This window comes from Burkholderia sp. Bp8984 (assembly GCF_003853755.1).
Lineage (GTDB): Bacteria > Pseudomonadota > Gammaproteobacteria > Burkholderiales > Burkholderiaceae > Burkholderia.
The window spans coordinates 172,624-286,078 of record NZ_QTQN01000001.1 but is presented as its reverse complement, the minus strand read 5'-3'; the positions used below and the strand labels follow the sequence as shown (position 1 = coordinate 286,078).

Below are 113,455 nucleotides of genomic sequence, written 5' to 3'. Positions count from 1 at the left end.
ACCTGCTCGGCGACCTGCTGAAGAACGTTTCCCGCTCCTTCTACCTGACGCTGCGCGTGCTGCCCGACGGCATGCGCGACCCGGTCGGCCTGGCCTACCTGCTCGCGCGCGCGGCCGACACGATCGCCGACACGGCGCTGGTCGCGCCGGATCGCCGCGCGGCGCTGCTGACCGACCTGCGGAACGAAGTCGAGCGGCTCGGCGACGGCGCGGCGCTGTCGCGCTCGCTCGAGGACGTGACGCGGATGCAGACGGATTCGCACGAACACGTGCTGCTCGGCTCGATGCAGCCGATGCTCGCGCTGCTGCGCGCGCAGCCGGATGCGGACTGCGCATCGATCCGCAAGGTCGTCGCGACGCTGACGTCGGGGATGGAATTCGACCTGCGCACGTTCCCCGACGAACAGTCGGGCCGCGTCGCGTCGCTGCCGAACCGTGCCGAGCTCGATCGCTACACGTACCTGGTCGCCGGCTGCGTCGGCGAATTCTGGACCGACATGACCGGCGCGCACACGCGCGCCGCGCGCGGCTGGGACGTGCCGGACATGCGCGAGAAGGGCATCCGTTTCGGCAAGGCGCTGCAGATGACCAACATCCTGCGCGACTGCGCGAAGGATCTGCGGATCGGCCGCTGCTATCTGCCGGAGGACGTGCTGGCCGCATACGGCGTCGGCGTCGCCGACCTGATGACACCCGATGCGTCGGCGCGCGCGCGCGGCGTGCTGGTCGACCTGCTGCGCGTGACGCTCGACCAGTATCGCGACGCGTGCCGCTACACGCTCGCGATTCCGCGCCGCTTCGTGCGGCTGCGGCTCGCGTGCCTGTGGCCGATCATGATCGGCCTCGAAACGCTCGAACTGCTGGCCGGCCACGATGCGTGGCTCGATCCGGCGACGCCGGCGAAGGTGCCGCGCAAGCGGATCTACCGGATCATGGCGTCGTCGCTCGCGCTCGTCGGTTCGAACGCCGCGATCCGTGCGCGGATCACCGCGCTCGTCGACGCGGTGAACGCGCGGATCGCGCAGCCGTCCGCGCGCTGAATCGCGCTGAACGATGCCGGCGCGTGGCGCGACCTGCATCGGCATCGCCCCTCGGCCCGCGTTCGCCGGGCCGCTCACGTCTCCCGTCCGATGGTCCGCACGCGGACTGAAACGTTTTCACGATTTCGCTTCCCGAAACGTGGGTGTCATGAATGTCAGCGATCCTGCGCGGCGGCGTGAATCGCGGCGTCAGCCGCGCTCGCGCATTCGTAAGAAGGTTGTTGCCGAGGGCGTCTGACGACATTGGACGGTCGCGATGCACCAGTAAAAATGTAAAGCTAGGGTTTTCACCGGGAAATGTCGGAAAGGCCCGCTGCGTAAGCGTTTTCAGGTGTTATGTAACCGTTTGGTGAACCCCCGCGTTGCGTCGATCATACGATGACCGACCGCACATGTTGGGAAACGATTGGTAATCCGTCAGAATCGCACCGGCATGTACTCGCACATGTGTCAGTCATAAAACCACACCAGAAAAGAAATCATTCTTTGAGGACGGAGAATCAATGAAAAAGCGCGTCGCTTTCGCCATGACGGCAGCGGGTCTCGCAGCCGCTACCGCAGCCCACGCCCAGAGCAGCGTGACCCTGTACGGTATCGTCGATAACGCTATCGCCTGGCAGAACAACTCGTCGGCCACCAGCGCGGTTTCGGGCGGTCACTCGAAGGTGCAGATGGCCACCGGCATTTGGGCAGGCAGCCGCTTCGGCCTGAAGGGCAGCGAAGACCTCGGCGGCGGCACGAAGGCGATTTTCCAGTTGGAAGCCGGCTTCAACGCGAACAACGGCTCGTCGCAATGGACGAACGGCATCTTCACGCGTCAGGCGTGGGTTGGTCTGACCAACGCGACGTACGGTACGCTGACGGCCGGCCGCCAGTACACCGCGTACTACACGCTGCTGTCGCCGTATAGCCCGACGACCTGGCTGACCGGTTACTACGGCGCGCACCCGGGCGATATCGACTCGCTCGACACCAGCTACCGCGCGAACAACTCGCTCGTCTACATGTCGCCGAAGTTCTACGGCTTCACGGTCGGCGGTTCGTACTCGCTCGGCGGCGTGGCAGGCAGCTTCAACCGCGGCTCGACCTGGAGCGCGGCGGTCCAGTACCTGAACGGCCCGGCAGGCATCGCGGTTGGCTATCAGCGCATCAACAACGCGACGCTCGGCGGCGGCGTGTGGGGCGCGAACTCGACCGCGCAAAACGGTCTGGATTCGAGCGGCAACGGTGCGGAGCAGGCCGTGTCGTCGATCAACGGCGGCTACAAGACGGCACAGTCGCAGCAACGTGTCGCCGTGACGGCCGGTTACCAGTTCACGCCGGCGTGGGACATCTCGGTGTCGTACTCGAACGTCCAGTACATCCCGGGCAACCTGTCGGCATTCCACAATACGGCGATCTTCAACACGGCGGGCGCAGTGCTGCACTGGAAGGCAGCGCCGCAGTGGGACTTCGCGGCAGGCTACTCGTACACGCGTGCGACCCAGTCGAACGGCATCTCGAGCTCGGCCAAGTACCATCAGGTCACGCTGTCGCAGTACTACAGCCTGTCGAAGCGCACGGGCCTGTACGCGGTTGAAGCGTATCAGCACGCTACCGGCAACACGATCAGCGGCCTGACCGGCGGCATCGTCAATGCAACGACGTCGATCGGCGACGGCGTGGGCGCAGGTTCGAAGCAGAACCAGATCGCGGCCGGCGTCGGCCTGATCCACCGCTTCTGATGCCGCGCGGCGCGCGAGCGCCGCTTACGGCTTGCGGTACGAAAACCGGCCTTCGGGCCGGTTTTTCCATTTGCGGCACGCGTTGCGCGTATGCGGGTTCGGTCATGGATGGTCGTCGAATGGAAGCGCGCGGCGACGGCTGTCGAGCCCGACAAGTGTGCCGCTCATGCGGTGCATGACGTGCAGGCCGGCAATGCCCGGTCGGCGCCGACGCCGTCGTGTCGATCACCGCGCCGCATCATCCATCCAGTTCCCCGCCAGCGCCTGGAACAGCGCCGCCGTGTCGGCCAGCCGGTCGGCCTGCGCGCGCGTGCGGTCGAGCGCGGTCTGCAATGCCTGCCGCTGGGCGTCGAGCAGCGCGAACGCGCTGATCCCGCCCGCCGCGTAACGGTCGCCGGCGATCGCGTTGCCTGCCGCCGCTTCCCGTGCGGCCGTGTCCCGCGCTTGCAGCGCCGTCGCATCGTGTTCGACCGCGCGCATCGCGTCGGCGACCTGCTGGAGCGCCAGCAGCACGGTTTCCCGATAGCTCGCGAACGCGGCGTCGTACGCGGCTTCGGCCGCGCGCTTCCTCGCGTGCAGCTCGCCGCCATGAAAGAGCGGCTGCGTCAGGCCGAGGCCGACATTCCACACATTCAGCCCGCTCACGATATCCGCGATGCGCGTGCGTTCCGAACCGATCCCCGCCGAAATCGAAAAACGCGGATACAGGTTCGCGGTCGCCACGCCGACGTTCGCGCTCGCCTGGTGCAACACGGCCTCCGCCGCGCGGATATCGGGGCGTTCGCGCGCGAGCGTCGACGGCAGTGCGACCGGCAGCGTGCGCGGCAGCGTGAGCGCGTCGAGCGCGAGGTCGGGCAGCCCGGCACCGGACGGCGGCGCGCCCAGCAGGATCGCGAGCCGGTGGCCGGCCTGCGCGTAGCGGGCCGCGAGCGGCGGCAGCGAAGCCTGCGTCTGCGCGAGCAGCGTGCGCTGCGCATGCACGTCGGCCTGCGATACGCCGCCCGCCGCGAAGCGTGCGTCGACGATCCGCAACTGCCGGGCTTGCGCGTCGACGAGCTGCCGCGTGAGCGCGATCTGCTGCGCGAGCGACGCGCGCAGGATCGCAGTCGCGACGACGTTGCCCGCGAGCGTCAGGCGTGCGGCGTCGAGCAGGTACGCCTGATAGTCGACCTGGGCGCGCAACGCCTCGAGCGCGCGCCGGTTGCCGCCGAACACGTCGAGCGCGTACGACACGCTCACCGACGCGTCGTACAGCGTGAACGGCCCGGGATTCGGCACGTTGGCGGGCAGCCCGAATGCAGTGATGTCGACCTTCTCGCGCGTGGCGGACAGGTTCGCATCGACGCGCGGCAGCATCGTCGCGCCGGCTTCGGCCGCGTGGTTCTGTCGCGCTTCGTCGAGCCGCGCGCGGGCCTCGGCGAGCGTCGGGCTGTTGTGCCACGCGGTATCGACGAGCCGGTTCAGCGGTGCCGAGCCGAACGCGGTCCACCACTGTTGCGGCGTGTGCGCGGCCGATGCGAACGTCTGCGCGTCGCCGGCCGGGCCGCCGGCGGCGGCCGTCGTGACCGGCGGGTCATCGCGCGTGTATTGCCGTGTGGCCGGCGCGTCGGGCGTGCGGAAATCCGGCCCGACCGTGCAACCGGCGACGAGCAGCGCAACGGCTGCCCATGCGCTGCGGCGGGCGGCGGGACGGGCGCGACGCGAAGCCGGTTTCATCGTGCGGCTCCTAGTCGAGCGTGCGCCGGTAGAAGCGCAGCGCGACGCCCATCACGACCAGCGTAAACAGCGCGACGGGCCACACGGACGGCCACAGGTCGGCCCAGCCGTTGCCTTTCAGCAGGATGCCGCGCACCAGGCGGTTGAAGTAGGTGAGCGGCAGCAGGTTGCCGATGAACTGCGCCCACTTCGGCATCCCGGCGAACGGAAACATGAAGCCCGACAGCAGGATGTTCGGCAGGAAGTAGAACACCGCGAGCTGCATCGCCTGCAACTGGTTCTGCGCGAGCGACGACAGCGTGATGCCGACCGTCAGGTTCGCGGCGATGAAGAGCAGCGCGGACAGGTAGATCGCGACCATGCCGCCGACGAACGGCACGTGGAACACGAAGCGCGCGGCCACGAGGATGATCGACACCTGGATCAGCCCGATGAACACGTACGGGACGATCTTGCCCGTCATCACCTCCAGCGGCCGCACGGGCGTCGCCAGCAGGTTCTCCATCGTGCCGCGCTCGCGTTCGCGCGTGATCGCGAGGCCCGTCATCATCACCATCGTCATCGTCAGGATCACGCCCATCAGGCCCGGCACGACGTTGTACTGCGTGATGCCTTCCGGGTTGTACAGGCGGTGCAGCACGATGTCGAACGCGGCCGGGCGGCCGTTCAGGTGCGCGAGCGGGCCCGTCAGGTCCTTGTCGGCGACGGGTTGCACGAGGCCCGGCAGCGCGCCGAGCGCCGATGCGGTCGCGACGGGGTCGGTCGCGTCCGCCTCGACGAGCAGCGACGGGCGCTCGCCGCGCAGCAGCCGCTTCGAGAAGTCGGCCGGCACGCTCAGCACGAACTGCACGTCGCCGCGTGCGAGCGCATGCCGGCCGGCCGCTTCGTCGGGCAGCGTCGCGACGATGTCGAAATACGCGGAATTGCGCATCGCGGCGATGAAGCTGCGCGCGAACGGGCTCGAGTCGGCGACGATCACCGCGGTCGGCAGGTGCTTCGGATCGGTGTTGATCGCGAAGCCGAACAGCGCGAGCTGGATGATCGGCACGCCGACGATCATCGCGAACGTCACGCGGTCGCGGCGCAGCTGCAGGAATTCCTTCAGCACGATGCTCCACCAGCGCGCGACCGAGAACGCGTCGCGCAGGCCCGTCCACGTGCTCATGTCGCCGCTCCGCCGGGCGGCCCGGATGCGCGGCCCATCATGTAGATGAAGACGTCTTCGAGCCCGGTGTCGATCGGCGAGACCTGCAGCTGCGCGTGACCGTTCTCCTGCGCGCCGGGCTGCGCCGCGACCTGCGCGAGCGTCGCGTCGAGCAGCGCTCGATCGCGGCCGCTCACGTGCAGCGTCGAGCCGAACACGACCGTCTGGTCGACGCCCGGCATCGTGCGCAGGCGCGCGGACAGTTCCGCCAGGTGCCCGCCGGTGACCGTGCGCGTCGACAGGTGCTGCGACGCGACGATTTCCGCGGCCGTGCCCTGCGCGAGCAGTTCGCCGGACGCGATGTACGCGAGCTTGTGACAGCGCTCGGCCTCGTCCATGTAGTGCGTGCTGACGAGTACCGAGATGCCTTGCGCGGCCAGCCGGTGCAGCTCTTCCCAGAAGTCGCGGCGCGCGGCCGGATCGACGCCGGCGGTCGGTTCGTCGAGCAGCAGCAGCTCCGGCTCGTGCAGCATGCAAGCGGCGAGCGCGAGGCGCTGTTTCCAGCCGCCCGACAACGCGCCCGTGAGCTGGTCCGCGCGGCTCGCGAGACCGAGCCCGTCGAGCGCGCGCGCGACAGCCGCCTGACGATCGGGCATCCCGTACACGCGTGCGACGAAATCGAGGTTCTCGCGGATCGACAGGTCTTCCCAGTACGAGAAGCGCTGCGTCATGTAGCCGACGCGGCGCTTGATCTGCGCGCTGTCGCGCACGATGTCGTAGCCGAGACAGGTGCCGCTGCCCGAGTCGGGCGTGAGCAGGCCGCACATCATGCGGATCGACGTCGTCTTGCCGCTGCCGTTCGGCCCGAGAAAGCCGAAGATCTCCCCGCGCGCGACGCGCAGCGAGACGTCCTTCACGACGTGCTTGTCGCCGAAGCGCTTGTTCAGGCGGTCGACGTCGATCGCATACGGGGCGGGCGGTGCGTTCATCGCATCCTCACGGCGACGGGCTGGCCCGGGTGCAGCTTCGGCGCGTCGGCGACGGCGGGGCGCGCCTCGACCATGAACACGAGTTTGGTCCGGCTCTCGTTGCTGTAGATCACGGGCGGCGTGTACTCGGCCGCGCGCGACACGTAGGTGACGCGCGCGGGGACGTCGGCCGGGCAGCCGTCGCAGCGGATCGCGACCGTGCGCCCCGGCGCGATCGATGCGACGGCGGCCTCCGGCACGAAGAACCGCACTTTCAGGTTCTGCGGCGGCAGCATCTGCACGACCGGATTGCCGGCCTGCACCCATTCGCCGACGCGGTACAGCGTGTCGTACACGCGCCCGGCGGCGGGCGCGGCGACGCGCTTCTGGTCGAGTTTCCATTGCGCTTCGGTGACGGCCGCCTGCGCGGCATCGACCTGCGCGGCCTGGGCCGCCACCTGCTGCGCGCGGCCCGGCAGGCGCGCGACGTCGACCTGGTTCTGCAACTCGCGCACCTGTGCGGCGGTGGTTTGCGCGGACGTGCGCGAATCGTCGAGCTGCTGCTTCGACAGGCCGCCGGCCGCGTACTGGCGTTCGTCGCGCGCGAATTGCGCGGCGGCCCGCGCGGCCTGTGCCGCGGCCTGCGCGAGCTGGGCCCGCGTGACCGCGACTTCCTGCGGGCGCTTGCCGGTCTGCAGGTCGGCAAGCTGCGCGCGCGCGGCCTCGAGCTGGTGTTGCGCCTGCCGCAGCGCGGCCGTTTCGTTGACGGCTTCGAGCGAGAACACCGGCGCGCCGGCCGCGACGGCCTGGCCGCGTTCGACCGACAGCTGCGTCAGCGTGCCCGCCTGCGACGACGACAGGTATACGAACTCGCCTTCGACATAGCCCTGAAAGGTCGCGACGTCGTTCGCCGGCCGTCCGCAACCGGCGAGCAACGCGACGGCGGCGGCCAGCGCGAACTGCAGCGGGCGGGCCGCGTTCACGACGGCCTCCGTCGCGAATGCGCGTCGGGATCCGGCGCCGCGGCGGGCGGTTGCATGCCGGAACCGAGCAGCGCGCGGACGTGGCGCTGCAGCACGTCGCGATCGATCGGCGGCAGGCCGCGCGCGCTCTGCCACAGCTTCGCGGTGGCGAGCGGCAGCATCACCAGCGCGATGATCGAATGGAACAGGAACGCGGGTTCGAGCGCGGGGTTCAGCGTGCCGGCCTGCTGCGCGACGCGGATGCGCTCGGCAAACCGCCCGACATGCTCGAGCGGAATGCGCCGGATCATCCGCTCGCGCAGCAGCCCGCCCTCGTGGACGATCTCGCGCAGCCAGATCGACGGCAGCCAGGGCATGCGATGCGTGACGTCGAAGAAGCGGTCGACGAGCTCGGCGACGAGCGCGAACGGATCGTTTTCGATGTGCGGCGCGGTCGGCCGCCACACGAACGCGATGACCTGCGCGAGCCGCTCCTCGACGATCGCGTCGAGCAACTGCTCGCGATTCGTGAAGTAGTAGTGAACCATCGCCGACGTGACGCCGGCGGCCGCAGCGATCTGCGCGACCGTCGTCGCGGCGATGCCGCGCTCGGCGAACAGCTGCATCGCGACGTCGAGCATGTGGTCGCGCAGGTCGAAGTCGTCCACCGACGGGCGGCGCCCGCGCGGCCTGGCAACGGTGGATTTCGCGTTCATGAAATCGACGCTAATTGATGAGTTAGTTAATTTCAAGGCAGGGTTTTCGCCCGCGTTGATCGCGATCAGGCGAGTGGCGAATGGCGGGGCGGACGGGCGGGGCTGAGGGTAGGGAACGGGCGTGCGCCGGCGGTGAAGTGTAGGGAGCGGCTAATGGGGAAGACGCGGGAACTGGCGGGTGATCGACGGGTGAAATGTTGGTCGAACCGTGGGTGAAACGGCTGGCGAAACGGCAAGCGAAACGGCAAGCGAAACGGCAAGCGAAACGGCCGAGCCCGATACCTGCGAGGAAGTCGCGCGGCACGGGGCGGGACGCCGGCCGTGCAGCACGGCGGCGCGCCCGACGCGGCACGGCCTCCTAAATCACTGATCGATCGGCGACTTCAGCGGCACATGCTCGCCCGTCAGCCCGAACACGACAATTTGCGCGGGCTCGGTCGCGCTCGCGTTGCGCGACATCTGGTGGCGCGAACCGGGCGGCTCGTACCAGCCTTCGCCGGTGCGATAGCGGCGCACCGGGCCGTCGTTCACCTGCGACAGCACTTCGCCTTTCGACACGACCGCGAACACCGAGCCGAGGTGCTTGTGCGCTTCGGATGCCTGACCGGGCGCATAGTCGACGGTCGCGACGACGGCGAGCTTGCCGGGCGCTTCGGGCACGGCCTGTTGCATGATCGCGTGCACGCTGTCGCCGGTATCGTGCGCGCGGGCGGCGGCCGGCAACGCGGCGCCGAGCGCGAGCGACGTGCACAGCATCGCGCGGCGGAGCGTGGGGCTGGAGCGCATCATCGTCGTCTCCCCTTACTCGGGCATCTTGCGGAACGCGATCGCGAAGCGGTTCCACGTGTTGATCGTCGCGATCAGCATCGACAGCTCGAACAACTCCGTGTCGCTGAAATGGGGCTTCACGGCTTCCCACACGGCATCGGGCACGTGGTTGTCGGCGACCAGCGTCAGCGCTTCGGTCCATTCGAGCGCCGCACGTTCGCGCTCGGTGAAGAACGGCGTTTCGCGCCAGACGACGACCGTCGCCAGGCGGCGATCGGTTTCGCCGCCGTTGCGTGCGTCGGTGGTGTGCATGTCGACGCAGAACGCACAGCCGTTGATCTGCGACGCGCGCAGCCGGACGAGTTCGGCGAGCGGCTTCTCGATCGAGCTTTTCGCGAGGAATTCCTCGGCGTTGCGCATCACCTTGATGGCGTTCGGGCTGGCGGTATAGAAGTTCAGACGCGGTTGCATGGCAGGTCCTGTTCGGTTGGATGCGCCCGGTGGCGCGACAGGACCCACTTTAAGCGTGCCACTGGCCTGCTTGAATGGCCAATTCCTGGAAAATTCAGGTAACCAGTGGCGGTCCGCCGACCCGGCCTGAATCCAGCAGCGCGGCCAGCTTCGCGAGCGCGGTGTCGATGCGCAGCGCGTCGATCCCGCCATAGCCGAACAGCAGCCCCGCGCGGGCCGCCGAGCCGACGTGGAACGCGGTGATCCCGTACAGGCCGATGTCGTGCTCACGCGCCGCGCGGACCAGCGCGGCTTCGTCGAGCCCCGGTTTCAGGTGCGCGGCGAGGTGGATGCCGGCGGTCGGCACGATCGTGTCGAACCACGGCGCGAGGCCGCCGCGCAGATGCGCGAGCAGCATCTTGCGGCGCGCGTCGTAGTGTTTCTGCACGCGCCGCAGGTGCCGCGCGAAATCGCCTTCGAGCATGAAGCGCGCGAGCGCCGCCTGCGTCAGCGTGCAGGTGTGCCAGTCGACGATCTGCTTCGCCTTGGCGAGCGCGCCGCGCAGCGCGCGCGGCGGAATCGCGTAGCCGATCCGCAGTTCAGGAAAGATCGTCTTCGAGAAGGTGCCGACGTACGCGACCAGACCCGTGCGGTCGAGGCTCTTCAGCGATTCCACCGGCCGGCCTTCGAAGCGGAACTCGCCGTCGTAGTCGTCCTCGATGATCACCGCGCGGCGGCGCTGCGCCCATTCGAGCAGCGCGACGCGCCGCTCCAGCGTCATCGGCATCCCGAGCGGGAACTGGTGCGACGGTGTCACGTAGACGAGGCGCGCGTCGTCGGGCAGCCGCCCGGTGACGAGGCCGTGCGCATCGACCGGCACGCCGATCACCGTCGCGCCGAGCGACGCGAACGCCGCGCGCGCCGGCGGATAACCGGGATTCTCGACCGCGACGACGTCGCCGGGCCGCACGACCACGCGTGCGATCAGGTCGAGCGCCTGTTGCGCGCCTTGCGTGACGAGCACGTCGTCCCAGCCGCACGCGACCGCGCGGCTGAACGCGACGTAGCGCGCGATCGCGCCGCGCAGCTGTGGATCGCCGGCCGGCGCATGGTACTGGCCGGGGCCGCGCGCCTGCTGGCGCAGCGCGTGATGCAGGCAGCGGCGCCATGCGTCGAACGGAAACAGTGCCTTGTCGGTCACGCCGCCGCGGAAGTCGAACGCGGGCGTGTCCGGCGGGGTGGGCATCGCGAGCGCGTCGGGCAACTCGTCCCACAGCGCGCGTGCGTCGACGGCATGGACGGGCGGCGCGTCCTCGACGAGCGACGGCGTCGCGGCCGCCGCCGCGTGCGGAACCCGCGCCAGGCCGCCGGCGACGAACGTGCCGTCGCCCGCGCGCGTGTTCAGGTAACCCTCGGCGACGAGACGTTCGAACGCGTCGAGCGTCGTCTTGCGCGACACGCCGAGCTGCTTCGCGAGATCGCGCGTCGACGGCAGCCGGGCGCCGCCTTCGAGCCGCCCGTCGACGATCGCGGTGCGCAACTGCCGGAAGATCTGCCCGGTCAGGTCGTGACGGCCTTCGATGCGGATCGCGATGTCCATCGTAGTGGTTACCTCGAATGCGGAAATATGACGTCGATCAGCATACCGGAAGTTCATGGCCGGATCGGCGTTCGCGCATGCGCGGGCGGCATCGCTCGGCCAGGGCACGCGCGTGGCGTCGAGGGGGCAGGGAAAGGCGGCACCTGGCACGCAACGCGCGCCGGATGCGGCAAATGGCACGGCGCGCTGCGGTGCCCCGGCCGGCACGGCATCCGCCCGCTGCCGGCAGTGCCATTCGATTGCGTTGGCGCCCGCCGCTGCCTTACGATCCACCAGACCCCCCGACCGGAGTGCGCTCATGCTGTCCGAAGACGAACTCGCGCTGCTCGATGCGATCCGCGCCACCGGCAGCCTGTCGCGGGCGGCCGCACGGCTCGGCAAGGCGCCGTCGACCGTGTCGCACGCCGCGCGGCAGCTCGAAACACGCTTCGACGCGCTGCTGTTCGACCGCCGCGGCTACCGGCTGCAGCTCACGCCGGCCGGCCAGCTGCTGACCGACGAGGCATCGCGCCTCGCGCTGGACGTCGCGCGGCTCACGCAGCGCGTGCGGCAGGTCGCGAGCGGCTGGGAGGACCGGCTGTGGATCGTCAGCGACGAGGTGCTGGAATTCGATACGCTGCTGCCGGTCGTCCGCGCATTCGATGCGCTCGATTCGGGCGTGTCGCTGCGTTTCACGCACGAAGTGCTCGGCGGCACCTGGGAAGCGCTGCGCGATGGTCGCGCGGATCTGGTCGTCGGCGCGACCAACGAGCCGCCGGCGATTCCGGGCTTCAAATGGTTCGAACTCGGCGCGATGGAGTGGGTGTTCGCCGTCGCGCCGCGCCATCCGCTGGCGTCGGCGGGCGTGCGGCTGACCCGGGACGCGATCGGCGCGCATCGCGCGGTCGTCGTCGCCGACTCGTCGCGGCAGGCCGTCGGCCGCGTGTACGGGCTGCTCGGCGGACAGGCGGTGCTCGCGGTGCCGTCGATGCGCGCGAAGATCCTCGCGCAGCGCGACGGGCTCGGCGTCGGCTGGGTGCCGCGCCGGCGGGTCACGTCGCTGCTGGCGCGCGGCGAGCTGGTCGAGAAGGAAACGGCTGATCCGCGCGAGCCGAACGTGCTGTACGTCGCGTGGCGCGGCGACCGCGACGGCCGCGCGCTGCAATGGTGGCTGGAGCAACTGCGCGAACCGCGGCTCGCGCAGCGCCTGCTCGACGGGATCGACGTGTCGGGCTGAGCGCGCCGGGCCGGCACGCGCCTGACGGCCGGGGCAAACACGTTCGAAGATTTCGCACGTGTCTGCCGCGCCGGTCGTACGGCAAGGCCGGGCGCCGCGCGCATCCTGTGTTCACGGTCAACTCACCGGTTCAAGGAGAACATCATGCAACGCTTCGAAGGAAAAACGGTCCTCGTCACGGGCGGCAACAGCGGCATCGGCCTGGCGGCCGCACGGGCATTCGCGGCCGAAGGCGCGCGGGTCGTCATCACCGGCCGCGACGAGCAGACGCTTGCCGCCGCGCGCGAGTCGCTCGACGACGGCGCGCTCGCGATCCGCAACGAGGCCGGCAGCGTCGCGTCGGCGCGGGCGCTGGCGGACGCGATCGCGGCCGCCGGTGCGCGCCTCGACGCCGTGTTCATCAACGCGGGCGTCGCCAAACTCGCACCGTTCGCGGATATCGACGAGGCGTTGTGGGACCTCGTGTTCGACACGAACGTGAAGGGCGCGTATTTCCAGATCCAGGCGCTCGTCCCGCTGCTGAACCGCGGCGCGTCGATCGTGATCAACGGCTCGATCAACGCGCACATCGGGATGCCGGGGTCGTCCGTGTATGCGGCGAGCAAGGCGGCCGTCAATTCGTTCGCGAAGACGCTGTCGACGGAACTGCTGCCGCACGGCGTGCGGGTGAACGTGGTGAGCCCCGGGCCGGTCCAGACGCCGCTGTACGGCAAGCTCGGCCTCGATGCGGCGACGCTCGACGAGACGGCCGACAAGATCAGGGGGCTCGTCCCGATCGGCCGGTTCGGCACGCCGGATGAAATCGCGTCGACAGTGCTGCACCTGAGCGCGCCCGAGTCGGCGTTCATCGTCGGCGCGGAAATCATCGCGTCGGGCGGGATGGGCTTGCTTTGAGCGTGGAACCGGCGGGGCTGCACGGCCTGACGCGAGGTCGGGCTGTGCAGCCCCGCCGTGCAACCGCATCGCTAGCGTGATGCACAGGCGTCACGGACGTCGCCGGCCTGATCGCGTCCGTGGAGCTGTGTGACCGTCAACCCCGAGAACGTCGCGCTCCCGTGCTCGGCGAACACGGCGACGCGGTCCGCATCGGGCGGCGGGAAGATCAGGTCCGTCAGCGCGACGCGGCCGCCGTTCGCGAACACCTCGACCGAACCGCGATCGACGACGATTTCGAGCCGCAGTTGCCCGTGCTCGAGCGGCAGATCGACGATGTGCTCGCGGCTGAACGTGCCCGCGAAATCCGTGTCGCCCGAGCGCGAGCGATCGAGCGTCAGCGTGCGCTTCGCCGTGTCGTACACGATCCGGGTGCCGATCGAGCCATCCGCGGAGCCCCGCACGATCAAACCCGCGCGGGCCGCGCGCCGCGGCGCGATCGTCACCGTGATGCGCTGGACGGTGCCGCGCGTGGTGTCCGACAGCGCGCGCGTGGCGGACTCGACGCTCAGGTTGCCTTCATGCACGGCGGGCCGCCCGTCGGCCCACGCGTCGAACGCGGCTGCCGGCGTCACGATGAGCGTCGGTTCACCGCCGATCGTCTTCAACGCGAGTTCGCGCGGCACCGTCGTCGCGCCGCGCCAGGGCGCCGTCGGCGCTTTCGCCGCGTAGTCCCAGTTGCTCATCCATGCAATCGCGACAGGGCGCGCGCCCGGCGCGCCGGAGAACGTGCCGGCCGCATAGAAGTCGGCGCCGTGATCGACCCAGCGGAATCGTGCTGGATCGGAGCCGGCCGGTGCGACCCGGTCGGGGACGAACGTGCGGCCGTCGAAGTCGCCGACGAAATACATCGCGCCGGAACCGCCGGCGATCGACCACGGGTTGACGTTGACGATCATGACCCACTTGATGTGCCGCGGATCGTCGTCGACGGGCAGCGGCACGAGGTCGGGCATTTCCCACAACGCGCCCGCATGCGGCACGTCCGGCAGCGTGAAATCGCTCAGGAACGACCAGTGAATCAGGTCGTCGGAACGGTAGAGCTTCACGACCTGCGCATCGGCGACGACGGTCGTCATCAGCCAGTAGCGTCCCGGCGCGTACCACGACACCTTCGGGTCGCGGAACTGCTTCGATTCCGGATCGAGCGTGAGCACCGGATTGCGCGCGTAGGGCCGCCAGGTCGCGCCGTGGTCGAGGCTGTACGCGAGCGACTGCGCCTGCGTGCCGGCTGCGTGACCCGAGCCGTCCTTGTAGACGCTCGTGTAAAGCGCAACCAGCGGCGTCTCGCCCGCCGCGCCGAGGCCGGACGTATTGTGCGTGTCGGCGACGATCGAGCCGGAGAAGATTTCCTCCGTCGCGTTCGCGCGCATCGCGACCGGGTGCTCGCGCCAGTGGACAAGGTCGGTGCTGGTCGCATGGCCCCACGACATGTTGCCCCAGTCGTGGCCGAGCGGGTTGTATTGGTAGAACAGGTGATAGCGGCCGTTCTCGTACACGAGGCCGTTCGGATCGTTCATCCAGTTGCGTTGCGGCGTGTAATGCACGGCCGGTCGCCATTGCGGCGTGCCGTCCCCGGGCGGCGTGCCGCAGGGCGCGGCGGTGGCGTGCGTGCAGGCCGCGCTTGCCGCACACGCGAACAGCAGCCGGGCGATCCGGCGGGAAAAGCGAAAAAACGTCGATTTCATGCGGGGTTCCGTGCTTCGGCGCGCGAAGCGGGAAAGGAACGCGCATGCCGCTTGCGACGGCGCCATGCGCGATTCTGCGAAGGAGGGAGGCGGCGCGCACGCGACACGCATGACGTGCGCCGCCTCGACGCGGGCGGTGCCCGCCGCGTTCGTAGCGAGCCCTTTACGGACTCGTTACGGACGGGTGCCCGCGTCGCCGTCAGTGACCGGCGCCCGTCGCCGGCAGGTTCGCCGGGATGTCGCCGTAACCGCCGAGGCCGCCACGTCCGTACGTGCGGTCGACCGCCGTCGACGTGCCGTTGATGTTGACCTTCACCGTCGGCGCGAGCGTGCCGCCGCGACGCGGGCCGATCGCATCGATGAACGACTCGACGAGCCCGCCCGGCATCACGAAGTGCGAATACGACTGGAATTCGCGCGGGTTCTGGTTCGGGTCCTGCGAATACGGCGCGCCGGCCGGTGCGGAGAAGTCGGTCGGGTTGCCGAGCACGAGGCCGCTGCCGCCGTTCAGCGGCAGGAAGTCGCTGCGGATGCCGTTGCCGACGAAGCCGTAGACGCCGTCCGGCCCGTCGACGCCCGCGGCCATCGTCGTGCGGTGGCTGATCGTGAACAGGTAGTACTTGCCGTCCTTCAGATAGATCTGCGGGCGCTCGGTCTGGTCGTCGACGCAGTTCGCCGACAGGATCGGCGGCAGGAACTTCCATTCGGTCAGTTGCGGGTTCGTCGCGACCGCCAGGCCGACGTTGGCCTTTTGATACACTGCGCCCGAGTTCATCACGGCGTTGAGGTCTTCGCGGTACGGATCGTTCGGCGCGTAGCCGAGGTCGGCCTCGGTGCAGGTCCGGGCGCCGCGCTGGCCGCCCGTGTTGCCTTCGAACACCATGTAGGTCTTGCCCGGATGCGCGGGGTCGGTGAACACGAACGGATCGCGGAACGAGAAGTAGGTGTTCTGCTGGCCGGTCTGGTAGTAGTTGCCGTCCGGCTGCAGCAGCGCCTTGTGATCGTCGAAGCCGCTGAACCACACGTGCTTGTCGTCGGCATGGATATGACCGTCGGCGCGCGTGATGATCGCCTGCGGCGGCGTGATGTCGGCGCCGCCGGGCGCCGAGCGGTTGAACGACGTCGCGGTGTAGTAGAGGCTGACGTTGTCGCCCTGCGTGAGGCGCGCGGAGCCCGACCATTCGGCGTTGTTGGTCATCGGCGACGTGCCGAACACCTTGACGCTCGCCCCGTCCGGGAACAGGTGGCCGCCCCAGGTCCAGCCGCCGTTCGCGGGCCGCTGCGACGCGGGAATGCCGGCGCGGCGGTAGAAGAAGCCGATGCGCGCGTGGACGTGACGATCGTCGAACGTGTAGCCGGCATGCGGGTCGGCCGTGAGCGAGAAGATCACCTCCCAGCCCTTGTAGCTGAGCTGGTTCGCGCGCAGGTCGGCGAGCGGCCAGGTATCCCAGACCCACACGTTCGAGTTGATCAGCGGGAAATCCTGCGGGATGTCCGGCATCGTCAGCGCCTGCGGCAGCGAGTTCTTGTCGGCGCCGGCCGTGTGCGACTGCGCGACGATCTGGCGGATGTCCGCGCGGGTCCAGCGCATCGTGAAGTTGCCTTCGGGGTCATAGGCCTGCTGCGTATGCGGCGTGGGCGCGGGGGCGCCGGTGCTCTGCGCATGGGCGACGCACGACGCGGACGCGAAGGCGGCCAGTGCCGCGCCAGCGAACAGCAAACGTTTGGCCGCGGTCGCGCGGCAAAAAGGAAAGTAAGTCATGTAGGCGTAGTTTCCGTTGACGGTGAGAAGGAACTGCTGACGGGATATCGATATCCAAACCGGTTTGGATGCTAATTCAAACCGGTTTGGACGTCAAAAGATAAATATTTGACGGTAATAACTACCATTCGGCAATAATTGCTGCGCGAGCGGCGCGGCCGAATGGCATGCACAACGCGAGGAGCGACGTGAAGGTGAATCTGAAGGCACTGTCGGATGCGCTCGGGCTGTCGCGCACGACGGTCAGTCGGGCGCTGAACGGCTATGACGACGTGAGCGAGGCGACCCGCGAGCGCGTGATGAAGGCCGCGCGCGACCTTGGCTATGTCGCGGATCCGACCGCGCGCCGGCTGGCGACGGGGCGCTCGGATGCGATCGGCATCGTGTACCCGTTCGGCGCGGGAGATCTCGGCGATCCGCGCTTCGGCGAGGTCGTCGCGGGCATCACCGAACGGCTCGCAGAGCGCAATCTCGACTTCATCATCGCGGCCGCGCGGCCGAACGCCGAACTGGACACGTATCGCCGGCTCGTCGACGGCAAGCTCGTCGACGGGCTGATCGTCGCGCGCACGCTGGTCGACGATCCGCGCCTCGCGTACCTGCGTTCGCAAGCGTTTCCGTACGTCGCGTACGGCCGCACGCAAGCCGCCGAGCCCTACGCGTGGTTCGATTTCGACAACGAGGCCGGCGCGCGCGATGCGGTGCGGCGCCTGATCGGCTTCGGTCATCGCCGTATCGCGATGATCAGTGCGCCGCTGTCGCTCAATTTCGCGATGCAGCGTCGCGCCGGGTATCTTGCGGCGCTGCGCGAGGCCGGTATCGCGCCCGATCCGGCACTGCTCGTCGAGTGTCCGTTTACGCGCGAGGGCGGGCAGCAGGGCGTGCAGGCGCTGCTCACCCGGGCCGAACGGCCGACCGCGCTGCTGGTCGACAACAACATCGTGGGCGGCGGCGCGTTCCGGGCGCTGATCGACGGCGGCTTGCAGCTTGGGCGGGACATGTCGCTGATCGTCTACGACGGCGTGCCGCCGGACGTCGCGCATCCGCATCGCGTGACGGCGGTGGTGCAGCCGACCGGACATGCGACCGGGCGTGCGCTCGCGGACCTGATGCTGGCGTTGCTCACGGACGGCGTTCGCGGCCATCGGCTCGAGACGCCGGTGATCGACGCCGGCGATACGGACGGGCCGCTGCACGGGTAGCCGACGCGGCGCGAACCGGGGAGCGGGGCGCGCTCCGCAACGGACGTTGCGGCACGCGCTCCGTCGCAAAAGCCATGACGGCGGCAGGGCCGAATGGCGGGTTTCTAGACGACCGGTCTAATTCGACGCTATCATCCAGGCTCATGAATGCGACGTCGCGAAAATGCCATATCGCGCTGCGATGCTGGCTGGGCGCGCAGGTGATGCCGTCGCTTTTTTTCGAGCCATTTCTAGACGACTGGTCTATTAGGCCTGGCAATATTTTTGGTACGGAGCCGGCACGTTGACGCGCGCCAGCGGCCTAACCCGCAGGCGCGCCGTCGCCGCCGCCGCGACGCGGCCCCGTTCCCCCATTTCTAAGGAGTGTCCGATCATGAAGATTCTGGTTGTCCTGACCTCGCACGACACGCTCGGCGACACCGGCAAGAAAACCGGCTTCTGGCTCGAGGAACTGGCCGCGCCGTATTACACGTTCAAGGATGCGGGCGTCGAGTTGACGCTCGCGTCGCCGCAGGGCGGCCAGCCGCCGCTCGATCCGAAAAGCAGCGATCCGTCCGCGCAGACCGACGCGACGCGCCGCTTCGACGCGGATCCGGCGGCCAAGGCCGAACTCGCTGCCACGCGCAAGCTGGCCGAGGTGTCGGTCGACGATTACGACGCGGTGTTCTATCCGGGCGGGCATGGCCCGCTGTGGGATCTCGCCGAGGACCTGCATTCGATCGGCCTGATCGAGCGCGCGCTGGCGGCCGGCAAGCCGGTCGCGGCCGTGTGCCACGCGCCGGGCGTGCTGCGCCACGTGAAGGACCCGAAGACCGGCGAGTCGGTCGTGCGCGGCAAGCGTGTGACGGGCTTCACCAACAGCGAGGAAGCGGCCGTCGAGCTGACGGAAGTGGTGCCGTTCCTCGTCGAGGACATGCTGAAGACCAACGGTGCGCAGTTCGAGCGCAGCGCCGACTGGGCGCCGCATGTCGTCACCGACGGGCTGCTGATCACGGGGCAGAACCCCGCGTCGTCGGAGCCGGCAGCCGAGGCGCTGCTCGCGAAGCTCGGCCGTCAGTAAGCCGAGCCTGGCGCCGGCATGACCGGCGCCGGATGGTTTCCGTCGTCGGGCGCGACCGTCCCGGCGACGGCTCGCATCTTTCCGCCGTGCGCACCGCGCGGCGGCTCATCCAGTCGTTTCGCAGAACCAAGCAAAGGAGTGGTGGATGTCTGCCCTGTTCGAACCGTTCAAACTCAAGGATGTCACGCTGCGCAACCGCATCGCGGTGCCGCCGATGTGCCAGTACGTCGCCGAAGACGGCGTCGTCAACGACTGGCATCACGTGCATCTGGCCGGTATCGCGCGCGGCGGCGCGGGCCTCGTGATCGCGGAGGCGACGGCCGTGTCGCCGGAAGGCCGCATCACGCCGGGCTGTGCCGGGCTGTGGACCGATGCGCAGGCCGCGGCGTTTGCGCCGTCGGTCGCGGCGATCAAGGCGGCCGGCGCGGTGCCCGGCATCCAGATCGCGCATGCGGGCCGCAAGGCGAGCGCGAACCGTCCGTGGGAAGGCGACGACCACATCGCCGACGGCGATCCGCGCGGCTGGCAGACCATCGCACCGTCGGCGGTGCCGTTCGGCGCGCACCTGCCGAAGACGCCGCGCGCGATGACGCACGACGACATCGCCCGCGTGCAGGCCGACTTCGTCGCGTCGGCGAAGCGCGCCCGCGACCTCGGCTTCGAATGGCTCGAACTGCACTTCGCGCACGGCTACCTCGGCCAGAGCTTCTTCTCCGTGCATTCGAACCAGCGCGACGACGAGTACGGCGGTTCGGCGGAAAACCGCGGCCGTTTCCTCGTCGACACGCTCAAGGCCGTCCGCCAGGTCTGGCCGGAGCACCTGCCGCTGACCGCGCGTCTCGGCGTGATCGAATACGACGGGCGCGATGAAGCAACGCTCGCCGAATCGATCGCGCTCACGCAGCGGATGAAGCAGGAAGGCCTCGACATGCTGAGCGTGTCGGTCGGCTTCTCGACGCCCGACGCGCGCATTCCGTGGGGCCCGGCGTTCCTCGCGCCGATCGCGGAACGCGTGCGCCGCGAGGCCGGCTTGCCGGTGTCGTCCGCCTGGGGGATCGATACGCCGCAACTGGCCGAGCGCGTCGTCGCCGAGCAGCAGCTCGATCTCGTGATGGTCGGCCGCGCGCATCTTGCCGATCCGCACTGGCCGTACTACGCGGCCAGGCAGCTCGGGGTCGAGCGGCCGTCGTGGACGCTGCCCGCGCCGTACGCGCACTGGCTCGAACGCTACCGCGTCGCCGACAAGGCGGCCTGAGCACGCGTTGCACCGCGCGGCGGTGCGGCGTTCGCGGCACGCATTTGACGATGCTTGGCAGTGCGTGCGCATGCCGTTGCGGCGTCGATGGATAGAATGGCGGTTCGTACAGGCTCGCGGCCTGCACGACCGCCATTTTTTCATTTCGACCGAGGTGCCATGCGCGCACATGTCTCGCCTTCCCAGGATTCCGCCACGCGGCCGCGTGCCCAGCAGATCGCCCGCGCCGTGCTGTATGCGGCGCTGCTGGTGCTCGCGCTGTGGGTGATCCGCGATTTCCTGCCCGCCATCGCGTGGGCCTGCGTGATCGCGATCGCGTTGTGGCCGCTGCTGAAACGCTTCGAATCCCACCGCTGGTTTCGCGACAGGCCGACCCTGATCGCGACCGTGATTACCGCCGGCGTGTCGCTGCTGGTCGTGCTGCCGGTCGCGATCGCGCTCGCGCAGGCGATCTCGCAGGCGCACGACCTGCGCCTCTGGCTGCATTCGATCCAGGACAACGGCATTCCGCTTCCGGACGTCGTCGGCCGGTTGCCGTACGGTGCCGCGCAGGTCACCGAGTGGTGGCAGGCCAATCTCGGTCATCCGCTGCACGCGGGCAGCGCGATGCATGGCGCGAGCGGCGAGAAGTTCATCGCGTTCGGCCGGCAGTTCGGCACGAAGCTCGCGCATGCGCTGTTCGAGTTCGGCTTCATGCTGGTCACGCTGTTCGTGATCATGCGGGCCGGCCACAAGCTGTCCGGCGCGTTGCTGCAGGGCGCGCGGCGCGCGTTCGGCCGCGGCGGCGCGGACCTGATCGAACGGATGGTCTCGGCCGTGTACGGCACGGTGACCGGGCTGGTCGTCGTCGGGCTGGGCGAGGGCGCCATTCTCGGCGTCGCGTATGCGCTCGCCGGGGTTCCGCACGCCGCGCTGCTCGGCCTCGTCACGGCCGTCGCCGCGATGCTGCCGTTCTGCGCGCCGATCGTGTTCTGCGGCGCGGCGCTCTGGCTGTTCGTGCAGGGCGCGACCGCGTGGGCCGTCGTGGTGCTGGTGCTCGGCTTCGTGGTCGTGTTCGTCGCCGAGCATTTCGTGCGGCCGGTGCTGATCGGCAGCTCGACCCGCCTGCCGTTCCTGCTCGTGTTGTTCGGCATCCTCGGCGGGGCCGAGACGTTCGGGCTGATCGGGCTGTTCGTCGGCCCCGCGCTGATGACGGTGCTGACGATGCTGTGGGCGGAATGGATTGCTTGACGACGCCGCCCGTCGCGCCGCTCCGACGCATCGACGTCAGAAGGCGGGCGCGCGAACGCGCCCGGCACGGCCACGATTCGTGACGATCGGGCACGCGCCGGACTGCGTCGGGCAGCGCATCGGACACAAGTCTCTACATTTCTTTTCGATCCGGACCCAAAGGTCGAGTAGCATGGGGCTTTCGATCACGCCGGCATGGCGCAGCAGATTTCACCAAGCATGCGATTGATTCCGATGTCCCGCCCCGCAGCGACGCTGTCCCTGGCCGCCAGCTGCCTGATGCTGCACGGTTGCGCGTGGTTCGACTCGTGGCTGCCGTTCTCGTATTCGCGCACGCCGCTGGCGAGGGCCGCGTCGCGGCACGGCGCGACGCGCGCCGACGTCGTCCGCGCCGGCGGCAACCCGCGCAGCGTGTGGATGGTCCGCAACGGCAGCGGCGTCTGCTACAACTACTTCATCGAGCACGACAACGATCACCGGGCTTTCTTCGTCGTGTTCGACAAGGCCGGTGCGGTCACGCAACACGGCTTCGATACCTGCATGGACGCCGATCGCAAGGGCACGCTTCAATCGGACAAGGCCGCCTCGCGCTAGCGCGTCGCGCGGCCGCCATGCGCCGCGCGAGCGTGTCACGCAGTCGTCACGCTATCGTGTCGACCACGCCGCCATCGACGCGCAACGCCGCGCCCGTCGTCGCCGAGGCCTGCGGCGAGCACACGTACACAACGAGATTCGCGACTTCCTCCGTCGTCGCCGGCCGCTGGATGATCGAGCTCGCGCGCTCGCTGCGCACGAAATCCACCGCGACGTCGTCGATGCTGCGGCCCGTGGCGTCGGCCGTTTCCTTCAGCAGCGCCCGCACGCCTTCCGACATCGTCGGCCCCGGCAGCACCGAATTGACCGTCACGCGCGTCCCGGCCGCGAGTTTCGCGAGGCCGCGCGCGATCGCGAGCTGCGCGGTTTTCGTGAACCCGTAGTGAATCATGTCGACCGGGATGTTCAGCCCCGACTCCGACGAAATGAACACGATGCGGCCCGTGTTCCGCGCGAGCATCCCCTTCAGGTAGTGCCGCGCGAGACGCACGCCCGACATCACGTTCATCTGGAAGTAGTGGGCCCATTCGTCGTCGTCGATGTCGAAGAACGCCTTCAGCCCGTAAATGCCCGCGTTGTTGACGAGGATGTCGGCCTCCGGCGTGTGCTGCGTGATGCGCGCGACGCCGGCGGCGTCGGACAGGTCGGCCGCGACGCCGTCGAGGTCCGCGCCGGGTACGGCGCTGCGCAGCTGCGCGAGCGCGGCGTCGACCGACTTGTCGCTGCGTCCGTTGACGACGACGCGCGCGCCCGCCTGCGCAAGCCCTTCGGCGATCGCCAGCCCGATGCCGGCGGTGGAAGCGGTGACGACCGCGGTCTTGCCTGTCAGATCGATGTGCATGAGTGTATCGGTTGGAAGAGGGAACGGAACCCGCCGGGCGTGCCGCGGCGGCCGAATTCAAAGCTTAGGCGATCCGGCCGCGAAGCGTCGGGTCGCGGTTGCATCGCGCCGCGCAGTCTTGTACGGTGTGCGTTCGCCGTCCAATCCGGGAGCCTGTCGCGTGAGCCGTTCCGCCAACCCCCTCGCCATGCCGTCGCCGTTCTGGCGCGACGCCGCGCTGCCGTTCATCGAGGCGCGCACCGTCGACGACGGTCGGACGATCTGCTACGCGAAGCACACGCACGACACGTTTTCGCTCGGCGCGATCGTCGGCGGCACGAGCACCTACCTGAACGGCGCGACGAAGGAGCACGTCGGGCGCGGCGTGCTCGTGATCATCGATCCGGAGCAGGTGCATGCGTGCAATCCGTACGGCCCCGACGCATGGGCGTACCGGATGGTTTACGTGGACGTGCCGTGGCTCACCCGCCTGCAGCATTCGCTCGGGCGCGACCCGAACCGCGATTTTCACGGCTTTTCGCCGAAATTGACGGAACGGCGCGACCTGTTCGCACGGTTCGGCGGCTTTTACCGCACGCTCGTGGCGCCCGGTGTCGATCCGCTCGGCAAGGAGAGCGCGGCGGTCGAGTTCTTCACACGGCTGCACGGCGCGCTCGATCGCGAGCTGCCCGACGCAGCCCGGCGCGGGGCCGACAACGCGAAGCTCGCGCGCGCGGCCGACTACATCGCCGCGCATTGCCGTCAGGCCGTCTCGCTCGATGCGATCTGCGCGGCCGCCGACTTGTCGCCGTCCTACCTGATCCGCGCGTTCAACGCCCGCTACGGGATGACGCCGCATGCGTTCCTGATCGACCGCCGCGTGCAGTACGGGCGGGCCGAGTTGCGCCGCGGCCGGCCGATCGCCGACGTCGCGCTCGATGCGGGCTTCGCGGACCAGGCGCATTTCCAGCGCGCATTCCGGCGCATCGCGGCCGCCACGCCGGGGCAGTATCGAAGCGCCGCGAGCTGACCGGCGAACCGTGCGGCGGTGCCGGCGCCGCGACCACACACCGAAACAACGGCACTAAACGTCGAGCAGATAAAGCGCGCTGCCCGCGAGCAGCAGCGCCATCGCGCGGTTGAACAGCCGCATCCGCCGCGCATTCGCGAGCCGGTGCCGCAGCGACGCACCCGCATACGCCCAGCACGCGATCGACGCAAAGCAGATCACCAGATACAACGCCGCGAATTGCCACACTTGCGCGGGCTCGCCGTCGGCCGCATATGCGCCCATCGCAGCCACGCACGCGAGCCACGCCTTCGGATTCAGCCATTGCATCGCCGCGCCGGCCGCCGCCGACGGGCCGGCGACGTTCGGCGCAGCCGGATCGTCCGGATCGGCCGACAGCCGGCCGTCGTCGAGCGCGAGCCGCAGCGCGAGGTAAAGCAGGAACGCGATCCCCGACCACTGGGCGGCGGTGGTCAGCATCGGCCAGCGCGCGATCACCGCGTGCAGCCCGAGGCCGATCAGCAGGAACAGCGCGACGAAGCCGAGCGTCGCGCCGGCCGCATAGCGCAGGCTCGCGCCGAGGCCGTGGCGTGCGCCCGCGCTGAGCGCGACGATGTTGACGGGACCGGGCGTGATCGACGACGCCAGCGCGAACGCGGCCATCGAAACCAGCATGCTCATTGATTGCCTCCATGCGAATGTCAAAGTCGCATCGAGACTAAAGAAGCCGTGCAGGTCCGTATTGAAGAAAACTGCCCTCGGCGGCGCTGTCGGGATTCACGTCACGCTGAACCGGGCGCAGCGCTCACCGGCGACCGAAAGCCACTGGACGCTGGCGTTGCGGCCGAAGTCATCGAGTCTCGCGTCACGGACGGGCGGTGGTCGCGAGCGCGTCGAACGCGTCGGCTTCCGGAAGCTGGAGCCACGACTCCGGGCCTGCGTCGATTTCTTCGACCGTCAGCAGACACGCATCGAGTTCGCGACGCAACCGGACGTGATCGATCGACTGCCCGATGAACACGATTTCCTGCCGGCAATCACCGGTCGGCTCTTGCCATTTTTGCAGCACGCCATCGCGACGATAGTCGTCGTGCGGCCAGTCCGCCCGAGAAACGAATCGCCACCATCGCCCCACGTAACCCCACTGGAACGCTCCGCCCGTCTGCACGAGCATGGCGATGTCCGCATATCGGTGCGCAACCCAGACATATCCCTTGCAGCGAAGCAGTCGGCCGTTGGTCCAGGGGCGACGCAGCAACGCGAGCAGGCGCGCCGGATGAAACGGCGCACGTTCGCGATAGGTCCACGATGCGATCCCGTACGCATCCGATTCCGAGGGGCGCTCGTCGACCTGCATGCGTTGCATCCATCCCGGCGATTCGACGAGCGCCGGGAGATCGAAGCGCCGCGTATCCAGGACGTCTGACGGATCGACCTTGCCGTGCTGCATCGGCAGGATTCGCGCAGAGGGATTCAGCGACGCCAGAATGGCGCGCAGCCGGTCGAAACCCGCATGGCCGATCCGGTCGAGTCGGCTCACGAGAATCACGTTCGCGTATTCGACTTGTTCGATCAGCAGGTCCGACAGCTTGCGCGGCGGACCGGAATCGCTGCCGTCCGCAAGCGTGGCGTCGCGCGTGACCGGTTCGGCCGACGCGATCATGTCCTCGAACGTCTCGCCGTTGACCACCGTGACGAGCGTGTCCAGCCGCGCGAGCTCGCTGAGGCTGAAACCGTCGCGGTCGAGAAACGCGAACGTCTCCGCGACCGGCATCGGCTCCGAGATGCCGGTCGACTCGATCAGCAGATAGTCGAAGCGACGCTGCCGCGCCAGCGTGCTGATCTGCTCGAGCAGATCGGCACGCAGCGTGCAGCAGATGCAGCCGTTGCTCATTTCGACCAGTTCGTCCTCGCCGCGATGCAGCTCGACGTTGCGCCGCACATCGTCGGCGTCGACGTTTACTTCGCTCATGTCGTTGACGATCACGGCGACCTTCAGGCCGGCGCGGTTGCGCAGGATGTGGTTCAGCAACGTCGTTTTCCCGGCGCCGAGGAAGCCGGACAGCACGGTGACCGGAATCCTCGGCGGCGCGGCGGCCGGCGCTCGCCGGTGTTCCGGCGTCGTCATGCGTTCTGCCCGGACGCGCGATCCAGGTAGCCTTCGAACAGGTCGACCACGACGTAGCCGTCGTCGGCGGCGTCGCCCCACAGATCCTTCACGCGGAACTCGACATGATAGGTCGGCTGATGCGCGGCGCCGGTGTCGCCGTGCCCGATCGCGTCCGGGAATGGCCACGATTCGGTCGTCCGGTGCAGCACGATGCCTTTCTTGCCGCGAACGTAGCCCGGCGCGCGGATGTGGCCGCTGACGTATTCGTCGCGCACGACGACGCGATCGCCGACCTCGAACCGCGTCGAGTCGGGCGGCGCCGCCCGGCCGCCGGATCGCGGCGGGTTCGCGAGCCGGAAATGCGAACCGAGCGCGCGGTCGAGTTCGTCCTGCGTGAGCACGCCGGTTTCGACGAGCAAGGTTGCGGTCGCGATCACGTAGCGCTCGTAGTAGCGCGTGCCGACGTGCTGGCGCACGTCGATGCGTTCGACTGCGTGACGTACCTCGTCGACGCTGAATTTTTTCAGTTGGTCCACGCCGACGAACATCAGGCTGTACGCGAGATGCTCCCAGTCTTCCTTGAAGACCGGCTTGTAGCCGAAACTGTTGATCGTGTGCGGCACCGGGCCGAAACCCTGGAATCCGCCGAGGTCGTGAAAGCCGTCCATATGAGGTGATCTCCGAGATGAAGGTCGAGAGCGAAACGGGGGGCGCGTCAGTGCGCGCGCGGCAGCGCAACGCCGATCAGCACGTCCTTCGTGACGAGCGTGCGCAGTTGTTCCTCGGTCATGTGCTCGCTGCCTGCCGGCCGTACGGGCAGCACGAGATAGCGGCTTTCGGCGGTCGTATCCCAGACCTTCACGACGACGTCGTCGGGCAGGTCGGTGCCGAGTTCCCGCAGCACCGTGCGCCCTTCGCGGACGAGCCGCGCACGATATTCGAAGCCCTTGTACCACTCGGGCGGCAACCCGAGCACCGGCCAGTTCGTGCATGAGCACAGGCTGCAGACGATCACGTTCTTCAGCGTCGGTGTGTCCTCGATCGCGACGATGTATTCGCCCTGCGGGCCGGTGTAGCCGAACTGCGCACACGCGGCCGTGCCGTCCTTCAGCAGCAGTTCGCGAAATGCCGGGTCGACCCACGCACGCGCGACGATGCGCGCGCCGTTGGCCGGATCCCACGTCGTGGACATCAGCTCGGTCAGGCCTTCGATATAGCCGTCGGGGATCAGGTTCTTTTCTTTCATCACGCGAAACAGCGCCCAGGCACGTTCGCCGGGCGTCGAGGCTGTTTCCGCGGAAGGGGTCGCGCTCATCGTGGGGCTCCTTATGGTGGTTCGGGTTGACCGCCGCCGTGGCGTTGCGGCTGCCGTGGCGGGGTGCAAAGGCGTGGTGTCGGCCACGCTCGACGAGCAGGGTAAGAAGAGAAAAAGCGCGGTTCTTTGCCGGCACGGATCGGAAACTATGCTGAGACGGCCCCGCGCGCGCGGCAGGGGCCGGCGCGCATCGGATGCACGGCGATTCGCGGCATCGACGGGGCGCCCGGCTCGCGACGGCGGTCGCCCGCGCACGTTTTGCGACCGCCGTATGGCACTGGCAGCACAGGTCCGCCACAGCCAATTTCTTGTTCCGCCGGAAAACAGAAATGCGGATTTTGCCTTTCTATTCTCACCCTCAAGCGACGGCCGTTCGATGTCGCGAATCGCCGGCACTCCCGCGAGTACCGGCGGAACAACAGTCAGCCAGCACCCCGCGATTTGATCGTCCGGAAACGGTTCCCGTTCGTCGTACGTCGAGCGTGGCGGTGTCTGAGCATCCAGGTGAGGAGCATGATGGACAACGGCAACAGAATGAAACTGAAGCGAATCGCGCGCTGGATCGGCTTGTCGCTGATGGTCGTCGCATCGCATTACGCGGGCGCGGTCGAGGTCGATCCCGGCGACTACGAGCAGTATCCGGTCGGCGCGACGATCGGCGTGCTGTACTACAACTATTCGGCGACGAACGCGTACTATGCGAACGGCCACCGGACGTCGGATTTCGACCTGCAGTCCAATGTCGGCATCGCCCGTCTGCTGCATGTGTTCCAGCTCACCGACAGGCTCACGATCGATCCGCAGGTGTTGCTGCCGTTCGGTCACGTCAGCAGCTTCGGCAACGCCGGCACGCTTGGCAGTACGAACGGTGTCGGCGACGTGATCCTGACCGCGCCGTTGAAATTCCGCCTGAACGACGCGAAGGACGTCGTCGCCGCGACGGTCTACGTTTACGCGCCCACGGGGAGTTACGACCAGAACCGCGGTCTCAATCTCGGCGCCAACCGCTGGTCGCTCGATTTCCAGGCGGCCTACATCAAGCACTTTTCGCCGCAGTGGGCGCTCGATCTCGTCGGCGACGCGATCTGGTACGGCAACAACACGTCATACGGCGCGAGCGGCACGACGCTGCATCAGCGGATGAGCTACAGCGCACAGGCGATGGTGCGTTACATGCCCGATCCGGGCACGTCGCTCGGGATCGGCGTCACCCAGCTCTGGGGCGGTGAAACGAGCGTCGGCGGCGCGGACAACAACGACGCGCTTCGCACGACGCGCATGCGGATCACCGCGGCGAAATTCGTGACGAAGGCCGATCAGGTGCAAATCCAGCTCGGCACCGACCTGAGCGTGCGCAACGGCCCGAAGAACAGCCTGCTCGCCGGCCTGCGTTACGCGCACATCTTCTGACGACCCGCCTGCGCCGGGATACGCCCGGCGCAGGCCGCTCCTTGTCCCCCACGTCGAAACCTCGACATCCGATTCCCTTTCCAGAGAGGTCACGCATGGAATCCGCCATCGACAAACACCTGATCTGCCCGCGGACGCTGTCGCGCCGCGTCGCCGACGATTACCAGCCGCCGTTCCCGATGTACGTCGCCCGGGCCGCCGAAGACTTGAGCCAGGTCGTGATGGGCTATTTCGGCGTGCAGTATCGCGGCGCCGACAAGCGCGCCACGGCACTGGCCGCGTTGCGCCGGATCGTCGCCGATTTCGGTGCGCAGGACGGGCCGAACAACTTCGATCTGACGCAACACACCGACGACCAGGGCTACGAGAACCTGATTGCCGTCGGCTACTGGCGCGATCCGGCCGCGTATGCGCGCTGGATCGCGTCGCCGGCACTCGTCGAATGGTGGGCCTCCGACGCGCGCCTCGCGGACGGGATCGGCTACTTCCGGGAAATCGTCGCGCCGCGCGCCGAGCAGTTCGAGACGCTTTACGCATTCACGAGCGATTTCCCGGGCGTCGGCGCGATCATGGACGGCGTCAGCGGCGAGATCGAGGAGCACGGCTACTGGGGATCGATGCGCGACCGGTTCCCGATCTCGCAGACGGACTGGATGCGCGCGGACGGCGAGCTGCGCATCGTCGAGGGCGATCCGGCCCGAGGTGGCCGCGTGGTCGTACTGGCCCACGACAACATCGCGCTGATTCGATCCGGTCAGGACTGGCGTGCGGCCGAGCACGACGAGCGCCGACTGTATCTCGAGGAGATCGAGCCGACGCTGCGCAGCGGAATGGAATTCCTGCGCGACAACGGCACGGACGTCGGCTGCTACAGCAATCGCTACGTGCGCTCGATCGATCTCGACGGCAACGTGCTAGACGAGAGCTACAACATCGGCCACTGGCGCTCGCTCGACCGCCTCGAGCGCTGGGCCGAATCCCATCCGACGCACCTGCGGATCTTCGTCACGTTCTTCCGCGTCGTCACCGGGCTGTCGAAACTGCGGCTGTATCACGAGGTTTCCGTCTTCGACGCCAGGCATCAGGTCTACGAATACGTGAACTGCCATCCGCGCACGGGGCTCATGCGCGACGCCGTCGCCATCGCCCGCTGAATCCCGCCGGCACCGCCGGGGGCCGGCGGTGCCGCTTACCGAACTGGAGAACGTCGATGGCCATCAAACGCCCGACCCGCGAACAACTGTCCGACATTGCAGCCGGTTTCGGCTTTCATGTCGATTCCCGCCAACTCGCCGAATACGACGAGGCGCTGCAGGCGAACTTCGACGCGTACGACGCGATCGACGCGCTGCCCGACTATCTGCCCGTCGTCGCGTATCCGCGCACGCCCGGCTACCGCCCGGAAGGCGACGAGAACCGGTACGGCGCCTGGGCGCGCAAGAGCACGATCCACGGCGCCGCCGACGGCAAGCTGCGCGGCAAGACGGTGGCCGTGAAAGACAACATCTGCGTCGCCGGCGTGCCGATGCGCAATGGCTCGAGCACGTTCGAGGGCTACGTGCCCGATATCGATGCGACCGTCGTCACGCGCGTACTCGACGCCGGCGGCACGATCGCCGGCAAGGCGACCTGCGAGTACTACTGTTTTTCCGGCGGCTCGCACACGAGCGCGTCGGGGCCGGTGCACAATCCGCGCAAGGCCGGGCACTCGTCCGGCGGCTCGTCGTCCGGCAGCGGCGCGCTGGTCGCGAGCGGCGAGGTCGACATGGCGCTCGGCGGCGACCAGGGCGGTTCGGTCAGGATCCCGTCCGCCTATTGCGGCGTCTACGGGATGAAGCCGACGCACGGGCTCGTGCCCTACACCGGCGCGATGCCGATCGAGGCGACCGTCGATCATCTGGGGCCGATGACGAGCACCGTGCTCGACAACGCGCTGCTGCTTGATGTCATCGCGGGCGACGACGGGCTTGATCCGCGCCAGCGGGCGTTGCCGCCGCGCACCGACTATCTCGGAGGGATCCGCGACGGCATCGCAGGCCTGCGGATCGGCATTCTGCGCGAGGCGTTCGGGCTCGCGAATTCGGAGAAAGTGGTCGACGAGGCCGTGCTGGTCGCCGCGCACCGGTTGCGCAAGCTGGGCGCGAGCGTCGAAGAGGTGTCGGTGCCGCTGCATGCGGCCGGCACCGCGATCTGGCTGCCGATCGCGGCCGAGGGGGCGACGCAGCAGATGATGAAGGGCAACAGTCACGGTTTCAACTGGGGCGGCCTGTACGTGACCGGCATGATCGATCATCACGCGGGCTGGCGCGAGCGCGCCGACGAGTTGCCGGATACCGTGAAGGTGACGATGCTGCTCGGCGAATATTTCACGAGCCGGTATCGCGGGCGCTACTACGCGAAGTGCCAGAACCTCGCGCGGCGCTTGCGATCGGCTTACGACGCGGCGCTGCAGTCGTACGACGTATTGGTGATGCCGACCGTACCGATGCGCGCGTCGAAACTGCCGGAGCCCGGTTGCGCGATGTCCGAGTCGCTGACGCGGGCGTTCGAGATGCTCGCGAATACCGCGCCGTTCGACGTGTCCGGGCATCCGGCCATGTCGCTGCCGTGCGGGATGGCCGACGAACTGCCGATCGGGCTGCAACTGGTCGGGCGCCGCTTCGACGAGGCGACGCTCTACCGCTGCGCCTATGCGTATGAGCAGTCTTCCGACTGGCGGCAGACGACATTCGCATGACATGTCCGGAGCGGTAGCGCATCGCCGCCGCGCCGCGTGCCGGTCCGACCGGCAACGCGGCGTACACGGCGATCGATTGGACAATGCGCTTTTGAACGGGCACGCTACCGGCTGCGTGTTTGCTAACCCATGTGGGGCACGACCATGACGATGCGTCCTATCGCGCGCGCCGCAAGCGGCGACGCGCCCGGCCCGGCGTCCGACAGCCCGCCGGATGAGCGGACGAATTCGGCCATCGAGGTGGCGACCGAAGGCTCGCTCAGCCAGCGTATCGAATTCTGGCGCGAGACGATTCTGCGCCTGTTCGCGGACGTGCAGATCGCGGCCGTGCAGAAGGACGATTTCTTCGGCCAGGTGCGACAGCGCAAATGCGAAAAGATGCGAATCTCGGAAATCCACGCGAGCGAGCAGGCCGTGATCCGGCGGTATCGGCAGGCGCGCAGCGAGTATGAGGACAAGTATTTCGGCGTGTTGATGCTCGAGGGCAGCCAATCGGTCGAGCAGGACGGCAAGATCGTCACGCTGCACCCCGGGGATTTCGCGATCTACGACGCGACACGGCCGCACCACCTGCAGTTCGGCCAGTCGTGGCGCGAGATCGTCGTCAGCATTCCCCGCACGACGCTGAACCAGCTCGTCGTCGGGATGGAACACCGCACGGCCAGCCCGACGCAAACCGGCGAGGGCGTCGGCAGCGTCATGCGCGCGTTTCTCGAGCAGATGTCGTCGCAGATCGGTAGCGTGACCGAGGACGAGATGCGGCAGTTGTCGGATACCGCGATCTCGCTGATCGCGATGACGCTCGGGGGCATGCAGCGCAACGACCTCGCGCAGTCGAGGATGAAGGCGTTGACGCTGACGCGTGTGAAGCGGCATCTGCTCGAGCACCTGCACGACCCGGAGCTGAACCCGCTGATGATCGAGCGGTCGATCGGGATTTCGTCGCGGTACATCAACAAGCTGTTCGAGGCCGAGAACACGTCGCTGATGCGTTACGTATGGAACCTGCGGCTCGAACGGTGCGCGCAGGATCTCGTGAATCCGCAATGCGCGGTGCTGCGCGTGTCCGACATCGCGTTGCGCTGGGGATTCAACGACATGTCGCATTTCAGTCGCGTGTTTCGCGAGCGGTTCGCGATGTCGCCGCGGGCGTGGCGCGAGCAGGGCAGCAAGCCACGCGCGTGACGCGTCCCGGGCGCGTCCGTGGCGGGCACGCGGCGATCGGAAGCGGCTGGACTTCGACAGGCGCGGCCGCCGTCAATGCATCGCGCGCGGCGCGTGCGCAGGCCGCAGCGCGTGCGGGTCGCCGGCGTCGGCCGCGCGCAGCGGGCCGCTGCTTCCCGGTTGCGTCGACACCGAGAAGCCGAACGTATTGACGCCGCCCGCGCATGCGACGAACACGCTGCCGCCGTGCATCTCCGCGACGGCCTTGACGATCGACAGCCCGAGCCCGTGATTCTCCTTGCTGTTCGCGCGCGCTTCCTCGAGCCGGTAGAAGCGCTCGAACACGTGCGCGCGCTGCACCGGGTCGATCGGCTCGCCGGGGTTGGCGACCGACACGTCGACGAGCGTATCGCGCGGCGTGATCGTCACGTTCAGCGTCGCGCCAGGCGCCGAATGCTGGATCGCGTTGATCAGCAGGTTGGTCATCGCGCGGCGGAACAGCGACGGGTCGACGGCCGCGCGCGCATCGCCGTGCAGTTCGGCGCGCAACTGCGCTTCGTCGAGCGGAATCTCGAGGAAGTCGAGCATGCGGCGCACTTCGTCGGCGAGCGACACGTGCTTCAGGTCGGTCGCGCGTTCGCCGCGATCGCTGCGCGACAGGAACAGCATGTCGTTGATGATCACGCGCAACCGTTCGAATTCCTCGAGGTTCGACTGCAGCGTCTGGCGCATCCGGTCGACCGAGCGGTCGCGGCTCGTCAGCGCGACCTGGGTCTGTCCGATCAGGATGCTGATCGGCGTGCGCAGCTCGTGCGCGACGTCCGCATTGAACGCCTCGAGCCGCGCGTAGGTCTGCTGGATGCGTTCGAGCGCGCCGTTGAACGACGCGGCGAGATCGCGCAGCTCGGTCGGCAGCGCGTCGGTGTGCAGCCGCTGGCGGCGGTCGGTGGCGCCGATGGCCGCGGCGTCCTGCGACATCCGTTCGAGCGGCGCGAGCCCGAAGCGTGCGACCGCGCGGCTCAGCAGCAGCGTGATGACGGTGGCGATCGCGATCAGCGCAGCGAGTGTCCACGCGAAACGACGCAGCATGCGCTGCGTGCGCTCGCACGACGACGCGACGATCAGCTTCAGGTCGGGGCGCTCGCCGCTGCCTGCGATCGGGACGGTCTTCGTCATCACGTCGTAGCTGCTGTGGTTCAGCGCGTACTGCTGGAACGCGCCGAACGGTTCGCCGACGGGCACGCCGTCGACCGGACGGCCGAAGCGGAAGTCGGCGTCGGGGCTGTCGACCTGGTAGCGCGTCGACCCGTCGGGCGGTTCGAGGTCGGCGAGCTTTTCCTGCATCAGGCGGCCGCGCGCGGCCGTGGTCGCGTGCGACACGATCATCTGCGCGACCTTCGCGCGCGTGTCGATCGTCGCACGCAGTTCGGCGAGCAGCTGGCGCTCCATCATCACGAACAGCCCGCAGCCGACCAGCGTGAACACGAGCAGCGACACGATGCCGAACATCGCCGACAGGCGCAGGGTGATCGAGCGTTTCATGCGTGCCGCTCCGCGTCGCCGTCCTCGCGCGCCTCGAGCACGTAGCCCATGCCGCGGATCGTATGCAGCAGCTTCTCCGCGAACGGGCCGTCGAGTTTCGCGCGCAGGCGCTTGATCGCCGTCTCGACGACGTTCGCGTTGCTGTCGAAGTTCACGTCCCACACGAGTTCGGCAATCGTCGTTTTCGACAGCACCTCGCCGCTGCGCCGCGCGAGCACGCCGAGCAGCTGGAATTCCTGCGCGGTCAGGTCGAGGCGTGTGCCGTCGCGGGTCGCGCGCCGGCCGATCAGGTCGACGCGCAGGTCGCCGATCGAGATCAGCGTCGATTCCTGCACGCGCGCGCGGCGCGTCAGCGCGCGCAGCCGCTCGATCAGCTCGAGGAACGAGAAGGGCTTGGTCAGGTAGTCGTCGGCGCCGCCGCGCAAGCCCCGCACGCGATCGTCGACGCGGTCGCGCGCGGTCAGCATGATCACGGGCGTCTGCTTCTGCGCGCGCAACGCGCGCAGCACGCCGAAGCCGTCGAGCTTCGGCAGCATCACGTCGAGCACGACCACGTCGTAGTCGAATTCGACGGCCTTCCACGCGCCGTCTTCGCCGTCGAGCGCGGTGTCGACGACCCAGCCTTCCTCGCTCAGGCCGCTCTTCAGGTATTCGACGACTTTCGGTTCGTCTTCGACGATCAGGACTTTCATGGGTGGGTCCGCGTAACCGGGTTAGGGAGTGACGCTCGTGGCGGGTTGCGGGCCGGCCGCCGCGACGTCGGTCGGCGTGGCGCCGTCCCAGCCGCCGCCGAGCGCCTTCGCAAGAAACACCACGAGCGCCGCGCGCTGGCCCTGGATCTGCACGGCCTGGCGCTCGCTCGTCAGCAACTGCTGCTGGGCCGTCAGCACGTCGATGAACGGCGTCAGGCCGCCCGCATAGCGGTCCTGCGCGAGCGACACGAGCTTGCGCGCGTCGTCGACGGCCGCCGACGCCTGCTGCGCGGCCTCGGCCAGCACCGACAGGCCCGTCACCGCATTCTGCACCTCCTGGAACGCGGTGAGCACGGTCTGCCGGTAATTGGCCTGCGCGGCGACGTAGCCCGCCTGCGCGAAATCGACGCCGGCCTTCAGCTTGCCGCCTTCGAACAGCGGCTGGCTGACCGACGCGCCGATCGACCACAGCAGCGCCGGCACGGTGAACAGGCCGGAGAAGCGCGTCGCGTCCCAGCCGAGGTCCGGCGACAGCGCGATGCGCGGGAAATACGCGGCGCGCGCGACGCCGATCTGCGCGTTCGCCGCGGCCATCGCGCGCTCGGCCGATGCGACGTCGGGCCGGCGCTGCAGCAGGTCGCTCGGCATCCCGGTCGGCAGCGCGGGCGCGTTGATCGGCGCCACGCGCAGCGGCAGCGAGAACGCGGGGGCCGGCGTGCCGACCAGCGTCGCGATCGCCGTCTCGACCTGAGCGCGCTGCTGGATCAGCAACTGCGCCTGCGTGCGCGTCGCGTCGAGTTGCGCGCGCTGCTGCAGCAGGTCGAGGCCGGACACCGCGCCGAGGTCGTGGCGCGCGCTCACGTAGTCGAGCGCCTTTTGCTGCAGGTCGATCGAACGCCTGACGACGTCGATCTCGGTGTCGAGTTCGCGCAGCGCGAAGTAGCTCGATGCGAGATCGGCGCTCAGCACCAGGCGCGCGTTCGCGAAATCGTCGCGCGCCTGCTCGGAGCTGGCCTGCGCGGATTCGACGCTGCGCCGCACGCGGCCGAACAGGTCGAGTTCGTAGCTGACGCTCGCGGCGACCTGGATGTCGTTCTGCACGGTCGACATGCTCTTCGTCGCGTAGTTGGTCTGCGGCCGGTCGGCGGAGATCTTGAAGCGCTGGCCGCTCGCGTTCAGGCCGACGGCCGGATACTGCGCGGACGCGACCGATGCGAGCGTCGCCTTCGCCTGGTCGTAGCGCGCGGCGACGGCCTTCAGGTTCTGGTTGTCGCGCAGCGCGTCGGTTTCGAGCGCGTCGAGCTGCGCGTCGCCGAACGCGGTCCACCACGCCGGGTCGAGCGGCGCACGGGCCGGCGCGGCCGGGTGCCAGTAAGCGTCGGCCGGGTCGAGCCGCCACGCGGCGGGCGTCTCGACGGCGGGGCGCCGGTAGTCGGGGCCGACCGTACAGCCGGCGAGCGTCGCGACCGCGACGACGGCCACGACCGCTGCGGGGGGCAGGCAGGCGCGCAGCGCGCTCACGACTGCGCTCCCGCGGCCGCGGAGGCCGGCTTCACGACCGGCGGCGCCTGCACGATCACGGTGTCGCCGTTCGCGAGCGCATCGCTCGGGTTCGCGACGAGGCGGTCGTGCGGCGTCAGCGGGCCGTCGACTTCGAGCGTCTGCCCGATCGTGCGCGCGACCGTCACCGCCTTCAGGCGCACCTGGCCGTTCGCGTCGACGGTCGCGACCGTCGGCCCTTCGGCCCGGAACAGCAGCGTGTTGGCCGGAATCTGCAGGCGGCCGACCGGCGTCATCGGCAGGGTCGCCTGCACGTATGCGCCGGGCAGCAGCCGCCCGTCCGGGTTCGGCAGCGTGATCTCGATCTGCAGCGAGCGCGTCGCGACGTCGATCGCCTGGGACGTGCGCGTGATGGTGCCGTCGAAGGTCTGGCCGGGCAGTTCTGCCTGCGCGACGCTCACGCGCTGGCCGACCTTCACCTGCTGCGCATAAGCCTGCGGCACCTGCACGTACAGGCGCAGCCGGTCGGCCTGCACGACCGTGAACAGTGCGCGGCCCGCGTTGCCGGAATTGACGAGGTCGCCGACGTCGACGTTGCGCTGCGTGACGATCCCGTCGATCGGCGCGACGATGCGCTGGAAGCCTTTCAGCTCGGTGAGCCGGCGCATGTTCGCATCGGCCGCCGCGAGGTTCGCGGTGCCCTGGTTGAACGCGCCTTGCCGGTCGTCGAGTTCCTGCTGCGACACCGCATCGCGCTGGCGCAGCTGCTGCGCGCGGTCGAACGACGTCTTCGCGAGCGCGAGCGCGGCCTGCGCCTGCTGGCGCTGCGCGGTGGCCTGCGCGAGTTCCTGGTTCAGCTCGGGCGTGTCGAGTTCGGCGAGCAGCTGCCCCTGCTTCACGTGCGCGCCGATGTCGGCCTGCCAGCGCAGCACGTAGCCGCTCGCACGCGCGTAGATCGGCGCTTCGACGAAGCCGCGCAGCGTGCCGGGCAGCGCCAGCTTGCCGCCGGTGGCCGCGTCGACCGGATGCACGACGCTCACGTACTGGCGCGTGTTCTGCTCGGCCACCGCGTCGAGGTGATTCCGGTTCAGCACGTTGACGACGATCGTGCGCGCGGCGCCCGCGGCCAGCAGCACGCCGATCACGATCAGGACGACCCGCCCGCGCCGCGACACCGACGTGCGCGTCGGCAGGTGCATGCCGTGTTCGTCCACCTGGATGCCGACGGAGCTGTGATGTTTCTCTTCCATGAATTGACCGGGTCGATAGGCTAGAAAGTCAGTGTCCGGCCGGGCGCGCGCGCCGGCGGGCCAGCCGCGCATGCACGCCGCCGAACACGAGCGGCACGAACAGCAGCGTCGAAACGGTGGCGAACAGCAGGCCGCCGATCACCGCGCGGCCGAGCGGCGCGTTCTGCTCGGCGCCTTCGCCGAGACCGAGCGCCATCGGCACCATCCCGATGATCATCGCGAGCGCCGTCATCAGCACCGGGCGGATCCGCGTCGCGCCGGCCTCCAGTGCGGCCGTGAGCGGCGGCGCGCCGGTCGCGAGGCGCTGGCGCGCGAACGACACGACCAGGATGCTGTTGGCGGTCGCGACGCCCACCGTCATGATCGCGCCCGTCAGCGCGGGCACGCTCAGGTGCGTGCCGGTGATGAACAGCATCCACGCGATGCCGGCGAGCGCGGCCGGCATCGCGCTGATGATGATCAGCGGATCGAGCCACGACTGGAAATTCACGACGATCAGCAGGTAGACGAGCACGATCGCCATCGCGACGCCCGCGCCGAGGCCGAGGTACGACGTGCGCATCGTCTCGACCTGGCCGCGCACCGACAGGTCGGTGCCGCGCGGCAGCGTCGCGCGCGCGTCGGACACGATGCGGTCGATCGCGCCCGCGACCGAGCCGAGGTCGCGGCCCTCGACGCTCACGTACAGGTCGATCGCCGGGCGGATGTTGTAGTGCGTGATCACCGCCGGGTTCGCGACGGGATGGATCTGCACGAGGTTGCCGAGCAATTGCAGCGGCATGCCGGTGCGCCCGCTCGCGGAAATCGGCGTGCCGAGCAGGTCGTCGATCGACGCGATGCTGTATTGCGGGGTCTGGATCTGCAGCGGGTACTGGACGCCCGAGCGCGGATTGATCCAGAACGACGGGGTCGTCTGGGAACTGCCGGACAGCGAGATCAGCATGTTCTGCGCGACGTTCTGCGCGGAGAGGCTGAGCTGCTGCATGCGCGTACGGTCCATGTCGGCCACCAGGGTCGGTTCGTCGTTGCGCTGCAGTACGTGCACGTCGACGGTGCCGGGGATTTGCCTGATCTTCTTCATCAGGCTGCTCGCGATAGCCATGTTACTCGCGAGATCGTTGCCGAGCACCTGCACGTCGATCGCGGCGGGCTGACCGAAGTTGAGGATCTGCGTGATGATGTCCGACGGCTGGAAGAAGAACTCGACGCCCGGGAAGCGCTGCGGCAGCAGCGTGCGCAGCGTCTGCACGTAGTGCGCGGTCGCGCGGTGGCCAGGCTTCAGCGCGATCATCAGTTCGCCGTCGAGCGTGCCGATCGTGCCGGCATTGCTGTACGACAGGTTGATGCCGCTCACCGGCAGCCCGAGGTTGTCGACGATCGCGCCGAGCTCGTCCGCCGGCACGGTTTCGCGGATCACGCGCTCGACCTGGTCGGCAAGGCGCGCGGTCTCCTCGATCCGGTAGCCGGTCGGCGCGCGCATGTGCAGCCGCAGGTTGCCGGAATCGGCGTTCGGGAAGAAGTCGCGGCCGAGCACGAACACGAGGCCGGTCGACAGCACGCAGAAGCCGAGGAAGCACGTCGCGTAGAAGCGGCGGCGCACCAGCAGCATGCTGAGCAGCACGATGTACCACGCGCGTAGCCGCTCGAACGCGGCGTTGAACGCGTGATGGAGGCGCGCGAACCGCGACGTCGCATGATCGGGGCCGCTCGTGGCCTGCTGCGGGCGGAACAGCAGCATCGCCAGCGTCGGCACGAGCGTGCGCGACAGCACGTAGGACGCGAGCATCGCGAACACCACGGCTTCGGCGAGCGGCACGAACAGGAAGCGCGCGACGCCCGTCAGGAAGAACATCGGCACGAACACGATGCAGATGCACAGCGTCGACACGAACGCGGGCACCGCGATCTCGCCCGCGCCTTCGAGGATCGCGTCGTGCAGATTCGTACCGAGATGCAGGTGCCGCTCGATGTTCTCGATCGTGACGGTCGCGTCGTCGACCAGGATCCCGACCGCGAGTGCGAGGCCGCCGAGCGTCATGATGTTGATCGTCTCGCCGAGCGCGGAGAGTGCGATCAGCGACGTGAAGATCGACAGCGGAATCGAGATCGCGATGATCAGCGTGCTGCGCCAGTTGCCGAGGAACAGCAGGATCATCATCGCGGTCAGCACGGCGGCGATCAGCGCCTCGTGGATCACGCCCTGCACGGCGGCGTTGACGAACACCGACTGGTCGAACAGCGGCGTGATCGTGAGTCCTTCGGGCAGCGTCGGGATCACCTTCGGCAGCAGTGCCTTCAGGTCCGACACGACCTTCAGCGTCGACGCGTCGCCGGTCTTCAGGATCGACATCAGCACGCCGCGCTGGCCGTTCTGGCGCACGACGTTCGTTTGCGGCGCGAAGCCGTCGCGCACCGACGCGACCTCGCGCAGGTAGGTCGTCGCGCCGTTGACGGTCTGGACCGGCAGGCCGTTGATGTCCGCGACCGTGTCGGCCGACGCGTTCGTGTCGATCCGGTATTCGGTCTGGCCCATCTTCGCGGTGCCGGTCGGCAGCACGAGGTTCTGCGCGTTGACCGCGTTGACGATGTCGGCGGGCGTGAGGCCCTTCGCGAGCAGCGCCTGCGGATCGAGGTCGATCGCGACCACGCGCGTGCGGCCGCCGTACGGAAACGGGATCTGCGCGCCCGGGATCGTGATCAGTTGCGGCCGCAGGAAGTTGAGCGCGATGTCGGCGAGCGACTGTTCGCTGAGCGTCTTGCTCGACAGCCCGAGCTGGATCACCGGGATGCTCGACGCCGAATAGGTGATCACGAGCGGCGGCGTCGCGCCCTGCGGCATCTGCCGCACGATCGCCTGCGCGGACGAGACCGTCTGCGCGATCGCGGTCTGCACGTTCGCGCCGGGTTGCAGGAACACCTTCACGACCGCGATGCCCGGCAGCGACGTCGACTCGATGTGCTGGATGTTGTTGACGGTCGTCGTGAGGATCCGTTCATGGACGGCCGTGATGCGGTTGGTCATCTCCTTCGCGGAGAAGCCGGTGTAATTCCAGATCACGCTGATGACGGGAATGTTGACCGCCGGCAGGACGTCGACAGGCGTGCGCATCAGCGCGAGCGGGGTGGCCAGCACGATCATGATGGCCATCACGATGAACGTGTAGGGGCGCCTGAGCGCGAGATTGACGATCCACATGGAGGCGGCGGGACAGGCGGTGATCAGGCGGCGGTGAGGGGAACCCGAATGATAGGCGTCGGGGCTGAACGAGTCACTGACACGAAACTGGCGGATTTGTCAGGTTCGGCGCGCGGCGACCGAGGCGACTTCAGGCCGATTGATCGGATGAAAACGCGCGCGGACGCCGATGCCCGAAAAAGGCCGCCGCACCGCACGCGCATGCCGCAGCAGCGACGCTTCCGTTCATCGGGCGTCGCTCAGATCTGTTCCATCCCGACCTGCGCGAGCGCGGCCAGGTCGACGACTTCGATCTGGTTGTACGCGAGCCGCAGCACGCCGAGTTTCTCGAGTTGCTGCAACGCCTGGTTGATCCGCTGCCGCGACACGCCGACGAGCATTCCCAGTTCCTCCTGCGAGATCGCGAGCGACGGGCCGGTGTCCGGGTACAGCGCGGGGTTGAACAGCTGCGCGAGCGCCTGTGCGACGCGCGCGTCGACATCGAGCAGCCGGCTGTTCTGGATCGACGCGATGAACTCGCCCATCCGGTTGTTCAACTGGTGGATCACGAAGCGCGTGAACGGCAGGCTCGTGTCGAGCAGCGCATGGAACGTGTCGACCGGGACGAACAGCACGATCGAGCGCTGGACGGCGACGACTTCGTACTTGCGCAGCTCGCGCTTGATCACGCTGCCTTCGCCGAACCAGCCGCCCGACGGCACGCCGGAAAACGTGCAGCCGCGCCCCGACGCGTTGAAGATCGCGAGCTTCAGCAACCCGCGATGCACGCCGATCCAGTATTCGGACGGTGCGAGCCGCTGCGCGATCACGTCGCCGGCCTCGTGCTGCTCGGCGCGCGACTGCGCGAGCACGAGCGCCTGGTGTTCCGGCGCCAGCGCGCGGAACCACGCGCACTGGCCGAACAGCACGGACAGGGCGGGCAACGGGCCCGGTTCGAGCGGCGTGTCGGCCGGCGGGCTGGCCGGCGGGCTGACAGCGGCGGCGGCCGCGTCGGGCGGCGCAACGAGGTGGTCGTGCATGGATGCGGGTTTGCGAGGATAGGGATAACGCGCAGCGCTCATGAGGCACTCTGTCGTTTCGATGACAGACGGCTCACAATAGCGCCCGTTAGGCTGTCGGCAATTGAACCACATCAAGACCGGTCGGGGTGCATGCACACTTGCCGGATACGAGGCCGACGCACGCGCCGGTCGACAGAAAACGGGAGACAGGATCATGACGCAGATGTTCGAGGCCGGACTCGGCCGCCGCGATGCCAACTACGTGCCGCTCACGCCGATCGACTTTCTGGTCCGTGCGGCCGAAGTCTACGGCGCGCGCCTCGCGATCGTGCACGGCGACGTGCGGCGCACGTGGGGCGAGACCTACACGCGGGCGAAGCAGCTCGCGAGCGCGCTCGCGCGGGCCGGCGTCGCGCGCGGCGAGACGGTGGCCGCGCTGCTGCCGAACATCCCGGCGATGGTCGAGGCGCACTTCGGCGTGCCGATGGCCGGCGCCGTGCTCAACACGATCAACACGCGGCTCGACATTTCATCGGTGCTGTTCATGCTGCGTCACGGCGAGGCGAAGGTGCTGATCGTCGACACCGAATACGCGGAGCTCGCGCATCGCGCGGCGCTCGAAGTGCCGGGCCTGAAGATCGTCAGCGTTGCCGATGCGATGCCGGCCGACCCCGCGCGCTTCGCGGGCGCGACCGACTACGAGGCGTTCGTCGCGGGCGGCGACCCCGACTACGCATGGACGCCGCCCGCCGACGAGTGGGAGGCGATCGCGCTGAACTACACGTCCGGCACGACGGGCGACCCGAAGGGCGTCGTGTATCACCATCGCGGCGCGTATCTCGCGGCGATCAGCAACATCCTCGAATGGGACATGCCGAAGCACGCGGTGTATCTGTGGACGCTGCCGATGTTCCACTGCAACGGCTGGTGCTTCCCGTGGGCCGTCGCGGCGCGCGCGGGCGTGAACGTGTGCCTGCGCAAGTTCGACGCGAAGACGGTGTTCGACCTGATCCGCCGCGAGCGCATCACGCATTACTGCGGCGCGCCGATCGTACAGAGCGCGATCGCGAATGCGCCGGCCGAGTTGCGCGCCGGCATCGATCACACGGTGCACGCGATGGTCGCCGGTGCCGCGCCCGCGCCGGCCGTGATCGCGAAGATGAAGGAGATCGGCTTCGACCTGCTGCACGTGTACGGATTGACCGAGGTCTATGGCCCGGCGACCGTCTGCGCGAAGCAGGCGCACTGGGACGAGCTGCCCGACGACGAGCGCGCGCGGCTCAATGCGCGGCAGGGCGTGCGCTATCACCTGGAAGCGGGCGCGACGGTGCTCGATCCGGACACGATGACGCCGGTGCCGGCCGACGGCGAGACGCTCGGCGAGATCATGTTCCGCGGCAACATCTGCATGAAGGGCTACCTGAAGAACCCGCACGCGACGGAGGAAGCGTTCCACGGCGGCTGGTTCCATACGGGCGATCTCGGCGTGCTGACGCCGGACGGCTACATCCGCATCAAGGATCGCCGCAAGGACATCATCATTTCGGGCGGCGAGAACATCTCGAGCATCGAGGTCGAGGATGCGCTGTACCGGCATCCGGCCGTCGCGGTCGCGGCGGTGGTCGCAATGCCCGACCCGAAGTGGGGCGAGGTGCCGTGCGCGTTCGTCGAGCTGCGCGAAGGCGCGAGCGCGACCGAGGCGGAGATCGTCGCCCACTGCCGGCAGTTGCTCGCGGGTTTCAAGGTGCCGAAGGTCGTGCGCTTCGGCGAGCTGCCGAAGACGTCGACCGGCAAGATCCAGAAATTCCAGCTGCGCAACGCGGTCGGATCGGACAAGGCGATCGACCTGGCGGGAGACAAGAAGTAACGTCGACGGGGCGTCGTGCGGGCGGACGCCTTGATACGTGAATGCGTCAAGGCGTCAAGGCGTCAAGGCGTCAAGGCGTCAAGGCGTCAAGGCGTCAAGGCGTCAAGGCGTCAAGGCGTCAAGGCACGACGAGCCACGCGATCGCCAGATACCGCCCGACCTTCGCGATCGTCACGATCGCGACGAAGGTCGGCAGCGGCTCGCGCAGCACGCCGGCGATCATCGTCAGCGGGTCGCCGATCACCGGCGCCCAGCTCAGCAGCAGCGACCAGCGGCCATAGCGCCGATACCAGCCCTCGGCGCGCGCGAGCGCGGCCGGTTTCACCGGAAACCAGCGGCGGTCGCGGAAGTGCTCGATGCCGCGGCCGAGTGTCCAGTTGATCGCCGCGCCCGCGACGTTGCCGACGCTCGCCACCAGCACCAGCGCCCACACCGGTTCGCGCCCGGCGAGCAGCAGGCCCGCAAGCACGGCTTCGGACTGGAGCGGCAACAGGGTCGCGGCGACCATCGACACGGCGAACAGGCCGCCGTAAGTGAGCAGTTCGGACATCGCGCGATTGTACTGGTCGTACCGGCCGCGCGTCGGCCGGCGTGGGGTGGCGCGCGCCGCAGCGCGCGACGTCACGCGCTCAGGCGGCCGCTCAGTTCCATCCGACCATGATCGCGCCCATCCCGACCAGCAGCCCGCCCGTCACGCGATTCATCGCGCGCATCCGCGCCGGCCGCTGCAGCGCACGGCTCAGCCGGTGCGAGAACAGCGCCATCGACGCGACGCCGCCGGCGAACAGCAGCGCGAAGCTCGCCGCGAGCAGCAGGAATTGCGCGTTCAGGCTCCAGTCGGGATCCGGGACGATGAACTGCGGAAAGAACGACGGAAAGAACAGCAGCGTCTTCGGGTTCAGGCCGGAGGTGGCGACGCCGCGCCAGAACAGCGCGCGTCCGGTGGCGGTGTCGTCGGGTGCCGTGTTGCCGGCGTCCGTCGACGCGGCGGGCGCGGTGACCGGCGCCCGGCCGAGCCATTGCTTGCAGCCGAGCCATACGAGGTAGGCGGCGCCGGCCCAGCGCAGCACGGTCAGCGCGTGCTCGTCGAGGTGAACCAGCGAATTCAGGCACAGCGCTGTAAGCGCGAGCTGCAGCAGCACGGCGAGCGTGCCGCCCCAGACGCACGGCAGCGCGCGGCGCCAGCCGGCGCGCAATGCCTGGTTCATCGTGAGGAGGTTGACGGGGCCGGGGGCGTAGATGAGGACGGCGGACGCAGCGAGGAACGACAGATAAAGCCTGAACGACATGACGGGAGTGCGGAAACGGAGGATCAGGCGCCGGCCCGTGCGACCGGGTAGGCGCGCGGGGGGCGGGACGTTGCATGCCTGCGTGTCCTGCGCCGCAACTCGTGATTGCGGCCAGGCGTCCCGGTGCGAAGGGGTTGTCGCAGGGAGCGTGCCGGACACCAGGCATGGAGAAAATGTATCAAGCCGGCCGGTTAAAAGGCTTCCTGTTTTCCAGTAAAACGCACCCGAAACCGGAAGCCTGTTCGGATAGAATGCGGATTTTCTGTAGAAGATTCTTCCTGTCATGGCTATCCGCGAACGCACGCCGAAAACCCTCGACAACCAGGACCGCAAGATCCTCGGTGCACTGCAAAAAAATGCGCGCCTGTCGAACGCCGAACTGGCCGAACAGATCGGCATGTCGACCACCGCCTGCTGGAACCGCACGCGGCAGCTCGAACTCGACGGTTACATCGACGGCTACGTCGCGCTGGTCAACCAGCGCATGCTCGGCTACGCGGACATCGTGATCCTCGAAGTCACCCTCGATCGCCACGAGGACGATGCGCTCGCGCGTTTCGGCGCCGAACTCGCGGCACTGCCCGAAGTGCTCGAGGCCTACCTCGTATCGGGCGAATACGACTACTGGATCAAGGTCGCGGTGGACGGCACGGCCGGCTACGAACGCTTCCTGCGCGAGAAGCTGTACAGGATTTCGAGCATTCGCCACAGCCGCTCGATGTTCGCGCTGCGGTGCATGAAAGACGTGCCGTCGATTCAGGTGTGAAGACGGGGGCGACGCGCCGCGCGGCGTCGTGACGACGCGGTTCGCGGCGGTGCTGGAGAAGGGTGGGAAGCGGGCTGTCGCGCCCGTTGCGCGCGGCCCGGAGCCGGATACCGGCAGGCCGTGCCCGCGCGGCGGGAAAACGGATGAATCTTCCGTGACGGCCAGGCCCGGCGCGTGGCGCGCAGCGGGCATGCATCGGCTACGCAGCGGCCGGACATTCCGGGAAGCTGCGATCAACACCGTGCCGACAAGTTCGTCGGGACCGGCATCCGCGTATCGACATCGCTGCGACCGTGCTCACAGCGCGTGAGCACCATGCCATCGAGGGTATGCGCCCTTTTTTTGCGACTTCCGTCCGGCGCCTCGTGCCGGACGCGGCGGCCTTTCGGCGCGCGTCCCCGCAAGGCGCATCAGACGGATGGAGATAGCGCGTGGCCGGCTGGCGGCCGGGCGCCGCGCTCAGCGCGGCAGGCGTGCGTGCGCTTCAGCGATGACTGCGCAGTTCTCGAGGTGCAGTGCCCATGCTTCTGCAAGCAGCTCGCCGACACGTGCGAGCCAGCCAGCGGATTGGGTGGAACGATCGGAGACATTAGACGTTTGCATGACGAAGCCCCATGTAGGTGGCGAGTTAGGGATAACCCTAATCATAAAGAAACGTCACCGTCTTGTGAAATGCGATTTCGTTATATGAGAATTACTGACAATTTATGTTGCTGCCGCGCAACATGAGCTGCGCCACCTTCTGCGTGGCGGGCAGGCGTGACGAGACCGCGGCGAGCGCGGCCTCGCATTGACGGGCGAAAACGGAAAGCGGGGCGACGAGAACGGGCGCGGCAGCGGGGCGGCGATTACCCGCCGATCCACCCGAAGCGCCACGACAGGCGGCGCGCCGCGGCGAGCAGCGTATGCGCGAGTTCGCTGTGCGGCCCGCGCGGGAAGCCGCGCGACGAGCCGATGATCGCAATCACGAGCCGGATGCTGCCGGTGTGATCGAACACGGGCGCGGCGATCGTCCCGATGCCCGGCACCGGCGCATCGAATGCGAAATCGAGTTCGTCCGCGCGGATCGTCGCGAGCCGCGCGCGGAACGCGTCGTCGACCTGCGTCGCGCGGCCTGCGAGGCGCACCGGCTCGTCGGCCAGCAGGCCGGCCAGCACGTCGTCGGACATGCCGGCCGCGAAAATCCGCCCGATCGCCGTATTCACGAGCGACATCACCGTGCCGACCTGAAGGCTCACGTGCTGCGGCCGCGCCGATTCCTCGAGACGGATCACGGTCGGCCCGAGCGGCCCGAGCGTCGCCGCGGCCACGCTCAGGTCGGTCGCGGCCGCCAGCGCGACGATTTCGGCTTCCGCATCGCGCGTCGGCGACACGCGCTGCATCGCGATCAGGCCGAGCGCCTGCGCGAGCGGCCCGCCGCCGAAGCAGCCCGCGTCGTCGCGGCTCAGCAGGCCGATCTTCTGCAGGCTCACGAGGTGCGGAAACGCCTTCGCGGCCGGCATGCCGGCGGCTGCCGCGAGATCGCGCAACGGCAGCGCACGGCCCGCCGAGACGAGCGCGAGCAGCAACTCGCCCGTGCTGTCGAGCGCGTTGATGCCGCGCTGCGCCTTCGTGTCGTCGGCGAGCGCGGGCGGCATGCGCTGCGTGGCCGGCGGCATGCCCGGCGCGACCGGCGGTGCGTCGCGTCCCGCGTCGAGCGCCGCGGTGGCTTGCCGCGCCGCATCGCGCAGCGCCGTCGCGATCGGGCCGTCCCAGCCGACATCGATGGAGCCGCTCGAACCGATCACCGTCAACGCGAGTTGCAGGCGGCCGTCCGCGTCCAGCACTGGCACGCACATCGCGCTGACGCCGGGGCTCGGCCGATCCACGCCGCGCTCGATCCCGCGCGCACGGATCGCGTCGAGTTCGGCCTGCCACGCGCGGGCGTCGGACGGGGGCTGGTCGCCTTCCGCGCCGGCGAGCGTGGCGCCGGCGCCGGCCTGGCTGGCCGCCATCGCGTCGAGCTGGGCGGGGTCGCCGAACGCGCGGAACACCCGGCCGGTCGCCGTCGTGTCGAGCGACATGACGGATCCGACGTGCAGGTTCACGTGCAGCGGATAGCCGCCGTGCTCGATGCGCACGATCGTGGGCCCGAGCGCGCCCGGCACCGACAGCGCGACGCTCAGGCCGACCGCTTCCGCGAGCCGCGCCGCGTGCGGCAGCGCCGCGCGATAGGCCGGCTGGCGCTCGATCGACATCAGCCCGAGCCGCAGCGACAGCGGCCCCGGCTCGTAGTTGCCGGTGAGCGCGTCGCGCTTCACGAGCGCGAGCCGCGTCAGGCTGACGAGATAGGTGTGCGCCTGCGCGGTCGACAGGTCGGCCGCGGCCGCCAGCTCCGACAGCCCGAGCGGCTTGCGCCGGCGCGCGAGCGCGTCGAGCAGCCGGCCGCCGACCTCGACGCTCTGGATCCCGCGCTGCGCCTTGGGTGGCGCGTCGTCTGCGCTGACTTCGTGGTTCTGCACGCGATGATTCTTCCATTGACGAAACCCCGCATGGTATCCGACGCCATTTGACGCGCCAGCCCGCAGGTTTACCCGTATTAAACAATAGCAAGCGACTTTGTCATTGACAAATAATCGGCGCGGGAAGATGATCCGCTCATTCCCCTCAACACATGGCTCGCAGCCACGGAACGCAACATGGCCAAAGCATTCGCCTCCCAAGCCGATCTGGAAGAGAAGAAAGTCACCTGGACGCAGCTGTCCGAGAACGCGTACGCCTATACCGCCGAAGGCGACCCGAACTCGGGCGTGATCATCGGCGACGACAGCGTGCTGATCGTCGACACGACCGCGACGCCCGCGATGGCGCAGGACCTGATCGCGAAGATCCGCAGCGTGACCGACAAGCCGATCAAGCACGTCGTGCTGTCGCATTACCACGCGGTGCGCGTGCTCGGCGCGTCCGCGTATTTCGACGAAGGCGCGCAGCACGTGATCGCGAGCCGCGGCACCTACGAAATGATCGTCGAGCGCGGCGAGGCCGACATGAAGTCGGAGATCGAGCGCTTCCCGCGGCTGTTCGCGGGCGTCGAGACGGTGCCGGGCCTGACCTGGCCGACGCTCGTGTTCGAGCGCGAGATCACGCTGTTCCTCGGCAAGCTCGAGGTGAAGATCATGCACGTCGGCTCGGGCCACACGAAGGGCGACACGATCGTCTGGCTGCCGTCGCAGAAGGTGCTGTTCTCGGGCGACCTGGTCGAGTACGACGCGGCCTGCTATTGCGGCGACGCCCAGCTCGAACAGTGGCCGGCCACGCTCGAGGCGCTGCGCGCGCTCGGCGCGGAAAAGCTCGTGCCGGGCCGCGGCCCCGCGCTGCTGAATCCGGCCGAAGTGAACAAGGGCCTCGACTACACGAAGGACTTCGTGACGACGCTGCTCGCGCAGGGCCGCAAGGCCGTCGAGCGCAAGCTCGACCTGAAGGCGTCGATGGCGCTCACGCGCGAAGCGATGGATCCGAAGTTCGGCCACGTGTTCATCTACGAGCACTGTCTGCCGTTCGACGTGTCGCGCGCGTACGACGAGGCGAGCGGCATCACGCATCCGCGCATCTGGACCGCGCAGCGCGACAAGGAAATGTGGGACGCGCTGCAGGACTGAGCGGGTCACCGCGGCGGGGCGTCCGGGCGGGCGCCGCGCCGCGTTCCTGACGGCGCCTGAGCGGCGGCCGCATCGCGCGGCGGTTCAGGGAGCCGACTTCCGTTCTCACAAGAAAGCCGGGCGCATGTACGCTCGCGGAGACTGCTGCGCGCCCGAATCGCGCGGCCCGTTTGGAGAGAGACATGCCCCAATCGCTTCCCGCCGAAGCGACGATCGCGCACGCGAGTGCCGCGGCGTCGGCTTCCGCCTGTGAATCCGCGCCGGCGTCCGCTGCCGGCGACGCGCTGCTGTTCCGCAAGATCGCGTGGCGGATCGTGCCGTTCCTGTTCCTCTGCTACGTCGTGTCGTTCCTCGACCGCATCAACATCGGCTTCGCGCAGTTGCAGATGAAGCACGACCTCGGCTTCAGCGATGCGATGTACGGCCTCGGCGCCGCGGTGTTCTACGTCGGCTACGTGTTCTGCGAGGTGCCGAGCAACCTGCTGCTCGCGCGCTTCGGCGCGCGCCGCACGTTCACGCGGATCATGCTGCTGTGGGGCATCGCGTCGACCGCGATGATGTTCGTGTCGCAGCCGTCGCATTTCTACGTGCTGCGCTTCCTGCTCGGCGTGTTCGAGGCCGGCTTCTTTCCCGGCATCGTGCTGTACCTGACCTACTGGTTCCCGGCGAACCGCCGCGCGGCGGCGATCTCGGTGTTCTTCGCGGGTGTCGCGGTGGCGGGGGTGCTCGGCGGCCTGATGTCGGGCTGGATCATGCGCGACATGAGCGGCGTGCTCGGGCTGCACGGCTGGCAATGGATGTTCGCGATCGAAGGCGCGCCGGCGATCGTGCTCGCATGCTTCGCGTTCACGTACCTGGTCGACCGGCCGCAGGACGCAGCGTGGCTCACGTCCGACGAAAAGGCGCGCGTCGCCGCGCTGTGCAGCGATGGCGGTGCGCATGGTGCGCACAGTGCGCACGACAAACGCAGCCTGGTCGCCGCGCTCGCGAACCCGCGCGTCTACCTGTTCGCGTTCATCTACTTCTCGCTGACCTGCGCATCGCTGACGCTCAACTTCTGGATGCCGCTGATGATCCGCGATTTCGGCGTGACCGACGTCGTGTCGGTGAGCCTCTACACGGTCGTGCCGAACGCGGTCGGCGCGGTCGGGCTGATCCTGATCGCCCGCCATTCCGACCGCACCGGCGAGCGCCGCAAGCACTTCGCGTGCTGCACGATCGGCGGCGGCCTGGCACTCGCGGCGCTGACGCTGCACCTGCACAGCTTCGCGGCGATGCTCGCGTGCCTGTCGATCGCGGCGACGCTGATCTTCGCCGCGCTGCCGATCTTCTGGGCCGTGCCGACCCGCTACCTGTCCGGCAACGCGGCCGCGGCCGGGATCGCGCTGATCAGCAGCATCGGGATCACGAGCGGCATCGTCAGCCCGTGGGTGATCGGGCTGATCCGCACGCGCACCGGCAGCATGGATCTCGCCGTGTACCTGCTGGCCGCGCTGCTCGCGCTGAGCGGCGCCGCGCTGATGCTCGGCGTGAAGGGCGAACCCGCACGCCGCGCCTGAATCGCGGCCGGTCGCTGCCGGCGAGCGGCGGCGACCGGCGCTGCATTTCCTGTCCGCACCGTATCCGCATCCATCGAGGAGACGATCGATGTCAGCCCCCCTTCAAGCGGACGCCGGGCCGGCGGTTGCGTCCGGTTCCCGTGCGCCGGCGTCGGACCACGACGCGCTGTACCGCCGTATCGGCGCGCGGATCGTGCCGTTCCTGTTCATCTGCTACATCGTGTCGATCCTCGACCGCAGCAACATCGGCTTCGCGCAGCTGCAGATGCGGCAGGATCTCGGCCTGACCGATGCGATGTACAGCCTCGGCGCGGTGCTGTTCTTCGTCGGCTACGTGCTGTTCGAGGTGCCGAGCAACGCGCTGCTGCGCCGCTTCGGCGCGCGCCGCACGTTCGCGCGGATCATGGTCCTGTGGGGCGCGGTGTCGGTTGCGATGATCACGGTCGACAGCGCGAAGCACTTCTACGTGCTGCGCTTCCTGCTCGGGCTGTTCGAGGCCGGCTTCTTCCCGGGCGTCGTGTTCTACCTGACCTACTGGTATCCGGCGCGCCGGCGCGCGTCGGTGCTGTCGATCTTCTATGCGGGCGTCGCGGTGGCCGGGATGGTCGGCGGGCTGCTGTCGGGCTGGCTGATGCGCGCGATGTCGGGCGTGCTCGGGCTGCACGGCTGGCAGTGGATGTTCGCGATCGAGGGCGCGCCCGCGATCCTGCTCGGCGTGATCGCGTGGTTCTGGCTGTGCGACCGCCCCGAACAGGCGCGCTGGCTGTCCGACGACGACCGCCAGCGGCTCGCGGCCGACCTGGCCGCCGACCGGGCGGAGGCGCCCGCGCATGCGGCGTCGTCGCTGCGGCAGGTGCTCGCCGCGCCGCGCACCTGGCTGTTCGCATTCATCTATTTTTCGCTGACGACGGCGCTGTTGATGCTGCTGTTCTGGATGCCGCTGATGATTCGCGAATTCGGCATTCACGACGTCGTGCACATCAGCCTGCTGTCGATCGTGCCGAACGCGATCGGCGCGGCCGGCCTGATCGCGATCGCACGGCGCTCCGACCGCAAGCGCGAGCGTCGCCGGCACTTCGCCGCGTGCGCATTCGGCGGCGCGGTGGCGCTCGCGTTGCTGACGCTGCACTTGCCGAGCATCGTCGCGATGATGGCGCTGCTGTCGATCGCGGCGATGCTGATCTTCGCCGCGCACCCGGTGTTCTGGGCCGTGCCGTCCGCGTATTTCTCGGGCGCCGGCGCGGCGGGCGGGATCGCGCTGATCAGCAGCATCGGCGTATCGAGCGGGATGATCACGCCGTGGATCGTCGGGGTGATCCGCACCCGTACCGGCAGCATGGATGCGGCGATGCTGATGATCGCGGGATTGCTGGCCGCGTGCGCGGTCGCGATGCTGCTCGGTGTGCGCGCGACCTCGCGCGACGCGGCGCCCGTGTCGCGTTGATCGCGTGATGTGTCGGCGCGGCGCGCGTACGACGGGGTGGGCGGCCAGGACGGGCGCAAGCCCGTCGTCGGCGGGAACGCGCGCTAGGCCCGATACACCTCGATCCGGTTGCGGCCGCGCTCCTTCGCGACATACAGCGCCTTGTCGGCCCGCGACAGCGCCTGGTACGCGCCGAAGTCGGACGTCCGCATCGCGTCGATGCCGATGCTGACGGTCAGCACGAGCGGCTGATCCTCGTGCACGAGCCGCGAATCGGCCACGCGCTGCTGCACGCGCAGTGCGAGCGCGCACGCCGCGTCGATCCCGGTGTGCGGCAGCACGATCGCGAATTCCTCGCCGCCGATGCGCCCGACGATGCCGTCCGTCCCGATCTCCGCGAGCAGCAGCCGCGCGAAATGCCGGAGCGCGCGATCGCCGAGCGGATGGCCCCAGCGGTCGTTCAGCGCCTTGAAGTGATCGAGGTCGAGCATCAGCACCGCGGCGTCCTGGCCGGTCGCGCGCACGCCGCGCAACGCGGCTTCGCTATGCCGCATGAACGCGTGGCGGTTGGACAGCTGGGTCAGGTGATCGGTCGTCGCCATCCGGTGCAGTTCGGTCTCGATGTGCTTGCGCTCGGTCGCATCCGTGATGAAGCCATGCCAGACCGTGCCGCCGTCCGGCGTGCGTTGCGGGCGCGCGTCGCCTTCGCGCCAGCGCATTCCCTGGTCCGGCAGCAGCACGCGGTATTCGAGCCGCCACGGCGCCAGGCGCTCCGCCGACACTCGCAGCGACTGACGGTAGGCAACCAGGTCGGCAGGATGAATCCGGGTTTCGACCGCATCCGCGTCGCGGGCGATCTGCTCGGGCGTCAGTTCGTAGATGTCGCGTGCGCCCGCGCTCGCGTACGAAAAGAACCGGCGGCCGTCGGCGGTCTGCCGCAGCTGGAACACGAGGCCCGGCACCTGGTCGGTCAGGCTCGTCACGAGCGTGACGGAGTCGCTCAACCGGCCGGCGAGTTCGCGCAGCGCGGTGATGTCCGTGGTCGTGCCGACCATGCGCAGCGCGCGCCCGTGGTTGTCGCGGGCGATGACCTTGCCGCGGCTGCAGATCCATTTGTACGTGCCGTTCTTGCAGCGGATGCGGTGTTCGACCGCATAGCTGTCGGTCCGGCTTTCGAAGTGCGCGAGCATCGCGGCTTTCACGCCGGCGACGTCGTCCGGGTGCAGCCGTTCGTATGCATCCTCGATCCGGCTCGTCAGTTCATCGGGCGCATATCCGAGCAGCGCCTTCCAGGCTGCCGAGTAATGGATCTCGCCGGTTTCGACGTTGCGATCCCACACGCCGGTGCCGCTTTCGTTCAGCGCCAGCGTGGTCAGCGCGCTGTGTTCCTCGACGACGCCGAGCCGTTCGCGCAGCGCGGCTTGCGCGTTCGCGCGGCCGATCGCGCGTTCCGCCAGTGTCGCCAGGTCGTGCAGGAAAGCGCGCTGCGCGGCGTCGAGCGTCAGGCCGGTGCTGCCGGCGACGCATAGTGCGCCCAGCGCGCTGCCGTCGGGCGCGACCAGCTCGCAGGCCGCGACGACGTGCGGCGCGTCATTCGGGAGGTCGCCCCCGGCGGGCGTGATGAAGCGTCGGCCGGCCGCCGGAGCGGGCTCGGCACGCGACGGGAAACGCATGGCAGGAAGCGTGGCGGGCAGCGTGCCGTCGGACGCCGCCACGCGCTGCACGCCGGCTTCGGCGGACGCGATGAACGCACCCGCCGTGCCGAAATGCGCGCGGGCGAGACGGCACACGGTGTCGAGTTCGGGCAACGGCGCAAGCGCCGGTCGATCGTCGGCGGGAGCGCGACAGGAGCCGGGCGTGTCGCCGGTCCCGGTGGTGAACATACGGAACCGCATGGTCGAAATCCGCGACGGTCGATTGCGCCGATGATCGGACGAATGCCGGAGGGCGCTGCTTCGGAGGCTGAGATCGTAGAGCTTATCGTCGCGAGGAATGCGTGGCAAGCAAGGGCGAAACCGGGTGGGTGGGCGGCGAGTTCGGGTCGCAGAGAAGCAGCGTAGAGAAGCAGCGTAGAGAAGCAGCGTAGAGAAGCAGCGTAGAGAAGCAGCGCAGAGAAGCAGCGCAGAGAAGCAGCGCAGAGAAGCAGCGCAGAGAAGGGCCGCTTCAGGTCCTGAATGAATGCGCGGGCAAACCGGCAAGCGCCGGCTTCGCAGTCCGATCGTGCGGAAGCCGGCGCCTTTCGGCAGATCAATGCGTGCGCAGGATTGCGCTGCGCGACGTCACGCGACGGGAATCGGGTTGTCGACAACGAAGCGGTTGAACTCGTCGACGAACGCGTGCTCGTTCGGCCCGGCATTGTCGCGCAACGGCTTCGCCGCTTCGACGACGACTTCGGTGGTGGCGGTCTCGAGGAGCGCCAGCGTCTCGGCGACGAACGCATCGACCGGCATCGCGCGCGGATCGCCGCTCTTGTGCACGAGATCGGTGTCGACCCACGGTGGCGCGATTTCCAGCACGCGCACGCTCGTGTCGCGCAGCATGAAACGCTGCGACAGCGTGTACGAATGGATCGCGGCCTTCGTCGCCGAATACAGCGCGGCCGACGCGAGCGGCACGTACGCGAGCACCGAGCTGTTGTTGATGATCGTCGCGTCCGGCTGCCGCTTCAGGTGTTCGACGAACGCCGCGCTGACGCGCACGGGGCCGAGCAGGTTCGTCTCGACGAGGCGCACGGCCTGTTCGTCGTCGAGCGGCCCGGCCGCATCGTCGAACGGCATGATGCCCGCGTTGTTGATCACGACGTTCAGCGCCGGGTAGCGGTCGATCAACCGCGCCGCGACCGCGCGGATCTGCGCGGCATCGCCGACGTCGAGCTCGATCGTGTCGATGTTCGGATACTGCCGCGCGATCTCGTCGAGCAGCTTCGTGCGCCGGCCGGCGACGACGACCTTGTTGCCCAGCTCGTCGAGCGCGATCGCCAGCGCACGGCCGATCCCGGACGTGCCGCCGGTGATGAGGATGGTGTTGCCGTCGAGTTTCATGACGATGCGCCTCAGCGGGCGGCCGCATAGCGCGGCGCCGGCGAATCGGTCGACAGATGCGGCGCCATCGTGCGGCGCGCGGCCTCGAACGCATCCCATTCGTCGGCCGCGTGCAGCGACGGAATCGTCACGAGCTCGCGGCGGTCGAAGCCGACCAGCGCCGCGTCGACCAGGTCGGACGCCGACATCACGATCTCCTTCGGCAGGTGTTCGATCGGCAGGCCGCCGGTCTGCCAGAAGTCGGTGGCCGTCGCGCCGGGCAGCACGGCCTGCACCTGCACGCCGTGGTCCGCGAGTTCGTGATGCAGCGACTGGCTGAACGCGAGCACGAATGCCTTGCTGCCGCCATAGACGCCATTGAGCGTTTCCGGCGACAGCGCGACGATCGACGAGATGTTGATCACGGCACCGCGGCCGCGCGCGACGAAGCCGGGCACGGCTGCATAGGTCAGGCGCGTGAGCGCGGTCACGTTCAGGTCGAGCAGCCGCGTCATCGCGTCGACGTCGCTGTCGAGCAGCGGCGTGTGCGTGCCGACGCCCGCGTTGTTGACGAGCAGCGTGATGCTCGCGTCCTGCTTCAGCTTCGCTTCGACGGCGGCGAGCGCCGCGCGGTCGTTGAGGTCGGCGCCGACGATCTCGACGCTGCGCTGCGTTTCGTTCGTGATGCGCTCGGCGAGCGCGGCCAGCCGGTCGCGGTTGCGCGCGACGAGGATCAGGTCGTAGCCGCGGCGCGCGAGGCGGTCCGCATAGATCGCGCCGATGCCGGACGATGCGCCGGTGATGACGGCGGTACCGCGATGTGCTTCAGTCATGATGTCGCTCCGTGTCGAGGAAAGGGTGAGTGCGTGAAGGCATTCTGGCCTCGAATCGCCGCGACACAAATGACGTAGATGGGTATGATTCAGGACATCGGGTGCCGATCGTGCCGCCCGCCACCGGAGACACGCATGCACCGCATCGGCTTTCTGATCAGCGACGGCTTCCAGATCATGGCGCTCGCCACGCAGTCGGTGTTCGAGTACGCGAACCTGGCCGCGGGCGAACCGTTCTACGTGATGGACAACTATTCCGTCGAGGGTGGCGACGTGCGCTCGTCGCTCGGGTTGTCGGTCGCGACGCGCGCGCTCAGCGGCCGGGTCGACGTCGATACGTGGATCGTCGCGGGCGTCAACGATCCGCTCGCATCGCCGGCGCCGGCCGGCGTCGTCGCGTTCCTGCGGCGCGCGACCGCGCGCGCGCGGCGGGTCGCCGGCATCTGCACGGGCGCGTTCGTGCTCGCCGAGGCCGGGCTGCTCGCGCAGCGCCGCGCGACGACGCACTGGGCGTACGGCCGCGAGATGCAGAAGCACTTTCCGGACATTCGTGTCGAGGAGGACCGGATCTACATCGTCGACGGCCCGATCTGGACGTCGGCCGGGATGACGGCCGGCCTCGACCTGACGCTCGCGATGGTGGAGAAGGATCTCGGCGCGGACGCCGCGCGCTCGGTCGCGCGCAAGCTCGTGATGCACCAGCGCCGCTCGGGCGGGCAGTCGCAGCATTCCGAAATGCTGGAGCTCGCGCCGAAATCGGACCGGATCCAGAACGCGCTGAACTACGCGCGGCAGAACCTCGGCCGCGCGCTGACCGTCGAGGAGCTGGCTGACGCCGTCCACCTGAGTCCGCGCCAGTTCAGCCGCGTGTTCACGCTGGAAACCGGGCAGTCGCCGGCGAAGGCGATCGAGCGGCTGCGTCTCGAGGCCGCGCGGCTGATGATCGAGCAGAGCCGGCACTCGCTCGACGTGATCGCGAAGGAGAACGGTTTTCGCGACCGGCGCCACCTGCGCGACGCGTTCGTGCGCGGTTTCGGCGTGCCGCCGCAGGCGGTGCGGCGCGACGCGCGGGCAGACGAGCGCGAAACGGCCTGACGTTCGCGGGCGCGAGCCGCCAGCGCGTGTCCGGGAAATCGCGCAGAATCTCCCGCATTCCTCGCGAGGAGACACCATGCACGCCGCCCCGTTCAACATTGCGATTCCCGATCGCGCGCTCGATGACCTGCGTCGGCGCCTGCGCGACATGCGCGCACCGCTGCTGACGCCCGCCGACCCGTGGCAGCAGGGTGTGGATGGCGCGTGGCTGCGCGAACTGGTTGCGTACTGGGCCGAGCGCTTCGACTGGCGTGCGGCGGAGCGCGCGCTGAACAGGCTGCCGCAGTTCGTCGCGGACGCAGACGGGCAACGCGTGCATTTCATCCATCGGCGCGGGGCGGGGCCGAAGCCGTATCCGCTCGTCATCACGCACGGCTGGCCGGGCTCCGTATTCGAGTTCGACGCGCTGATCGATCGCCTGTGCGATCCGGCCGCGTTCGGCGGCGATCCGCACGACGCGTTCGACGTCGTCGCGCCGTCGCTTCCGGGCTTCGCGTTCTCGCCCGCGCCCGCGGCGCCCGGCATGTCGGCATTTCAGGTCGCCGACAGTTGGGCGGCGTTGATGTCCGGGCTCGGATATCGCCGCTTCGGCGCGCAAGGCGGCGATCTCGGCGCAGGCGTGTCGATTGCGCTCGGCGCGCGACATCCCGGCGTGGTGGACGGCATTCATCTGAACTACCTGCCCGGCAGCTACGAGCCTCCGGCCGACGCGGCTTCGCCGCTCACCGAGGACGAACGGGCCTTCGTGACGCAGCGCGGAGAGTGGGCCGCGCTGGAGGGCGGATACGCGCATGTGCACATGACGAAGCCGCAGACGCTGGCCGTCGCGCTCAACGACTCGCCGGCCGGGCTGGCCGCGTGGATCGCCGAGAAATTCCGCGCGTGGAGCGATTGCGGCGGCGACGTCGCGCGGCGGTTTTCGCACGACACGCTGCTGACCGGCATCTCGCTCTACTGGTTTACCGGCAGCATCGGCTCGGCAATGCAGATGTATTGGGAAAACCGGCTGCAGCCGATGCGCTTCGCGGCCGGGGAACGCGTGGCGGTGCCCGTCGCGTTCGCGCGCTTTCCGAAGGAGATCAGCCGCCCGCCGCGCAGCTGGCTCGAACGGGTGTTCGACGTCGTGCAGTGGGCCGACATGCCGAGCGGCGGGCATTTTGCCGCGATGGAAGAACCGGACCTGCTGGCCGGCGATATTCGCCGATTTTTCCGGCGTTTTCGGTAAGGCGCCGGGAGGCGGCATCGCTGGCGAAGTGCGCCGGCGGCCATTCGCGCGCTGGCGAGCGCCGGCACCGTGCGGATCGTGACGCGACGATCCCGCCCGTCTTATCGCATGACCTATCGTGTTACAAACGGCGTAGCATCGTGCGGCGCGGTACGCGCATGCTTGCGCTGGCGCAGCAGCGCGACGCGGCAATTCTCGCGCGCGGTCTCGCGGCCGTCGTCGTCGAGCAGCACCAGGTCGCCGCGCATCACGTTGAGCGTGATCACGTCGTCGCCGGGCGCGCCGAGCGTTTCCGGCGTGTGCACCGACCCGGCCGGTTCGAGCACCGTCGAGCCGGCCTGCGCGACCCATTCGTACTCGCGGTAGCGCCACGCACCCTGCAGCGTATGGACGAACACCTCGCCGTCGTGGCGATGGCGCGGCAGCGTGCCGCCGGCCGGCATCTTCAGCAGCGCGGTCAGCGTGTCTTCCGCCGCATTGATATGCAGATACTTGATTGCGAGCCCCGGCAGGTCGGCGCTCATCGGCAGCCACGGCAGCGCGTCGCCGGGCAGGCACGAAATCGGCGGCAGGTCGGTGGAGAGCGGGGCGGACGGCTGCGTCATGGCGGAGGGAGAGCGGAAACGGGGAAGTGGGCATTATCGCAGAGCGCGAGCGGGCGGCAGCCACGGCCGCGGCCCGACGCCAGCGCGGGCGAAGCCTGAACCGGGCTACGCGGCGGCGCTGTCGTCGCCCGGCTGCGGCGCCGCATGCGCGGCTTCCAGGCACGACTGGAACAGCAGCGCCGCCCGCGACGGCCGCGGCGAGCGCCGCAGCAGGCTCACGAACCGGCACCGGTAGTTGAAGCGGTGCGGCGCGATCGGCTGCATCAGCCCCTTGTTTTCGAAGCTCTCCGCGTAATGGTCGGGCAGGAAGCCGAGATAGCGGCCGGACAGGATCAGCGTCGCGATCGATTCCTGGTCCGACGCCGTCGCGCTGCGCGTGAGCTTCGCGCGATGGCTCAGTTCCATGTTCGGCGAATGGAAGCCGAGCCCGGCGAACGCATGATTGCGGATCGTCGTCCACGTGAGCTTGCCGTGCGGCGCGTCGAACAGCGGGTGCTGGCGGCCGCAGTACAGCAGCATCCGCTCGTCGAACAGTTCCGAATACACGAGGCTGCCCGAGCTGCGGTGCGCGGGGATGATGCCGACCTGATAACTGCCGTCGATGATCCCGCGCTCGACCTCGTTGATCGACGCGACGTGCAGGTTCAGCGCGACGTCGGGCGCCTCGTCCGCGAACTGGCGGATCGCGTCGCCGAGCCGCGCCTGCGGGTTGGTGGCGGTCTTATCGAACACGGCGACGTGCAGTTCTCCGCCCATCTTGTCGTGAATGCCGTCGATCCTGCTGCGAAATGCCTCCATCGACGCGAGCAGGCGCAGGGTTTCCTCGTACACCGTCTGCCCCTCGGCGGTTAGCGTGAAGCCGGCGCGGCCGCGTCGGCACAGCACGAGGCCGAGGCGCGTTTCCAGATCCTTCACGTGCCGGCTGATCGTCGAGATGCCGATATTCAGCTCGAGTTCGGCCGCCGCCATCCCGCCGCACTGCACGACGCCCTTGAAGACCCGCAGCAGCCGCAGATCCATGTCGCTGAGCTGCCCGAGCAGCGCGCGGCTCTTCGGTTTCTTTGCTTGCATAGACGAGCAAGTGAACATTGATATTGCGATATTGAAGAGACTAATTGTCGTCCCGACAATGCGCAACATCAACACAAGAAGGAGGGGCGCGCCGCGCCGACCGACATGACCGATACGACCATCGCCAAGCAGCAGGAAGAGACGAACCTCCGCACCGACGCCGCGTGGCTCGACGCCCACTGGATGCCGTTCACGGCGAACCGCCAGTTCAAGTCCGATCCGCGCATGATCGTGTCGGCGAAGGACGCGTATTACACGGATGGCGAAGGCCGCAAGATCTTCGACGGCCTGTCGGGCCTGTGGTGCACGGGCCTCGGTCACGGCCGCACGGAAATCACGGAAGCCGTGAGCCGCCAGGTCGCGCAGCTTGACTACGCGCCGGCGTTCCAGTTCGGTCATCCGAAGTCGTTCGAGCTCGCGAACAAGATCAAGGACCTGACGCCGGCCGGCCTCGACTACGTGTTCTTCACCGGCTCGGGCTCGGAAGCGGCCGACACGTCGCTGAAAATGGCCCGCGCGTACTGGCGCGCCAAGGGCAAGGGCACGAAGACGCGCCTGATCGGCCGCGAGAAGGGCTATCACGGCGTGAACTTCGGCGGCATCTCGGTCGGCGGGATCGGCGCGAACCGCAAGCTGTTCGGCCAGGGCATCGACGCCGATTTCCTGCCGCACACGCAGCTCGCGGAAAACCGGTTCTCGCGCGGGATGCCGGATAACGGCGCCGACCTGGCCGACCGCCTGCTCGACCTGATCACGCTGCACGACGCGTCGAACATCGCGGCCGTGATCGTCGAGCCGTTCTCCGGCTCGGCGGGCGTGGTGATCCCGCCGAAGGGCTATCTGAAGCGCCTGCGCGACATCTGTACCGCGCACGACATCCTGCTGATCTTCGACGAAGTCATCACGGGCTTCGGCCGTGCCGGCGCGATGACGGGCGCCGACGCGTTCGGCGTGGTGCCGGACATCATGAATTTCGCGAAACAGGTGACGAACGGCGTGCAGCCGCTCGGCGGCGTGATCGCGACGAAGGAAATCTACGACACGTTCATGGCCGCGGGCGGCCCCGAGTACATGCTCGAGTTCCCGCACGGCTACACGTATTCGGCGCACCCGGTCGCGTGCGCGGCCGGCGTCGCGGCGCTCGACCTGCTCGTGAAGGAAGACGCGGTGGCCCGCGTGCGCGATCTCGCGCCGCATTTCGAGGCGGCCGTGCACGGGCTGAAGGGCCAGCGCCATATCACCGACATCCGCAACTACGGGCTGGCGGCCGGCCTGACGATCGCGGCGCTGCCGGGCGAGCCGGCACGGCGCCCGTACGAGATCGCGATGCGCTGCTGGGCGAAGGGCTTCTACGTGCGTTACGGCGGCGACACGATCCAGCTCGCGCCGCCGTTCATCGCCGAGAAGCGCGAGATCGACAACCTCGTGAACGCGCTGTCCGACGCGCTGAACGAAGTGGACTGAGCCGCGGCCCTTTTCCCGCGACAACCGAATTCACGAAAGAGCCTGAACGATGAAACACGACAGCAATGTGACCTCCACCCTCGGCCACCTGATCGACGGCAAGCGCGTCGACGGCGGCAGCCGCGTCCAGCCGGTGTTCGACCCGGCCACCGGCGAATCGCACAAGAGCGTCGCGCTCGCCGACAAGCTGACCGTCGAAGCCGCGATCGCGTCCGCGCAGGCCGCGTTCCCGGCATGGCGCAATACGCCGCCGCTGAAGCGCGCCCGCGTGATGAGCCGCTTCAAGACGCTGCTCGAGGAGCATGCGGACGAACTGTGCGCGCTGATTACCGCCGAGCACGGCAAGGTGCTCGCCGACGCGATGGGCGAACTGCAGCGCGGGATCGAGAACGTCGAATACGCGTCCTACGTGCCCGAGCTGCTGAAGGGCGAGCACAGCAAGAACGTCGGCCCCGCGATCGATTCGTGGAGCGAATTCCAGGCGCTCGGCGTGGCCGCCGGCATCACGCCGTTCAACTTCCCGGTGATGGTGCCGCTGTGGATGTGGCCGATGGCCGTCGCGTGCGGCAACACGTTCGTGCTGAAGCCGTCCGAGCGCACGCCGTCGTCGACGCTGCGCATGGCCGAGCTCGCGCTCGAGGCCGGCCTGCCGCCGGGCGTGCTGAACGTCGTGAACGGCGACAAGGAAGCCGTCGACACGCTCCTGACCGACCCGCGCGTGAAGGCGGTGAGCTTCGTCGGCTCGACGCCGATCGCCGAATACATCTACTCGACCGGCTGCGCGCACGGCAAGCGCGTGCAGGCGCTCGGCGGCGCGAAGAACTTCGCGGTCGTGATGCCCGACGCCGACATCGGCAACGCGGTGAACGCGCTGATGGGCGCCGCGTACGGCTCGTGCGGCGAGCGCTGCATGGCGATTCCGCTGGTGGTCGCGATCGGCGAGGAAACGGGTGACAAGGTGGTCGAAGGCCTGCGGGCCGAGATCGCGAAGATGAAGGTCGGCCCGGGCAACGGGGCCGGCGTCGACATGGGGCCGCTCGTCACGCAGCAGCATTTCGAGAAGGTGACGGGCTTCGTCGAGGCGGGCGTGGCGGCCGGCGCGACGCTCGTCGTCGACGGCCGCAGCGTGAAGGTCGACGGCCACGACGGCGGCTACTACCTGGGCCCGTGCCTGTTCGACAACGTGAAGCCCGGCATGCCGATCTATCAGCACGAGATCTTCGGGCCGGTGCTCGGCGTGATCCGCCTGAAGTCGCTCGACGAGGCGATGGCGCTGATCGACGCGCACGAATACGGCAACGGCACGTGCCTGTTCACGCGTGACGGCGAAGCGGCGCGCTACTTCAGCGACAACATCCAGATCGGCATGGTCGGCATCAACGTGCCGCTGCCGGTGCCGGTCGCGTACCACTCGTTCGGCGGCTGGAAGCGCTCGCTGTTCGGTGATCTCCACGCGTACGGCCCGGATGCGGTGCGGTTCTATACGAAGCGCAAGACGATCACGCAGCGCTGGCCGTCGGCCGGCGTGCGCGAAGGGACGGTGTTCAGCTTCCCGTCGAACCGCTGACGCGCTGACGCACGATCCGGCCGCAACGCGACGCGCGCCGCTCGGCGTGTGTCGCCACGCGGCCCGCGCAAGGACGCACGAGCCCGCCCCGGTCGACGATCGGGGCGGGCCTTTTTACATGTACGGCGGTCGTGCCGACGCTGAAGACGGGGAAAGAATGCTTACGGCGCGACCACGTGCCACATGTTCTTGAAGTTGTCGCCGTTGCGGTCGCCCTGTTTCATGTCCTTCGCGAAGAAGTACAGCGGCTTGCCCTTGTAGGCCCATTGCGGGCTGCCGTCGTCGCGCTTGACGATCGTATAGGGGCCGACCGGAACGTCGGTCGCGCTGGCCTTGTACGGCGGCCAGAAGGACTCGCATTGGCCCTTGCATGCGCTGGTGCCGGCGTTGGGCTTGTCCTGGTCGAAGGTGTAGACGGTCATTCCGTTCGCGGCGACGAGCGCGCCGTTTTCGACCTTGGTGATCGAGCCTTGAGCCGAGGCCGAAACGGACGCCATGGCGAGCAGGGCGGAGCTGACGAGCAGCACGGCTTTCATGATTACCTCCTTGTAGTCCGGTGGGCGGCGCGCTCGCGCGCACGGCCGGGCGTGCGCGCGAGCGCGGGGAATGGTGCCGGAACGCGGCGCCGTGGCCGCCGGTGCGAGCGACGCGAAGTCGAATGACGGCCGAACGGACCCGCTTCATTCACCATAGGCGGTTTTTCGCGGGGCTGCGAGAAGAACCGGGGGCGCATCGGCGGCGCGTAGGCGTCGCGCAACGTCGCGGCGGTCGTGCGCGCGCAGCGGTATTTGCTATCCGTCCCCGCAGCAGCGCAACGAGGCACCGCATGTGCTGCCTCGTTGCGTTCGGCAACGGTGCCACGCCGTCAGCGAAACACCGGCGCCGACGCGAGCGCCGTCAGCACGGCCGGCATCGCGAGCGCGGCGGCGATCGTCTGGAACGCGGTGATGCCGGCCATCAGCGGCGCGTCGCCGCCGAGCTGGCGCGCCATGATGTACGACGAGGACGAAGTCGGCAGCGCCTGGAACAGCAGCGCGATGGTCAGCGCGGCATCGCCGAGCCCGAACAGGCGGCCGGCGGCGAGCGTGGCGAGCGGCATCGCCATGAACTTGAACGCCGACGCGATGCACATCGGCTGCATCCATCCGCGCGCCGCGTCGAACTTCAGTGCCGCGCCCACGCACAGCAGGCCGAGCGGCATCGATGCGGCGCCGAGCGCGCGCACGGCCGGTTCGACGGAGGCCGGAAACGCGAGGCCGGCGGCCTGCATCGCGATCCCCAGCGCGCACCCGACGACGAGCGGATTCGACAGGATCTGGCGCACGAGCGCCCACGCGCCGAGCCGCGTGTCGCCGTAGCGCGCGAACACCAGCACGCACATCAGGTTCACGGTCGGCACGATCGCCGCGACGCATACGGCCGCGAGCGCGATGCCGTGCGCGCCGAACAGTCCGGCGGCGAGGGCGGTGCCGACATAGTTGTTGAAGCGCACCGCGCCCTGGAACACCGACGTGAACCCGGCGCCGTCGACCTGCACGAACCGGCGGACCAGCAGAAGCAGCGCCGCGACGAGCACGGTCGAGCCGACCAGCGCCGCCGCGAGCGGCAAGACGGGCAGCGCTTGCAGCCGCGCAGTCGCGAGACCGTGCGCGAACAGCGCGGGCAGCAGCACGTAATAGCAAAGCCGCTCGGCGTGCGGCCAGAACGCATCGGCGATGAAGCCCGTGCGCCGCAGGCCGTGGCCGAGCGCGACCAGCAGCGCGACCGGCGCGAGCGCGAGCACGATCGGGCCGATCATCGACGCGCCTTCAGGCGACGCGGGCCGAACGGCCGGCGGGCGGCGCGGCGGAACGAAGCGGGAATCCATCCGGCGGGCAACATGGCGGCACGCAATCGAAAGAGTGACGATGCCGCCAAGTTAACACGCGCAAGCAGCAGGAATAATGGTGAATTATCGGGTGTTCAATGAGAAATTCTCATCGATGATGCGCTGACTTCGGCGGCCAGCGCACGTGCGAAACGCTCGGCCGGACGCGACTGGTGTTCGAGCAGCACGACCGCGCGGCCCATCTGCGGCTGGCCGAACGGCAAGCGCGTGACGGGCGGCAGCCGCGCGAGCGTCGCGTCGGGGAGCGCGACGATCGCCGCGCCGAGCCCGCGCGCCACCATCCGCGCGATCGTCTCCGCGCTGTCGAGCACCATCTCCTCGCGCACGCGCACGCCGATGCGGCGCAGCTCGGCGGCGATCATCCGGCCGGCCCACGCCTGCGCGTCGAAGCGGATGAACGGCAGCGCCTCGAGCAGCGTGCCCGCGTCGCGCTCCGCGTAGTGCGGCGGCGCGAGCAGCCAGAAGCGGTCTTCGTACAGCGTGGTCCACGTCAGTTCCGCCGGATGCGGGCGCACCGGGCGCGTCGTGATCGCCGCGTCGAGTTCGCCGGCCGCGACGCGGTTCGCCAGTTCGGCCGACATGCCGGCCGATACGTGCACGCGCAACGACGGGTGCGCATCGCGCAGCGCGAGCAGCGCATCGGGCAGCGGGCCGGACAGCGCGGTATGGATTGCGCCGATTCGCAGACGGCCGACGAGCTTCTTCTCGTCGCTGAGCGCATCGGGAATCCGGTCGACCATCGCGAGCACCTGCTCGGCCTGCGCGACGAGGATCTTGCCGGCTTCGGTGAGTACCGGCTGGCGGCGCGAACGGTCGAACAGCCGGACGTCGTATTCGCTTTCGAGCGTCTTGACCTGCAGGCTCACGGCGGACTGCGTGAGCCCGATCGCTTCGCCGGCGCGCGCGAAGGTGCGGTATCGGGCGATCGCGACCAGGGTTCTGAATGCGCGTAGTGACATGGGCTCGATGAGAGGGGCGGCCGGGACCGGCACGCGGATTGCTCGATGATGCCGGAGGCGGTGCAGGGGCGACGTGCCGATTGCGCCGCCGACGCCGCCGACGGCCGCCGAAGCGGATGGGTGCGGCCGGCACGCTGCCGGACATCATGCCCGCGCGTGCGGAAACGGGCAACCGCGGCAGCGGCGGCATCGGCTGCCCGCGGCAGAATGCGGCAGAACGCGCGGTGCGTCGCATGCGGACCGGCCGGTGCGGGTTTTCGTGAATGGCATCGAGCCGGGCGGGCGCGCTCATCCGTGAACGCAGGATGGGCCGCGCTCGCGCGTGCCGCCCGCCTGCGTTTCATCGATACCTCGGGGCGACGCGTGCCGTCGCGTCGCCCCGGCTCTTTGCGGAGGTAATGACGATGCCAGAGGACCCCGGTGAGGTTGCGCGCGCCAGCTATCGCGCGTATGTCGACAAGGACCGCGATGCGATCGAAGCGCTGATCGCGCCGGACTTCCATTTCACGAGCCCGCTCGACAACCGGCTCGATCGCGACGCGTATCTCGCGCGCTGCTGGCCGAACAGCGCGATGCTCGCCGGTTTCGAGTTCGTCGACGTCACCGTGCACGGCGAATACGTGTTCGTCGCATACGAAGCCGCGACGACCGCCGGCAGGCGGTTCCGGAATGCGGAGCGGTTGCGGGTCCGCGACGGCCGGATCGTCGAGGCCGAGGTGTATTTCGGCTGGTACGTGCCGCATCAGGCGCCCGATGGCGGGTTCATCGAATCGGGCGGTTGACGCGCGACGTGCAGCGGCAGGTCACACCCAGAGCCGGTACATCCAGAACGATTCGTCCTCGGCGAAGCGCCGCACGAACTCGGTTGGCGAGAAGCCCGTGATGCGCCGCGTCGCGCGGCTCAGGTGCGCCTGGTCGGCGAACCCTTCGTCCAGCGCGAGCGCGGCCCAGTCGACCGGTTGTCCGGCGTCCTGCCGGTCGCGCGCGGCGAAGAACACGCCTTCGGTGCGCACCAGCATTTGCCAGTCGCGCAACGAGCGCCCGCTGTACGCCTTGATGCGCCGTTCCACCTGGCGCGGGCTGTGGGTGTGCCGCCATTCGCGCGCGATCGACGCGAGCCGCCCGACCCAGCTGCGCCCGGCATCGCGCAGCGACGACAGCGGCGACACGCTGCCGCGCAGCGCATGCCAGCGCGGCGCGAGGTGTCGGTCGAGCGCGGCCAGCGCGTCGTCGTCGTGCTCGGCATCGGCGAGCGCATCCAGCAGCGGCCGCCAGCTGTCGTCGAGGCATGCATGTGCGTCGACGAAGGTGTCGTGGATCGCCGGCAGCGCGACGCCGAACAGCGCGCGCGCAGCATCGGCATGCAGGCAGACGATGCCGCCTTGTCCGCCCGTCGGCGCCCAGCTCGCGACCGGCATCGACTGGCTGCCCGACAGCGTCGCCGATGCGCCGAACGGCCGCCATACGGGGCCGTCGTCCGTGCACCGGACGAGCCCGACGTCGAAGCCGCGATACCACGACAGGCAGACGATCGGCGACGCGGGGAAATGCGTGAGCCGCTGCGCGTCGCTCAACGCGAAGCCGCGCGTGTCGCGGCAGACGATCGCGGCGACCGCGCCTCGCAGCGCGGCCGGCGGCGGATACAGCCGCGTGGGCGGCGACCGGCCGTCGCACCGCACGCGCGGCGCACGCGCGTGCGGATCGGGACACGGTGACGGATTCGGAGACGGACCGGAGGGCATGACGCCGGAGTATAGGGACCGGCGCCGCACGTGTCGATGTCGTTTGCGTTCAAGACCGGCAGCGTGTCGATCCGGACAATCCGGAGCATGAACCCACGATCCTCTTCCCGATGCCCGTTTCATGCGGACGCCGCTGATGCGTCTCCCGTGCTTCACCCGCCCGGCGTATGGCCGCCGGGGCCGCGAGCCGGCCTGACGGGGTGGCCGCTGCTGCGCGCGATGTCGCGCGACCTGACCGGCGCGCTCGCAGGCTGGCAGCGTGCGCATGGCGACGTCGTGCACCTGCGCATGTGGCCCGAACATGCGGTGGTCGTGACCGATCCCGCGCTCGTGCGCGAGCTGCTGGTCACGCATCACGATGCGTTCGTGCGCTGGGAGCGCGGCATTCGCGTGTTCTCGCGGGTTCACGGGCGCAGCGTGCTGGTCGCCGAGGGCGACGCATGGCGCGACAAGCGGCACGCGCTGCAGGCGAACTTCGCGCCGAAACCGGTGCAGGCGTTCGTGCCGTCGATCGCCGCGACAGCCGGTCGTGCGCTCGCGCAGTGGCCCGCGTGCGACGCACACTGGCCGGTCGAGAGCGCGCTGACGTCGCTGGCGATGGACGTGATCATGCGCACGATGTTCTCGGATTCGATCGGCGCACACGCGCGCGTTGCCGAAGAGGCCGTGCGCACGGTGGGCGCGGCGGCGAACGCGGAGTTCTACCAGCCGGCCAGCGCGCCGGACTGGATGCCGTGGAAGCGCGGCAAGGCGCGGGCGCTGGCGGTGCTGAACGGACTGATCGACCGGCAACTGCATGCGCGTCTCGACATGCCGGAGCACGGCTGGCCGGACGACCTGCTGTCGCGCCTGTTGCGGCTGCACCGTGCCGACGGGTACGCATGGCCGCTGCGGGCCGTGCACGACGAGTGCATGACGGCATTCCTGGCCGGCCACGAGACGGCCGCGGCCACGCTGACCTGGTGGGTATGGAACATGGCCGCGAATCCGGCCGCGCAGGCCGCCGCGCGCGACGAGGTCGTGCGCGTGCTGGGCGGCCGTGCGCCGACCGCCGACACGCGCCCCGCATTGCGATACCTGACGCAGACGCTCGAGGAAACGATGCGCCTGTATCCGGCGGCACCGATCCTGATCAGCCGTCGCGCATTGCGGCCGGTCGCGCTGGGCGCATGGCAGTTTCCGGCGCGGACGCTGTTCATGCTGCCGATTCAGCTGATGCATCACGATGCACGATGGTTTCCGGAGCCGCGGGCCTTCCGGCCCGAGCGCTTCGCCGACGACGCGCCGGCGATTCCGCGCGGCGCATACCTGCCGTTCGGCACGGGGCCGCGCGTGTGCCTCGGGCAGCATCTGGCGATGACGGAGATGACGGTGGTGGCGGCGATGATCCTGCAGCGCCATGAATTGTCCGTGCCGCCCGGCATGGCGGCGCCGCGCGCGGCGCTGAACGTGACGTTGCGGCCCGAGCGCGCCCTGCACGTGGCGATCGCGCCGACCGGGCTGGCGGCGGACGTCGCGTTGTCGTAACGCGGCGGCGTGTCGCGTTTACCCCGCCGCATCCTCCCCAAGCGCCTGGATGAACCGCGAAAACAGCTCCGGCTGCGACGAGATCCCGAGTTTCGCGTAAAGATGCCGCCGATGCACCTTCACCGTTTCCGGTGAAATCGCCAGCCGCTCGGCGATCGCCTTCGACGAATTGCCGCGCAGCACCATTCGCGCGATCGACATCTCGCGATCGGTCAGCACGCCCGCGCCGAAGCGCGCGAGCGCCTGCTCGACGCGCGCGCCGAGATCGTCGTCGGGTGTCACGCGCGCGGCATCGCCCACCAGCCGCCAGTGCTGCCGGATCGTCGCGAGCACCCACGGCATCGCGGCCGTCAGCTTGCCGAGCGGTTCGACGTCGAAGCGCGCGGCCGCGCCGAGCGACAACGACAGCAGCAGGTCGGGGTTCGGCCGCAGCAGGATCTGGATTTCATCGTCGCCGACCGCGTGGCGGAAGTAGTTCAGGAAATACTCGCTCTGCCGGAACAGGTCGGGCGCGACCTCCTCGAGCCGGTAGCAGCCGTCGGCGAGCCCGTCGTGCGCGGCCTGCAGGAACGGATCGAGCAGATACAACCCGTTGAGGTAAAGCGGCACCGGCGACGCGCTGTCGGTGCCGCCCGTGTCGTATTCGTCGAGGACGAGCGGCACGCCGTCGCGGCCGATCGCGGTCGCGAGCGCGTTGTCGAACGGCACCATTTCGTTGAGCAGCAGCACCAGGAAACGCCAGAAGCGCGGCTGGCCGAGATGATCGATCGCGCGGCCGAGCGCCTGGTGCATCGCGATTTCGGAGAAGAGTCGATCCATATCACCACCGAAGGGTGTAACACGAAGGGGGAATAGCGGTCCTGAAATTGGCTTCCTAGACTGCCACGCAATCAATCGGGCCCGAGTATGGGTGTTCAAAAAAGCGCAGGACAGAAGCAACAGGAGAACGAAATGGCGATGATGTCGGAATCGACGGGCACGCTGCAAGCGACGCCTGCCACGGAAGGCGCGCCGCGCGCGTTGTCGCAGACGCTCAGCGTGCGCGACGCGGTGATGATCACCGTGTCGGGCGTGACGCCCGCCAGCTCGATCTTCGTGATCGCGCCGTTCGCGATCCAGCAGGCCGGCAGCGGCGCGGTGCTGTCGTTCCTGCTCGGCGGCGTGCTCGCGCTCGCGTTCGCGCTCTGCTACGCGGAGCTCAGCGCCGCGCACCGCAGCGCGGGCGGCGAATACGTGATGGCCAAACGCGTGTTCGGCACGCTGCCCGGCTATCTGACCTTCATCACGGTGCTGTCCGTCAGCGTGTTCATTCCCGCGGTGCTCGCAAGCGGTGCCGCGCCCTACCTGAACAACGCGCTCGGCACGCACTTCAGCAACCAGTCGGTCGCGTTGACGATCGTGTTGCTCAGCTACGTGCTCGGCATGCTGAACATCAAGACGAACGCATGGATCACCGGCGCGTTTCTCGTCGTCGAGATCGGCGTGCTGATGCTGATTGCGGGGCTCGGCTTCGGCTCGCCGCATCGCGGCGCGGACGCACTGGTCGCGCCGGTCGTCGCGAGCGGCAATGCGCTGGTGCCGGCCACGCTCGCGGCGATCGTGCCCGCGATCGGCACGGCGATCTTCTGCTACAACGGCTTCGGCTCCGCCGCCTATCTCGCGGAAGACCTGCGCGGCGGCAACCGCAACGTCGCGAAAGCGGTGATCTATTCGCTGCTGGTGATCCTCGTCGTCGAACTGATTCCGCTCACCGCGATCGTGCTCGGCGCGCCGTCGCTGACGGAACTGACGAAGAGCGCCGACCCGATCGGCTATGTCGTGCGCTCGCTGAGCAACCCGGCGGTGTCGCGCGCGGTCAGCGGCGGGATCTTCCTGTCGGTATTCAACGCGATCATCGCGATCGTGATCACGATGGGGCGCCTGCTGTACAGCAGCGGCCGCCATGCGCTCTGGTCGCGCACCTGCAACCGCGCGTTCTCGACGATCCATCCGCGCTTCGAATCGCCGTGGCTCGCGACGCTCGCGCTCGCCGTGCCGTCGTCGGGGCTGGTGTTCGTGTCGAGTCTCGACGAGCTGACCGCGTTCACGGTCGACCTGCTGCTGCTGATCTACCTGGTCGTCGGGCTGGCCGCGCTCGCGAGCCGGCTCGTGCGCCGCGACGTCGAGCATCATTACCGGATGCCGCTGTGGCCCGTGACGCCGCTCGTCGCGGTCGCGGGTGCCGCATACACGCTCTACACGACGCTGGCGACGGCGACCAAGCCGACCGACCTGATCATCATCGGCGCTCTGCTGGTGGCCGCGCTCGCGATGTATGCGGTCTGGGCCCGCCACAGCGATGCGTTCCGCTCGCTCTGAACCACCCGACACACTCAACCATTGAAAGACTGGAGGAATTGCATCATGCGCACGAGGGATCTCGGCATCCGCATCGGACTCGGCACGCCGGGCCGCTTCAACGCGATCACGGACGTACCGGGCGTGCGGGTTGGACATTGCACGCTGAACGTCGAGAACGGCGATGCATCGATCCGCACCGGCGTGACCGTGATCGAGCCGCGCGCGGGTGCCGCGCACGATTCGCCGTGCTTCGCGGGCGTCCATGTGCTGAACGGCAACGGCGACGCGACCGGGCTCGAATGGATCCGCGAAGCCGGCCTGCTGACGACGCCGATCGCCTATACGAACACGCACAGCGTCGGCGCGGTGCGCGACGCGCTGGTCGCGAACGAACGCGAGGCGGCGGCCGGCCGCGTGTACTGGTGCATGCCGGTCGTGATGGAAACCTACGACGGCCTGCTCAACGACATCTGGGGGCAGCACGTGCGCGCCGAGCACGTGCTGCGCGCGCTGGCCGCCGCACAGTCGGGGCCGGTCGCCGAAGGCGGCGTCGGCGGCGGCACCGGCATGATCTGCCACGAGTTCAAGGGCGGCATCGGCACCGCGTCGCGGGTGGTGACGGCCGACGCGGGCGGCTGGACCGTCGGCGCGCTCGTGCAGGCGAACTACGGCGTGCGCGAGATGCTGCGCGTGGCCGGTTATCCGGTCGGCGACGTGCTGCGGCACGTGCCTTCGCCGTTTCGCGCGCCCGACGGGCAGGGCGAGGCCGGGATGGGTTCGATCGTCGTCACGATCGCGACCGACGCGCCGCTGCTGCCGCATCAATGCACGCGCCTCGCGCAGCGTGCGAGCGTCGGGCTGGCACGCGTCGGCGGCGGCACCGAGGATTCGAGCGGCGACATCTTCCTTGCGTTCGCAACAGGGAACGACGGCTTGCCCGCCGCGAACTACGGCAGCAAGGGCGCGCCGACGACGGCCGTGAAGATGGTGAACAACGACCACATCTCCGCACTGTTCGTCGCCGCGGCGGAAGCGGTGGAGGAAGCGATCGTGAATGCGCTGGTCGCGGGGAGCGACGTCGAGTCGCGCGGCGCGCGGGTCGAAGGGCTGGGGCAGGCGCGCTTGCTGGATGCGTTGCGCGAAGTGGGGTGGCGGCCGGTGCGCGGCGCCTGAAACGGCATGCGCCGCTTCAATCGAAGCGGCGTGGCGGGCAGTGTCGTTGCGGCGATCGGCCGGCTCGTCGTGCACGCGCGCAGGCGATACGTGCGATACGTGCGATACGTGCGATACGTGCGATGTGCGCGCGGCGAGCCCGGCCGTGACGACGCGGCGTCATGCTCAGCTGCCGAAGTAGACGTTGCAGAAGCTGACGGGGCCCACGCATGCGTTCGGGTCTTCCTGCTTCGATTGCGCACGATCGACGCGGCCCGAGGCCTGGACGGCTTCGGCGCGGTTCGCCGGTTGTTGCGCGACGTCGGCCGGCGCGCTCTGCGCGTGCGCGACGGCGGCGGTGAGCGACAGGGCAACGAGGGCGAGGTGCAGCGGCTTCATTTCGGTTTCTCCTGGGTCAGTGCCAGTCTCGCTGGCAGTGAGGAAACTATAGGCTCGCCCTGCCTGGAAATTAATCACCGCGGGTGCAGAGCTTATTTCCAATCGGAACAAGGGTGACGTTGCGTACGCATCGATCTCCCGCCGACCCTCGTCGGCGCTCAATGACGATGGCGGTTGAACGGCGCATCCTTGTCCAGCAGCGCGCTGCGAATGAAGTGCAGGCAGCCGACGATGCGCTGCATGCGGTGGCGTTCATCGGGCACCGCGTACCATGCGTGCAGCGTGTGCTGCGCGGCGCGAATCGACAGGTTCACCGATTTGAGCGTGCGCGCATGATGGCCCGGCGTCGGATCGTCGAAGAAGCGCGGCAGCTCGTGCAGCACCGCGTCGACCGAGGCGGTCCAGCGCAGCGTCTGCGGCGGTTTCGATTCGCAGAACCCGTGCAGCTCGTCGCGCAGGTCGATCACCGCGTGGCCGACTTCGAGCGTCGAGAGCATCCAGCGCAGTGCGTCGCGATGTTGTCGCGTGCGCTTGACGAGCAGCGTGCGCAGCTGCGCCATCAGGTCGTGCGTGCTCGACTGGAAGCGCGCGGCGAGCCCGTCGCGCGCGCCTTCGCACGCGAACGTGACCTGGCGGCGCAGGTCGTGCGCGATCCGCGACGTGAGCCACGGCATGTGGGTCGGAAACACCACGGCGAACACGATCGAGCAAGCGAGCATCGCGACGACGACGGCGAAGCCGTTGTTGATCAGCACCTCGGGCGTATACGCGATCGCGTTGTCGGGGCCCGCGAGCAGGCAGAAGAACACCGCGAAGCCGATGCCGTAACCTGACAGGCCCGGGCGCATCGCGAGGAACGCGCCGATGCCGAGCACCGGCGCGAGTGCCGCGCACAGCAGCGGAAAACCGTCGATGTTCGGATAGACGTAGCAGAGGAACACGTAGCCGACGGCGGTCGCGAACGCCGCGCCGACGCCCATCTGCGCGACGAACTTCGGTGCGCGCGGCGACGTCGAGCTGAGCGCGCACGCGATCGCGGTCGCGATCACGGCGAGCGAGCCGCTCGGCCATTCGGACGCGAGCCAGAACGCGCTCATCGCGCCGACGGCGACGAGCGTGCGCAGGAACGCGAAGCCGACGAAGAACGAATTGGTCTTCACCGCGTAGTGCGTGACCGAGCGTTCGAACGCGTGATCGTCGCGATCGAGCGATGCGTTGGTGTCGGCGTAGCCGAGATACTCGCCGATGAAGCGATACATCAGCTCGATCGCGGTGTCGAAGTCGAGCAGGCCGCCGGCCGCGTGATCCTCGATCGCGCGACGCGAGGCGCGCGCGGCCTTCGGCAACGCGGCGTGAAAGCGGCGCAGTTCGAGCAGTGCGCCGGTGGTCGACGTGATGCCGCGCTGCCGCTCGTCGCGCAATGCGGTGATCCGCTGCGCGAGCGCATCGATGTGCGGCGCGAGTGCGTCGAGCACCGCGTCCGACCGGTTCGCGCGCAGGCGTTTGACGAGCTGGTGCAGCGCATGCAGGCGCGTGCACGCATTCATGAACTCGCTGTTGAGCCGCGCGAGCCGGCGGCTGCGCGCGCGAATGTGCGGATCCTCGAACGACGCGAACGCGCGGTTGGCCTCGAACCCGACGATCTCGTCGACGAAATCGGCGAAGCGCCGCTCGAAGTCGCCGCGCGCGAGGTCGCCCGACAGCGCGCCGGCCGCGAATGCCGCGAACTTCACATGACGCGCGCTCAGCGAGCGCATCAGCGCTTTCGCGGAACTGAGCGGCAGGATCAGCGCGCTGACCGCGCCGGAGCATGCGATGCCGAGCGCGACTTCCGCGGCGCGCGTGAGCGCGGACTGGAACAGCGTCTGCGGCGTCATCACCGCGGGCAGGCCGATCAGTGCGGCGGTGTAGCCGGCGAGCACGAACCCGTACCAGCGGAAATGGCGGTTGCGCACCGCGAGCGCGATGCAGCCGCCGACCCACAGCGTGATGCCGGCCATGTAGAGCTCCGGCTGCTGCGCGAACAGCCCGCCGAGCGCGAGCGCGGCGACGAGGCCGGCCGCCGTGCCGAGCATGCGGTAGAAGCTCTTCGCGAACACCATCCCCGACAGCGGCTGCATCAGCACGAACACGGTCGTCATCGCCGTGCGCGGCTGCGACATCTCGAGCCGCATCGCGATCCCCATCGCGAGCAGCGCGGCGAGCACGGTCTTGGCGAGATGCAGCCAGATCAGCCCGTCGGTCGCGGCCCAGTCGCGCGCGGCGCCGCCGAGCGGATCGAGCCAGGTTCTCCATCGGGCCGGTTCGATGGAAGGTCGCTCGATCGCAGGTTGTGGCTTCATGAAAAAAAGCGGGGCGCGTGCGGTGCCGCGGCGCGTCCGGACGGGTCCGTTCGACTGGTGAGGCGCCGATTGTAGGAGTGCGGCGCGCGGGCATTAACGCAGCTACGGGGAAACGATAGTTGCAGGCCGCGTAACAATCTGTCGCATCCGCTGGAGGAAAATAGCGGCTCCGCTACAGGTGGCTCACAGGAATGGATACCCTACAAAACATGCGGGTGTTTACGCGCGTCGTCGAGACGGGCAGTTTCACCGCGGCCGCGCAATCGCTGAATTCGACGACGGGCGCGATGTCGCGCGCGGTGTCGGAGCTCGAGGCGCGCCTGCGCACCCGTCTGATGAATCGCTCGACGCGCCGCCTCGCGCTGACGTCGGCCGGCGAAAGCTATCTGCGGCGCTGCCGCCAGATTCTTGCCGACGTCGATCGCGCCGAGGAGGAGGCGAGTTGCGCGCACGAACGGCCGGCCGGCGTGCTGCGCATGCACAGCTTCGCGAGTGTCGGCCATCACTACGTGATGCCCGCGCTCACGCGCTACCACACGCAATATCCGGACGTGTCGATCGAGCTGTCGCTGTCGCAGCGCATGCCCGACCTGTTCGACGGCACGAGCGACATGGCGGTCGTGACCGCATCGTCGCTGCCCGACTCGGAGCTCGTGTCGCACCTGCTCGGCTCGACCTTCAGCATCCTGTGCGCGTCGCCCGAGTACGTGAAGCGCCACGGCGCGCCGGCCCGCCCGCAGGATCTCGGCGCGCACGCGTGCCTGACACTTTGCACGCCGGCGTTCCCGACCCACGAATGGGTGCTTGAAGGCGCCGACGGCATCGAGCAGATCCATGTCACCGGGCCGGTGCAGACCAATACGGCCGAGTCGCTCGCGCTCGCGATCCGCGACGGTATCGGGATCGGCATGCTGCCGCTGTATGCGGCGATCGACGCGCTGCAGGACGGTACGCTCGTGCGCGTGCTGCCCGGGCACATCCTGCAGAAGATGAACGTGTATGCGCTGTATCCGTCGCGCCGCTTCATCGACGCGAAGGTGCGCACCTGGGTCGAGATGCTGCGTGCGCAGGTGCCGGGGATGATTGCTCGCGACGTCGAGATGCTGAACGCGATCGACCGCGAGCCGCAGGCTGCCTGATCAGGCAGCCCGAGAGCGAATCCAGGACGAGATGGCCGCGTGCCGGACGGCACGCTGTCCGGCCGCATCCATCGTGACGAACCGTTTCGCGCGATTTCCGCCGCGCCCGCGGGACGCATGTCACGCGGGTGCGGCGTTGCTGCGTGTCTTCACAGCGCGGGCTTTGCCGCCACGCCCGATTCCGTTGCGCCCGCACCGGCCGGGCCATATGCGCGTTGCGCGGCCTTGTGCTCGGCGAGCCGTTTTGCTGCCAGGCGTTCCTGCGCGGCCATGATGTCGTCCGGATAGTTGCCGGCGTCGCCGAGCGACGGGTTGTAGCCGACCGATTCGAGGTCATAGAGCTCCTGCAGCACCTGTGCGCGCGTGACGGGCGCCTTGGCGGACTGAGCGAACGACAGGGCCGGTGCGGCAAGCAGGACGGCAGCGGCGGCGGTAACGACGAGCGATTTCACGATGTTCTCCAGTAGACGGGGTATGAGGCCGGTCCGGTGATCGACGCGCGATCCGAACCGTCGATGCCAGTCTATGCAGCACACGCGCGCACAAAAACCCCGATTCCGGGCAGGCAGCTTTCCAGATGGAACAACATTGGTGCACGTCGCCCACAGCGCGCGAACCCGTCCGCCAGGACAGGGTCCTGGCGGACGGGCGACGGGCGCTCACGCGGCGCGGAACTCAGAATCGCGTGCGCATGCCGATCGTGCCGACGATCTGGTTCGCGGTGCTCGAGGCGCCGCCCGACGTGTTGATGAAGGCCTGGTAGCCGCGGCCCGACGCGTGCTGGTACATCGCTTCCGCGTACAGGTCGGTGCGGCGCGACAGCTTGTACACGGCCTGCAGGTCGACCTGATGCCACTTCGGATCGGTGCCGTGCTTGCTGTCCGGGTTCGACACGCTGGCGTCCGTGTACACGTAGGCCGCGCCGAGACTGACGGCCGGCGTCACCGCATAGCGCACGTTCACGTCGTAGTTGTTGAACGCGACCTGGCCGGTGGAACCGAACGAGCCCGAGTTGTCGTACTGCGAGCGCGTATAGACGAAGCCGACCGTCGCCGGACCGAACACGTAGCTGACACCGCCGCCGTACGAGCGCATGCGGTCCGCGCCCACCGACCAGCCGCCCTGGCTCACGCTCTTCGCTTCGGCCACGTCGGTCGCGCCCGGGCTTGCGCTCGTCGAGCCCTTCGTGCCGTTCATCTGCAGGTACGCGCCGGCCAGCTTCAGCGGGCCGTTCGTGTAGCTTGCCGCGACGCTGTACGCGCGGTTGCCGGCGAAGTTCGTCGAGTTCGAGAAGCCGTACAGCGCGCCGACCTTGAAGCCCGCGATCGTGTCGCTCGTGTACTTCACCGCGTTGTTGATGCGCACCGAGTGGTTCAGGTTGTCGTTGTCGAACGGATGCGCGAAGCCGGTATCGCCGAAGTCGCCGGCCGTCGCGGACAGCGGCGCGACGAAGTCGACCATCGTGTCGTACTGGCGGCCGAGCGTCAGCGTGCCGTAGCCGCTGCTGGTCAGGCCGACATACGCGTGGCGGCCGAACAGCTTGCCGTCCTGCCCGAGCGCGCCGTTGTTCACGTTGAAGCCGTTCTCCAGGACGAACAGCGCCTTCAGGCCGCCGCCGAGATCTTCCGTGCCGCGCAGGCCGAAGCGGCTGCCGTTGACCGTGCCGGAGGTCATGCGCCACAGCGATGCGCCGCCGGCGTTGTTGGTGTACGCGATGCCGGCGTCGATCAGGCCGTACAGCGTGACCGAGCTCTGGGCGTGCGCGAGCGGGGCGAAGAGTGCGGCGGCGGATGCGGCGGCAATCAGGGTTTTGTTCGTTTTGTGCATGTAACAGCTCCTGCGTGTGGGACGGGTGACCAAAGTTCGGCGCAAGTGTAGGGGCGGGGTCGCGCGATTCCGGCCGCAGGCGCGCGAGTACACCGTTGCGAGTTGCGCAAGAGTGCGTCACACGGCGTTCACAAATCGGTCCGGAGGCCGGACGGCGTGCGTTTTCGCCGACGGCGCGACGCGAGCGGTCGGTCGGTCGCGCATGCCGTGTCGCGCATTGACAACACGCGCGTCGCCGGCGCGGGAGTTGATCGCCGCGCCGCGCGCGTGGAGAATGGGCAGACCATTGCCGAGATCCGGAGCCCCCGATGACCACGCCGCGCCGTCCTTCCTTGAGTGCCGCGCTGTGCTACCGCGACCCGAAAGCCGCGCTCGCGTGGCTCGAACGCGCATTCGGCTTCGAGCGCGCGCTGGTCGTCACCACGCCGGAAGGCGACATCGCGCACGCCGAAATGAGATTCGGCGACGGCCTCGTCATGATCGGCGGCGCGTGGGCCGACTTCATCGCGTCGCCGCACGACACGGGCGACCGGAACACGCAGCACGTCCACGTGCATCTTCCCGACGACGCCGACATCGACGCGCACTGCGAACGCGCGCGTGCGGCCGGCGCGGAGATCCTGCAGGCGCCGGCCGACCAGTTCTACGGCGATCGCATGTATCGCGCGCGCGATCCCGGCCGGCATGTGTGGACGTTCGGCAAGCACGTGCGCGACGTGGCGAACGACGAGATGAGCGCGGCGACCGGCCTGACGATCGAGGATTTCAAATAAGCGCGGCACGCATCGCAGGAGCCGGTTTTTCCCCACCACGCGGCGCGCTGACGCCGCATGACGCTTGGACCCACCATGAACCTCTTCAATGCACGCCTGCGCGGCCGCGACGGGCTGTTCACGATCGGCATCGACGGCGACCGGATCGCGCGGATCGACGCGCAGGCCGCGCCGGTCACATCGGTCGGCGCCGGCGATGTCGATGCGGGCGGCCGTCTCGCAATTCCGCCGCTCGTCGAACCGCATATCCATCTCGATGCGGTGCTCACGGCCGGCGAGCCGGCCTGGAACATGAGCGGCACGCTGTTCGAGGGCATCGAGCGCTGGTCCGAGCGCAAGGCGACGATCACGCACGAGGACACGAAGACGCGCGCGCATGCGGCGATCGGCATGTTGCGCGATCACGGCATCCAGCACGTGCGCACCCATGTCGACGTCACCGATCCGACGCTGGCCGCGCTGAAGGCGATGCTCGAAGTGAAGGACGAGGCGCGCGGGCTGATCGACCTGCAGATCGTCGCGTTTCCGCAGGAAGGCATCGAGTCGTTCGACGGCGGCCGCGCGCTGATGGCGCAGGCGATCGAACTCGGCGCGGACGTCGTCGGCGGGATCCCGCATTTCGAGAACACGCGCGAGCAGGGCGTCAGCTCGATCCGCTTCCTGATGGAGCTGGCCGAGCGCACCGGCTGCCTCGTCGACGTGCACTGCGACGAGACCGACGATCCGCATTCGCGCTTTCTGGAAGTCCTCGCGGAAGAGGCGCGCGTGCGCGGCATGGGCGCGCGCGTGACCGCGAGCCACACGACCGCGATGGGCTCGTACGACAACGCGTATTGCTCGAAGCTGTTCCGGCTGCTGAAGCGCGCGGGCCTGAACTTCGTGTCGTGCCCGACCGAGAGCATTCATCTGCAGGGGCGCTTCGACACGTTTCCGAAGCGGCGCGGGCTCACGCGTGTCGCGGAACTCGATCGCGCGGGCCTGAACGTGTGCTTCGGACAGGATTCGATCAAGGATCCGTGGTATCCGCTCGGCAACGGCAACATCCTGCGCGTGCTCGACGCCGGCCTGCACATCTGCCACATGATGGGCTACCAGGACCTGCAGCGCTGCCTCGACTTCGTGACCGATCACAGCGCGACGACGATGCATCTCGGCGACGGCTACGGGATCGCGGTCGGGCGGCCGGCGAACCTGGTCGTGCTCGATGCCGACTGCGACTATGAAGCCGTGCGCCGGCAGGTGAAGGCCACGCTGTCGGTGCGCCACGGGAAGGTGATCATGCGGCGCGAGCCGGAGCGCGTCACGTATCCGGAGTGACGCGGATGCGGCGACGGCGGTGGACGGCGGCACGCCCCGTCGGGAACTGCCGTCTTTCTTGTATGCGCTGAATGCATGAGTTGATCAGAAAAATACGTTTGTCTCATGAGAGATCGACGCCTACGATGCGGTCCTGACGGCGGCGTGCATGGTGCGCGCCGTCTTGTCAATCATCGTCCGCCGACCTCATGCGCCTCGATCTTCCGTCTGCTCCCGTGTCTTCCTCGCCGTCCGCCAGTCCGTTCGCGCGGATGGCTGCCGTCACGATCCTGACCGGCGTCGGCGCGGGTGTCGGTGGGATGCTGCTCGCGCTGCTGCTGCACGCGATCCAGCACGTCGCGTACGACTACAGCCTCGCGCACGTGGTCGGCACCGAAAGCTTCCTTACCGGCGTGAGCCAGGCCGACCCGCTGCGCCGGCTCGCGGTGCTCGTCGTCTGCGGGCTGGTCGCGGGCGGCGGCTGGTGGGCGCTGTACCGCTACGGCCGGCCGCTCGTCAGCATCCGCCGTGCCGTGCGTGCCGCCGATCCGCGGATGCCGTTCGTCAGCACGACGGTGCACGCGCTGCTGCAGATCGTCACCGTTGCGCTCGGTTCGCCGCTCGGCCGCGAAGTCGCGCCGCGCGAGATCGGCTCGCTGCTGGCCGGGCAGTTCGCGCACCGCGCGGGGTTGACGCCCGCCGACTGCCGGCTGATGGTCGCGTGCGGCGCGGGTGCCGGGCTCGCGGCCGTCTACAACGTGCCGCTCGGCGGTGCGGTGTTCGTGCTCGAAGTGCTGCTCGGCACGTTCGAACTGCGCGCGCTGGTGGTGGCCGTCGTCACCTCGGCGATCGCGGCGGCCGTCGCATGGATCGGCCTCGGCAACGAACATCAGTACACGGTGCCTGCGTTCATGCTGAGTACGCCGCTCGTCGCGTGGTCGATCGTCTGCGGGCCGCTGTTCGGTTTCGCCGCGTACGGCTTCGTGCGGCTCACGGGCCGCGCACGGGCCGACGCGCCGAAGGGCCGGCTGCTGCCGGTGCTCGCGCTGGTCAACTTCGCGGTGATCGGTGTGCTGGCGATGCGCTTTCCGCAACTGCTCGGCAACGGCAAGGGGCCGGCTTCGATGGGCTTCGACGGCACGCTGACGATCGGGCTCGCGGCGACGCTGCTCGTGCTGAAGGTGGCGATCGAGGCGGGCAGCCTGCGCGCGGGGGCGGAGGGCGGGCTGCTGACGCCCGGTCTCGCGAACGGCGCCCTGCTCGGCGTCGTGCTCGGCGGGCTGTGGAGCCTCGTGTGGCCGGGCGCGTCGATCGGCGGATGCGCGCTGGTCGGCGCGACCGCGTTCCTCGCCGCGTCGATGCAGATGCCGATCACGGCCGTCGTGCTGCTGCTCGAATTCACGCGCGCGAATCACGACAGCCTGGTGCCGATGCTGCTGGCCGTGGCGGGCTCGCTGGTTGCGTACCGGTTCGCGCAGTGGCTGGTGGAGGGGCGGCTGGGGGCGGCCGCGGCCGTCGCCACGCCGGTGACGGCGACCCGGTAGCCCTCCTCGGCACAGGCTACGGCGCGCGGGCTGCCTGTCATCGCTTTTTCCCGTTTCCTTGCCGGTTTCCAGCCCGTATCCCGACGGATCACGCCGAAGCGCGTCTGCCGGTTCTGTGCAGGATTTCGCCGGTCCTCAATCGCGCGACCGTGCGTCGGCGCGTTCGTGTCCGTGACGCAACGCGAGGCTCGCGAACGCTGCGACGACGAGCGCCGCTGCCAGCAGCGTCAGCCCGTTCTTCGCATTGCCGGTCGTCTGTTCGATCGCGCCGACGACGGTCGGCCCGACGAAGCCGCCGAGCAGCCCGCACGTATTCACGAGGCCGAGACCGCCGGCCAGTGCGCTGCCGGCGAGTCGCGACGCGGGAAACGTGAACACGATCGACTGCACGACGAAGAACATCGACGCGGCGACGCACACGCAAGCGAGACCGGCCACGGGCGACGCATGCGCGGCACCTACCATTCCCGCGGCCATTACGATGAGCCCGGCGCACAGTATCCGGCGCGAATGATGCGACTCGCGCGCAAAGCGCGGCAGTGTGGCGGCGCCAAGGGCGGCAGCGAGCCAAGGCAACGCGGTCAGCAATCCCACCGCGAACGGCGAAAAGCGTCCGGATGCGCCAATGATGCCGGGCAGGAAGAAGATCACCGTATAGATGGTCAACTGGTGGCAGAAGTACACGAAGATCGCGAGCCAGATCTGCGGATCGCGCAGCGCGGCACCGAACGCGTGGCCGCCGTGGGTTGCAACGCCTGCATCCTGTTCCGCCGCCAGCGTGCGTTCGAGCGCGCGGCCGGTTTCGGGGGACAGCCACGGCGCGCTGCTCGGGCGGTCCGGCAGCCGTGTCCACACGACGAAGGCGAGCAGGACGGCCGGAATTCCCTCGACGACGAACAGCCATTGCCAGCCGTGGAAGCCGAGCCTTCCATCGAGTTCGATCAGCGCGCCGGCCAGCGGACCACCGACGATGTTCGCGATGCACACGCCGAGGAGGAAATAGCCGGTCGCCCGCGCACGTTCCTCGCGACCGAACCAGTACGTGAGGTACAGCATCACGCCCGGAAACAGCCCGGCTTCGGCGGCGCCGAGCAGCAGGCGCATCACGTAAAACGACGTCGGGCCGGCAACGAACGCCATCGCGATCGACAACGCACCCCACGTGATCATGATTCGCGTGATCCAGAAGCGCGCGCCCACCCGGTGCATGATCAGGTTGCTCGGGATTTCGAATAGCGCGTAGGTGAGAAAGAACAGGCCCGCGCCGAGTCCGTAGGCGGCCGATGAAATGCCGAGATCGACACCCATCGAGTGTTTTGCGAATGCAATGTTGGTGCGGTCAAGGAAGCTGATTACGTAGGCGGCGATCAGCAGCGGCATCAGTTTGCGAAACAGCAGCCGGTTCAGCGACGCACTTGCGTCGCCGACGGCGGAAGGCAGGGCCTGGGCGTGATGAGTGGACATGCGGACGACTCCGGTAATGGCGAACGGGCGCACACGGCAAGCACGGCGTGCCGCGTTCGGCTGAGGCCGCTGCGTCGCGCGCAGCGGAGGGGCAGACGACGGAGCCGCGCCGGCGGCGCTCGACGGGAGCGGGGCGATGGAAGGCATCCTGGCACCGGCCGGCTCGGGCCGGCGCCTTGTCTCTGCGCTTGCGGGTCCTGGTGTTGCGTGGTGTCGGGCGCAACCCGGCGATTAGAACTTGACCGCGTCGCCGCCCTTGAGCTTGAGCATCGCGCGCGCGTCGGCCGGCGTCGCGATCTCCAGCGACAGGCCTTCGAGCACCTGCCGCATCTTCAGTACCTGCGCGGCGCTCGATTCGGCGAGCTTGCCGGGCCCGATCCACAGCGAATCCTCGAGCCCGACGCGCACATTCGCGCCTTGCGCGGCACCGATCGTCGCGAGCGGAATCTGGTTGCGACCCGCGCCGAGTATCGACCACACGTAATCGTCGCCGAACAGACGGTCGGCCGTGCGGCGCATGTGCATCAGGTCCTCCGGGTGCGCGCCGATCCCGCCGAGCAAGCCGAACACGCTCTGCACGAAGAACGGCGGCTTCGCGAGCCCGCGGTCGACGAAGTGCGCGAGGTTGTACAGGTGCGAGATGTCGTAGCACTCGAATTCGAATCGCGTGCCGTTCGCGCCGCAGCGCGTGAGGATCGTCTCGATGTCGGCGAACGTGTTCTTGAATACGAGATCGCGGCTTTTCTCGAGATGTTCGCGCTCCCACGGATGCTTCAGTTCGCGAAAGCGCTCGAGCATCGGATAGAGTCCGAAATTCATCGAGCCCATGTTCAACGAGGCGACCTCGGGCTGGAAATGCAGCGCGGGTTGCAACCGTTCGTCGACCGTCATGTGCGGGCTGCCGCCCGACGTGAGGTTGATCACCGCGTCGGTCTGCGCTTTGATGCGCGGCAGGAATTCGGCGAACACGGCTGGATCCTGCGTCGGCTTGCCGTCGGACGGGTTGCGTGCGTGCAGGTGCAGGATCGCCGCGCCGGCCTGCGCGGCCGCGACCGCCGCCGCTTCGATTTCGTGCGGCGTCACGGGCAGGTACGGCGACATCGACGGCGTATGGATCGCGCCGGTCGGCGCACAGGTGATGATGACTTTGCGAGCGTTTGCCACGGATGGATTCCTTTCGATGAACGATGCGGGAGGCGTCAGAGCACTTCGACGTTGCCGCAGACGGAGATCGCCTGCCCGGTAATGCCATGCCCGCCCGGGGAGCACAGGAACAGCGCGGTCGCGGCAATCTCGGCCGGATCGGTCATGCGTCGCAGCGAAATCTTCTCGAGATAGCGCTTCTCCATCTCGTCGTAGCCGATGCCGAGCTGCTGCGCGCGCGCCTCGATCACGCGGCGCATCCGCGGGCCGCGCACGATGCCGGGCTGGATCGCGTTCACGCGAATGCCGAGCGGCCCGAGTTCGATCGCGAGGCTCTTCACGAGACCGACCACCGCCCATTTCGTGGCCGCGTAGGGCGTACGAAACGCGTAACCGAGCCGGCCGGCGACCGATGACAGCGCGATGATCGCGCCGCCGTGTTTCGAGTCGCGCAGCAGCGGCACTGCGCGGCGAGCGAACTGGAATTGCGCGTTCAGATTGATCGCGACGGTCTGCTCCCACTGCACGGGGTCGATTTCGTCGATGCCGCCGGTCGGGCCGGCGATGCCCGCGTTGTTGACCAGCACGTCGAGGCCGCCGAGCGTAGCCGATACGTCGGCGAACACGCGCTCGACGGCCGCCGGGTCGGAGACGTCGGCCAGCGTTGCGCTGATCGCGCCGGTTGCGGCGCGCGGCGGCCGGTCCGCCAGCGCCGCGATCGCGGCTTGCGACGCGTCGCACACGTGCACGCGCGCGCCGCATTCGGCGAACGCGCCGGCGATTTCGAGGCCGATGCCCGATGCGCCGCCCGTCACGAGGACGCGCAGGCCGTCATAGGGTTTCAGCAGGTCGGAAGCTGTCATGCCGGGTTGTCTCCATCGTTGATGTAGTCGGATTGGGGCCGCTCGCGATTCGTCCGGTCGCGTCGAGCGGGCGCTACGGTTTCGCGTTCACGGTCCGCGGTGTCTGTTCGGCCCGCAGCGTCTCGGCGAGGTCGTGTGCGGCGCCGCCGATGTCGAGCGCGATGCCGGCCCGCACGCCCGCGCCGTCGCGCCGCTCGAGGGCATCGACGATCGCGCGGTGTGCGTCCATCGAGCGCCGCATATGCGGGATATCGAGCGCGACCATGTTGAGGAACGGACCGACGCGCATCCACAGGTTCTCGACGATCGCGAGCGTGTTTTCGCTGGCGCCATGCGCGTAGATCGCGCTGTGGAACGCAAAATTGCTTTGCAGGTAGGCGCGCGAGCGGCCGGCCTCGACGTGCGCCTGCATCGTCTCGCAAGTCTTGCGCACGGCGGCGATCTGCGCGTCGGTCATCCGTGCGCATGCGCGCTCGGCGATGCAACCTTCGAGCGCGATCCGCACGTCGCGCAGTTCGTCGAGCATGTCGAGCGTCATCGGCGGCACGACGAGCGCGCGGTTAGGGCCGTCGACCAGCGCGCGTTCGGCGCGCAGCCGCGTGAGCGCGGCGCGCACCGGCATCGTCGACGAGCCGACGGCCTCGGCGACGCTGCGCAGGCTCAGCGCCTGGCCAGGCGCGAATCGGCCGCTCATCAGCGCTTCGCGCAGTTGCTGGTAGACCTTGTCGGCCATCGTTTCAGATTCGATGGCTTTCAGTGCGGGCGGGACGATACGGGGCGCCAAGGCGGGTTCTCCTGGGTTTGATCTGCGATCTGTGATCACACTTGAGATGTGTGAAGTTTTGACGATTGGGCGGGCGGAGTCAAGGCGATTCGGGTTGGGGAAAACGAGGGGGGAAGCACGGCAATCTGCCGGATGTACCCCTGCCACCGTCACGGCATTGGTATTACAAAAACCTTTCGATCAATGCATCATGATGCATGCGGCGAATGCCCCCAAGGCTGTCAGGAAACCACGCGGGGCCGTGATTTTTCCGACGCACGCCAGCCGATTCGACTTCATTCCAATGACAAGGAGCCAAAGTGAAACGACCGTCATTTGCCGTTGCGTGGGCGGCATCCCAGCGAATTTATGATCCGGCCAATTCCGGCGAACGGGTCGCGAAAATGATCGGTGGATACGTCGAGAAGAACGTGAACAATCCGAGCCCTTCGGAACAGTGGAGCAATACCTGCGCGGTGAGAATGAGCTACATCCTCGGCGAGGCCGGCATGGTGATTCCCCGAATTTCCGGGCAAACGGTATCGGGCGGAGACAATCGGCAATACTTTTTTCGCGTTCGTGACTTGAATCGCTTTCTCGAGCAGCGGTGGGGGAAGGCGGAGGTAGTCAGGTTTCCGCCGTCGAACGGTGGACCCTTGTCGGGGCGACAAGGCGTCATCCTGTTCGAGGTCTCCGGCTGGAGCGACGCGCAGGGTCACGCAACGTTGTTCAATGGAAATACATGTTACGACCGCTGCTACTTCAATGAGCCGAGCGCACGGTATCGTACGGATCGTGCGAATTTCTGGAGCCTGTCATGAGGGAAGCCTGGATCGCGATCGCGCTGACGTGTGCGGCACTTCATCCTGCAGCGGTGTCAGCGAAGGAAGCGGCTCAAACCTCGCCGGAGGCCGGTTCACGTACGTACATCCAGAACTTCAAGGACATGGCGCTCGCACAGTGTCTGGCCACTGCGTATCGGCAGGAGTCCGCCGTAAGCAAGGACATCGGCAGCAGCACGAACGCGCTGCGCGACTGGACTTACTACGACCTGGAGCGCGCGCCGGACGTCGTTCGAGCGCTGGTCGCGAAGTATCTGGCGCGCGATTACCGGAATCCGGTCGTTGAGTCGGAAATCAAGGACGTCAAATTCGACTTCCTGAAATGCATGGACCTGTATCACGGCAAGGAGCTCGACGCGGCGGCGAAGCGGCTCGTCCTGCGGCCCAACAGCACATACCGGGCCGAGAACCCGCGATAGTTCTGAAGCGCCGCAGCGGCGGCGCCCCGACCATCGCCATGCGCGCCCCGATCGTGCAGAATCGATCTTCCAATCCTAGCCCAAGGATGCCGCATGCCCGATTCGAACGAACCGTCCGCCCGCAGCGCCTATGCGAGCTTCGCGCAACGCTACGCGGACATCGCGCCGACCAAGGCGCACAACGCACTCTACGAGCGTCCGACAACGATGGCACTGCTCGGCGACGTCGACGACCTGACGGTGCTCGACGCCGGCTGCGGGCCCGGCATCTGCAGCGCGCACCTCGCGCGTCACGGCGCGACCGTCCACGCATTCGACATCACGCCCGAGATGGTCGCGCTCGCGCAAACGCGCTGCGCAGGCCTCACGGTCGACGTCGTGGAGGGCGACCTGGAGGCGCCGCTCGCGTGGCTGCCCGACGCGTCGGTCGACAAGGTGCTGTGCTCGCTCGCGCTCGACTACGTGCGTGACCTCGCCCCGACGCTGCGTGAATTCAGACGCGTCGCACGGCTCGGCGGGACGCTCGTGTTCTCGATGGCGCACCCGATGCGCGACTGGATGGACGAGCGCACACGCGGGGACGCCACGTACTTCGATACGAGCCGTTTCGGCTTCCACTGGTCGGGTTTCGGCGAACCGAAGCCCTATGTCGAAGCGTGGCGCCGGCCGCTTGCCGACATCCTGAACGCGCTCGCCGACGCCGGCTGGCGGCTCGACAGGTTCGTCGAACCGACGCCGCTGGCCGAGATGAAGGCCGTGTCGGAGCGGCTCCATGCGGAGCTGTCGCTGGCGCCGGCGTTCCTCTGCATCCGCGCGCAGCGCTGACCAAAAGCGGCGGCGGGCCAGCCGTCAGCGTGCCGGCTCGTCGGTCAGCGTGCCGAGAAACGCTTCGACATCCTTGATGTCCTGTTCGGTCATCGCGGGCTTGTCGCCGGGCTTGCGGTCGAACGGCGCATCCGTCACGTCGACGTTCGCGCGGTACCTCGCCGGGATGTCGTCGTACACGTCGAGCTTGCCGTCCGCGCCGCGCGGATAGAACTTCTGCGGCGAGATGCTGCGCTCGTTGTAGAACGCCATCACCTGGTCGAGCGTATGGAACACGCCGTTGTGGAAGAACACGTGGCGCGTCGCCGCGTTGCGCAGCGTCGGCGTGAGGAACATCGCGCAGTACTGCGTCTGGTCCTTCAGGTCCGCGCGGAACGGCCCGCACACGCCGAGATCGTAGAACGCCGGGTTGCGGTTCTGCGCGAGCGCCTTGTTGCGCGGCGCGCCGAGCGCCTCGTACTGGTAGTCGGTAAACATCGGCGGCAAGCCGTCCTTGCCGGGCTTCGACAGGTGGCAGCCGGCGCAATTCGCCTTGTCCGGATCGTTGAAGAGCTTCAGCCCGCGCAACTCGGCCTGCGTGAGGCGCGCGCGGCCTTCGAGCCAGCGATCGTACTTGCTGCTGTACGGATGGAACGACGGATCCTCGACCTGATAGCGCGCGATCGCGAACATCGCCTCCGACACCGCGAGCTGCGGCGTGGAGAACACACGCGGCCCGAACAACTGCTCGAACTGCGCGCGATGCGGCGACTGCGCGAGCTTGCGCGCGACGTCGTCGATGCTCGCATTGGCCATCTCGACCGGATTCAGCAGCGGCCCGAACGCTTGCTGCTGCAACGTATCGGCGCGGCCGTCCCAGAACATCCCGCCTTGCGGCACGAGTTGCGGCGCGGCCGACGTGCCGGCCACCTTCTGCGCCTTGACGACGCCAGCCGCGGATGCCGCCTGCTGTGCGACGCTCGGCGCGGCGTCGTTTTCGCCGGCATCGGGGCCGATGCTGAAGTTGGGCTGGCGATACAGGTACATCAGCGACGGCGGCGGGCGGTAGCCCTGCTGCGTCATCGCGAGGCCGCCCGGCTGCACGTCGAGCCCGTTCGGCGGGCCGTACGCATGATCGGGGCTATGGCACGACGCGCACGACTGCTTGCCGGATGCCGACAGCGACGGATCGGCGAACAGCGCGCGCCCGAGCTGCGCGACCGCCGACAGCGGCTGCGCGGCCGGGCGCTGCAGCACGACCGGATGCGGATTCGCACCCGTCCAGCCGGCGACGACGTCGCCAATCGCCGCCGGCGTACGGGCCGGAAACGCGATCGCGAACGCGCCGTAACCGAGCACGGCCGCGCCGAGCGCGAACGCCGCGCGGCGCGGCACGCGGGCAGGGGAACGCGACGCGGCGGCGCCGGATGCGTCGGGAGACGGGAACGCGGGACGAGCTGTCATGCTGTCGGTCGAAAATCGGGCACCGTGTGAAAGCGGCGCGTTAAACGGAAACGGCCGGCGCACGATGCGCCGGCCTGCTGTTGCCTGCTGCGACCGGTTACGCGATGCCGGTCAGATCGACGGCGCCGCGCTCAGCACGGTGCCTTGCGCCGGATCGACATAAAGCGGCGCCGTGTTCGGCTTCGACGAGAAGTCGAACAGCCCGCGCAGGTCGCCGGCCGTCGCATCGAACGAACCGCCGCCGATGCGCTGGCCGCCGAGCCAGTTGTCCTCGATGAAGCGCACGACGGACGCCTGGTCGATCAACGTGTGGTCGACGTAGTTCTGCTTCGCGTACGGCGAGATCACGACCAGCGGGATGCGCACGCCCGGGCCGCAGCGGCCGTTCACCGTGCCGCCGTTCACGCCGGTGGTGCCGCCCGAGCCGCACTTGCCGTTGCCGTTCACCTGGTCGACCGCGTCGGACGACGCACGGGTCGGTGCCATGTACGCGTGGTCGTACCAGCCGTCCGAGTCGTCATAGGTGACGATCACGGCCGTGTTCTGCCAGTCCGGCTGCTGCTGCAGGAAGTTGACGACCTTCGTCACGAACGCCTGCTCGTCGAGCGGATCCGAGTAGCCGGCGTGCGCATCCTGCGCGGCCGGCGCCTTCAGGAAGCTGACCGACGGGAAGTTGCCGGCCTTCACGGCCGCGAAGAAGTCGTCGGTGTCGTACTGGTGGTTCGCCGGTTCGGCCGTCTTGCCGTCGGCTTCGAAGCTCGAGCCGATCGCCGCGACCGCGCTCGGGCGCGTGTGCTGCGGGTTCGCGGTCGACGCGTAGTACTGGAACCAGTTGTGGTGCGGGATGTAGTCGGTCGTCGCGGCGTTCACGGCGGTGGCGACCGTGCTGCGGCTGCAGCCGGTCGTGCCGTTGCTGTTGGTCGTCGACAGGTTGAAGCCGCCCATGAAGCCGCCCCACGTGATCTTCGCGCTGTTCAGCAGGTCGCCGATGTTCTTGCCGCTCATCATCGCCTGGTCGGTCGTGCTCGAGCACACGTCGAAGCCCGGGTCGACGTCGTTGATCATCGTGAAGCCGCCCTGGCCGTCGTTGATGTAGTACGAGGTGGCGGCGAGCGTCGACGGCTGCTTCGACGTCTTGACGATCTGCATCCCGTTGGTCTGGCCCGACACGACGTTCAGCGCGCCCGGCGTCGACGGGCCGTAGACCGTCGTGTACGCGTTGTCGCTCATCGCGAAGCGCTGCGCGTAGTTCCACAGCGCGGTCACGGTGTTGCCGTCGAAGTAGCCCATCACCTGGCCCTTCGTGCCGAACGCGCCGGCGCCGCCGGACGAACCCTTGCCGGTGTATTTCGGGAACAGGTCGGCGAGGCCGTTGTCCTCGGCCTGCTGCTCGGCCGTGTACGCGTGGTTCTGGTCGGCGGTCGCGGCCTGCGTGCGGTCGAGGCGGAACGGGTTTGCGGCGTCGGTGCCGTTGGCCGTGTTCGTGAAGTTCGGGTTCGCGGTGAGCAGCGTGCCCGTCAGCCCGTTGATCGCCGGCGTGCCGGGCTTCGCGTTGAAGGCCGGTTCGCCGGACGGGTTCGACGCGTTCGGGTAGGTACCGAAGTAGTGGTCGAACGACACGTTTTCGCCGTAGATCACGACGACGTGCTTGATCGGCGTGGCGGTCTGCAGCGCGTCCTGCGACGACACGGCGGGCGTCGACGTGGGATCGTCGCTGCCGCCGCAGGCGAACAGCGCAAGCGCCGCGGCTGCGCAGGCGGTGACGAGCAAGGCTTGACGGAACATCGGGAAACTCCAGGTAGCTTTCGACGGTGAAGATCGGCCCCGTCGCCGTGTCGGTCCGGCGCGGAACGCTATAAAGCCCCGGCATTGAAGCAGTTCGGTATGAAGATATGGGGGCGGACCGGTTTCGCGACGGTTGCGCCGCGGTATCGATTCCATTACGGCGCGACGCGGCGCGAAAGAAAGCGGAAAGGGGGCACGCGGATGCAACCTGGGCGACACATTCGGCGGCGCGCACGGTTACGGCCGCGCATGCCGCGCGGGGCGGGCGACAGCCCGTGGCGGGCCGATTCGCGAGGTGCCGGGCCGGGTTGCTTTTTTGACAATCGTGTGACGCATTCATACGATGGTTGGCCCGCGGCGACGATTTCGCGTTGCCGGCCGTCAGCGAGTACTCAACGTGCCGATTCCCGTTCTGTTTGCCGTCCTGTGCGCCGCCTTCCTGCATGCGTCGTGGAATGCGCTCGTGCGCAGCAGCGGCGACCGGTTGCGCTCGGCCACGGTGCTGCAGATCGCGATCGGGCTGTTCGCGCTGCTGTTCCTGCCGGCCGCCGCGCCGATCACGCCCGCGAGCTGGGCCTGCGTCGTCGCATCGGCGGTGCTCCACGTCGTCTATACGCTGCTGCTGGTGCGCGCTTACGAGCACGGCGACCTGAGCGTCGCCTATCCGGTCGCACGCGGCACCGCGCCGCTGCTCGTCACGCTGGGCGCGGCGGCGTTCGCGGGCGAGCGCCTGAACGCGGGTGCGCAAGGCGGGCTCGTGCTGATCTGCGCCGGCATCATGGCGATCGGGCTGGAGCGCGGACGCGGCGCGCGGCACCGGATGACGCAGGTGCTGCCGACTGCGTTCGCCACCGGCGTATCGATCGCCGCGTACAGCGTGGTCGACGGGATCGGCGTGCGGGAAAGCGGCAGCACGGTCGGCTATACGGCGTGGATGTTCGTGCTGACCGGCTTGCTGATGGCCGCGTACTACCGGCTGCGGGCGGGGCCGCTGCGGCTCGCGCAGGATGTCGGTGAAACGGCGAAGGCCGCATGCGGCGGCGTGTGCGCGGCGCTCGCATACGGGATCGTGATCTGGGCGATGGATCGTGCGCCGATGGGGCCGGTATCGGCGCCGCGCGAAACGAGCGTGGTGTTCGCGGCGCTGATCGCGCGCGTGTATCTCGGCGAGCGGCTGACGCCGCGTCGCGCCGGCGGGTGTCTGGTGATTGCGTGCGGGGCGTTGCTGATCAGCGCGTTCGAGGCGGTGCGCTGAGCGCGGCTGCCGAACCGGGCATCGCCCCGCCGGTCGCGTGGCGCCGCATCAGCCTTCCACCGGCATCGCACTCGTGCACTTGATCTCGTCGAGGCACACGCTCGAATGCACGCCGCTCACGCCGGGAATCCGCATCAGCGTTTCGAGCAGGAAGGTGGACAGCCCCTTCAGGTCGCGCGCGACGACCTTCAGCACGTAGTCGATATCGCCCGTCACCGAGAAACATTCCTGGATCTGCGCGAGATCCGACACGAGTTTCTGGAACTTCGACAGGTCGCGGATATGCCCGCGCTCCATCGTCACGTGCACGAACGCGGTGACGCCGAACCCGAGCGTGTCGGGGCACAGACGGGTTTCGTAACGGCGGATCGCGCCGATCTCCTCCAGCCGGCGGTGGCGTCGCAGCGTCTGCGCGGGCGACAGGCCGACGGCCTTCGCCAGGTCGAGGTTCGACGCACGGCCGTTCTCCTGCAGCACCGATAGCAAATGGCGATCGATGCGATCGAGAACCGGTTCAGGCATTTTTGTTTCCTCATCTGTCTCCCGGGCGCAATCTTATCTCATAATGTAGGGTTTGCATGAGCCGGTTACGCAACCCGATTTCGCTGTCGCGACGCTAAACTGACGCCGGATTTTCGTGTGCGCCTGCAGCAAGGCGGCGAGAGCGACGGTCGGTGGCCGGTCTGGTGGGCCTGCCGACAGGAATCGGGGGTCGCCACGCGAAGATTGCAGTCCCCAACCCGGCGGCTCCACGAACGGCCGCCGGCACAGCAAAACAGCGCCCGGCACACCGAGGCGCGCCGCACCGCTTCCGGCGGAGGCGGGCAAAATGGAGAAGACATGGTTTCTGGAAACGAGAAGGACGGCCTGAAGCGGGGGCTGAAGAACCGGCACATCCAGCTGATCGCGCTCGGTGGCGCGCTCGGCACGGGGTTGTTCCTCGGCATCGCGCAGACGATCAAGATGGCCGGCCCGTCCGTGCTGCTCGGCTACGCGGTGGCCGGCGTCGTCGCGTTCTTCATCATGCGCCAGCTCGGCGAGATGGTGGTCGACGAGCCGGTCGCCGGCTCGTTCAGCTACTTCGCCGACAAGTACGTCGGCCACTTCACCGGCTTCCTGTCCGGCTGGAACTACTGGGTGCTGTACATCCTCGTCAGCATGGCCGAGCTGTCGGCCGTCGGGATCTACGTGCAGTACTGGTGGCCCGGCGTGCCGACCTGGGTGTCGGCGCTGGTGTTCTTCGTCGCGATCAACCTGCTGAACCTGGCGAGCGTGAAGTCGTACGGCGAGACGGAATTCTGGTTCTCGATCATCAAGGTCGCCGCGATCGTCGGGATGATCGGCTTCGGCGGATGGCTGCTCGCGAGCGGCCATGCTGGGCCGGAAGCGAGCGTCGCGAACCTGTGGCAGCACGGCGGCTTCTTCCCGAACGGCGTGTCGGGGCTCGTGATGTCGATGGCGGCGATCATGTTCTCGTTCGGCGGGCTGGAGCTGATCGGCATCACCGCGGCCGAGGCCGACGATCCGAAGCACAGCATTCCGCGCGCGACCAATCAGGTGATCTACCGGATCCTGATTTTCTACATCGGCGCGCTCGCCGTGCTGCTGTCGCTGTATCCGTGGGAGAAGGTCGTCACCGGCGGCAGCCCGTTCGTGCTGATCTTCCACGCGCTGAGCAGCAACCTGGTCGCGAACGTGCTGAACGTGGTCGTGCTGACGGCCGCGCTGTCGGTCTACAACAGCGGCGTGTACAGCAACAGCCGGATGCTGTTCGGCCTCGCGAAGCAGGGCAACGCGCCGAAGGTGCTGTGCTCGGTGAACAAGCGCGGCATTCCGCTCGCCGCGCTCGGCGCGTCGGCGCTCGCCACCGGCGCGTGCGTGCTGGTCAACTACTTCATGCCGGGCAAGGCGTTCGAGGTGCTGATGGGCCTCGTCGTGTCGGCGCTGATCATCAACTGGGCGATGATCACGCTGATCCACCTGAAGTTCCGCCAAGCCAAGCGCATCGCCGGAGAGCAGACTTCGTTCCGCAGTCTGGGCTATCCTTTCACGAATTACCTGTGCCTGGCGTTCATGGCCGGCATTCTCGTCGTGATGTACCTGACGCCGGATCTCCGCCTGTCGGTGTACCTGATTCCCGTATGGCTCGCGGTGCTCGCGGTCGGGTATCGCTTCCGTCAGAAGAATGCGGACTATGTGATGCGCGACGGCGCGTCCGCGCGCTGACACGGGCATCCCGACCATTCTTCCAAACGAGACCGACATAGCCATGTTCGAACACATCGACGCGTACCCGGGCGATCCGATCCTGACGCTCAACGAGAACTTCCAGAAAGATCCGCGCGATCAGAAGGTCAACCTGAGCATCGGCATCTATTTCGATGCCGAAGGCCGGATTCCCGTGATGGGGGCCGTGCGCGAAGCCGAAACCGCGCTGCAGCGCGACCTCGGCCCGAAGCCTTACCTGCCGATGGTCGGCCTCGCCGCGTATCGCGACGCCGTGCAGGCGCTGGTGTTCGGCGCCGATCATCCGGCGCGTGCGGCCGGGCGCATCGCGACCGTGCAGACGCTGGGCGGCTCGGGCGCGCTGAAAGTGGGCGCCGATTTCCTGAAGCGCTACTTCCCGGACGCGCAGGTGTGGCTCAGCGACCCGAGCTGGGAAAACCACCGCTTCATCTTCGAGCGCGCGGGCTTCACGGTGAACACGTACCCGTACTACGACGAAGCGACGGGCGGCCTGAAGTTCGACGCGATGCTCGCGGCGATCGACGCGCTGCCGGCGCGCAGCATCGTATTGCTGCACGCGTGCTGCCATAATCCGACCGGCGTCGATCTCGACGAAGGCCAGTGGGAGAAGCTGATCGACGTGGTCGAGGCGCGCGGGCTGCTGCCGTTCGTCGACATGGCGTACCAGGGCTTCGGCGCGGGCCTCGACGCGGACGCGTTCGCCGTGCGCGAACTGGCCCGCCGCGGCGTGCCGGCACTCGTCGCGAACTCGTTCTCGAAGAACTTCTCGCTGTACGGCGAGCGCGTGGGCGGCCTGAGCGTCGTCTGCGACGATGCAGCCGCGGCCGAGCGCGTGCTGGGCCAACTGGCCGGCGCGGTGCGCTCGAACTACAGCAACCCGCAAACCTACGGCGCGAAGGTCGTCGCGACCGTGCTGAACACGCCCGCGCTGCGCAAGCAGTGGGAAGAGGAACTCGCCGCGATGTGCCGCCGGATCGCGCGGATGCGCCAGTCGATCCACGACGGCCTGCGCGACTACGTCAGCGGCGAAGCCCTCACGCGCTACGTGAAGCAGCGCGGGATGTTCACGTACACGGGCCTGACCGAATCGCAGGTCGATGCGCTGCGCGAAGTGCACGGCGTGTACATCCTGCGTTCGGGCCGCATGTGCGTCGCTGGGCTGAACGATTCGAACGTCGGCATCGTCGCGGATGCGATCGGCAAGGTGCTGAAGAGCGGCGTCTGACCGGTGCGCCCCCGGGCGCCCGATCGCATCGCATGAACCGGCTGTCTCCCTCGCGGAGGCAGCCGGTTTTTTCTTGCGCGGCGGCGGCGCGGCGGTACGATGGCGGATCGAACGCAAGACGAAGGAGCGGCATGGCAATTCGAATCGTACGGCTCGGCACGCCACGCGCGGCCGGCGAGGGCCTGAGGATCGGCACGGTGCGGCGGCCGCCGCGCGGGGTACCCAAGACGGAATTCGCATCGCGCAACTACTATGATGTGTGGCTGCCGACGCTGTCGCCGAGCCCCGAGCTGGTCGCGCAGGCGCAGGCTGCCGAAACCGATGCCGAATGGCGTGCGTTCACGCGCCACTTCCGCGCGGAAATGGCGCACGGCGACGCACCGAAGGTGCTGGACCTGCTCGCCGCGCTGTCGGCGACGAGCGCGTTCTCGATCGGCTGCTACTGCGAGGACGAGCGCCGCTGCCATCGCAGCGTGCTGCGCGAACTGCTGGCGGAGCGCGGCGCGGCGATCGACGCGGAAGCGGGCTGAGCGCCCGTCGGGCGTTGCTTCGTGCGGCGCAGCGAACCGGTTGACGTGGGTCAAGCGTGCGGTGCCGCGGGCCGCTATGCTCATGGCATGAATTGCCCCGACGATGACAGGCGGACAGATGCAGATTGCCTTTCCACCCGAACCGCCCGAATATTGCGCGCGCGATCTGGTCGTCGCGTTTTCGGCGCTGGTCGACGGCCGCTGCGTGCAGTGCGCGATCACGGCCGAAGCACTGGAAGACCATTTCGGTGCGCCGTCGCTGCTGGAGCGGGATTTGCTGCACGCGTTCGATGCGCACCGGTCGGCGATCGAGGCGAAGGCACGACAAATGCTCGACGAAATCGGCGGCCGGCCGGTGTTGCTGCACAGCGGTCACTTCCGGATGGACGGCTGATTCCGCAGGAGGACGCATGACACTGCAAGGCACGATTCATGAACGCGACTGGTCGGTCGAGATCGAGACGCGACAGTGCGAATCCGGCGAGTTCCGCTGCCGTGTGTCGGTCGAGCACGGCACCGGGCCGGCGCGCTTTCACCACACGTTCGAGCACAGTCATGCGTATCCCACGGAGCACGAGGCCGCGATCGAAGGGTTGCGGGCCGGGATGACGTGGATCGAAATGAAGGCGTCGCAGACGTTCAGCATGTGAACCGCCTCGCGCCGACGGCGCGCGGAGGCAATGCTGCCACGGCAGTGATCGCCGCATCCGTCGTCGCGCCGCGCGACATGCGTGCGGGCGGATTCCGCGGCGGGCAGGGCAGGGAAACATGGGGCAGGCAATCCGGTCGACGAGCGGCGACCGCGTCAGGAGGAACGACATGGGCGTGGGCATGCAGATCGTCTGCGTCGGATTCGCGGGTTCCGCCGCGCTCGAAGGCGAGGCGGGGGCGCAGCTGGTGCGGCTCGAACGATTCCGCGCGCGGTTCGACGAATGCCTGCTGGCGATCGAGTCGCGCACGACCGGCGACGGCGGTCGGACCTACGACGTACGCCTCGAACTGCTCATGCATGATCGCGCGCCGACGGTGCTGCCGGGCAGCAGCGGCGACGACGTGAACGAGACGATACAGCGCGTGTTCGCGCAAGCCGAACAGGCGCTGTCCGCCTGGCAGGCCGGCGAACCCGAGGCGGTCGCGCTGCATGCGGCCACGACGGGCGCGGCCGCGCAATGACGCCGGCCGCGCGTCGGGCGTCAGACCTGCGCGAGCGCCTGCGCGTCGAGGATCCGCACGCGCTTGCCGCGCGTTTCGACGAGCGAATCCCGATGGAACCGCGAGAACATCCGGCTGACGGTCTCGAGCTTCATGCCGAGATAGCAGCCGATTTCCTCGCGCGTCATCCGCAGGTTGAATTCCGATGCCGAATAACCGCGCGCCTCGAAGCGCGCCGACAGGTTCAGCAGGAACTGCGCGACGCGCTGCTCGGCCGACATCGTGCCGAGCAGCAGCATCTGGCTCGATTCACGGACGATCTCGCTGCTCAGCATCTGGTAGAGGAAATGCTGCATCGGCTTCATCTCGCGGCACGCCGCCTCGAGCGCGCCGAACGGGATGATGCACACGACGCTGTCCTCGAGCGCGATCGCGTCGCAGCAGTGCTGGCCGCTGCCGATGCCGTCCATGCCGAGCGTTTCACCGGCGATCTGGAAGCCGGTCACGTGCTCGCGGCCGTCGCGATGCATCATCACCGTCTTGAACGAGCCCGCACGGACTGCATAGATGCTGTGGAACGGGTCGTCGATGCGGAACAGCGCGTCGCCCTGGCGAACCTGCCGGGTCGAGCAGATGATCGCGTCGAGGCGGCCGTACTCGTCCGCAGTCAGGTCGGGCGGCAGGCACATCGAGCGCATCGCGCAGCCCGAGCAGCGCGCGGCCGGGGTTTTGACGGCGTCGGTGCGCGCGACCGCACGAAGCGGAGTCGTTGGCCGAGGCGCGACGGGCGGGGCGGTGGCGCAGGCAGTGGCGGTAGACATGAGTCACTCCGGCTCGATCAGGGGTGGTGCGCGCGAGCGTGCACCAGGGATTCGATGACGCGGCATGCGGCGTCGAATTCGGCGGTCTTGTCGAAGAAATAATCGGCGCCGGCCGCCGCGCATGCCTCTCTGAATGCCGCCGCCGAGTGGTTCGTCAGCACGATCGTCACGACGCGCGGCGTGGCCTTCGACAGCATCCCGATCAGGTCGAGACCGCTGCCGTCCGCGAGCCGCAGGTCGACGATCACGACGTCCGCGTGGCTGCTGCGGATGTGCATCCACGCGTCCTGGCCGTCTTCCGCTTCGCCGACGACCGCGACGCCGCGGATCGCGCCGACGAGCAGCGCGATCCGTTGCCGGACGGCGATGGCGTGATCGACGAGAAACACCCTGAGCGCGACGGCGGGTGACAGGCTGGCATTCATGCCGGCAGTATCGTGTTGCGCCGCCAAAAATGAAATCGGCTGAACTGGAAGTTTGTGTAGGCCGCTTCGACGTGTTGTAGGGCGATTCCTACAACGCGTACGGGAAGGCGGCGGCGACGCCCGAGCCGCGCTGGCTGGCGTGCGTGGTGCAACCGGCAGGTTGCCGGTCGCCGCCGCCGTCGAATCAGCCGTGCCGGCGCGCGGCCAGCGCGTCGCGTGCCGTGCGGCACGCGGCCAGATCCCATGCGGCGCAGCCGACGGTCTTGAACAGCAGCGGGCCGCCGCGCGCGAAGGCGCCGCGCAGCACGTCGGCGAGCGACGCGACCTGCTGCCAGTCGACCTGCGCGACGATCAGGTCGCCGGCCTCGTGGCGCGCGCCGGCCGGATCGTCGACGACGAGCCGGCTGTGGCGCACGGTATCGGCGTCGATCTCGGCGGCATCCGCGGTGAACGCGCCGACCCCGACCACGAGGCGGCCTTCGCGTGCCGCTTCGCGATAGACGGGCGTGCGGCTCGTCGTCAGCGTGACGACGACATCGATCGCATCGGGAATCGCATCACCGTCGAGCGGCGCGAGCTGCGGCGCCTGAGCGCGGTGCGCGGCGCAGAACGCGGCCGCGCTGTCGGCGCGCGAGCCGCGCACGTGCAGGCGCGCGTCCGGAAAGATCGCCGCGAGCGCTTCCGCGTGATTGGCCGCCTGCTTGCCGGTGCCGATCAGCAGGATGTCACGCGGCGCGGCGCCGTGCAGCGCCTGGATGCCCAGCGCGGTAACGGCCGCCGTGCGGCGCCCGGTGACCGTCGGGCCGTCGAGCACGAAGCGCAGCTCGCCGGTCGTCGCATCGTATGCGCTCACCTGCCCGAGGATCGTCGGCAGCCCGCGCGCGCCGTTGCCGGGGCACACGTTCACGAGCTTGTGGCTCGCGAGGTCGCGCGCGCTCGACGGCATCGACAGCATCACGCCGCCGGCCTGCAGCGGCACGACCAGGCGTTCGGGACTGACGATCTCGCCCGCCGCGTATTCGTCGACGGTGTGCCTGAGCGTCGCGAGCAGCGCGGGGTAGTCGAGCAGCGCGGCCGTTTCGGCGGCGTCGAAAGAGGGAATCCGGGAGAGGGCGGTCATCGTGTCGGTCGGTTGGGGCGGTGGGCGTGGGAGACGGGCGCATCGCGCGCTCGCCACGGAGGCGGCCGGCTGTCGCGGTGGCAGGCGGTCTGGATCAAATCTATACCAGTTTCCGGCCACCGGGCAAGCCGGAAAAGCCAGCGGACGGCCGATTTTGGTTCTAATATCCGTCCAGATGGGCGTCGCGCGCACCGGCGCCGGTACCGCTCCGGTATAGTGCGACGCATTCCCGATCCCCCACCCGACCGGGCAGGAGCCCCAGATGATGTCCGCACGTCCCGAATCGCTCGAAGCCGGTTTCCGGCCGCTGCAGATCTACGAACAGGTCGCCGAAAGGATTCGCGACGAGATTCGCGCGGGGCGCTACGCGGCCGATTCCAGGCTGCCGTCGGAGCGCGAACTCGCGGCGCTGTTCCAGGTTGGCCGGCCGGCCGTGCGCGAGGCGCTGGGCGCGTTGCAGAACGAAGGGCTCGTGTTCACGAAGCGCAATTCGGGCACCTACGTCGTGCCGGCGCCGCTCGACGTACTCGCGCAGCGCGGCGACCCGGAAGGCGCGCCCGATGCCGACTTCAGCCCGACGTCGACGCTCGACGTGCGGCTCATCCTCGAGCCCGCGATCGCGCGCCTCGCGGCCGCGCACGGTCGCGCCGATCCCGTCGCCGAAGGCTATCTCGCACAGATGGAAACCGTCTCCGACATCGACGATCCGCAGCAGCGCGCGCTGTGGAACGAGAGCGACCGGCTGTTCCACCGGCAGCTCGCGCTGATGACCGGCGACGCGCTGATCGTGAAGATCGCGGACGAAGTCGCGAAGACGATGGACCAGCCGCTGTGGAAGCGGCTGAAGGACGACGGCATCTACGACGCGGGCCGCATCCGGCTCTACGTGTCCGAGCACCGGCTGATCTACGAGGCGATCGTGTCCGGCGACGCCGATGCGGCCGCGTTCTATGTCGAGCAGCACATTCTTCGCGTGCGTCGCGACATCACGCCGAAGTAATGCGCGCCGCCTTATTCTGGTCTAAAAAATGACCAGAATCGCAAAAAACTTTTTGAAATTGCTTGCATGGTGACCACATGTGTCCTACATTGGTTTCACACAAAACCAATCAGGAGACACCATGCGACACTTCGTTACCGCGCTCTCGGTGGCCGTTGCCGCCGGCGCGCTGAGCGCCGCGCACGCGCAGGAAGTCGTGATGATCGGCCATTCCGCGCCGCTCACCGGCCCGCAGGCCGCGAACGGCAAGGACAATGAAAACGGCGCGCGCCTCGCCGTCGACGAGCTCAACAAGGCGGGCGTGAAGGTGGCCGGCAAGACGGTCACGTTCAAGCTGGTGTCGGACGACGACCAGGCCGACCCGAAAGCGGGCGTGCAGGTCGCGCAGAACCTGGTCGACAAGGGCGTGGTCGCGGTGCTCGGGCCGTACAACTCGGGCGTCGCCATCCCGGCATCGCGTGTGTACAGCAACGCAGGCGTCCCGATGCTGCCGGTCGCGTCGAACCCGGCACTCACGCGGCAGGGCTTCAAGAACATCTTCCGGATCGGCGCGAGCGACGAACAGCTCGGCGGCACGATGGCGACCTTCGCCGCGAAGACGCTGAACGCGAAAACCGCCGCGGTCATCGACGATCGCACCGCGTACGGGCAGGGCGTCGCCGAGCAGTTCATGAACGTCGCGAAGGCGAACGGGATCAAGATCGTCGACCAGGAGTACACGAACTCGTCGGCCACCGATTTCCTCGGCATTCTCACCAAGATCAAGGCCAGCAATCCCGACGTGATCTTCCTCGGCGGCTATGCGGCGCAGGGCGCGCCGATGGCGAAGCAGATGAAGCAGCGCGGCTTGCGCGCGAAGCTGCTCGGCGGCGACGGCATCTGCTCGGCCGACATGGGCAAGGTCGCGGGCGAGGCCGCGTCGATCGTCTATTGCGCGCAGGGCGGCGTCGCGCTCGAGAAGACGCCAGCCGGCCGCGAATTCCTGAAGAAGTACCACGACACCTATCACACGGATACGCAGGTCTACGGCGTCAACTACTACGACGGCATGAAGCTGCTCGCCGACGCGATGGTCAAGGCCGGCACGACCACCGACAAGGCGAAGCTGATCGCGCAGCTGGCGAAGTCGAACTATGCGGGCGTCGCGGGCACCTATTCGTTCGACGAACACGGCGACCTGAAGGGCGCGCCGACCAGCGTCTACGTGATCCGCAACGGGCTGCCCGAACCGTACGCGAAGTAAAACCGTTACCGGAACGACGGCGCCGGTGCGCCGTCGTTCGTCTTCACGCATTCGATCTTCATGAAAATTTCCCGATCCCTTTCCACCGTCGAAGTCCATACCGGCGGCGAAGCGTTCCGCATCGTCACGAGCGGGTTGCCGCGCCTGCCCGGCGACACGATCGTCCAGCGCCGCGCATGGCTCAAGGAGAACGCGGACGAGATCCGCCGCGCGCTGATGTTCGAGCCGCGCGGCCACGCCGACATGTACGGCGGCTACCTGACCGAGCCGGTGTCGCCGAACGCGGATTTCGGCGTGATCTTCGTGCACAACGAAGGCTACAGCGACCATTGCGGGCACGGCGTGATCGCGCTGTCGACCGCCGCGGTCGAGCTCGGCTGGGTGCAGCGCACGGTGCCGGAGACGCGCGTCGGCATCGACGCGCCCTGCGGCTTCATCGAGGCGTTCGTGAAATGGGACGGCGAGCACGCGGGGCCGGTGCGCTTCGTCAACGTGCCGTCGTTCATCTGGCAGCGCGACGTGTCGGTCGACACGCCGTCGTTCGGCACCGTGACCGGCGACATCGCGTATGGCGGCGCGTTCTATTTCTACGTCGACGGCGCGCCGTTCGACCTGCCGGTGCGCGAGGCGGCCGTGGAGAAGCTGATCCGCTTCGGCGCCGAAGTGAAAGCCGCCGCGAACGCGAAATATCCGGTCGTGCATCCGGAGATTCCGGAGATCAACCATATCTACGGCACGATCATCGCGAACGCGCCGCGCCATCCGGGCTCGACGCAGGCAAATTGCTGCGTGTTCGCGGATCGCGAGGTCGACCGCTCGCCGACCGGCTCCGGCACCGGCGGCCGCGTCGCGCAGTTGTACCTGCGCGGCCGGCTCGCGGCCGGCGACACGCTCGTCAACGAGTCGATCGTCGGCACCGTGTTCAAGGGGCGCGTGCTGCGCGAGACGACGGTCGGCGACATCCCGGCCGTGATCCCGGAAGTGGAGGGCAGCGCGCACATCTGCGGATTCGCGAACTGGATCGTCGACGAGCGCGATCCGCTGACCTACGGTTTTCTCGTGCGCTGAGCAGCGGCGCACGGCACCGTTGTACCAGGCTTGGCGCGCGGCCCCGTTGCGGGGCGCGCGCCTTTTTTTGTTGTAAAAACGCACGCCCGGACGCCGTTCGCGCAGGCCCGGGACGGCCGCCGGCCGGTGGGCCGCGCGAGTTTTGGTACGATGCAGCCTTTCCAGCAGATCCCCCACCCGCGTGAATCGCCGAAACGTGTCGTCAGTGCGTGACCTCAGTGCCAAATGGGTCGCGCGCGCCCAACCCGTCGCGGCCGCTGCCGCCGTGCTCGTCAAGCGTGTCCTGGCCAGCGCCTGGCACCATCTCCGTCATCCGACGCGCCGCGGCGTGCTGCGCGCGGCTGCCGCCGTGCCCGCGCTGTTCCTGCTGTACGTGCTGGTGCTGATTCCGTTCACGCCGGGCATCGGCGACATCCGCAAGGCGCGCGTCGACCAGCCGGCGCAGGTGCTGTCCGCCGACGGCAAGGTGCTGGCGGAATTCAAGCCGTCGAACCGCGAATGGGTGTCGCTCAAGCAGATCTCGCCGCACATGGTCGACGCGCTGATCGCCACCGAGGACCATCGTTTCTACGAGCATCACGGTCTCGACTGGAAGCGCACGGCGTCGGCCGCGCTCCATACGTTCTCGGGCAGCCGCCAGGGCGGCTCGACGATCACGCAACAGCTCGCGCGCAACCTGTATCCGGACGAGATCGGCCGCGCGCCGACGCTCACGCGCAAGATGAAGGAGGCGATCACCGCGCTGAAGATCGAGGCCGTCTACAGCAAGGACCAGATCCTCGAGACCTACCTGAACACGGTGCCGTTCCTGTACAACGCGTACGGCGTCGAGATGGCCGCGCGCACCTATTTCGACAAGTCGGCCGACGAGCTCGACGTGCTCGACAGCGCGACGCTCGTCGGGATGCTGAAGGGCAACAGCTACTACAACCCGGTGCTGAATCCCGAGCGCGCGCTGCAGCGGCGCAACACGGTGCTCGGCCAGATGGTGAAGTACGGCAAGCTGTCGCCGGCGCAGTTCGCGCAGTTGCAGCGCCGGCCGCTGCGCATCGACTTCGAGCGCCAGAAGGAGCCGCCGGGGCCCGCGCCGCACTTCGCGCAGCAACTGCGCAAATGGCTGATCGGCTGGGCCGACCGCAACGACTACAACATCTATTCGGACGGGCTGATCGTGCGCACCACGATCGATTCGCGTCTGCAGCAGATGGCGACCCAGGCGCTGACGCTGCAGGCGAATCAGCTGCAGGGCATCGCGAACAATGCGTGGAGCGGCCGCGACGGCTGCGGCACCGACAACGAGGTGTTCCGCACCTTCATGCGCGAGTCGCCCGAATACAAGGCCGCGCAGGACGCCGGCAAGAACGATGCGGCCGCGATGAAGCAGCTCGCCGCCGACCGCGGCTTCATGCGCGCGCTGTGCAAGGCGAAGACCGACGTGCAGGCCGGCTTCGTCGCGATCGATCCGCGCGACGGGCAGATTCGCGCGTGGGTCGGCAGCCGCGACTTCACGAACGAGCCGTTCGATCACGTCGCGCAGGCGCGGCGTCAGCCGGGCTCGACCTTCAAGCCGTTCGTCTATGGCGTCGCGTTCGCGAACGGGATGAAGCCGGACGACACCTTCATCGACCAGGCGGTCGAGATTCCGCTGAAGGGCGGCGAGATCTGGCGGCCGAGCGACGACGCGCCGCCGACGGGCAAGCCGATGACGCTGCGCGACGCGGTCGCGCTGTCGCGCAACCGGATCACCGCGCAGGTGATGGAGAAGGTCGGTCCGGCGGCCGTGGCGCGGTTCGCGCGCGACATGGGCGTGCGCGAAAGCCCGCTCGAGCGCGTGCCGTCGCTTGCGCTCGGCACGAGCCCCGTGACGCTGAAGGAGATGGTCGCGTCGTACGCGACGATCGCGAACGGCGGGCTGTACGTCGAGCCGCAAATGGTGACGCGCATCGAGAACCGCCGGGGCGAGGTGCTCGCCGAATACGCGCCGGCGCCGCCCGAGCGCGCGCTCGACGCCGAAACCGACAAGACGCTGCTCGACGTGATGCGCGGCGTCGTGACGCGCGGCACCGGCAGCAGCATCCGTACGCGCTTCGGCATTCGCGGCGACGTGGCCGGCAAGACCGGCACCACGCAGGACAACGCGGACGGCTGGTTCATCCTGATGCAGCCCGGGCTGGTGGCCGGCGCGTGGGTCGGTTTCGACGACGGCCGCGTGACGCTGCGCAGCGACTACTGGGGGCAAGGCGCGCACAGCGCGCTGCCGATCGTCGGCGACTTCTTCCAGCGCGCGCAACGCGCCCGGATCGTCGACACGAAGCTGAAATTCGACACCGAACCGTCGCCCGGCTGGTTCGCTTCGGTGCGTGAACGGGTGACGGACCTGGTCGACGGCTGGTTCGGGCCCGAGCCGAAGCAGGCGGCGGCGCCCGTCAGGACGCAGCGTATCGAGCGCGAGCCGGAGGCGGATGCAGCCGCGGCGTCGGCCGCATCCGGCGCGTCGGCGCCCGAGGCGGCATCCGGCGGCATCGTCGAGGAATGGGTGCCCGCGTCCGAGGTGGCGGCGTCGGCCGCTGCGTTGTCGGCGTCGCAACCGCCGGTCGCGCAGCCGGCGGCGGCGGGCGGCAATGCGACGAGCCCGGGCAACGCCGGTGGCGGCCTCGGCTCCGCCCCGGCCGTCGCGCCTTCCGCAACGCCGGCGCCGACACCGGCTTCACCCGACGCGACCAGCGGTTCGGAGTAACGAGCCGTTCAGATTTCGCGCGAGGCTGCCGTAATAACGTTGTCACGACAGCTCGCGCGGTCGCTCCGCGCCTTTCCGATGCGGCTCATCACCGATCACGTCGCGCTCGCGCGCGATGACATCTCCGCCGGCGTCCCGCTCCGCTTCGATCTCTACGATGCCGGCGGCGCCGCGCTGCTGCCCGCCGGCACGACGCTGCGCGATCCCGCGCAGCATGACTTCCTGTTCGATCACTTCCGGCCCGTGCGCCGGCGCGATGACGCCGAGCCTGCCGCGCCGGCGCACGACACCGTGCCGGCGGCCACGCGCATGGGGCTGTCGGCCGGCGCCGCGATCGGCATCCGGCGGCGGGTCGGCGCGACCCGCGTGCTGCAGCGCTGCCGGTTGATCGGGGTCGGCGCATCGGGCGCGCTGTTCGTCGAGCCGCAGCCGGCGGTCGTGCTCGAGTTTGCCCGCGGCGACGACGTCGAGGCGGTCGCGATCGGCCGGTCGGCCGTGTCGCGCTTCGGTGCGACGGTCGAAGCGGTGCAGGCGACGGGCGCCGCGCCGTTCATGGTGCTGTCGCCGCCGGGCTTCGTCGACCGGTTGCGCACGCGCGCGGAGCCGCGCGTGCCGGTACGGATCGCGGCCCGCTGCACCGGCGGGCCGGCGCAGGCCGACGGCATCGGGATCGTGCGCGATCTCAGCCTGAACGGACTGTCGATCGCGCTCGACCGGCCGCTCGCGGCGGCCGGCGAGCCGTTGCGCGTGCAGTTGCCGTATGCGGACGAGGACCGTGTCGCGCTGCTGACGCTCGACGGGACGGTGCGTGCGGTGCATGCCGATCCGGCCGGGTCGGGCTGGACGCTTCACCACGCGGCGTTCGACGAAGTCGCTGCCGCCGACCGGATGCGCCTCAAGGCGCTGCTGTTCGACCTGTCGTCGGGGGCGGTGGAGGCGGAGCAGGTCCGCTGAGGTGTCGAACGGAGAAGCGGGGCAAACGTGGCAACCTCTGGGCGGTCGTCCACGGCCCGGTGAATCGATCCGCACCGCGCGAGCCGGGCGAGAGCGCGCAGAGCCTATTGGCTGCGGATGCGGCCATAATCATCTGATGATTCGATCGAATGCGCGGCAATTGTACGGTTTCGGTCAACAGTGAATTTGCGATTTAAGTATTTACCCTGATAGCCGTGCCGCCTAGACTTTCACTCATGCGCAACGACTACCCAGTCCGAAGCGCCTGACAAGACAAATCTGGAGGTAACGCATCATGAAATCGCTGATCAAGGCAGTTGCACTGGCCGCTCTGGTGGCCGCACCGGTCGTCTCGTTCGCTCAATCGAACCAGCAGCCGCTGACGCGCGCGCAAGTGCGTGCCGAACTGGCCCAGCTGGAAAAGGCCGGCTACAACCCGAACGACTGGATCAACTATCCGGAAAACATCCAGGCCGCACAGGCGAAGATCGCGGCAGCCCAGAACACCGGTGCGCAGGCTGATGCAACGGGCTACGGCGCGAACCCGGCGGCGACGTCGCAGTCGGGCCAGCGCGTGACCGTGCCGGCCGCAGCTGATCGTTCGTCGGTGTACTTCGGTCACTGAGCTTGTCGCGCCGCGGCGGCCTTTGCGACCGCCAGCGAAGCCGCAATAAAAAAACCCGCACTCGGCTCGAGGGCGGGTTTTTTTCATTGGGGCACGACGGCGTTCCCCTCTCGATCATCAGGAGGACGCGGGAGTCGGTCCCGTGCCAAACCCTGTCGAATGCGATGCCTGACAGGGATCTTTTCACGTTGCATCGGTAGAGTAAGATTCCTGCGGAATGGACGAGACGGCTTCAATCAACGGGAAAGCGATGCGCTTGTATTCGGTCAGCGGAACGGTATCAAATTTGCGCTACTCGATCGAGAAGTATTCGCCATCGAAGTTGCGCAAGTTCGAGGAAAGGGCAACGGAGCTCGCTCCTGTGTTGCTTGCGTCCATTGGCGAAGGCGGTATGGCACTAGCCAGTGCAACGGTGCACGATTCCGACCGAAATTGCCCCGAACCGGCCGAAGGCTACTGGATCGAGATGGAGGTCGGCGGGCGAGCGCTCAAAGGCTGGTTCGACACTCTCTCGTTCGAGAATGGCGGGCATGTGGACGCTGTTTTCGATAAAAGCGGATTGCTGATGGCGGTCAATAATCCGCAGGCGAGACTGGTCGTATTCAGGCCGCCTTGCCCTGAAGGCCTGAAACCCGTTTTCAACAAGTCCATGCTTTACGTTTGCCTCGGGGTGACTTTGTTTTTATTTTTTGGACAAGCCGTACTTTATGCATTCGCACTGCCCGCTTGGGGCGAGTTTTTCGAGTTGATGCCGTTCGTGCTGATAATGTCGGCGCTGGTTGTGGCTCTGCTGGTGTTGCTGGCCTACCGGGACGAATTGATTAGCGGGCGTCGCACCAGAAAGATCCTCAAACTGCTCGGCCTGTCGGGTAGTGTGAGCGCGTTGAAGGCGGAACGCATCGGAACCGGCTACGCGTACCGTTACTGACCGCTTTTGTCCGCACCGCCGAACGGCGCTTGAACCATTGATTTCGGTGCGTGCACCGTCGTTCCGTCAAACGAATCCCACGCTTCAGTCCGACACCCGCTGACAACCGTTTGCGCGTGCGCTAGCATCGCGATCGGTGTCGCCGTGGCGCAGCGGCCGATGCGCGACCAACCCGGCATCACGTTCCACGACTTCAACGAAAACAAACAGGAGCATCCATGCGTGTCTTGACCGGTCTGCTGTGCGCGCTGGCGCTGACGGCGAACCTTGCCCACGCACAGGCGAATTGCGCGGACGCGACGGATCAGGCGGCGATGACGGCATGTGCCGATCGCGCGTACAAGAAATCCGACGCGGAGCTGAACCGCACCTACCAGGCTGTCACCGCGCGCCTGCGCGATGCGAAGCCGCTCGCAGAGAAACTCGTGAACGCGCAGCGCGCGTGGATCGCCTACCGCGATGCCGAATGCAACTTCTCCAGCGCGAATGCCGAAGGCGGCAGCGCCTATCCGATGGTCGTGTCGACGTGCCTCGACGATCTGACCAAGACCCGCACCGAGACGCTGAAGGGCTATCTGTCCTGCGAGGAAGGCGATCTCGCGTGCCCGGTGCCGGCGAAGTAACGGCTGCGCGACGTCCGGCCAGCTTCTAGCGCACATCACTCGGCCGTCATGGTTCGCCGGCCCGTTCGCCTAGACGTCGTCCGTTTCGTCGAGCAGCTTGTGCCGCAGCGCGTAGCGGACCAGCGCCGCTTCGTGCGGCATCTGCATCTTTTCCAGGATCCGGGTCTTGTAGGTGCTGACCGTCTTCGCGCTGACGCACAGCGCCTGCGCGATCTCGGTCAGCGTCTGCCCGGCGGCGATGCGGCGGAACACGTCGAACTCGCGATCGGACAGCCGCTGGTGCGGCAGCGTCTCGGCCGGCTCGTTCAGGCTCTGCGCGAACTGTTCGGCCATCGCGAGGCTCACGTAGACGCCGCCCGACGCCACCTTGGTCACCGCGCCGACCAGTTCGGCGCTCGCGCTTTCCTTGGTCAGATAACCCGACGCACCGGCGCGGAACGCACGCACCGCGTATTGCTGTTCCGCGTGCATGGTCAGCACGAGCACGCGCAGCGCGGGCTTCTCGTCCTTGATCTGCTTGATCAGTTCGACGCCGTTGCGGCCCGGCATCGACAGGTCGAGCACCAGCACCTGCGCAGGCGTCGACCGGATGAGCGCGATCGTCGACGCTCCGTCGCATGCTTCGCCGGCCACTTCGAATCCGGTGGCGTTCTGGAGGATGTGCCGCAGACCGTCGCGCACGAGCGTATGGTCGTCGGCGATGAGCACCTTGATCATGTGAGGGTGGTTTCCTGTTGTACGGAACCGAGCGGGAATGCGACGGTAATCGAGAAGCCGCGCGCGAGCGCGGTGTCGATCGTCACGCTGCCGCCCAGCATGTGTGCGCGTTCGCGAATGCCGATCAGGCCGAAAGATTTGTCCTCATGGGCGGTGCCGACCGGTGCCGCGCCGCGGCCGTTGTCCGCGACGCGCAGCACGCAGAAGCCTTCCTCGATGTCGAGGCGCAGCGCGACGCGCGTCGCGTCCGCATGGCGCGCGACATTCGTCAGCGCTTCCTGGACGATCCGGAACAGCGTGGTCGCCCCCGCGCTGGTGAACGTGAGGCCGCCCGTTTCGATGTGGCGCTCGACGTCGATGCCGTAGCGGTTCGTGAAGTCGTTCGCGAGCCACTCGATCGCCGGCACGAGGCCGAGATCGTCGAGCATCACGGGGCGCAGGTCGGCCGCGATGCGCCGCACCGACGCGACGGTCGCGTCGATCAGCCGGCGCATGCCCTGCAGGTGCGACAGCACGCCGACTTCGGGTTGCGCATGCTCTGGCGTGCGCAGTTGCTGCTCGATGACCGACAGGTCCATCTTCAGCGCGGTGAGTTGCTGGCCGAGGTCGTCGTGCAGTTCGCGCGCGATGCGGGTTTTTTCCTCCTCGCGCACGTTCTGCAGGTTCGCCGAGAGTTCGCGCAGTTCCTGGCGCGACTGCTTCAGCGCATTCTCGGCGCGCTGCCGCTCGGTGATGTCGCGCAGCATCACCGTATAGAGCTTGCCCGACGCATCGCGGATCTGCGAGATCGACGCCTCGATCGGGAACTCCTCGCCGTTGCCGCGCAGCCCGAACAGCACGCGCTGGCGGCCCATCTGCCGCTCGGACACGCCCGTCACGCCGAACTGGTCGACGTGCTTCGCATGCGCGGCACGAAACCGCTCGGGGATGAAGCGCGACAGCGGCGCGCCGATCGCTTCCATCGCCGACACGCCGAAGACCTGTTCGGCCATCGGGTTGAAGATCACCACCGTCTGCTTCTCGTCGATCGTGATGATCGCTTCCATCGACGAACGGATGATGCCCATCATCCGCGCCTCGTTCAGGATGCCGCGGCTGCTGGCGCCCGTATCGGCGTGGCCGGCGCGGCCGCGCAGCAGCGCATGGACGAGCGCCGCGAACGCGAACGACGCAATCAGCCCCGCGGCGAGCACCGTGCCGGCCGCGCGCTGCGCGCCGGTCGCGCTCGGGCGGCCGTCCGCGGAATAGGCGAGCTTCAGCACGGTTCCGCCGAAATTCAGCTGGTCGGTGCGCCGCATCAGGTCGGGTGACGCGGAGGCTTCGTCGGTCGTCGTCTCGGCGCTCGCGATCGGGTGCGGATCGTCGCCCGCGCTCATCCGAAGGTCGAGCCCGCGTTCCGCGTCGAGCGCGCGCTCGACCAGGCGATTCGGGCTCACTTCCGCGAACAGCACGCCGTCCGCGCCGGCGTCATGGGCGACGGCCGTGCGCGACGAAGCCGTCGCGGGGACGAACAGCGTGAGGGTGCGCGCATCGCGGGACGTATCGTTGTCGGCCGGATGGATGCCGAGCGCGATATCGCCGGTCCGCAGCGCGTGCGCCAGCGGAGCCTGGTCCGGCGCGCCGAAGCGCACGCCGGCCGAGCTCGATGCCGGCGCAACGAGCGTGGCCACCGCGAGCGGGCCGGCTGGTATCGGCGCGTGGCCGGCGAGGGCGCTGCGCGCCGCGGTCGACAGCGGCGCATAGCCGAGCTGCCGGATCGGCGAGCGCCCGCTGTCGAGATCGAGCGTGTCGGCATACCGGCGCCATTGCTCGGCGGTGATCTGCGGCGCAAGCGCGAATGCGCCGCGCGCGCTTTCGAGCACGGCGACGCTGCCTTGCAGCTCGTGGCGCAGCATCGCCGTCACGTGCGTCGTGCGGCGTTCGAAGCGCGTATGGACGGCGCCTTGCCACTGCTCGCGCACGAGCAGCGCGACGCCGAGCGACAGCGCCGCGCCGGCGAACAGCGTAACGACGCCAGCCGCGAGCGGCTGGCGTAACATGATCTGGAAACGCGCGGGCCCTCGGGCGTCACGCGACGGGGTTCCACTGGCGGTGGTCATTCGATGGCCATTCTGGTGTCGGGGCCGCCCGTGGCACGCGGGCAGCGCGGCAAAACCGGGAAAAACCGGGAAAAACTCGCACCGGCCGCGTGCGACGTCTATTTTCAAGATGAAATTGTGCGCGTTTTACGCGTTTTTTGTAATAGGGTCAGCTAAAAATGAGATAGCCGGGCGGTGTAGCGGGCGTCCCGGCCGCATTTGACGCGCGTCAACGGGCGCGTCGGCACGTGGGGCAGACTGTTCGGCAGGCGAGCCGGCATCGGGCCGGCTTGCGGTGACGGGGACGCCGTATGCGCGATGCGCGACGGGTGCCCGGTCGGAGGGTGGACCATGTACAAGCGGATTTTCGTCGGGCTCGATGGCAGCCCGAGTGCGCGTCTCGCGCTGAACGAGGCAATCCGGATCGCGGCGGCATCCGGCGGCGAGGTCACGTGCGCGTATGTCGTCGAGCACCGGCCGCAGCTCGTCGACGTCGATGCGGGATTTGCGGCCGAACGCGATGGCGACGCGGCGGCAACCGCTGCGGCGACGCCCGTGCTCGACGACGCGAAAGCGGCGCTCGCGCAGCGGCAAGTGGCGGGCACCGTACGCGCGATCGACGCGTACGGCGAGGATGTTGCCGCAGTGCTGATGCGCACGGCGGCCGAGGTCGGCGCGGATCTGATCGTGATGGGGACGAGCGGGCGCCACGGCCTGCGCCGGCTGCTGCTCGGCAGTGTCGCGGAATCGCTGCTGCGCGCGGCCGACCGGCCCGTGCTGCTGGTGCGGCACGACGAGCCGGCCGCGGCGGCGACCGCGTGACGGGGCGGTACGGCACCGACGCGTGAGCGGCGGCGGGCAGGGGCTGCCGCGCGGGCGCCGGCGTGATGTGGGTTCGACGGTGCGCCGGTTGCATCGTGGCCTGCACTTCTGGCAGCATCGACCGGCGTTCGCTTCATCGTCGCGCGCCGCGTTCCGCGCGCGACCCGGTCGCCGCGTGCATGGCCGCGGCGATCGACGCAGCGGCACGCGACGC

100 protein-coding genes (1 of these 100 cut by a window edge) are annotated in these 113,455 nt (G+C 68.4%); 50 read left to right on the top strand and 50 right to left on the bottom strand.

The genetic code is table 11. From position 1 onward, the window contains the following. Positions 1 to 1,040, top strand: partial view of a phytoene/squalene synthase family protein gene (locus DID98_RS01220; protein ID WP_124484928.1) — the 3' portion only. Its footprint begins 25 nt before the window's first position; only the last 1,040 of its 1,065 coding nucleotides appear in the window; the start codon falls outside the window, past its left edge; its stop codon occupies positions 1,038 to 1,040. A 503-nt stretch (positions 1,041 to 1,543) separates the two neighbouring features. Beyond that, on the top strand, positions 1,544 to 2,764 hold the full coding sequence (locus DID98_RS01210) for a porin (RefSeq protein ID WP_044842995.1): 1,221 nt from the start codon (positions 1,544 to 1,546) through the stop codon (positions 2,762 to 2,764). A 225-nt stretch (positions 2,765 to 2,989) separates the two neighbouring features. Here DID98_RS01210 and DID98_RS01205 read toward each other — a convergent pair whose 3' ends face one another. The 8 genes from DID98_RS01205 to DID98_RS01170 form a co-directional block, all read right to left on the bottom strand. Next, entirely contained in the window at positions 2,990 to 4,480 is a 1,491-nt protein-coding gene (locus DID98_RS01205) for an efflux transporter outer membrane subunit (RefSeq protein WP_124519546.1), read from the bottom strand. 10 nt (positions 4,481 to 4,490) lie between these two features. Then, on the bottom strand, positions 4,491 to 5,645 hold the full coding sequence (locus DID98_RS01200; RefSeq protein WP_044842997.1) for an ABC transporter permease: 1,155 nt from the start codon (positions 5,643 to 5,645) through the stop codon (positions 4,491 to 4,493). Continuing rightward, on the bottom strand, positions 5,642 to 6,613 hold the full coding sequence (locus tag DID98_RS01195; RefSeq protein WP_124484925.1) for an ABC transporter ATP-binding protein: 972 nt from the start codon (positions 6,611 to 6,613) through the stop codon (positions 5,642 to 5,644). The genes DID98_RS01200 and DID98_RS01195 overlap by 4 nt, the downstream gene beginning before the upstream one ends. Next, entirely contained in the window at positions 6,610 to 7,575 is a 966-nt protein-coding gene (locus tag DID98_RS01190; protein ID WP_124484924.1) for an HlyD family secretion protein, read from the bottom strand. The genes DID98_RS01195 and DID98_RS01190 overlap by 4 nt, the downstream gene beginning before the upstream one ends. Further along, complete coding sequence (locus DID98_RS01185) at positions 7,572 to 8,270, bottom strand: TetR/AcrR family transcriptional regulator (protein ID WP_124519544.1); 699 nt, start codon at positions 8,268 to 8,270, stop codon at positions 7,572 to 7,574. The genes DID98_RS01190 and DID98_RS01185 overlap by 4 nt, the downstream gene beginning before the upstream one ends. Before the next feature lie 363 nt (positions 8,271 to 8,633). Next, positions 8,634 to 9,059, bottom strand: coding sequence for a cupin domain-containing protein (locus DID98_RS01180; RefSeq protein WP_124484922.1), 426 nt, complete (start codon positions 9,057 to 9,059; stop codon positions 8,634 to 8,636). A gap of 12 nt (positions 9,060 to 9,071) precedes the next feature. Then, positions 9,072 to 9,509, bottom strand: a complete 438-nt coding sequence (locus DID98_RS01175; protein ID WP_044843002.1) for a carboxymuconolactone decarboxylase family protein — start codon at positions 9,507 to 9,509, stop codon at positions 9,072 to 9,074. Positions 9,510 to 9,603: 94 nt separating this feature from the next. Further along, positions 9,604 to 11,088 (bottom strand): PLP-dependent aminotransferase family protein, encoded by a 1,485-nt coding sequence (locus DID98_RS01170; protein WP_124519541.1) that lies wholly within the window; start codon positions 11,086 to 11,088, stop codon positions 9,604 to 9,606. Between the two features lie 298 nt (positions 11,089 to 11,386). Here DID98_RS01170 and DID98_RS01165 point away from each other — a divergent pair, with 298 nt between their 5' ends. Together DID98_RS01165 and DID98_RS01160 are read left to right on the top strand one after the other, a co-directional pair. Beyond that, positions 11,387 to 12,304, top strand: coding sequence for a LysR family transcriptional regulator (locus DID98_RS01165; protein ID WP_124519539.1), 918 nt, complete (start codon positions 11,387 to 11,389; stop codon positions 12,302 to 12,304). Positions 12,305 to 12,448: 144 nt separating this feature from the next. Continuing rightward, complete coding sequence (locus DID98_RS01160) at positions 12,449 to 13,198, top strand: SDR family oxidoreductase (RefSeq protein ID WP_124519537.1); 750 nt, start codon at positions 12,449 to 12,451, stop codon at positions 13,196 to 13,198. 71 nt (positions 13,199 to 13,269) lie between these two features. Here the strand turns inward: DID98_RS01160 and DID98_RS01155 are convergent, their stop codons facing one another. After that, positions 13,270 to 14,925 carry a glycoside hydrolase family 32 protein gene (locus DID98_RS01155; protein ID WP_124519535.1) on the bottom strand — a complete coding sequence of 552 codons (1,656 nt, stop codon included), beginning with the start codon at positions 14,923 to 14,925 and terminating at the stop codon, positions 13,270 to 13,272. A 199-nt stretch (positions 14,926 to 15,124) separates the two neighbouring features. Then, entirely contained in the window at positions 15,125 to 16,687 is a 1,563-nt protein-coding gene (locus DID98_RS01150) for a glycoside hydrolase family 68 protein (RefSeq protein WP_124519533.1), read from the bottom strand. A gap of 167 nt (positions 16,688 to 16,854) precedes the next feature. On the opposite strand from DID98_RS01150, the gene DID98_RS01145 reads away from it, so the two are divergent. The 5 genes from DID98_RS01145 (at position 16,855) to DID98_RS01125 (ending at position 22,028) form a co-directional block, all read left to right on the top strand. Beyond that, the gene (locus DID98_RS01145) at positions 16,855 to 17,889 is read left to right on the top strand and encodes a substrate-binding domain-containing protein (RefSeq protein ID WP_124484916.1); all 1,035 of its coding nucleotides are present in this window, start codon (positions 16,855 to 16,857) and stop codon (positions 17,887 to 17,889) included. A 373-nt stretch (positions 17,890 to 18,262) separates the two neighbouring features. Then, positions 18,263 to 18,949 carry a type 1 glutamine amidotransferase domain-containing protein gene (locus DID98_RS01140; protein WP_044843008.1) on the top strand — a complete coding sequence of 229 codons (687 nt, stop codon included), beginning with the start codon at positions 18,263 to 18,265 and terminating at the stop codon, positions 18,947 to 18,949. A gap of 145 nt (positions 18,950 to 19,094) precedes the next feature. Continuing rightward, on the top strand, positions 19,095 to 20,204 hold the full coding sequence (locus DID98_RS01135; RefSeq protein WP_044843009.1) for an NADH:flavin oxidoreductase/NADH oxidase: 1,110 nt from the start codon (positions 19,095 to 19,097) through the stop codon (positions 20,202 to 20,204). A 159-nt stretch (positions 20,205 to 20,363) separates the two neighbouring features. After that, the gene (locus DID98_RS01130; RefSeq protein ID WP_124519532.1) at positions 20,364 to 21,434 is read left to right on the top strand and encodes an AI-2E family transporter; all 1,071 of its coding nucleotides are present in this window, start codon (positions 20,364 to 20,366) and stop codon (positions 21,432 to 21,434) included. A 219-nt stretch (positions 21,435 to 21,653) separates the two neighbouring features. After that, complete coding sequence (locus DID98_RS01125; RefSeq protein WP_044843011.1) at positions 21,654 to 22,028, top strand: hypothetical protein; 375 nt, start codon at positions 21,654 to 21,656, stop codon at positions 22,026 to 22,028. A 46-nt stretch (positions 22,029 to 22,074) separates the two neighbouring features. Here DID98_RS01125 and DID98_RS01120 read toward each other — a convergent pair whose 3' ends face one another. Beyond that, positions 22,075 to 22,869, bottom strand: a complete 795-nt coding sequence (locus DID98_RS01120) for an SDR family NAD(P)-dependent oxidoreductase (protein ID WP_124484914.1) — start codon at positions 22,867 to 22,869, stop codon at positions 22,075 to 22,077. A gap of 160 nt (positions 22,870 to 23,029) precedes the next feature. Between DID98_RS01120 and DID98_RS01115 the strand changes: the two genes are divergently transcribed. After that, complete coding sequence (locus DID98_RS01115) at positions 23,030 to 23,878, top strand: AraC family transcriptional regulator (protein ID WP_185500283.1); 849 nt, start codon at positions 23,030 to 23,032, stop codon at positions 23,876 to 23,878. 54 nt (positions 23,879 to 23,932) lie between these two features. On the opposite strand, the gene DID98_RS01110 is transcribed toward DID98_RS01115, so the two are convergent. From DID98_RS01110 to nthA, 4 genes are all read right to left on the bottom strand, one after another. Continuing rightward, complete coding sequence (locus DID98_RS01110; RefSeq protein ID WP_124519529.1) at positions 23,933 to 24,538, bottom strand: LysE family translocator; 606 nt, start codon at positions 24,536 to 24,538, stop codon at positions 23,933 to 23,935. Positions 24,539 to 24,722: 184 nt separating this feature from the next. After that, the gene (locus DID98_RS01105; RefSeq protein WP_124570035.1) at positions 24,723 to 25,985 is read right to left on the bottom strand and encodes a GTP-binding protein; all 1,263 of its coding nucleotides are present in this window, start codon (positions 25,983 to 25,985) and stop codon (positions 24,723 to 24,725) included. Further along, the gene (gene nthB / locus DID98_RS01100; protein ID WP_124519646.1) at positions 25,982 to 26,635 is read right to left on the bottom strand and encodes a nitrile hydratase subunit beta; all 654 of its coding nucleotides are present in this window, start codon (positions 26,633 to 26,635) and stop codon (positions 25,982 to 25,984) included. The genes DID98_RS01105 and nthB overlap by 4 nt, the downstream gene beginning before the upstream one ends. A 47-nt stretch (positions 26,636 to 26,682) precedes the next feature. Further along, positions 26,683 to 27,282: a nitrile hydratase subunit alpha gene (nthA, locus tag DID98_RS01095; RefSeq protein WP_124519526.1), complete on the bottom strand. Its 600-nt coding sequence runs from the start codon at positions 27,280 to 27,282 to the stop codon at positions 26,683 to 26,685. Positions 27,283 to 27,795: 513 nt separating this feature from the next. On the opposite strand from nthA, the gene DID98_RS01090 reads away from it, so the two are divergent. From DID98_RS01090 to DID98_RS01075, 4 genes are all read left to right on the top strand, one after another. Continuing rightward, positions 27,796 to 28,692, top strand: a complete 897-nt coding sequence (locus DID98_RS01090; protein WP_124519644.1) for a transporter — start codon at positions 27,796 to 27,798, stop codon at positions 28,690 to 28,692. Between the two features lie 95 nt (positions 28,693 to 28,787). Then, positions 28,788 to 29,846, top strand: coding sequence for a phenylacetaldoxime dehydratase family protein (locus tag DID98_RS01085; RefSeq protein WP_124519525.1), 1,059 nt, complete (start codon positions 28,788 to 28,790; stop codon positions 29,844 to 29,846). Positions 29,847 to 29,902: 56 nt separating this feature from the next. Further along, the gene (locus DID98_RS01080; RefSeq protein ID WP_124519641.1) at positions 29,903 to 31,429 is read left to right on the top strand and encodes an amidase; all 1,527 of its coding nucleotides are present in this window, start codon (positions 29,903 to 29,905) and stop codon (positions 31,427 to 31,429) included. A gap of 144 nt (positions 31,430 to 31,573) precedes the next feature. Beyond that, entirely contained in the window at positions 31,574 to 32,614 is a 1,041-nt protein-coding gene (locus tag DID98_RS01075) for a helix-turn-helix domain-containing protein (protein ID WP_044843148.1), read from the top strand. Between the two features lie 72 nt (positions 32,615 to 32,686). Here the strand turns inward: DID98_RS01075 and DID98_RS01070 are convergent, their stop codons facing one another. From DID98_RS01070 to DID98_RS01045, 6 genes are all read right to left on the bottom strand, one after another. Continuing rightward, positions 32,687 to 34,135, bottom strand: coding sequence for a heavy metal sensor histidine kinase (locus DID98_RS01070; RefSeq protein WP_124519639.1), 1,449 nt, complete (start codon positions 34,133 to 34,135; stop codon positions 32,687 to 32,689). Further along, the gene (locus DID98_RS01065) at positions 34,132 to 34,827 is read right to left on the bottom strand and encodes a heavy metal response regulator transcription factor (RefSeq protein ID WP_044843022.1); all 696 of its coding nucleotides are present in this window, start codon (positions 34,825 to 34,827) and stop codon (positions 34,132 to 34,134) included. Before DID98_RS01065 ends, DID98_RS01070 begins: the two co-directional genes overlap by 4 nt. Before the next feature lie 21 nt (positions 34,828 to 34,848). Further along, complete coding sequence (locus DID98_RS01060) at positions 34,849 to 36,339, bottom strand: efflux transporter outer membrane subunit (protein WP_124519905.1); 1,491 nt, start codon at positions 36,337 to 36,339, stop codon at positions 34,849 to 34,851. 5 nt (positions 36,340 to 36,344) lie between these two features. Continuing rightward, on the bottom strand, positions 36,345 to 37,577 hold the full coding sequence (locus DID98_RS01055; RefSeq protein ID WP_124519522.1) for an efflux RND transporter periplasmic adaptor subunit: 1,233 nt from the start codon (positions 37,575 to 37,577) through the stop codon (positions 36,345 to 36,347). Between the two features lie 28 nt (positions 37,578 to 37,605). Continuing rightward, positions 37,606 to 40,773, bottom strand: a complete 3,168-nt coding sequence (locus DID98_RS01050) for an efflux RND transporter permease subunit (RefSeq protein ID WP_124519637.1) — start codon at positions 40,771 to 40,773, stop codon at positions 37,606 to 37,608. A gap of 239 nt (positions 40,774 to 41,012) precedes the next feature. Next, complete coding sequence (locus DID98_RS01045; protein WP_124519635.1) at positions 41,013 to 41,792, bottom strand: Crp/Fnr family transcriptional regulator; 780 nt, start codon at positions 41,790 to 41,792, stop codon at positions 41,013 to 41,015. Positions 41,793 to 41,988: 196 nt separating this feature from the next. Here DID98_RS01045 and DID98_RS01040 point away from each other — a divergent pair, with 196 nt between their 5' ends. Further along, on the top strand, positions 41,989 to 43,641 hold the full coding sequence (locus tag DID98_RS01040; protein WP_124484907.1) for an acyl-CoA synthetase: 1,653 nt from the start codon (positions 41,989 to 41,991) through the stop codon (positions 43,639 to 43,641). Between the two features lie 118 nt (positions 43,642 to 43,759). On the opposite strand, the gene DID98_RS01035 is transcribed toward DID98_RS01040, so the two are convergent. Next, entirely contained in the window at positions 43,760 to 44,191 is a 432-nt protein-coding gene (locus DID98_RS01035) for a YqaA family protein (protein WP_124519518.1), read from the bottom strand. 91 nt (positions 44,192 to 44,282) lie between these two features. Then, the gene (locus DID98_RS01030; protein WP_124484905.1) at positions 44,283 to 44,930 is read right to left on the bottom strand and encodes a LysE family translocator; all 648 of its coding nucleotides are present in this window, start codon (positions 44,928 to 44,930) and stop codon (positions 44,283 to 44,285) included. A 283-nt stretch (positions 44,931 to 45,213) separates the two neighbouring features. Here DID98_RS01030 and DID98_RS01025 point away from each other — a divergent pair, with 283 nt between their 5' ends. Next, the gene (locus DID98_RS01025; RefSeq protein ID WP_124519633.1) at positions 45,214 to 45,696 is read left to right on the top strand and encodes an Lrp/AsnC family transcriptional regulator; all 483 of its coding nucleotides are present in this window, start codon (positions 45,214 to 45,216) and stop codon (positions 45,694 to 45,696) included. 848 nt (positions 45,697 to 46,544) lie between these two features. On the opposite strand, the gene DID98_RS01015 is transcribed toward DID98_RS01025, so the two are convergent. Beyond that, the gene (locus tag DID98_RS01015) at positions 46,545 to 48,197 is read right to left on the bottom strand and encodes an IclR family transcriptional regulator (protein WP_124519516.1); all 1,653 of its coding nucleotides are present in this window, start codon (positions 48,195 to 48,197) and stop codon (positions 46,545 to 46,547) included. A gap of 177 nt (positions 48,198 to 48,374) precedes the next feature. Here DID98_RS01015 and DID98_RS01010 point away from each other — a divergent pair, with 177 nt between their 5' ends. The 3 genes from DID98_RS01010 to DID98_RS01000 all read left to right on the top strand — a co-directional run bounded on the left by DID98_RS01010 (position 48,375) and on the right by DID98_RS01000 (position 52,337). Beyond that, positions 48,375 to 49,334 (top strand): MBL fold metallo-hydrolase, encoded by a 960-nt coding sequence (locus DID98_RS01010; RefSeq protein ID WP_044843030.1) that lies wholly within the window; start codon positions 48,375 to 48,377, stop codon positions 49,332 to 49,334. 182 nt (positions 49,335 to 49,516) lie between these two features. Continuing rightward, the gene (locus tag DID98_RS01005; RefSeq protein ID WP_124519631.1) at positions 49,517 to 50,893 is read left to right on the top strand and encodes an MFS transporter; all 1,377 of its coding nucleotides are present in this window, start codon (positions 49,517 to 49,519) and stop codon (positions 50,891 to 50,893) included. Positions 50,894 to 50,981: 88 nt separating this feature from the next. Then, on the top strand, positions 50,982 to 52,337 hold the full coding sequence (locus tag DID98_RS01000; RefSeq protein ID WP_124519629.1) for an MFS transporter: 1,356 nt from the start codon (positions 50,982 to 50,984) through the stop codon (positions 52,335 to 52,337). An 83-nt stretch (positions 52,338 to 52,420) separates the two neighbouring features. Here DID98_RS01000 and DID98_RS00995 read toward each other — a convergent pair whose 3' ends face one another. The 3 genes from DID98_RS00995 to DID98_RS00985 form a co-directional block, all read right to left on the bottom strand. Next, positions 52,421 to 54,211 (bottom strand): sensor domain-containing diguanylate cyclase, encoded by a 1,791-nt coding sequence (locus DID98_RS00995; RefSeq protein WP_124519627.1) that lies wholly within the window; start codon positions 54,209 to 54,211, stop codon positions 52,421 to 52,423. Positions 54,212 to 54,595: 384 nt separating this feature from the next. Next, positions 54,596 to 55,357: an SDR family oxidoreductase gene (locus DID98_RS00990; RefSeq protein WP_124519625.1), complete on the bottom strand. Its 762-nt coding sequence runs from the start codon at positions 55,355 to 55,357 to the stop codon at positions 54,596 to 54,598. A gap of 11 nt (positions 55,358 to 55,368) precedes the next feature. Continuing rightward, positions 55,369 to 56,169 carry an SDR family oxidoreductase gene (locus DID98_RS00985; protein ID WP_124519623.1) on the bottom strand — a complete coding sequence of 267 codons (801 nt, stop codon included), beginning with the start codon at positions 56,167 to 56,169 and terminating at the stop codon, positions 55,369 to 55,371. 135 nt (positions 56,170 to 56,304) lie between these two features. Between DID98_RS00985 and DID98_RS00980 the strand changes: the two genes are divergently transcribed. Together DID98_RS00980 and DID98_RS00975 are read left to right on the top strand one after the other, a co-directional pair. After that, positions 56,305 to 57,264 (top strand): GlxA family transcriptional regulator, encoded by a 960-nt coding sequence (locus tag DID98_RS00980; protein WP_124519621.1) that lies wholly within the window; start codon positions 56,305 to 56,307, stop codon positions 57,262 to 57,264. Positions 57,265 to 57,340: 76 nt separating this feature from the next. After that, positions 57,341 to 58,489 (top strand): epoxide hydrolase family protein, encoded by a 1,149-nt coding sequence (locus DID98_RS00975; RefSeq protein ID WP_124519619.1) that lies wholly within the window; start codon positions 57,341 to 57,343, stop codon positions 58,487 to 58,489. Positions 58,490 to 58,602: 113 nt separating this feature from the next. Here the strand turns inward: DID98_RS00975 and DID98_RS00970 are convergent, their stop codons facing one another. Next, positions 58,603 to 59,094, bottom strand: a complete 492-nt coding sequence (locus DID98_RS00970) for a 2,4'-dihydroxyacetophenone dioxygenase family protein (protein WP_124519617.1) — start codon at positions 59,092 to 59,094, stop codon at positions 58,603 to 58,605. Positions 59,095 to 59,199: 105 nt separating this feature from the next. Beyond that, positions 59,200 to 60,165 carry a LysR family transcriptional regulator gene (locus DID98_RS00965; protein ID WP_260426169.1) on the bottom strand — a complete coding sequence of 322 codons (966 nt, stop codon included), beginning with the start codon at positions 60,163 to 60,165 and terminating at the stop codon, positions 59,200 to 59,202. Positions 60,166 to 60,270: 105 nt separating this feature from the next. Between DID98_RS00965 and DID98_RS00960 the strand changes: the two genes are divergently transcribed. Together DID98_RS00960 and DID98_RS00955 are read left to right on the top strand one after the other, a co-directional pair. Continuing rightward, the gene (locus DID98_RS00960; RefSeq protein WP_124519508.1) at positions 60,271 to 61,629 is read left to right on the top strand and encodes an aspartate aminotransferase family protein; all 1,359 of its coding nucleotides are present in this window, start codon (positions 60,271 to 60,273) and stop codon (positions 61,627 to 61,629) included. 49 nt (positions 61,630 to 61,678) lie between these two features. Beyond that, a complete protein-coding gene (locus DID98_RS00955) occupies positions 61,679 to 63,196 on the top strand; it encodes a CoA-acylating methylmalonate-semialdehyde dehydrogenase (RefSeq protein ID WP_044843039.1) in 1,518 nt (505 codons plus the stop codon). Between the two features lie 161 nt (positions 63,197 to 63,357). On the opposite strand, the gene DID98_RS00950 is transcribed toward DID98_RS00955, so the two are convergent. The 3 genes from DID98_RS00950 to DID98_RS00940 all read right to left on the bottom strand — a co-directional run bounded on the left by DID98_RS00950 (position 63,358) and on the right by DID98_RS00940 (position 66,043). Then, positions 63,358 to 63,732, bottom strand: a complete 375-nt coding sequence (locus DID98_RS00950) for a hypothetical protein (protein WP_044843040.1) — start codon at positions 63,730 to 63,732, stop codon at positions 63,358 to 63,360. 329 nt (positions 63,733 to 64,061) lie between these two features. Next, a complete protein-coding gene (locus DID98_RS00945) occupies positions 64,062 to 64,994 on the bottom strand; it encodes an AEC family transporter (protein ID WP_124519615.1) in 933 nt (310 codons plus the stop codon). 164 nt (positions 64,995 to 65,158) lie between these two features. After that, positions 65,159 to 66,043 (bottom strand): LysR substrate-binding domain-containing protein, encoded by an 885-nt coding sequence (locus DID98_RS00940; protein ID WP_124484892.1) that lies wholly within the window; start codon positions 66,041 to 66,043, stop codon positions 65,159 to 65,161. Between the two features lie 404 nt (positions 66,044 to 66,447). On the opposite strand from DID98_RS00940, the gene DID98_RS00935 reads away from it, so the two are divergent. Next, the gene (locus DID98_RS00935; RefSeq protein WP_124570033.1) at positions 66,448 to 66,825 is read left to right on the top strand and encodes a nuclear transport factor 2 family protein; all 378 of its coding nucleotides are present in this window, start codon (positions 66,448 to 66,450) and stop codon (positions 66,823 to 66,825) included. A gap of 21 nt (positions 66,826 to 66,846) precedes the next feature. Here the strand turns inward: DID98_RS00935 and DID98_RS00930 are convergent, their stop codons facing one another. Then, a complete protein-coding gene (locus DID98_RS00930; RefSeq protein WP_124484891.1) occupies positions 66,847 to 67,785 on the bottom strand; it encodes an AraC family transcriptional regulator in 939 nt (312 codons plus the stop codon). 219 nt (positions 67,786 to 68,004) lie between these two features. Here DID98_RS00930 and DID98_RS00925 point away from each other — a divergent pair, with 219 nt between their 5' ends. Next, positions 68,005 to 69,312, top strand: coding sequence for a cytochrome P450 (locus DID98_RS00925; RefSeq protein ID WP_409333435.1), 1,308 nt, complete (start codon positions 68,005 to 68,007; stop codon positions 69,310 to 69,312). 18 nt (positions 69,313 to 69,330) lie between these two features. Here DID98_RS00925 and DID98_RS00920 read toward each other — a convergent pair whose 3' ends face one another. After that, on the bottom strand, positions 69,331 to 70,131 hold the full coding sequence (locus DID98_RS00920; protein WP_044843044.1) for a helix-turn-helix transcriptional regulator: 801 nt from the start codon (positions 70,129 to 70,131) through the stop codon (positions 69,331 to 69,333). Between the two features lie 132 nt (positions 70,132 to 70,263). Between DID98_RS00920 and DID98_RS00915 the strand changes: the two genes are divergently transcribed. After that, on the top strand, positions 70,264 to 71,670 hold the full coding sequence (locus DID98_RS00915) for an APC family permease (protein WP_044843045.1): 1,407 nt from the start codon (positions 70,264 to 70,266) through the stop codon (positions 71,668 to 71,670). A gap of 45 nt (positions 71,671 to 71,715) precedes the next feature. Then, positions 71,716 to 72,825, top strand: coding sequence for a P1 family peptidase (locus DID98_RS00910; RefSeq protein WP_124484888.1), 1,110 nt, complete (start codon positions 71,716 to 71,718; stop codon positions 72,823 to 72,825). 165 nt (positions 72,826 to 72,990) lie between these two features. Here DID98_RS00910 and DID98_RS00905 read toward each other — a convergent pair whose 3' ends face one another. Next, the gene (locus DID98_RS00905) at positions 72,991 to 73,203 is read right to left on the bottom strand and encodes a hypothetical protein (protein ID WP_044843047.1); all 213 of its coding nucleotides are present in this window, start codon (positions 73,201 to 73,203) and stop codon (positions 72,991 to 72,993) included. A gap of 158 nt (positions 73,204 to 73,361) precedes the next feature. Further along, the gene (locus DID98_RS00900; protein WP_124519611.1) at positions 73,362 to 75,545 is read right to left on the bottom strand and encodes an FUSC family protein; all 2,184 of its coding nucleotides are present in this window, start codon (positions 75,543 to 75,545) and stop codon (positions 73,362 to 73,364) included. A gap of 191 nt (positions 75,546 to 75,736) precedes the next feature. Between DID98_RS00900 and DID98_RS00895 the strand changes: the two genes are divergently transcribed. Next, complete coding sequence (locus DID98_RS00895) at positions 75,737 to 76,684, top strand: LysR family transcriptional regulator (protein WP_124484886.1); 948 nt, start codon at positions 75,737 to 75,739, stop codon at positions 76,682 to 76,684. Between the two features lie 149 nt (positions 76,685 to 76,833). On the opposite strand, the gene DID98_RS00890 is transcribed toward DID98_RS00895, so the two are convergent. Together DID98_RS00890 and DID98_RS00885 are read right to left on the bottom strand one after the other, a co-directional pair. Then, positions 76,834 to 77,136 (bottom strand): DUF4148 domain-containing protein, encoded by a 303-nt coding sequence (locus tag DID98_RS00890; RefSeq protein ID WP_124484885.1) that lies wholly within the window; start codon positions 77,134 to 77,136, stop codon positions 76,834 to 76,836. 223 nt (positions 77,137 to 77,359) lie between these two features. Then, positions 77,360 to 78,511, bottom strand: a complete 1,152-nt coding sequence (locus tag DID98_RS00885) for a porin (RefSeq protein ID WP_044843051.1) — start codon at positions 78,509 to 78,511, stop codon at positions 77,360 to 77,362. Positions 78,512 to 78,819: 308 nt separating this feature from the next. Here DID98_RS00885 and DID98_RS00880 point away from each other — a divergent pair, with 308 nt between their 5' ends. The 3 genes from DID98_RS00880 (at position 78,820) to DID98_RS00870 (ending at position 82,124) form a co-directional block, all read left to right on the top strand. Then, complete coding sequence (locus DID98_RS00880) at positions 78,820 to 79,284, top strand: VOC family protein (RefSeq protein ID WP_124519610.1); 465 nt, start codon at positions 78,820 to 78,822, stop codon at positions 79,282 to 79,284. A gap of 75 nt (positions 79,285 to 79,359) precedes the next feature. Then, positions 79,360 to 80,601: a cytosine deaminase gene (gene codA, locus DID98_RS00875; protein WP_124519608.1), complete on the top strand. Its 1,242-nt coding sequence runs from the start codon at positions 79,360 to 79,362 to the stop codon at positions 80,599 to 80,601. Positions 80,602 to 80,789: 188 nt separating this feature from the next. Further along, complete coding sequence (locus tag DID98_RS00870) at positions 80,790 to 82,124, top strand: chloride channel protein (RefSeq protein WP_124570031.1); 1,335 nt, start codon at positions 80,790 to 80,792, stop codon at positions 82,122 to 82,124. A gap of 135 nt (positions 82,125 to 82,259) precedes the next feature. On the opposite strand, the gene DID98_RS00865 is transcribed toward DID98_RS00870, so the two are convergent. From DID98_RS00865 to DID98_RS00850, 4 genes are all read right to left on the bottom strand, one after another. Then, positions 82,260 to 83,588 (bottom strand): MFS transporter, encoded by a 1,329-nt coding sequence (locus DID98_RS00865; RefSeq protein WP_124519497.1) that lies wholly within the window; start codon positions 83,586 to 83,588, stop codon positions 82,260 to 82,262. Between the two features lie 231 nt (positions 83,589 to 83,819). Further along, positions 83,820 to 84,752, bottom strand: a complete 933-nt coding sequence (locus DID98_RS00860; protein WP_044843057.1) for a 3-keto-5-aminohexanoate cleavage protein — start codon at positions 84,750 to 84,752, stop codon at positions 83,820 to 83,822. 35 nt (positions 84,753 to 84,787) lie between these two features. After that, the gene (locus DID98_RS00855; RefSeq protein ID WP_124519496.1) at positions 84,788 to 85,594 is read right to left on the bottom strand and encodes an SDR family oxidoreductase; all 807 of its coding nucleotides are present in this window, start codon (positions 85,592 to 85,594) and stop codon (positions 84,788 to 84,790) included. Positions 85,595 to 85,667: 73 nt separating this feature from the next. After that, positions 85,668 to 86,378, bottom strand: a complete 711-nt coding sequence (locus DID98_RS00850) for a GntR family transcriptional regulator (protein ID WP_124519495.1) — start codon at positions 86,376 to 86,378, stop codon at positions 85,668 to 85,670. A 299-nt stretch (positions 86,379 to 86,677) separates the two neighbouring features. Here DID98_RS00850 and DID98_RS00845 point away from each other — a divergent pair, with 299 nt between their 5' ends. The 3 genes from DID98_RS00845 to DID98_RS00835 all read left to right on the top strand — a co-directional run bounded on the left by DID98_RS00845 (position 86,678) and on the right by DID98_RS00835 (position 88,443). After that, a complete protein-coding gene (locus tag DID98_RS00845; protein WP_082088418.1) occupies positions 86,678 to 87,178 on the top strand; it encodes a type VI secretion system amidase effector protein Tae4 in 501 nt (166 codons plus the stop codon). Continuing rightward, a complete protein-coding gene (locus DID98_RS00840) occupies positions 87,175 to 87,618 on the top strand; it encodes a type VI secretion system amidase immunity protein Tai4 (protein WP_124519494.1) in 444 nt (147 codons plus the stop codon). Before DID98_RS00845 ends, DID98_RS00840 begins: the two co-directional genes overlap by 4 nt. 93 nt (positions 87,619 to 87,711) lie before the next feature. Further along, on the top strand, positions 87,712 to 88,443 hold the full coding sequence (locus tag DID98_RS00835) for a class I SAM-dependent methyltransferase (protein ID WP_124519603.1): 732 nt from the start codon (positions 87,712 to 87,714) through the stop codon (positions 88,441 to 88,443). A 24-nt stretch (positions 88,444 to 88,467) separates the two neighbouring features. Here the strand turns inward: DID98_RS00835 and DID98_RS00830 are convergent, their stop codons facing one another. Continuing rightward, the gene (locus tag DID98_RS00830; RefSeq protein WP_124519601.1) at positions 88,468 to 89,886 is read right to left on the bottom strand and encodes a cytochrome-c peroxidase; all 1,419 of its coding nucleotides are present in this window, start codon (positions 89,884 to 89,886) and stop codon (positions 88,468 to 88,470) included. A 111-nt stretch (positions 89,887 to 89,997) separates the two neighbouring features. Beyond that, the gene (locus tag DID98_RS00825; RefSeq protein WP_124519599.1) at positions 89,998 to 91,671 is read right to left on the bottom strand and encodes a phospholipase C; all 1,674 of its coding nucleotides are present in this window, start codon (positions 91,669 to 91,671) and stop codon (positions 89,998 to 90,000) included. 343 nt (positions 91,672 to 92,014) lie between these two features. Here DID98_RS00825 and DID98_RS00815 point away from each other — a divergent pair, with 343 nt between their 5' ends. Further along, on the top strand, positions 92,015 to 92,926 hold the full coding sequence (locus DID98_RS00815; protein WP_124519597.1) for an EamA family transporter: 912 nt from the start codon (positions 92,015 to 92,017) through the stop codon (positions 92,924 to 92,926). A 48-nt stretch (positions 92,927 to 92,974) separates the two neighbouring features. Here the strand turns inward: DID98_RS00815 and DID98_RS00810 are convergent, their stop codons facing one another. Next, positions 92,975 to 93,448, bottom strand: a complete 474-nt coding sequence (locus DID98_RS00810) for an Lrp/AsnC family transcriptional regulator (protein ID WP_044843065.1) — start codon at positions 93,446 to 93,448, stop codon at positions 92,975 to 92,977. A 318-nt stretch (positions 93,449 to 93,766) separates the two neighbouring features. Between DID98_RS00810 and DID98_RS00805 the strand changes: the two genes are divergently transcribed. The 6 genes from DID98_RS00805 to DID98_RS00780 all read left to right on the top strand — a co-directional run bounded on the left by DID98_RS00805 (position 93,767) and on the right by DID98_RS00780 (position 98,101). Continuing rightward, positions 93,767 to 95,152 carry an amino acid permease gene (locus DID98_RS00805; RefSeq protein ID WP_124484873.1) on the top strand — a complete coding sequence of 462 codons (1,386 nt, stop codon included), beginning with the start codon at positions 93,767 to 93,769 and terminating at the stop codon, positions 95,150 to 95,152. A 43-nt stretch (positions 95,153 to 95,195) separates the two neighbouring features. Continuing rightward, positions 95,196 to 96,398, top strand: a complete 1,203-nt coding sequence (locus tag DID98_RS00800; RefSeq protein WP_124519595.1) for an amino acid aminotransferase — start codon at positions 95,196 to 95,198, stop codon at positions 96,396 to 96,398. Between the two features lie 131 nt (positions 96,399 to 96,529). Further along, on the top strand, positions 96,530 to 96,928 hold the full coding sequence (locus DID98_RS00795; protein WP_124519593.1) for a DUF488 domain-containing protein: 399 nt from the start codon (positions 96,530 to 96,532) through the stop codon (positions 96,926 to 96,928). Positions 96,929 to 97,031: 103 nt separating this feature from the next. Next, on the top strand, positions 97,032 to 97,322 hold the full coding sequence (locus tag DID98_RS00790) for a DUF1488 domain-containing protein (protein ID WP_124519591.1): 291 nt from the start codon (positions 97,032 to 97,034) through the stop codon (positions 97,320 to 97,322). A gap of 16 nt (positions 97,323 to 97,338) precedes the next feature. After that, entirely contained in the window at positions 97,339 to 97,578 is a 240-nt protein-coding gene (locus DID98_RS00785; RefSeq protein ID WP_124519488.1) for a UDP-glucose 4-epimerase, read from the top strand. 169 nt (positions 97,579 to 97,747) lie between these two features. Next, the gene (locus tag DID98_RS00780; protein WP_124485073.1) at positions 97,748 to 98,101 is read left to right on the top strand and encodes a metal ABC transporter ATPase; all 354 of its coding nucleotides are present in this window, start codon (positions 97,748 to 97,750) and stop codon (positions 98,099 to 98,101) included. Between the two features lie 20 nt (positions 98,102 to 98,121). Here the strand turns inward: DID98_RS00780 and DID98_RS00775 are convergent, their stop codons facing one another. From DID98_RS00775 to lhpI, 3 genes are all read right to left on the bottom strand, one after another. Continuing rightward, positions 98,122 to 98,901, bottom strand: a complete 780-nt coding sequence (locus DID98_RS00775; RefSeq protein ID WP_044843072.1) for a helix-turn-helix domain-containing protein — start codon at positions 98,899 to 98,901, stop codon at positions 98,122 to 98,124. A 17-nt stretch (positions 98,902 to 98,918) separates the two neighbouring features. Beyond that, positions 98,919 to 99,326, bottom strand: coding sequence for a response regulator transcription factor (locus DID98_RS00770; protein WP_124484869.1), 408 nt, complete (start codon positions 99,324 to 99,326; stop codon positions 98,919 to 98,921). Positions 99,327 to 99,510: 184 nt separating this feature from the next. Continuing rightward, positions 99,511 to 100,446 (bottom strand): bifunctional Delta(1)-pyrroline-2-carboxylate/Delta(1)-piperideine-2-carboxylate reductase, encoded by a 936-nt coding sequence (gene lhpI, locus DID98_RS00765; RefSeq protein ID WP_124519589.1) that lies wholly within the window; start codon positions 100,444 to 100,446, stop codon positions 99,511 to 99,513. Between the two features lie 262 nt (positions 100,447 to 100,708). On the opposite strand from lhpI, the gene DID98_RS00760 reads away from it, so the two are divergent. From DID98_RS00760 to DID98_RS00725, 8 genes are all read left to right on the top strand, one after another. Beyond that, positions 100,709 to 101,446: a FadR/GntR family transcriptional regulator gene (locus DID98_RS00760; RefSeq protein ID WP_124484867.1), complete on the top strand. Its 738-nt coding sequence runs from the start codon at positions 100,709 to 100,711 to the stop codon at positions 101,444 to 101,446. A gap of 121 nt (positions 101,447 to 101,567) precedes the next feature. Continuing rightward, on the top strand, positions 101,568 to 102,689 hold the full coding sequence (locus tag DID98_RS00755) for a branched-chain amino acid ABC transporter substrate-binding protein (protein WP_124519484.1): 1,122 nt from the start codon (positions 101,568 to 101,570) through the stop codon (positions 102,687 to 102,689). 60 nt (positions 102,690 to 102,749) lie between these two features. Next, positions 102,750 to 103,757, top strand: a complete 1,008-nt coding sequence (gene lhpH, locus DID98_RS00750) for a trans-3-hydroxy-L-proline dehydratase (RefSeq protein ID WP_124484865.1) — start codon at positions 102,750 to 102,752, stop codon at positions 103,755 to 103,757. 196 nt (positions 103,758 to 103,953) lie between these two features. Next, on the top strand, positions 103,954 to 106,494 hold the full coding sequence (locus DID98_RS00745; RefSeq protein WP_185500284.1) for a penicillin-binding protein 1A: 2,541 nt from the start codon (positions 103,954 to 103,956) through the stop codon (positions 106,492 to 106,494). A gap of 78 nt (positions 106,495 to 106,572) precedes the next feature. After that, positions 106,573 to 107,448, top strand: a complete 876-nt coding sequence (locus tag DID98_RS00740; protein WP_124519585.1) for a PilZ domain-containing protein — start codon at positions 106,573 to 106,575, stop codon at positions 107,446 to 107,448. Positions 107,449 to 107,743: 295 nt separating this feature from the next. Then, complete coding sequence (locus DID98_RS00735) at positions 107,744 to 108,073, top strand: DUF4148 domain-containing protein (protein ID WP_124484862.1); 330 nt, start codon at positions 107,744 to 107,746, stop codon at positions 108,071 to 108,073. Positions 108,074 to 108,290: 217 nt separating this feature from the next. Beyond that, on the top strand, positions 108,291 to 109,001 hold the full coding sequence (locus tag DID98_RS00730) for a hypothetical protein (protein ID WP_124519584.1): 711 nt from the start codon (positions 108,291 to 108,293) through the stop codon (positions 108,999 to 109,001). Between the two features lie 218 nt (positions 109,002 to 109,219). After that, positions 109,220 to 109,624: a lysozyme inhibitor LprI family protein gene (locus DID98_RS00725; RefSeq protein WP_124484861.1), complete on the top strand. Its 405-nt coding sequence runs from the start codon at positions 109,220 to 109,222 to the stop codon at positions 109,622 to 109,624. A gap of 69 nt (positions 109,625 to 109,693) precedes the next feature. Here the strand turns inward: DID98_RS00725 and DID98_RS00720 are convergent, their stop codons facing one another. Next, positions 109,694 to 110,341, bottom strand: a complete 648-nt coding sequence (locus tag DID98_RS00720; RefSeq protein WP_124484860.1) for a response regulator transcription factor — start codon at positions 110,339 to 110,341, stop codon at positions 109,694 to 109,696. Then, positions 110,338 to 112,380 (bottom strand): PAS domain S-box protein, encoded by a 2,043-nt coding sequence (locus DID98_RS00715; RefSeq protein ID WP_124519582.1) that lies wholly within the window; start codon positions 112,378 to 112,380, stop codon positions 110,338 to 110,340. The genes DID98_RS00720 and DID98_RS00715 overlap by 4 nt, the downstream gene beginning before the upstream one ends. A gap of 390 nt (positions 112,381 to 112,770) precedes the next feature. Between DID98_RS00715 and DID98_RS00710 the strand changes: the two genes are divergently transcribed. Further along, positions 112,771 to 113,241, top strand: a complete 471-nt coding sequence (locus DID98_RS00710; RefSeq protein ID WP_124484858.1) for a universal stress protein — start codon at positions 112,771 to 112,773, stop codon at positions 113,239 to 113,241. Positions 113,242 to 113,455: the final 214 nt, after the last annotated feature.

Excerpts from the sequence above, each read along its gene's own strand:
- DID98_RS01210 (WP_044842995.1), top strand. The coding sequence starts at position 1,544 with ATGAAAAAGCGCGTCGCTTTCGCCATGACGGCAGCGGGTCTCGCAGCC.
- DID98_RS01205 (WP_124519546.1), bottom strand. The coding sequence starts at position 4,480 with ATGAAACCGGCTTCGCGTCGCGCCCGTCCCGCCGCCCGCCGCAGCGCA.
- DID98_RS01200 (WP_044842997.1), bottom strand. The coding sequence starts at position 5,645 with ATGAGCACGTGGACGGGCCTGCGCGACGCGTTCTCGGTCGCGCGCTGG.
- DID98_RS01195 (WP_124484925.1), bottom strand. The coding sequence starts at position 6,613 with ATGAACGCACCGCCCGCCCCGTATGCGATCGACGTCGACCGCCTGAAC.
- DID98_RS01185 (WP_124519544.1), bottom strand. The coding sequence starts at position 8,270 with ATGAACGCGAAATCCACCGTTGCCAGGCCGCGCGGGCGCCGCCCGTCG.
- DID98_RS01180 (WP_124484922.1), bottom strand. The coding sequence starts at position 9,059 with ATGATGCGCTCCAGCCCCACGCTCCGCCGCGCGATGCTGTGCACGTCG.
- DID98_RS01175 (WP_044843002.1), bottom strand. The coding sequence starts at position 9,509 with ATGCAACCGCGTCTGAACTTCTATACCGCCAGCCCGAACGCCATCAAG.
- DID98_RS01170 (WP_124519541.1), bottom strand. The coding sequence starts at position 11,088 with ATGGACATCGCGATCCGCATCGAAGGCCGTCACGACCTGACCGGGCAG.
- DID98_RS01165 (WP_124519539.1), top strand. The coding sequence starts at position 11,387 with ATGCTGTCCGAAGACGAACTCGCGCTGCTCGATGCGATCCGCGCCACC.
- DID98_RS01160 (WP_124519537.1), top strand. The coding sequence starts at position 12,449 with ATGCAACGCTTCGAAGGAAAAACGGTCCTCGTCACGGGCGGCAACAGC.
- DID98_RS01155 (WP_124519535.1), bottom strand. The coding sequence starts at position 14,925 with ATGAAATCGACGTTTTTTCGCTTTTCCCGCCGGATCGCCCGGCTGCTG.
- DID98_RS01150 (WP_124519533.1), bottom strand. The coding sequence starts at position 16,687 with ATGACTTACTTTCCTTTTTGCCGCGCGACCGCGGCCAAACGTTTGCTG.
- DID98_RS01145 (WP_124484916.1), top strand. The coding sequence starts at position 16,855 with ATGCACAACGCGAGGAGCGACGTGAAGGTGAATCTGAAGGCACTGTCG.
- DID98_RS01140 (WP_044843008.1), top strand. The coding sequence starts at position 18,263 with ATGAAGATTCTGGTTGTCCTGACCTCGCACGACACGCTCGGCGACACC.
- DID98_RS01135 (WP_044843009.1), top strand. The coding sequence starts at position 19,095 with ATGTCTGCCCTGTTCGAACCGTTCAAACTCAAGGATGTCACGCTGCGC.
- DID98_RS01130 (WP_124519532.1), top strand. The coding sequence starts at position 20,364 with ATGCGCGCACATGTCTCGCCTTCCCAGGATTCCGCCACGCGGCCGCGT.
- DID98_RS01125 (WP_044843011.1), top strand. The coding sequence starts at position 21,654 with ATGCGATTGATTCCGATGTCCCGCCCCGCAGCGACGCTGTCCCTGGCC.
- DID98_RS01120 (WP_124484914.1), bottom strand. The coding sequence starts at position 22,869 with ATGCACATCGATCTGACAGGCAAGACCGCGGTCGTCACCGCTTCCACC.
- DID98_RS01110 (WP_124519529.1), bottom strand. The coding sequence starts at position 24,538 with ATGAGCATGCTGGTTTCGATGGCCGCGTTCGCGCTGGCGTCGTCGATC.
- DID98_RS01105 (WP_124570035.1), bottom strand. The coding sequence starts at position 25,985 with ATGACGACGCCGGAACACCGGCGAGCGCCGGCCGCCGCGCCGCCGAGG.
- nthB (WP_124519646.1), bottom strand. The coding sequence starts at position 26,635 with ATGGACGGCTTTCACGACCTCGGCGGATTCCAGGGTTTCGGCCCGGTG.
- nthA (WP_124519526.1), bottom strand. The coding sequence starts at position 27,282 with ATGAGCGCGACCCCTTCCGCGGAAACAGCCTCGACGCCCGGCGAACGT.
- DID98_RS01090 (WP_124519644.1), top strand. The coding sequence starts at position 27,796 with ATGATGGACAACGGCAACAGAATGAAACTGAAGCGAATCGCGCGCTGG.
- DID98_RS01085 (WP_124519525.1), top strand. The coding sequence starts at position 28,788 with ATGGAATCCGCCATCGACAAACACCTGATCTGCCCGCGGACGCTGTCG.
- DID98_RS01080 (WP_124519641.1), top strand. The coding sequence starts at position 29,903 with ATGGCCATCAAACGCCCGACCCGCGAACAACTGTCCGACATTGCAGCC.
- DID98_RS01075 (WP_044843148.1), top strand. The coding sequence starts at position 31,574 with ATGACGATGCGTCCTATCGCGCGCGCCGCAAGCGGCGACGCGCCCGGC.
- DID98_RS01070 (WP_124519639.1), bottom strand. The coding sequence starts at position 34,135 with ATGAAACGCTCGATCACCCTGCGCCTGTCGGCGATGTTCGGCATCGTG.
- DID98_RS01065 (WP_044843022.1), bottom strand. The coding sequence starts at position 34,827 with ATGAAAGTCCTGATCGTCGAAGACGAACCGAAAGTCGTCGAATACCTG.
- DID98_RS01055 (WP_124519522.1), bottom strand. The coding sequence starts at position 37,577 with ATGGAAGAGAAACATCACAGCTCCGTCGGCATCCAGGTGGACGAACAC.
- DID98_RS01050 (WP_124519637.1), bottom strand. The coding sequence starts at position 40,773 with ATGTGGATCGTCAATCTCGCGCTCAGGCGCCCCTACACGTTCATCGTG.
- DID98_RS01045 (WP_124519635.1), bottom strand. The coding sequence starts at position 41,792 with ATGCACGACCACCTCGTTGCGCCGCCCGACGCGGCCGCCGCCGCTGTC.
- DID98_RS01040 (WP_124484907.1), top strand. The coding sequence starts at position 41,989 with ATGACGCAGATGTTCGAGGCCGGACTCGGCCGCCGCGATGCCAACTAC.
- DID98_RS01035 (WP_124519518.1), bottom strand. The coding sequence starts at position 44,191 with ATGTCCGAACTGCTCACTTACGGCGGCCTGTTCGCCGTGTCGATGGTC.
- DID98_RS01030 (WP_124484905.1), bottom strand. The coding sequence starts at position 44,930 with ATGTCGTTCAGGCTTTATCTGTCGTTCCTCGCTGCGTCCGCCGTCCTC.
- DID98_RS01025 (WP_124519633.1), top strand. The coding sequence starts at position 45,214 with ATGGCTATCCGCGAACGCACGCCGAAAACCCTCGACAACCAGGACCGC.
- DID98_RS01010 (WP_044843030.1), top strand. The coding sequence starts at position 48,375 with ATGGCCAAAGCATTCGCCTCCCAAGCCGATCTGGAAGAGAAGAAAGTC.
- DID98_RS01005 (WP_124519631.1), top strand. The coding sequence starts at position 49,517 with ATGCCCCAATCGCTTCCCGCCGAAGCGACGATCGCGCACGCGAGTGCC.
- DID98_RS01000 (WP_124519629.1), top strand. The coding sequence starts at position 50,982 with ATGTCAGCCCCCCTTCAAGCGGACGCCGGGCCGGCGGTTGCGTCCGGT.
- DID98_RS00995 (WP_124519627.1), bottom strand. The coding sequence starts at position 54,211 with ATGCGGTTCCGTATGTTCACCACCGGGACCGGCGACACGCCCGGCTCC.
- DID98_RS00990 (WP_124519625.1), bottom strand. The coding sequence starts at position 55,357 with ATGAAACTCGACGGCAACACCATCCTCATCACCGGCGGCACGTCCGGG.
- DID98_RS00985 (WP_124519623.1), bottom strand. The coding sequence starts at position 56,169 with ATGACTGAAGCACATCGCGGTACCGCCGTCATCACCGGCGCATCGTCC.
- DID98_RS00980 (WP_124519621.1), top strand. The coding sequence starts at position 56,305 with ATGCACCGCATCGGCTTTCTGATCAGCGACGGCTTCCAGATCATGGCG.
- DID98_RS00975 (WP_124519619.1), top strand. The coding sequence starts at position 57,341 with ATGCACGCCGCCCCGTTCAACATTGCGATTCCCGATCGCGCGCTCGAT.
- DID98_RS00970 (WP_124519617.1), bottom strand. The coding sequence starts at position 59,094 with ATGACGCAGCCGTCCGCCCCGCTCTCCACCGACCTGCCGCCGATTTCG.
- DID98_RS00965 (WP_260426169.1), bottom strand. The coding sequence starts at position 60,165 with ATGCAAGCAAAGAAACCGAAGAGCCGCGCGCTGCTCGGGCAGCTCAGC.
- DID98_RS00960 (WP_124519508.1), top strand. The coding sequence starts at position 60,271 with ATGACCGATACGACCATCGCCAAGCAGCAGGAAGAGACGAACCTCCGC.
- DID98_RS00955 (WP_044843039.1), top strand. The coding sequence starts at position 61,679 with ATGAAACACGACAGCAATGTGACCTCCACCCTCGGCCACCTGATCGAC.
- DID98_RS00950 (WP_044843040.1), bottom strand. The coding sequence starts at position 63,732 with ATGAAAGCCGTGCTGCTCGTCAGCTCCGCCCTGCTCGCCATGGCGTCC.
- DID98_RS00945 (WP_124519615.1), bottom strand. The coding sequence starts at position 64,994 with ATGATCGGCCCGATCGTGCTCGCGCTCGCGCCGGTCGCGCTGCTGGTC.
- DID98_RS00940 (WP_124484892.1), bottom strand. The coding sequence starts at position 66,043 with ATGTCACTACGCGCATTCAGAACCCTGGTCGCGATCGCCCGATACCGC.
- DID98_RS00935 (WP_124570033.1), top strand. The coding sequence starts at position 66,448 with ATGCCAGAGGACCCCGGTGAGGTTGCGCGCGCCAGCTATCGCGCGTAT.
- DID98_RS00930 (WP_124484891.1), bottom strand. The coding sequence starts at position 67,785 with ATGCCCTCCGGTCCGTCTCCGAATCCGTCACCGTGTCCCGATCCGCAC.
- DID98_RS00925 (WP_409333435.1), top strand. The coding sequence starts at position 68,005 with ATGTCGCGCGACCTGACCGGCGCGCTCGCAGGCTGGCAGCGTGCGCAT.
- DID98_RS00920 (WP_044843044.1), bottom strand. The coding sequence starts at position 70,131 with ATGGATCGACTCTTCTCCGAAATCGCGATGCACCAGGCGCTCGGCCGC.
- DID98_RS00915 (WP_044843045.1), top strand. The coding sequence starts at position 70,264 with ATGGCGATGATGTCGGAATCGACGGGCACGCTGCAAGCGACGCCTGCC.
- DID98_RS00910 (WP_124484888.1), top strand. The coding sequence starts at position 71,716 with ATGCGCACGAGGGATCTCGGCATCCGCATCGGACTCGGCACGCCGGGC.
- DID98_RS00905 (WP_044843047.1), bottom strand. The coding sequence starts at position 73,203 with ATGAAGCCGCTGCACCTCGCCCTCGTTGCCCTGTCGCTCACCGCCGCC.
- DID98_RS00900 (WP_124519611.1), bottom strand. The coding sequence starts at position 75,545 with ATGAAGCCACAACCTGCGATCGAGCGACCTTCCATCGAACCGGCCCGA.
- DID98_RS00895 (WP_124484886.1), top strand. The coding sequence starts at position 75,737 with ATGGATACCCTACAAAACATGCGGGTGTTTACGCGCGTCGTCGAGACG.
- DID98_RS00885 (WP_044843051.1), bottom strand. The coding sequence starts at position 78,511 with ATGCACAAAACGAACAAAACCCTGATTGCCGCCGCATCCGCCGCCGCA.
- DID98_RS00880 (WP_124519610.1), top strand. The coding sequence starts at position 78,820 with ATGACCACGCCGCGCCGTCCTTCCTTGAGTGCCGCGCTGTGCTACCGC.
- codA (WP_124519608.1), top strand. The coding sequence starts at position 79,360 with ATGAACCTCTTCAATGCACGCCTGCGCGGCCGCGACGGGCTGTTCACG.
- DID98_RS00870 (WP_124570031.1), top strand. The coding sequence starts at position 80,790 with ATGCGCCTCGATCTTCCGTCTGCTCCCGTGTCTTCCTCGCCGTCCGCC.
- DID98_RS00865 (WP_124519497.1), bottom strand. The coding sequence starts at position 83,588 with ATGTCCACTCATCACGCCCAGGCCCTGCCTTCCGCCGTCGGCGACGCA.
- DID98_RS00855 (WP_124519496.1), bottom strand. The coding sequence starts at position 85,594 with ATGACAGCTTCCGACCTGCTGAAACCCTATGACGGCCTGCGCGTCCTC.
- DID98_RS00840 (WP_124519494.1), top strand. The coding sequence starts at position 87,175 with ATGAGGGAAGCCTGGATCGCGATCGCGCTGACGTGTGCGGCACTTCAT.
- DID98_RS00835 (WP_124519603.1), top strand. The coding sequence starts at position 87,712 with ATGCCCGATTCGAACGAACCGTCCGCCCGCAGCGCCTATGCGAGCTTC.
- DID98_RS00830 (WP_124519601.1), bottom strand. The coding sequence starts at position 89,886 with ATGACAGCTCGTCCCGCGTTCCCGTCTCCCGACGCATCCGGCGCCGCC.
- DID98_RS00825 (WP_124519599.1), bottom strand. The coding sequence starts at position 91,671 with ATGTTCCGTCAAGCCTTGCTCGTCACCGCCTGCGCAGCCGCGGCGCTT.
- DID98_RS00815 (WP_124519597.1), top strand. The coding sequence starts at position 92,015 with ATGGTTGGCCCGCGGCGACGATTTCGCGTTGCCGGCCGTCAGCGAGTA.
- DID98_RS00810 (WP_044843065.1), bottom strand. The coding sequence starts at position 93,448 with ATGCCTGAACCGGTTCTCGATCGCATCGATCGCCATTTGCTATCGGTG.
- DID98_RS00805 (WP_124484873.1), top strand. The coding sequence starts at position 93,767 with ATGGTTTCTGGAAACGAGAAGGACGGCCTGAAGCGGGGGCTGAAGAAC.
- DID98_RS00800 (WP_124519595.1), top strand. The coding sequence starts at position 95,196 with ATGTTCGAACACATCGACGCGTACCCGGGCGATCCGATCCTGACGCTC.
- DID98_RS00795 (WP_124519593.1), top strand. The coding sequence starts at position 96,530 with ATGGCAATTCGAATCGTACGGCTCGGCACGCCACGCGCGGCCGGCGAG.
- DID98_RS00790 (WP_124519591.1), top strand. The coding sequence starts at position 97,032 with ATGACAGGCGGACAGATGCAGATTGCCTTTCCACCCGAACCGCCCGAA.
- DID98_RS00785 (WP_124519488.1), top strand. The coding sequence starts at position 97,339 with ATGACACTGCAAGGCACGATTCATGAACGCGACTGGTCGGTCGAGATC.
- DID98_RS00780 (WP_124485073.1), top strand. The coding sequence starts at position 97,748 with ATGGGCGTGGGCATGCAGATCGTCTGCGTCGGATTCGCGGGTTCCGCC.
- DID98_RS00775 (WP_044843072.1), bottom strand. The coding sequence starts at position 98,901 with ATGTCTACCGCCACTGCCTGCGCCACCGCCCCGCCCGTCGCGCCTCGG.
- DID98_RS00770 (WP_124484869.1), bottom strand. The coding sequence starts at position 99,326 with ATGAATGCCAGCCTGTCACCCGCCGTCGCGCTCAGGGTGTTTCTCGTC.
- lhpI (WP_124519589.1), bottom strand. The coding sequence starts at position 100,446 with ATGACCGCCCTCTCCCGGATTCCCTCTTTCGACGCCGCCGAAACGGCC.
- DID98_RS00760 (WP_124484867.1), top strand. The coding sequence starts at position 100,709 with ATGATGTCCGCACGTCCCGAATCGCTCGAAGCCGGTTTCCGGCCGCTG.
- DID98_RS00755 (WP_124519484.1), top strand. The coding sequence starts at position 101,568 with ATGCGACACTTCGTTACCGCGCTCTCGGTGGCCGTTGCCGCCGGCGCG.
- lhpH (WP_124484865.1), top strand. The coding sequence starts at position 102,750 with ATGAAAATTTCCCGATCCCTTTCCACCGTCGAAGTCCATACCGGCGGC.
- DID98_RS00740 (WP_124519585.1), top strand. The coding sequence starts at position 106,573 with ATGCGGCTCATCACCGATCACGTCGCGCTCGCGCGCGATGACATCTCC.
- DID98_RS00735 (WP_124484862.1), top strand. The coding sequence starts at position 107,744 with ATGAAATCGCTGATCAAGGCAGTTGCACTGGCCGCTCTGGTGGCCGCA.
- DID98_RS00730 (WP_124519584.1), top strand. The coding sequence starts at position 108,291 with ATGGACGAGACGGCTTCAATCAACGGGAAAGCGATGCGCTTGTATTCG.
- DID98_RS00725 (WP_124484861.1), top strand. The coding sequence starts at position 109,220 with ATGCGTGTCTTGACCGGTCTGCTGTGCGCGCTGGCGCTGACGGCGAAC.
- DID98_RS00720 (WP_124484860.1), bottom strand. The coding sequence starts at position 110,341 with ATGATCAAGGTGCTCATCGCCGACGACCATACGCTCGTGCGCGACGGT.
- DID98_RS00715 (WP_124519582.1), bottom strand. The coding sequence starts at position 112,380 with ATGTTACGCCAGCCGCTCGCGGCTGGCGTCGTTACGCTGTTCGCCGGC.
- DID98_RS00710 (WP_124484858.1), top strand. The coding sequence starts at position 112,771 with ATGTACAAGCGGATTTTCGTCGGGCTCGATGGCAGCCCGAGTGCGCGT.